The 112,081-nt window shown below is 58.4% G+C and carries 115 protein-coding genes and 2 tRNA genes; 60 read left to right on the forward strand and 57 right to left on the reverse strand.

Going from position 1 to position 112,081, the window contains the following annotated elements; translation table 11 throughout:
- Nucleotides 1-183: 183 nt before the first annotated feature.
- The 9 genes from RDL77_RS01190 to RDL77_RS01230 form a co-directional block, all read right to left on the reverse strand.
- Entirely contained in the window at nt 184-654 is a 471-nt protein-coding gene (locus RDL77_RS01190) for a YbaK/EbsC family protein (protein WP_288191528.1), read from the reverse strand.
- The gene (locus tag RDL77_RS01195) at nt 651-1,460 is read right to left on the reverse strand and encodes an MBL fold metallo-hydrolase (RefSeq protein WP_288191529.1); all 810 of its coding nucleotides are present in this window, start codon (nt 1,458-1,460) and stop codon (nt 651-653) included. The genes RDL77_RS01190 and RDL77_RS01195 overlap by 4 nt, the downstream gene beginning before the upstream one ends.
- Nucleotides 1,453-2,241, reverse strand: a complete 789-nt coding sequence (locus tag RDL77_RS01200) for a TatD family hydrolase (RefSeq protein ID WP_288191530.1) — start codon at nt 2,239-2,241, stop codon at nt 1,453-1,455. Before RDL77_RS01200 ends, RDL77_RS01195 begins: the two co-directional genes overlap by 8 nt.
- Before the next feature lie 21 nt (nt 2,242-2,262).
- Nucleotides 2,263-3,813: a methionine--tRNA ligase gene (metG, locus tag RDL77_RS01205; RefSeq protein ID WP_288191531.1), complete on the reverse strand. Its 1,551-nt coding sequence runs from the start codon at nt 3,811-3,813 to the stop codon at nt 2,263-2,265.
- 148 nt (nt 3,814-3,961) lie between these two features.
- Nucleotides 3,962-5,020 (reverse strand): DNA polymerase III subunit delta', encoded by a 1,059-nt coding sequence (locus RDL77_RS01210; protein WP_288191532.1) that lies wholly within the window; start codon nt 5,018-5,020, stop codon nt 3,962-3,964.
- Nucleotides 5,017-5,691 carry a dTMP kinase gene (gene tmk / locus RDL77_RS01215; RefSeq protein ID WP_288191657.1) on the reverse strand — a complete coding sequence of 225 codons (675 nt, stop codon included), beginning with the start codon at nt 5,689-5,691 and terminating at the stop codon, nt 5,017-5,019. The genes RDL77_RS01210 and tmk overlap by 4 nt, the downstream gene beginning before the upstream one ends.
- An 89-nt stretch (nt 5,692-5,780) precedes the next feature.
- Nucleotides 5,781-7,010 carry a D-alanyl-D-alanine carboxypeptidase family protein gene (locus RDL77_RS01220; RefSeq protein WP_223613429.1) on the reverse strand — a complete coding sequence of 410 codons (1,230 nt, stop codon included), beginning with the start codon at nt 7,008-7,010 and terminating at the stop codon, nt 5,781-5,783.
- Nucleotides 6,979-8,247 carry a septal ring lytic transglycosylase RlpA family protein gene (locus tag RDL77_RS01225; RefSeq protein WP_288191534.1) on the reverse strand — a complete coding sequence of 423 codons (1,269 nt, stop codon included), beginning with the start codon at nt 8,245-8,247 and terminating at the stop codon, nt 6,979-6,981. Before RDL77_RS01225 ends, RDL77_RS01220 begins: the two co-directional genes overlap by 32 nt.
- Before the next feature lie 286 nt (nt 8,248-8,533).
- Entirely contained in the window at nt 8,534-8,668 is a 135-nt protein-coding gene (locus RDL77_RS01230; protein ID WP_264319122.1) for a hypothetical protein, read from the reverse strand.
- A 539-nt stretch (nt 8,669-9,207) separates the two neighbouring features.
- Between RDL77_RS01230 and RDL77_RS01235 the strand changes: the two genes are divergently transcribed.
- From RDL77_RS01235 to RDL77_RS01260, 6 genes are all read left to right on the forward strand, one after another.
- Nucleotides 9,208-9,993 carry a response regulator gene (locus RDL77_RS01235; RefSeq protein ID WP_288191536.1) on the forward strand — a complete coding sequence of 262 codons (786 nt, stop codon included), beginning with the start codon at nt 9,208-9,210 and terminating at the stop codon, nt 9,991-9,993.
- Between the two features lie 10 nt (nt 9,994-10,003).
- The gene (locus RDL77_RS01240; protein ID WP_223613426.1) at nt 10,004-10,552 is read left to right on the forward strand and encodes a hypothetical protein; all 549 of its coding nucleotides are present in this window, start codon (nt 10,004-10,006) and stop codon (nt 10,550-10,552) included.
- Nucleotides 10,553-10,624: 72 nt separating this feature from the next.
- Complete coding sequence (locus RDL77_RS01245) at nt 10,625-11,923, forward strand: sensor histidine kinase (protein ID WP_288191537.1); 1,299 nt, start codon at nt 10,625-10,627, stop codon at nt 11,921-11,923.
- The gene (locus RDL77_RS01250; RefSeq protein ID WP_223613424.1) at nt 11,920-12,687 is read left to right on the forward strand and encodes a TylF/MycF/NovP-related O-methyltransferase; all 768 of its coding nucleotides are present in this window, start codon (nt 11,920-11,922) and stop codon (nt 12,685-12,687) included. The genes RDL77_RS01245 and RDL77_RS01250 overlap by 4 nt, the downstream gene beginning before the upstream one ends.
- A gap of 130 nt (nt 12,688-12,817) precedes the next feature.
- Nucleotides 12,818-13,108: a hypothetical protein gene (locus RDL77_RS01255; protein WP_223613423.1), complete on the forward strand. Its 291-nt coding sequence runs from the start codon at nt 12,818-12,820 to the stop codon at nt 13,106-13,108.
- 66 nt (nt 13,109-13,174) lie between these two features.
- Nucleotides 13,175-13,459, forward strand: coding sequence for a hypothetical protein (locus tag RDL77_RS01260; RefSeq protein ID WP_308526340.1), 285 nt, complete (start codon nt 13,175-13,177; stop codon nt 13,457-13,459).
- 75 nt (nt 13,460-13,534) lie between these two features.
- On the opposite strand, the gene RDL77_RS01265 is transcribed toward RDL77_RS01260, so the two are convergent.
- On the reverse strand, nt 13,535-13,729 hold the full coding sequence (locus tag RDL77_RS01265; protein WP_223613421.1) for a hypothetical protein: 195 nt from the start codon (nt 13,727-13,729) through the stop codon (nt 13,535-13,537).
- Between the two features lie 406 nt (nt 13,730-14,135).
- Between RDL77_RS01265 and RDL77_RS01270 the strand changes: the two genes are divergently transcribed.
- From RDL77_RS01270 to RDL77_RS01280, 3 genes are all read left to right on the forward strand, one after another.
- A complete protein-coding gene (locus RDL77_RS01270) occupies nt 14,136-15,356 on the forward strand; it encodes a helix-turn-helix domain-containing protein (protein WP_223613420.1) in 1,221 nt (406 codons plus the stop codon).
- Between the two features lie 44 nt (nt 15,357-15,400).
- Nucleotides 15,401-16,030 carry a DUF5074 domain-containing protein gene (locus RDL77_RS01275; RefSeq protein WP_223613419.1) on the forward strand — a complete coding sequence of 210 codons (630 nt, stop codon included), beginning with the start codon at nt 15,401-15,403 and terminating at the stop codon, nt 16,028-16,030.
- Between the two features lie 77 nt (nt 16,031-16,107).
- The gene (locus RDL77_RS01280; protein WP_288191538.1) at nt 16,108-17,325 is read left to right on the forward strand and encodes an MFS transporter; all 1,218 of its coding nucleotides are present in this window, start codon (nt 16,108-16,110) and stop codon (nt 17,323-17,325) included.
- On the opposite strand, the gene RDL77_RS01285 is transcribed toward RDL77_RS01280, so the two are convergent.
- Nucleotides 17,316-17,978 carry a GNAT family N-acetyltransferase gene (locus RDL77_RS01285; RefSeq protein WP_308526342.1) on the reverse strand — a complete coding sequence of 221 codons (663 nt, stop codon included), beginning with the start codon at nt 17,976-17,978 and terminating at the stop codon, nt 17,316-17,318. The genes RDL77_RS01280 and RDL77_RS01285 overlap by 10 nt on opposite strands.
- A gap of 293 nt (nt 17,979-18,271) precedes the next feature.
- Between RDL77_RS01285 and RDL77_RS01290 the strand changes: the two genes are divergently transcribed.
- The gene (locus RDL77_RS01290) at nt 18,272-19,072 is read left to right on the forward strand and encodes an endonuclease/exonuclease/phosphatase family protein (RefSeq protein ID WP_288191540.1); all 801 of its coding nucleotides are present in this window, start codon (nt 18,272-18,274) and stop codon (nt 19,070-19,072) included.
- On the opposite strand, the gene RDL77_RS01295 is transcribed toward RDL77_RS01290, so the two are convergent.
- Nucleotides 19,014-20,666, reverse strand: a complete 1,653-nt coding sequence (locus tag RDL77_RS01295; protein ID WP_288191541.1) for a sensor histidine kinase — start codon at nt 20,664-20,666, stop codon at nt 19,014-19,016. The genes RDL77_RS01290 and RDL77_RS01295 overlap by 59 nt on opposite strands.
- A 268-nt stretch (nt 20,667-20,934) precedes the next feature.
- On the opposite strand from RDL77_RS01295, the gene RDL77_RS01300 reads away from it, so the two are divergent.
- A complete protein-coding gene (locus tag RDL77_RS01300; protein ID WP_288191542.1) occupies nt 20,935-21,525 on the forward strand; it encodes a response regulator transcription factor in 591 nt (196 codons plus the stop codon).
- Nucleotides 21,526-21,538: 13 nt separating this feature from the next.
- On the opposite strand, the gene RDL77_RS01305 is transcribed toward RDL77_RS01300, so the two are convergent.
- The 7 genes from RDL77_RS01305 to RDL77_RS01335 all read right to left on the reverse strand — a co-directional run bounded on the left by RDL77_RS01305 (nt 21,539) and on the right by RDL77_RS01335 (nt 26,775).
- Nucleotides 21,539-21,628 (reverse strand) — tRNA-Ser (locus RDL77_RS01305).
- Between the two features lie 225 nt (nt 21,629-21,853).
- Nucleotides 21,854-22,081, reverse strand: a complete 228-nt coding sequence (locus RDL77_RS01310; RefSeq protein ID WP_223613356.1) for a hypothetical protein — start codon at nt 22,079-22,081, stop codon at nt 21,854-21,856.
- 153 nt (nt 22,082-22,234) lie between these two features.
- A complete protein-coding gene (locus RDL77_RS01315; RefSeq protein ID WP_223613355.1) occupies nt 22,235-23,212 on the reverse strand; it encodes a GAF domain-containing protein in 978 nt (325 codons plus the stop codon).
- Nucleotides 23,213-23,344: 132 nt separating this feature from the next.
- Entirely contained in the window at nt 23,345-24,598 is a 1,254-nt protein-coding gene (locus RDL77_RS01320) for a cyclopropane-fatty-acyl-phospholipid synthase family protein (RefSeq protein WP_223613353.1), read from the reverse strand.
- A gap of 138 nt (nt 24,599-24,736) precedes the next feature.
- Complete coding sequence (locus RDL77_RS01325; RefSeq protein ID WP_288191543.1) at nt 24,737-25,540, reverse strand: anti-sigma factor; 804 nt, start codon at nt 25,538-25,540, stop codon at nt 24,737-24,739.
- Nucleotides 25,537-26,148: an RNA polymerase sigma factor gene (locus RDL77_RS01330; RefSeq protein ID WP_223613350.1), complete on the reverse strand. Its 612-nt coding sequence runs from the start codon at nt 26,146-26,148 to the stop codon at nt 25,537-25,539. Before RDL77_RS01330 ends, RDL77_RS01325 begins: the two co-directional genes overlap by 4 nt.
- Before the next feature lie 63 nt (nt 26,149-26,211).
- A complete protein-coding gene (locus RDL77_RS01335) occupies nt 26,212-26,775 on the reverse strand; it encodes a tetratricopeptide repeat protein (RefSeq protein ID WP_223613349.1) in 564 nt (187 codons plus the stop codon).
- A 221-nt stretch (nt 26,776-26,996) separates the two neighbouring features.
- On the opposite strand from RDL77_RS01335, the gene RDL77_RS01340 reads away from it, so the two are divergent.
- Nucleotides 26,997-28,010 (forward strand): Tim44 domain-containing protein, encoded by a 1,014-nt coding sequence (locus RDL77_RS01340; RefSeq protein WP_223613348.1) that lies wholly within the window; start codon nt 26,997-26,999, stop codon nt 28,008-28,010.
- A gap of 83 nt (nt 28,011-28,093) precedes the next feature.
- Here RDL77_RS01340 and RDL77_RS01345 read toward each other — a convergent pair whose 3' ends face one another.
- The gene (locus RDL77_RS01345; protein ID WP_223613347.1) at nt 28,094-28,468 is read right to left on the reverse strand and encodes a hypothetical protein; all 375 of its coding nucleotides are present in this window, start codon (nt 28,466-28,468) and stop codon (nt 28,094-28,096) included.
- 294 nt (nt 28,469-28,762) lie between these two features.
- Between RDL77_RS01345 and RDL77_RS01350 the strand changes: the two genes are divergently transcribed.
- From RDL77_RS01350 to RDL77_RS01400, 11 genes are all read left to right on the forward strand, one after another.
- Nucleotides 28,763-29,419 carry a response regulator transcription factor gene (locus tag RDL77_RS01350; protein ID WP_223613346.1) on the forward strand — a complete coding sequence of 219 codons (657 nt, stop codon included), beginning with the start codon at nt 28,763-28,765 and terminating at the stop codon, nt 29,417-29,419.
- On the forward strand, nt 29,416-30,792 hold the full coding sequence (locus tag RDL77_RS01355; RefSeq protein ID WP_288191544.1) for a HAMP domain-containing sensor histidine kinase: 1,377 nt from the start codon (nt 29,416-29,418) through the stop codon (nt 30,790-30,792). The genes RDL77_RS01350 and RDL77_RS01355 overlap by 4 nt, the downstream gene beginning before the upstream one ends.
- Nucleotides 30,793-30,915: 123 nt before the next feature.
- Nucleotides 30,916-31,599: an MtnX-like HAD-IB family phosphatase gene (locus RDL77_RS01360; RefSeq protein WP_223613344.1), complete on the forward strand. Its 684-nt coding sequence runs from the start codon at nt 30,916-30,918 to the stop codon at nt 31,597-31,599.
- Between the two features lie 23 nt (nt 31,600-31,622).
- Nucleotides 31,623-33,044, forward strand: coding sequence for an aspartate aminotransferase family protein (locus RDL77_RS01365; protein WP_223613343.1), 1,422 nt, complete (start codon nt 31,623-31,625; stop codon nt 33,042-33,044).
- Between the two features lie 4 nt (nt 33,045-33,048).
- Nucleotides 33,049-34,002: an arginase family protein gene (locus tag RDL77_RS01370; RefSeq protein ID WP_223613341.1), complete on the forward strand. Its 954-nt coding sequence runs from the start codon at nt 33,049-33,051 to the stop codon at nt 34,000-34,002.
- A complete protein-coding gene (locus tag RDL77_RS01375; RefSeq protein WP_223613340.1) occupies nt 33,999-34,352 on the forward strand; it encodes an EamA family transporter in 354 nt (117 codons plus the stop codon). Before RDL77_RS01370 ends, RDL77_RS01375 begins: the two co-directional genes overlap by 4 nt.
- The gene (locus RDL77_RS01380) at nt 34,349-35,224 is read left to right on the forward strand and encodes a fatty acid desaturase (protein WP_288191545.1); all 876 of its coding nucleotides are present in this window, start codon (nt 34,349-34,351) and stop codon (nt 35,222-35,224) included. Before RDL77_RS01375 ends, RDL77_RS01380 begins: the two co-directional genes overlap by 4 nt.
- Nucleotides 35,211-36,029, forward strand: a complete 819-nt coding sequence (locus tag RDL77_RS01385) for a carboxylesterase (RefSeq protein ID WP_223613338.1) — start codon at nt 35,211-35,213, stop codon at nt 36,027-36,029. The genes RDL77_RS01380 and RDL77_RS01385 overlap by 14 nt, the downstream gene beginning before the upstream one ends.
- Nucleotides 36,010-37,188 (forward strand): GNAT family N-acetyltransferase, encoded by a 1,179-nt coding sequence (locus RDL77_RS01390; RefSeq protein ID WP_288191546.1) that lies wholly within the window; start codon nt 36,010-36,012, stop codon nt 37,186-37,188. Before RDL77_RS01385 ends, RDL77_RS01390 begins: the two co-directional genes overlap by 20 nt.
- Complete coding sequence (locus RDL77_RS01395; RefSeq protein ID WP_288191547.1) at nt 37,185-37,601, forward strand: EamA family transporter; 417 nt, start codon at nt 37,185-37,187, stop codon at nt 37,599-37,601. Before RDL77_RS01390 ends, RDL77_RS01395 begins: the two co-directional genes overlap by 4 nt.
- A gap of 96 nt (nt 37,602-37,697) precedes the next feature.
- Entirely contained in the window at nt 37,698-37,943 is a 246-nt protein-coding gene (locus RDL77_RS01400; protein WP_223613335.1) for a hypothetical protein, read from the forward strand.
- A gap of 4 nt (nt 37,944-37,947) precedes the next feature.
- On the opposite strand, the gene RDL77_RS01405 is transcribed toward RDL77_RS01400, so the two are convergent.
- Nucleotides 37,948-38,487: a flavin reductase family protein gene (locus RDL77_RS01405; RefSeq protein ID WP_223613334.1), complete on the reverse strand. Its 540-nt coding sequence runs from the start codon at nt 38,485-38,487 to the stop codon at nt 37,948-37,950.
- Between the two features lie 444 nt (nt 38,488-38,931).
- On the opposite strand from RDL77_RS01405, the gene RDL77_RS01410 reads away from it, so the two are divergent.
- The 12 genes from RDL77_RS01410 (at nt 38,932) to bfr (ending at nt 44,936) form a co-directional block, all read left to right on the forward strand.
- Nucleotides 38,932-39,120 (forward strand): hypothetical protein, encoded by a 189-nt coding sequence (locus RDL77_RS01410; RefSeq protein ID WP_288191548.1) that lies wholly within the window; start codon nt 38,932-38,934, stop codon nt 39,118-39,120.
- A gap of 21 nt (nt 39,121-39,141) precedes the next feature.
- A complete protein-coding gene (locus tag RDL77_RS01415) occupies nt 39,142-40,224 on the forward strand; it encodes an alkene reductase (RefSeq protein ID WP_288191549.1) in 1,083 nt (360 codons plus the stop codon).
- The gene (locus tag RDL77_RS01420; protein WP_288191550.1) at nt 40,205-40,576 is read left to right on the forward strand and encodes a hypothetical protein; all 372 of its coding nucleotides are present in this window, start codon (nt 40,205-40,207) and stop codon (nt 40,574-40,576) included. Before RDL77_RS01415 ends, RDL77_RS01420 begins: the two co-directional genes overlap by 20 nt.
- Before the next feature lie 203 nt (nt 40,577-40,779).
- Nucleotides 40,780-40,962, forward strand: coding sequence for a hypothetical protein (locus RDL77_RS01425; RefSeq protein WP_223613329.1), 183 nt, complete (start codon nt 40,780-40,782; stop codon nt 40,960-40,962).
- 133 nt (nt 40,963-41,095) lie between these two features.
- The gene (locus tag RDL77_RS01430; protein WP_223613328.1) at nt 41,096-41,458 is read left to right on the forward strand and encodes a putative quinol monooxygenase; all 363 of its coding nucleotides are present in this window, start codon (nt 41,096-41,098) and stop codon (nt 41,456-41,458) included.
- Between the two features lie 45 nt (nt 41,459-41,503).
- Nucleotides 41,504-41,803: a hypothetical protein gene (locus RDL77_RS01435; RefSeq protein ID WP_223613327.1), complete on the forward strand. Its 300-nt coding sequence runs from the start codon at nt 41,504-41,506 to the stop codon at nt 41,801-41,803.
- Nucleotides 41,804-41,895: 92 nt separating this feature from the next.
- A complete protein-coding gene (locus tag RDL77_RS01440; RefSeq protein ID WP_288191551.1) occupies nt 41,896-42,204 on the forward strand; it encodes a hypothetical protein in 309 nt (102 codons plus the stop codon).
- A gap of 313 nt (nt 42,205-42,517) precedes the next feature.
- A complete protein-coding gene (locus RDL77_RS01445; protein ID WP_105732755.1) occupies nt 42,518-42,763 on the forward strand; it encodes a hypothetical protein in 246 nt (81 codons plus the stop codon).
- A 139-nt stretch (nt 42,764-42,902) separates the two neighbouring features.
- Nucleotides 42,903-43,364 carry an iron-responsive transcriptional regulator RirA gene (gene rirA, locus RDL77_RS01450; protein ID WP_223613325.1) on the forward strand — a complete coding sequence of 154 codons (462 nt, stop codon included), beginning with the start codon at nt 42,903-42,905 and terminating at the stop codon, nt 43,362-43,364.
- 71 nt (nt 43,365-43,435) lie between these two features.
- The gene (locus tag RDL77_RS01455) at nt 43,436-43,750 is read left to right on the forward strand and encodes an antibiotic biosynthesis monooxygenase (protein ID WP_288191552.1); all 315 of its coding nucleotides are present in this window, start codon (nt 43,436-43,438) and stop codon (nt 43,748-43,750) included.
- A 423-nt stretch (nt 43,751-44,173) separates the two neighbouring features.
- On the forward strand, nt 44,174-44,485 hold the full coding sequence (locus tag RDL77_RS01460; protein ID WP_223613323.1) for a (2Fe-2S)-binding protein: 312 nt from the start codon (nt 44,174-44,176) through the stop codon (nt 44,483-44,485).
- On the forward strand, nt 44,451-44,936 hold the full coding sequence (gene bfr, locus RDL77_RS01465) for a bacterioferritin (protein WP_105732751.1): 486 nt from the start codon (nt 44,451-44,453) through the stop codon (nt 44,934-44,936). The genes RDL77_RS01460 and bfr overlap by 35 nt, the downstream gene beginning before the upstream one ends.
- A 67-nt stretch (nt 44,937-45,003) precedes the next feature.
- Here bfr and RDL77_RS01470 read toward each other — a convergent pair whose 3' ends face one another.
- From RDL77_RS01470 to pcsA, 6 genes are all read right to left on the reverse strand, one after another.
- Nucleotides 45,004-46,071 (reverse strand): BMP family ABC transporter substrate-binding protein, encoded by a 1,068-nt coding sequence (locus tag RDL77_RS01470; RefSeq protein ID WP_288191553.1) that lies wholly within the window; start codon nt 46,069-46,071, stop codon nt 45,004-45,006.
- A gap of 56 nt (nt 46,072-46,127) precedes the next feature.
- Nucleotides 46,128-47,048, reverse strand: a complete 921-nt coding sequence (locus RDL77_RS01475) for an ABC transporter permease (RefSeq protein WP_223613321.1) — start codon at nt 47,046-47,048, stop codon at nt 46,128-46,130.
- Between the two features lies 1 nt (nt 47,049).
- On the reverse strand, nt 47,050-48,141 hold the full coding sequence (locus RDL77_RS01480; RefSeq protein ID WP_223613320.1) for an ABC transporter permease: 1,092 nt from the start codon (nt 48,139-48,141) through the stop codon (nt 47,050-47,052).
- Nucleotides 48,141-49,724: an ABC transporter ATP-binding protein gene (locus RDL77_RS01485; protein ID WP_288191554.1), complete on the reverse strand. Its 1,584-nt coding sequence runs from the start codon at nt 49,722-49,724 to the stop codon at nt 48,141-48,143. The genes RDL77_RS01480 and RDL77_RS01485 overlap by 1 nt, the downstream gene beginning before the upstream one ends.
- A gap of 140 nt (nt 49,725-49,864) precedes the next feature.
- Nucleotides 49,865-50,842: a quinone oxidoreductase gene (locus RDL77_RS01490; protein ID WP_288191658.1), complete on the reverse strand. Its 978-nt coding sequence runs from the start codon at nt 50,840-50,842 to the stop codon at nt 49,865-49,867.
- Nucleotides 50,842-51,594, reverse strand: coding sequence for a phosphatidylcholine synthase (gene pcsA / locus RDL77_RS01495; protein ID WP_223613318.1), 753 nt, complete (start codon nt 51,592-51,594; stop codon nt 50,842-50,844). Before pcsA ends, RDL77_RS01490 begins: the two co-directional genes overlap by 1 nt.
- A 162-nt stretch (nt 51,595-51,756) precedes the next feature.
- Between pcsA and RDL77_RS01500 the strand changes: the two genes are divergently transcribed.
- Nucleotides 51,757-52,956, forward strand: coding sequence for a UbiH/UbiF family hydroxylase (locus RDL77_RS01500; RefSeq protein ID WP_288191555.1), 1,200 nt, complete (start codon nt 51,757-51,759; stop codon nt 52,954-52,956).
- Here the strand turns inward: RDL77_RS01500 and RDL77_RS01505 are convergent.
- From RDL77_RS01505 to RDL77_RS01515, 3 genes are all read right to left on the reverse strand, one after another.
- Nucleotides 52,953-54,299: an Nramp family divalent metal transporter gene (locus tag RDL77_RS01505; protein WP_288191556.1), complete on the reverse strand. Its 1,347-nt coding sequence runs from the start codon at nt 54,297-54,299 to the stop codon at nt 52,953-52,955. The two genes, RDL77_RS01500 and RDL77_RS01505, sit on opposite strands and share 4 nt — an antisense overlap.
- Before the next feature lie 341 nt (nt 54,300-54,640).
- Complete coding sequence (locus RDL77_RS01510) at nt 54,641-55,282, reverse strand: 50S ribosomal protein L11 methyltransferase (protein ID WP_308526345.1); 642 nt, start codon at nt 55,280-55,282, stop codon at nt 54,641-54,643.
- Between the two features lie 59 nt (nt 55,283-55,341).
- Nucleotides 55,342-56,286: an AEC family transporter gene (locus RDL77_RS01515; protein ID WP_288191557.1), complete on the reverse strand. Its 945-nt coding sequence runs from the start codon at nt 56,284-56,286 to the stop codon at nt 55,342-55,344.
- 102 nt (nt 56,287-56,388) lie between these two features.
- Between RDL77_RS01515 and hspQ the strand changes: the two genes are divergently transcribed.
- On the forward strand, nt 56,389-56,727 hold the full coding sequence (gene hspQ / locus RDL77_RS01520) for a heat shock protein HspQ (RefSeq protein WP_165401825.1): 339 nt from the start codon (nt 56,389-56,391) through the stop codon (nt 56,725-56,727).
- 58 nt (nt 56,728-56,785) lie between these two features.
- Here the strand turns inward: hspQ and RDL77_RS01525 are convergent, their stop codons facing one another.
- The gene (locus RDL77_RS01525) at nt 56,786-57,406 is read right to left on the reverse strand and encodes an invasion associated locus B family protein (RefSeq protein WP_223613314.1); all 621 of its coding nucleotides are present in this window, start codon (nt 57,404-57,406) and stop codon (nt 56,786-56,788) included.
- Between the two features lie 686 nt (nt 57,407-58,092).
- Between RDL77_RS01525 and RDL77_RS01530 the strand changes: the two genes are divergently transcribed.
- Together RDL77_RS01530 and RDL77_RS01535 are read left to right on the forward strand one after the other, a co-directional pair.
- Entirely contained in the window at nt 58,093-59,871 is a 1,779-nt protein-coding gene (locus tag RDL77_RS01530; protein ID WP_288191661.1) for an extracellular solute-binding protein, read from the forward strand.
- Between the two features lie 10 nt (nt 59,872-59,881).
- The gene (locus tag RDL77_RS01535) at nt 59,882-60,547 is read left to right on the forward strand and encodes a DsbA family oxidoreductase (protein ID WP_105733124.1); all 666 of its coding nucleotides are present in this window, start codon (nt 59,882-59,884) and stop codon (nt 60,545-60,547) included.
- Nucleotides 60,548-60,573: 26 nt separating this feature from the next.
- On the opposite strand, the gene mfd is transcribed toward RDL77_RS01535, so the two are convergent.
- Nucleotides 60,574-64,071 carry a transcription-repair coupling factor gene (mfd, locus tag RDL77_RS01540; protein ID WP_288191558.1) on the reverse strand — a complete coding sequence of 1,166 codons (3,498 nt, stop codon included), beginning with the start codon at nt 64,069-64,071 and terminating at the stop codon, nt 60,574-60,576.
- 6 nt (nt 64,072-64,077) lie between these two features.
- Nucleotides 64,078-64,365: a succinate dehydrogenase assembly factor 2 gene (locus tag RDL77_RS01545; RefSeq protein ID WP_288191560.1), complete on the reverse strand. Its 288-nt coding sequence runs from the start codon at nt 64,363-64,365 to the stop codon at nt 64,078-64,080.
- 130 nt (nt 64,366-64,495) lie between these two features.
- On the opposite strand from RDL77_RS01545, the gene recG reads away from it, so the two are divergent.
- A complete protein-coding gene (recG, locus tag RDL77_RS01550) occupies nt 64,496-66,604 on the forward strand; it encodes an ATP-dependent DNA helicase RecG (RefSeq protein ID WP_288191562.1) in 2,109 nt (702 codons plus the stop codon).
- A 1-nt stretch (nt 66,605) separates the two neighbouring features.
- Here recG and glmS read toward each other — a convergent pair whose 3' ends face one another.
- The 3 genes from glmS to RDL77_RS01565 form a co-directional block, all read right to left on the reverse strand.
- Nucleotides 66,606-68,429: a glutamine--fructose-6-phosphate transaminase (isomerizing) gene (gene glmS, locus RDL77_RS01555; RefSeq protein ID WP_288191563.1), complete on the reverse strand. Its 1,824-nt coding sequence runs from the start codon at nt 68,427-68,429 to the stop codon at nt 66,606-66,608.
- A gap of 106 nt (nt 68,430-68,535) precedes the next feature.
- Nucleotides 68,536-69,900 carry a bifunctional UDP-N-acetylglucosamine diphosphorylase/glucosamine-1-phosphate N-acetyltransferase GlmU gene (gene glmU / locus RDL77_RS01560; protein ID WP_288191565.1) on the reverse strand — a complete coding sequence of 455 codons (1,365 nt, stop codon included), beginning with the start codon at nt 69,898-69,900 and terminating at the stop codon, nt 68,536-68,538.
- 93 nt (nt 69,901-69,993) lie between these two features.
- Nucleotides 69,994-70,740: a cytochrome c biogenesis CcdA family protein gene (locus RDL77_RS01565; RefSeq protein WP_105732738.1), complete on the reverse strand. Its 747-nt coding sequence runs from the start codon at nt 70,738-70,740 to the stop codon at nt 69,994-69,996.
- Nucleotides 70,741-71,031: 291 nt separating this feature from the next.
- On the opposite strand from RDL77_RS01565, the gene RDL77_RS01570 reads away from it, so the two are divergent.
- The 4 genes from RDL77_RS01570 to RDL77_RS01585 all read left to right on the forward strand — a co-directional run bounded on the left by RDL77_RS01570 (nt 71,032) and on the right by RDL77_RS01585 (nt 73,097).
- Nucleotides 71,032-71,107: transfer RNA gene (locus RDL77_RS01570), tRNA-Lys, on the forward strand.
- A gap of 147 nt (nt 71,108-71,254) precedes the next feature.
- Nucleotides 71,255-71,725, forward strand: a complete 471-nt coding sequence (locus RDL77_RS01575) for a hypothetical protein (RefSeq protein WP_223613308.1) — start codon at nt 71,255-71,257, stop codon at nt 71,723-71,725.
- Between the two features lie 180 nt (nt 71,726-71,905).
- The gene (locus RDL77_RS01580; RefSeq protein ID WP_223613307.1) at nt 71,906-72,367 is read left to right on the forward strand and encodes a GNAT family N-acetyltransferase; all 462 of its coding nucleotides are present in this window, start codon (nt 71,906-71,908) and stop codon (nt 72,365-72,367) included.
- Nucleotides 72,368-72,605: 238 nt separating this feature from the next.
- Nucleotides 72,606-73,097 (forward strand): histidine kinase, encoded by a 492-nt coding sequence (locus RDL77_RS01585; RefSeq protein WP_223613306.1) that lies wholly within the window; start codon nt 72,606-72,608, stop codon nt 73,095-73,097.
- 35 nt (nt 73,098-73,132) lie between these two features.
- Here the strand turns inward: RDL77_RS01585 and RDL77_RS01590 are convergent, their stop codons facing one another.
- Entirely contained in the window at nt 73,133-73,984 is an 852-nt protein-coding gene (locus RDL77_RS01590; protein ID WP_288191566.1) for a LysR family transcriptional regulator, read from the reverse strand.
- Nucleotides 73,985-74,074: 90 nt separating this feature from the next.
- On the opposite strand from RDL77_RS01590, the gene RDL77_RS01595 reads away from it, so the two are divergent.
- From RDL77_RS01595 to RDL77_RS01605, 3 genes are all read left to right on the forward strand, one after another.
- Complete coding sequence (locus tag RDL77_RS01595; RefSeq protein ID WP_288191568.1) at nt 74,075-74,539, forward strand: RidA family protein; 465 nt, start codon at nt 74,075-74,077, stop codon at nt 74,537-74,539.
- A gap of 26 nt (nt 74,540-74,565) precedes the next feature.
- Complete coding sequence (locus tag RDL77_RS01600; RefSeq protein ID WP_288191569.1) at nt 74,566-75,354, forward strand: SDR family oxidoreductase; 789 nt, start codon at nt 74,566-74,568, stop codon at nt 75,352-75,354.
- A gap of 80 nt (nt 75,355-75,434) precedes the next feature.
- Nucleotides 75,435-75,812, forward strand: a complete 378-nt coding sequence (locus tag RDL77_RS01605) for a nuclear transport factor 2 family protein (protein WP_223613302.1) — start codon at nt 75,435-75,437, stop codon at nt 75,810-75,812.
- A 9-nt stretch (nt 75,813-75,821) separates the two neighbouring features.
- Here the strand turns inward: RDL77_RS01605 and RDL77_RS01610 are convergent, their stop codons facing one another.
- The gene (locus RDL77_RS01610) at nt 75,822-77,303 is read right to left on the reverse strand and encodes an MFS transporter (protein WP_288191570.1); all 1,482 of its coding nucleotides are present in this window, start codon (nt 77,301-77,303) and stop codon (nt 75,822-75,824) included.
- Between the two features lie 119 nt (nt 77,304-77,422).
- On the opposite strand from RDL77_RS01610, the gene RDL77_RS01615 reads away from it, so the two are divergent.
- Entirely contained in the window at nt 77,423-77,962 is a 540-nt protein-coding gene (locus RDL77_RS01615; RefSeq protein WP_288191571.1) for a TetR/AcrR family transcriptional regulator, read from the forward strand.
- 3 nt (nt 77,963-77,965) lie between these two features.
- Here RDL77_RS01615 and RDL77_RS01620 read toward each other — a convergent pair whose 3' ends face one another.
- Both RDL77_RS01620 and RDL77_RS01625 read right to left on the reverse strand, forming a co-directional pair.
- Complete coding sequence (locus tag RDL77_RS01620; RefSeq protein WP_288191573.1) at nt 77,966-79,378, reverse strand: HAMP domain-containing sensor histidine kinase; 1,413 nt, start codon at nt 79,376-79,378, stop codon at nt 77,966-77,968.
- Nucleotides 79,375-80,091: a response regulator gene (locus RDL77_RS01625; RefSeq protein WP_105732728.1), complete on the reverse strand. Its 717-nt coding sequence runs from the start codon at nt 80,089-80,091 to the stop codon at nt 79,375-79,377. The genes RDL77_RS01620 and RDL77_RS01625 overlap by 4 nt, the downstream gene beginning before the upstream one ends.
- A 247-nt stretch (nt 80,092-80,338) precedes the next feature.
- On the opposite strand from RDL77_RS01625, the gene RDL77_RS01630 reads away from it, so the two are divergent.
- The 3 genes from RDL77_RS01630 to RDL77_RS01640 all read left to right on the forward strand — a co-directional run bounded on the left by RDL77_RS01630 (nt 80,339) and on the right by RDL77_RS01640 (nt 81,505).
- The gene (locus tag RDL77_RS01630) at nt 80,339-80,632 is read left to right on the forward strand and encodes a hypothetical protein (RefSeq protein ID WP_223613298.1); all 294 of its coding nucleotides are present in this window, start codon (nt 80,339-80,341) and stop codon (nt 80,630-80,632) included.
- Nucleotides 80,633-80,674: 42 nt separating this feature from the next.
- On the forward strand, nt 80,675-80,902 hold the full coding sequence (locus RDL77_RS01635; RefSeq protein WP_223613297.1) for a hypothetical protein: 228 nt from the start codon (nt 80,675-80,677) through the stop codon (nt 80,900-80,902).
- Nucleotides 80,903-81,250: 348 nt separating this feature from the next.
- Nucleotides 81,251-81,505 (forward strand): GlsB/YeaQ/YmgE family stress response membrane protein, encoded by a 255-nt coding sequence (locus RDL77_RS01640; protein WP_105732726.1) that lies wholly within the window; start codon nt 81,251-81,253, stop codon nt 81,503-81,505.
- A 78-nt stretch (nt 81,506-81,583) separates the two neighbouring features.
- Here the strand turns inward: RDL77_RS01640 and RDL77_RS01645 are convergent, their stop codons facing one another.
- Entirely contained in the window at nt 81,584-84,667 is a 3,084-nt protein-coding gene (locus RDL77_RS01645) for an efflux RND transporter permease subunit (RefSeq protein WP_288191574.1), read from the reverse strand.
- A complete protein-coding gene (locus RDL77_RS01650; RefSeq protein ID WP_288191575.1) occupies nt 84,664-85,890 on the reverse strand; it encodes an efflux RND transporter periplasmic adaptor subunit in 1,227 nt (408 codons plus the stop codon). The genes RDL77_RS01645 and RDL77_RS01650 overlap by 4 nt, the downstream gene beginning before the upstream one ends.
- A gap of 173 nt (nt 85,891-86,063) precedes the next feature.
- On the opposite strand from RDL77_RS01650, the gene RDL77_RS01655 reads away from it, so the two are divergent.
- Nucleotides 86,064-86,642: a TetR/AcrR family transcriptional regulator gene (locus RDL77_RS01655; protein WP_223613294.1), complete on the forward strand. Its 579-nt coding sequence runs from the start codon at nt 86,064-86,066 to the stop codon at nt 86,640-86,642.
- Here RDL77_RS01655 and tgt read toward each other — a convergent pair whose 3' ends face one another.
- Genes tgt through coaD form a run of 5 tightly spaced genes read right to left on the reverse strand, consistent with a single transcriptional unit; the run spans nt 86,643 to nt 90,516 of the window.
- Nucleotides 86,643-87,776 (reverse strand): tRNA guanosine(34) transglycosylase Tgt, encoded by a 1,134-nt coding sequence (tgt, locus tag RDL77_RS01660; protein ID WP_288191576.1) that lies wholly within the window; start codon nt 87,774-87,776, stop codon nt 86,643-86,645.
- The gene (queA, locus tag RDL77_RS01665; protein WP_223613292.1) at nt 87,773-88,852 is read right to left on the reverse strand and encodes a tRNA preQ1(34) S-adenosylmethionine ribosyltransferase-isomerase QueA; all 1,080 of its coding nucleotides are present in this window, start codon (nt 88,850-88,852) and stop codon (nt 87,773-87,775) included. Before queA ends, tgt begins: the two co-directional genes overlap by 4 nt.
- Nucleotides 88,853-88,869: 17 nt before the next feature.
- Complete coding sequence (locus RDL77_RS01670; protein WP_223613291.1) at nt 88,870-89,379, reverse strand: peptidylprolyl isomerase; 510 nt, start codon at nt 89,377-89,379, stop codon at nt 88,870-88,872.
- 22 nt (nt 89,380-89,401) lie between these two features.
- Nucleotides 89,402-89,986 carry a peptidylprolyl isomerase gene (locus tag RDL77_RS01675; RefSeq protein ID WP_223613290.1) on the reverse strand — a complete coding sequence of 195 codons (585 nt, stop codon included), beginning with the start codon at nt 89,984-89,986 and terminating at the stop codon, nt 89,402-89,404.
- Nucleotides 89,987-90,024: 38 nt separating this feature from the next.
- Complete coding sequence (gene coaD, locus RDL77_RS01680) at nt 90,025-90,516, reverse strand: pantetheine-phosphate adenylyltransferase (RefSeq protein ID WP_288191578.1); 492 nt, start codon at nt 90,514-90,516, stop codon at nt 90,025-90,027.
- A gap of 197 nt (nt 90,517-90,713) precedes the next feature.
- Between coaD and RDL77_RS01685 the strand changes: the two genes are divergently transcribed.
- Nucleotides 90,714-90,884: a hypothetical protein gene (locus RDL77_RS01685; protein WP_288191580.1), complete on the forward strand. Its 171-nt coding sequence runs from the start codon at nt 90,714-90,716 to the stop codon at nt 90,882-90,884.
- Here RDL77_RS01685 and gyrA read toward each other — a convergent pair.
- A complete protein-coding gene (gyrA, locus tag RDL77_RS01690; protein ID WP_288191582.1) occupies nt 90,881-93,691 on the reverse strand; it encodes a DNA gyrase subunit A in 2,811 nt (936 codons plus the stop codon). The two genes, RDL77_RS01685 and gyrA, sit on opposite strands and share 4 nt — an antisense overlap.
- 229 nt (nt 93,692-93,920) lie before the next feature.
- On the opposite strand from gyrA, the gene RDL77_RS01695 reads away from it, so the two are divergent.
- On the forward strand, nt 93,921-94,550 hold the full coding sequence (locus tag RDL77_RS01695) for a MarC family protein (protein WP_223613286.1): 630 nt from the start codon (nt 93,921-93,923) through the stop codon (nt 94,548-94,550).
- Nucleotide 94,551: 1 nt separating this feature from the next.
- On the opposite strand, the gene RDL77_RS01700 is transcribed toward RDL77_RS01695, so the two are convergent.
- Both RDL77_RS01700 and RDL77_RS01705 read right to left on the reverse strand, forming a co-directional pair.
- Nucleotides 94,552-95,847 (reverse strand): NAD(P)/FAD-dependent oxidoreductase, encoded by a 1,296-nt coding sequence (locus RDL77_RS01700; protein WP_288191583.1) that lies wholly within the window; start codon nt 95,845-95,847, stop codon nt 94,552-94,554.
- A 51-nt stretch (nt 95,848-95,898) separates the two neighbouring features.
- Nucleotides 95,899-96,792 (reverse strand): AraC family transcriptional regulator, encoded by an 894-nt coding sequence (locus RDL77_RS01705; RefSeq protein ID WP_288191584.1) that lies wholly within the window; start codon nt 96,790-96,792, stop codon nt 95,899-95,901.
- Between the two features lie 19 nt (nt 96,793-96,811).
- On the opposite strand from RDL77_RS01705, the gene RDL77_RS01710 reads away from it, so the two are divergent.
- Nucleotides 96,812-97,219 carry a DUF2000 family protein gene (locus tag RDL77_RS01710; protein ID WP_223613283.1) on the forward strand — a complete coding sequence of 136 codons (408 nt, stop codon included), beginning with the start codon at nt 96,812-96,814 and terminating at the stop codon, nt 97,217-97,219.
- Nucleotides 97,220-97,227: 8 nt separating this feature from the next.
- Here the strand turns inward: RDL77_RS01710 and RDL77_RS01715 are convergent, their stop codons facing one another.
- On the reverse strand, nt 97,228-97,665 hold the full coding sequence (locus tag RDL77_RS01715; protein ID WP_288191585.1) for a YqaA family protein: 438 nt from the start codon (nt 97,663-97,665) through the stop codon (nt 97,228-97,230).
- 31 nt (nt 97,666-97,696) lie between these two features.
- Nucleotides 97,697-98,224 carry a single-stranded DNA-binding protein gene (locus RDL77_RS01720; RefSeq protein ID WP_223613281.1) on the reverse strand — a complete coding sequence of 176 codons (528 nt, stop codon included), beginning with the start codon at nt 98,222-98,224 and terminating at the stop codon, nt 97,697-97,699.
- 435 nt (nt 98,225-98,659) lie between these two features.
- On the opposite strand from RDL77_RS01720, the gene uvrA reads away from it, so the two are divergent.
- From uvrA to glnA, 4 genes are all read left to right on the forward strand, one after another.
- Complete coding sequence (uvrA, locus tag RDL77_RS01725) at nt 98,660-101,581, forward strand: excinuclease ABC subunit UvrA (RefSeq protein ID WP_288191586.1); 2,922 nt, start codon at nt 98,660-98,662, stop codon at nt 101,579-101,581.
- A gap of 78 nt (nt 101,582-101,659) precedes the next feature.
- A complete protein-coding gene (locus RDL77_RS01730) occupies nt 101,660-102,460 on the forward strand; it encodes a DUF72 domain-containing protein (protein ID WP_288191587.1) in 801 nt (266 codons plus the stop codon).
- Nucleotides 102,461-102,718: 258 nt separating this feature from the next.
- A complete protein-coding gene (locus RDL77_RS01735) occupies nt 102,719-103,057 on the forward strand; it encodes a P-II family nitrogen regulator (protein ID WP_008123000.1) in 339 nt (112 codons plus the stop codon).
- A 73-nt stretch (nt 103,058-103,130) separates the two neighbouring features.
- The gene (gene glnA, locus RDL77_RS01740) at nt 103,131-104,540 is read left to right on the forward strand and encodes a type I glutamate--ammonia ligase (protein ID WP_223613278.1); all 1,410 of its coding nucleotides are present in this window, start codon (nt 103,131-103,133) and stop codon (nt 104,538-104,540) included.
- Between the two features lie 198 nt (nt 104,541-104,738).
- Here the strand turns inward: glnA and RDL77_RS01745 are convergent, their stop codons facing one another.
- The 3 genes from RDL77_RS01745 to crcB form a co-directional block, all read right to left on the reverse strand.
- Entirely contained in the window at nt 104,739-105,533 is a 795-nt protein-coding gene (locus RDL77_RS01745) for an ATP12 family chaperone protein (RefSeq protein WP_288191593.1), read from the reverse strand.
- Nucleotides 105,534-105,614: 81 nt separating this feature from the next.
- Nucleotides 105,615-106,607: an RluA family pseudouridine synthase gene (locus RDL77_RS01750; RefSeq protein ID WP_223613276.1), complete on the reverse strand. Its 993-nt coding sequence runs from the start codon at nt 106,605-106,607 to the stop codon at nt 105,615-105,617.
- Between the two features lie 36 nt (nt 106,608-106,643).
- Nucleotides 106,644-107,021 carry a fluoride efflux transporter CrcB gene (crcB, locus tag RDL77_RS01755; RefSeq protein ID WP_288191594.1) on the reverse strand — a complete coding sequence of 126 codons (378 nt, stop codon included), beginning with the start codon at nt 107,019-107,021 and terminating at the stop codon, nt 106,644-106,646.
- Between the two features lie 205 nt (nt 107,022-107,226).
- Here crcB and RDL77_RS01760 point away from each other — a divergent pair, with 205 nt between their 5' ends.
- Nucleotides 107,227-109,005, forward strand: a complete 1,779-nt coding sequence (locus RDL77_RS01760; RefSeq protein ID WP_223613274.1) for a glucan ABC transporter ATP-binding protein/ permease — start codon at nt 107,227-107,229, stop codon at nt 109,003-109,005.
- 91 nt (nt 109,006-109,096) lie between these two features.
- Here the strand turns inward: RDL77_RS01760 and RDL77_RS01765 are convergent, their stop codons facing one another.
- On the reverse strand, nt 109,097-110,407 hold the full coding sequence (locus RDL77_RS01765; protein ID WP_288191595.1) for a replication-associated recombination protein A: 1,311 nt from the start codon (nt 110,405-110,407) through the stop codon (nt 109,097-109,099).
- Nucleotides 110,408-110,424: 17 nt separating this feature from the next.
- Nucleotides 110,425-111,852: a DegQ family serine endoprotease gene (locus tag RDL77_RS01770; protein WP_374042635.1), complete on the reverse strand. Its 1,428-nt coding sequence runs from the start codon at nt 111,850-111,852 to the stop codon at nt 110,425-110,427.
- Nucleotides 111,853-112,081 lie beyond the last annotated feature (229 nt).

The raw sequence follows: 112,081 nt of genomic DNA on the forward strand, positions 1-112,081 counted from the left end.
CAGTTCGCGTTCGCTCATTAAAATCAGTCCCAAAATCCGCATCCCAAATCTCGTTGCAATCAACGAGAAGGTGACACAGCGACGTTTCTACTTTGCAGAAACAGGACATTTTAACTTTGCGGCTACATACAAAGATCGCATAAGATAGATTATGGAACCGGAAGACAGGCCGGAATGGCTCGCTCAGCCCGCAATATCGGCTATTTCAGCCTTTGCGGCCGTCATCAAAGCCTGCGGTTCTGCCGGGAAAACAAAGTTCGTGCCGCCTGCGGCAGCCCAGACAACGTCGAACTGCATCAGTGTTTCATCCGCATAGGCCTTGATGTCGATCAGATGCCCCAATGGCGATACGCCGCCAATGGCAAAGCCGGTCTCCTTGCGGATGTGCTTTGGATCAGCCCGGTGCAGCGTTTCTCCGGTCAGCCGCGCAGCCTTGGCAAGATCAAGCTGGCGCGGTCCGGAAACCAGAAACAGATAAAGCCGCTGCGTATCGGTGCCTTGAAAAATCAGCGACTTGACGATCTGTGCGACTGTGACACCGCATTGGATGGCCGCATCTTCGGCCGTATGGGTTGAATCGGCCATCTGGCGGATTTCGATCTCAAGGCCTGCAGCATGGGCTGCCTGGCGGACACGTTCAACGCTCTTGCTCATGCCTCAACCTCAAAGGACAGGCCGTCAAAGGCCGGTTCGACATGTTCCGGCGTATCGCGCAGGACAGTTCCATAATCCAGTGGCACATGCATATGGGTCAGAATGGCTCGACGCGGCTTCAGCTTTTCGATCCACTCCATTGATTCATCGAGAGAAAAATGGCTTGGGTGCGGACGGTACTGCAACGCGTCGATGATGAGTATATCGAGCCCATGCAACTGGGCCGCTGTTGTTTCCGGAAACGCGCTGACATCGGAACAATAGCCCACATCGCCGATGCGGAAGCCCAGCGACAGGATATCGCCATGCACCTGCGGCAACGGCAGAAAGCGGATTGGACCGCCCGCGCCGTCAACCTCAAAAGCCTCGTGATGCACGATCTCATGCGGCCGCAGGATCGGTGGATAGCTCGAACCTTCCGGCGTCTTGAAACAATAACTGAAGCCTTCGACGAGCCTGCGCTGGGTCGCCTGATCGGCATAGATGTCCACCAGATCGCGCCGGTCGATGACAAAGGTGCGGAGGTCATCGAGGCCGTGAATATGGTCCGCATGCGCATGGGTATAGACGACGGCATCAAGCCGTCCGGAGCCGAAATCGATCATCTGCGAGCGGAAATCCGGCCCCGTATCGATGACGACGGTGGTCACGCCGCCATGCGCGGCAATGCGCTCGACCAGCATGGACGCCCGGCGTCGGCGGTTTTTCGGATTGTCCGGATCGCAATTGCCCCAGTCACCATTGATGCGCGGCACGCCCGGAGACGAGCCGCAGCCGAGAATGGTAAAGCGCAGGCGATCAGGCATGGGCGGGCCTTGGCATCTTGGTGAACAGGCGGAATACATTGTCGGTGGTCAAAGTGCCGATTTCCTCGACGCTGACACCGATGGTGTCCGCCAGCACGGCGGCCGTATGGGTGACAAAGCTCGGCTCGTTGCGCTTGCCGCGATGCGGCATCGGCGCGAGATAAGGCGCGTCGGTTTCAACCAGCAGCCGGTCGCGCGGCACATTTCTGGCGATGTCGCGGATTTCCGGCGAATTTTTGAATGTCAGAATACCGGAAAACGAGATGTAACCGCCAAGCTCGACGCCAACCCGCGCCAGTTCGGCACCGGAGGAGAAGCAATGCAGGATGAAGGGGAAGGCCCCCTTCCCTGATTCCTCGCGCAAGATCGCAATCATGTCCTCATCGGCACTGCGCGCGTGAATGACCAGCGGCAGGCCGGTGACGCGTGCCGCGGCGATATGGGTGCGAAATCCCTGCTGCTGTGCTTCCGGCGGCGCATAATCATAGTGATAGTCGAGCCCGGCTTCACCGATTGCCACCACCTTCGGGTGTTCGGCCAGCTTGATCAGGTCATCGGCTGTGACGTCGAGTTCCTCATGCGCATTGTTCGGGTGCGTCCCGACCGAGGCAAAGACGCTGTCATAGCGTTCGGCGATGCCGATAATGCCGTCGAACTTGCGAACGCGCGTGCAGATGGTGACCAGCCGCACGACACCAAGATTCAGCGCGCGCTGGACAATGGCGTCGCGTTCTTCGGCAAAATCCGGAAAATCCAGATGGCAATGGCTATCGACAAGCATGAAAAAGATCCGGGTTCCTGATCAGGCGCCTTTGTCTGCCTCGACATAGCGCGGGAAGATCGGCTGCGGCGCGGGCAAATCGGCGCCGGGCACCAGTTCGCTACCGCCGAGAAGATCGGTGAAGTTGCGCTTGTTGGCGGGCACGGCCAGGATATCGAGCAGTTTGGCCGCCGATCCCGGTATGAACGGCAGGCAGAGAATGCCGACACGCCGGATCACTTCCGCCGTCACGTAGAGAACCGTTTCCATCCGCGCGGGATCGGTCTTCTTCAGCGCCCATGGTTCCTGCGATGCAAAATAGCGGTTGGCTTCCGCCACCACGGCAAAGATCGCCCCAAGCGCCAGATGCATGGCCTGCGTGCCGACGGCCTTGCGGGCTGTCTCCAGCGCTGCGACCGCCTGATCGAGGATGGCCTTGTCGACATCGGTCAATGCGCCGGGCTGCGGAACCTTGGCTTCGCAGTTCTTGTTGATCATCGACAGCGAGCGCTGCGCCAGATTGCCAAGGTCGTTGGCAAGATCCGCATTGGTGCGGTTGACGATCGCCTCATGGCTGTAATTGCCGTCCTGACCGAAAGGCACTTCGCGCAGCAGGAAGTAACGCACCTGATCCAGGCCGTAATGTTCGACCAGGGAGAACGGATCGATGACATTGCCGACCGATTTCGACATTTTCTCGCCGCGGTTGAACACGAAACCGTGGCCGAAGACGCGCTTCGGCAGTTCGATCCCCGCGGACAGCAGGAAGGCGGGCCAATAGACGGCATGGAAGCGAATGATATCCTTGCCGATGATGTGTACGTCGGCGGGCCAATAGCGCCAGCGCTCGGCCTTCTCATCGGGATAACCGGCCGCCGTGATGTAATTGGTCAGCGCGTCGACCCAGACATACATGACGTGCTTCTCGTCGCCGGGAACCGGAATGCCCCAGTCGAAGGTCGTGCGCGATACGGACAGGTCCTTCAGTCCGGATTTGACGAAGGAGATGACCTCGTTGCGGCGCTCGTCCGGCCCGATAAAGCTCGGATTGTCCGCATACAGCTTGAGCAGGCGATCCTGATAGGCGGACAGGCGGAAGAAATAGCTTTCCTCTTCCAGCCATTCGACGGGCGAGCCCTGCGGGCCGTAGCGCACGCCATCGGCACGCACTTCCGTCTCGTCTTCCTGGTAATAGGCTTCATCGCGCACGGAGTACCAGCCGGCATAGGAATCCTTGTAGATATCCCCGGCTTCGACCATTTTTTTCCAGATCGCCTGCGATGACGCGTAATGCCGCTCCTCGGTGGTCCGGATGAAGTCGTCATAGGACGCATTCAGGAGATGGCCCATGTCACGGAAAAGCTTGGCATTTCTGTCGGCAAGCTCGCGCGGCGTGATGCCTTCCTTGCGTGCCGTTTGAAGCATCTTGATACCATGTTCGTCCGTACCGCTGAGGAAGAACACATCCTTGCCGTCATGGCGGTTGAAACGGGCAATCGCATCCGTCGCGATCAGCTCGTACGCGTGACCGATATGCGGACTGCCGTTCGGATAGGAAATGGCTGTGGTGATGTAAAATGTTTCGCGGCTCATACGTAACCTGATTTGCTTCGGAATTGGCATCTTGGGAAGGCGTCAGGCTGACATAACCCATGTCCGGCCTGATTGCTATACCGGTCGTAAACGCATGAATTCAATTGAAATACTATTCCGCATTCATGTGATGTGACCGGGTGGCGGATCAAGGTGCACGCAGGGCACGGTGCATCCTGTCAAGAAAGATAAGAACGGACTGTTTGCGGTCAAGGTTGAAGGCATCGGCTTCACGGGCTTCGCCCTGCATGTCCTGCCACAGTGTTGACCAGTGATTGGCCTCGGCCACGGCACCCCTCTCCGCAGCCTCCCTCGCCTTCGTCGCGATCCGCGAAAAAATGTCCTCAAGGAAGAGATCAAACTGAATTTCCGAATCGCGTCCCGACAAGGCGGTTCCAAGCGCCTGCGCCTTGGGGACATCGAATACCGGCTTTGTCAGTATCGCATCGATGGTCTGCGATATCTCCAATCCGCCAAACGCCACAAGCAGTGCCGCCTTGCGCACGCTGCCGTCCGCGTGGGTCACCAGTGCCTCGGTATCCGGCATCTGCTCCGCACCAAGGCCGATTGTTGCCAGTGCCGACAGAAGGTCGCTGCGCTCCAGCCCCTCAAAACGGATGGACTGGCAGCGCGAGCGGATCGTTGGCAGCAAGCGCCCGGAAGAATGCGAGATCAAAATGAACAGCGTTCGCTGCGGCGGTTCTTCAAGAGTCTTCAGTAACGCATTGGCAGCATTGCGATTCATATCATCTGCCGGATCGACGATAACAATGCGCCACGCGCCGTCATGTGCCGTGCGATTGAGAAAGTGTGTCACGCGGCGAATCTCATCGACCGTGATGCCGGTCTTGAATTTTCCCGTCTTGGCATCGAGCGGGCGGCTGATATGCAGCACGGCCAGATGTGTACCCGTGGCAATCTGCCGGTAGGGCGCGGTGGAAAAATCGGGCACGGCCAGTTCCAGCGGCGCATCGCGCTGCACCGGATGCTTGAGCATGTGTCCGGCAAGGTGAAAGGCCAGCGTGGTCTTGCCCACCCCCTGCGGTCCCTCGAGCAGAAGCGCATGATGCATGTGGCCGGATTGATAGGCCTGGGCCAGAAATGAGCGGATGGACGGATGACCGAACAGCGCGGGATTGGCCGACGGGGCGGGAATGCCGTCAATCGTATCATGCGTGGCTGGCACGTCGGGAAGCGTATCGCTCATTGTGCCGCCCCCGCTCTGGCCTTTTCCTTTATCGCACGCCGCGCCTTCAGGCGATCGACGAGGCGGGCAATATCCGCCGCGATATCGTCAACCGGCCGGTCCGCAGGCACCACCTTGCACCGCCCCGGTTCAGCCTTGGCGATGGCCAGATAGGCATCCCGGCGCTTGCAGTGCATCTCGATGGTTTCCTTTTCGAAGCGATCGGCAGTGCCTGTTCCGCGGCGCGCGTTTGCGCGCTGCAGACCGATTTCCGCCGGCAGATCGAGAATGATGGTCAGATCAGGCATCAATCCGTTGACGGCTGCCCTTTCAATGGCGCGCATCAGACCGGCATCGAGATCGCCGGTGACCCCCTGATAAACCCGGCTGGAGTCGATATAGCGGTCGCAGAGCACCATGCTGCCCGTGTTGAGTGCGGGGCGTATGACCTGCTCGACGTGATCATTGCGCGCGGCGGCAAACAACATCGCTTCCATGGCGGGACCGAAGGATTCAGCAGCGCCGCTCAGGATGACATGCCGCACAGCCTCGGCACCGGGCGAGCCACCCGGCTCGCGGGTCACCACCACATCATCGCCGGCTGCGCGCATATGCGCTGCCAGGCGGGTGATCTGGGTGGATTTGCCAGCGCCCTCGCCGCCTTCAAAGGTAATGAACAGTCCTTGTTGCACGCCGTCAGCCGTCTTTCGATAAAGAGTCACTTTTGATCTCTAGACGAGGTTCTAACGGGCGGGACTGAAAAGGTCGAGCCGGGAAAATCTTAAAGCTTCAGGCGGCGGGTCCAGCCGGTGGTGAGTTCCAGGACCGCATCGAGCGTGCGCTTCTGCAGATCACCGGGTTCAACAGCTTCGCCCGTGTAAACCGGCGTTTCCTGCGCCAGGGCATCGCCGATCCAGATCCGCAGCACGCCGACCTGCTCGTCCGCCTTGACCGGAGCCAGCAGCGGGCCCTTATACACGACATGGGCCTTGAGGCGATCCTTGTTGGCCGTCGGGACGAGAAGGCTGATCTTTTCGTGTGCCTTGAGCGGGACGCTGGATTTGACACCGCCAAACACGCTGGCTTCCGCGATGGTCTCGCCTTCGGCAAAGATATTGACTTCCTCGAAGGCGCTGTAGGCCCATTCAAAGATTTTCTTCGCTTCTTCCGCCCGCTCCTTGTCAGTCGCCAGACCGCTCAGGGCGGCGATGTAACGGCGCCCGTTATGTTCGGCCGAACCGACAAGACCATAGCCGGATTGTTCGGTGTAGCCGGTTCCCATGCCGTCAGCGCCGATATCCAGCTTCAGCAAGGGATTGCGATTACGCTGGAAAATATTGTTCCAGGTGAAGCTCTCCTGCGCATAGGTGCGATAATATTCCGGATATTCGTGCTTGATGTAGCGGGCCAGCGTGACAAGGTCCGTCAGCGACACCTTTTGCTCCGGATCGGGCAAGCCGGTCGAATTGCGGAACGTCGAATTCTTCAGGCCGATTTCCTTCGCCCGTGCGTTCATCATCTCGGCGAATTTTTGTTCCGACCCGGCAATGCCCTCGGCCAGGATGATGCAACCGTCATTGGCTGACTGCACGATAACGCCCTGGATGAGGTCGCCGACGCTGATCGACGATTTAAGCTTGGCAAACATGGTGGAGCCGCCGGACGGCGCCCCGCCCGTGCGCCAGGCATTTTCGCTGACGGTATACTGGGTATCGATCTTGATCTGGCCGGTCTTGAGCGCATGAAAGACCAGTTCCATGGTCATCAGCTTGGCCAGCGCGGCTGGTTCGATCAACGTATCGGGTGTTTTGGCGTAGAGAATGGTGCCTGTCTGGTCTTCAAGCATCAGGGCCTGCTTGGCCTTGGTATCGAACAATGCTTCCTGCGCGTGGACCGGCGACGCGGCGAGCAGCACGACGGCAAGACTGGCGGCAAGCTTACGGAATGGCTGTAACGGCAATGTTCTTTGACGCGGGAAATCAGTTTCCGTCATCGCGTACGACAAACGCATCACCTGCTCCCGCTTTCCAGGCAGCCTGCAGCAAGGCATCGGTATTCTTTCCCGCGCTGGTCCGTGCAATCAGAGCGATGCGCGGGCCATCCGGGCTGTTGACCTCGGACAGGTCGACCTTGCCCAATGGCGCCAGGGCGCTCATGACACGGCCCGCTTCGGACCTGTCGGCAAAAAGGCCGACATCGACATATTCACCCGCCGGTGCCGCCGCGGATTCACGCAGCTTGTTTTCATTCTTCCACGCGTCGGAAATGGCCTTCGGCGATATCAGACTGTTCATCGCCACCGCCGTCGCATTGGCACTTGCCACACGCTCGCTGGCGTAGGAACTGACGAATGGCGATGCGCGCCGTGTGCCACCCTTCAGCGATCCGAGCAGAATCGCCGGCTTGTCGTCGATATAGGGACCAACAAGCGGCAGAACCGGCTGTATATCATAGCCGAACGGCATTGCACCCATGGCGGCATTCATCTGCGGCTGCGCGGGCGCGCCAAGACTGACCGCCTGATCATTGAACGATACCGGCGCCACATTCAGGCTCGCCACCTGAACGCCCTGCACCTTCGGCTGCCGCATGCCGGGAATGGAAAGGGCATTGCGCTGGGTGGGTGTCGGTCCATTCATGGCAATCATGGTGCCTGAATCCGGCTGCATCAGACGATCGCGCGTGCCGGGTGCACGATACGACGCGAGCAAAAAGCCGTCATCGCGCCCTTCGAGCGGCGCGCGGCCCACATATTCCACCTTCACGTCGGCCGTACCCGTATGCTGATAGTCCAGCATCGTCGCAGCCTTTTGCGACAGATCGATCACGCGATCGCTGTGATACGGCCCGCGGTCGTTGACGCGCACGATCACGGAACTGCCATTGGCAAGATTGGTCACGCGCGCATAGCTCGGCAACGGCATGGTCGGGTGCGCCGCCGACAGGTGGTTCATGTCGTATACTTCGCCATTGGCGGTCAGGCGGCCATGAAAGGCCGAGCCGTACCAGGATGCCCGCCCCTGACGCTTGTAGCCCAGCTCTTCCCTGGGATAATACCACTTACCGCGAACCTGATAGGGCCTGCCGATCTGGTTGCGCCCGCCGCCGCGCGGCATGTTGCGGAAATCCGTGACGACGCGCGGGCTGGCTTTGACGCCATACTCCGATTCAGCGAAATATTCCTTGCCGTGGCTTCGTTTAGCAACCTTTGCCGTGGGTGACGCGCAGGCTGCCATCAGGGCGCCCATCGCAACAACTCCCGCAATTCGAAAAGCTTTGGCTTTTGACAATGCAAACTACCGGCTGGACGCCGTCCCCACACTTTTTACGCAACGATACCGAACAGAACCCGGTGCAGCCCCAGAACCCATCATGGAGTATTGCACCAGAATTATAACTCGCACCGATAGGTTGACAGCAGCTTAACAGAGCAGGGAGACATTGCCCGTCATGGCTAACTTTGGTTAACGACCGCCTTATCCGCAAAGGAAAGGTTTGATGCGGAGACGTGGAGCGCGTTCGGCGCAGGCGCCGTTAGAGCCAGCCGCCGAAGATGTAGGTCAGAAGCGCTGCGGCGGCCACGCCCCCGACGAATATGGCGATATACCAGACATTCGAGCTGTGGCTTGGCCAGACCTCTTCGTCATCGTCATCAAAATCGTCGATCATTCTCCTTGCATCCTCCTGTGGGCCCGGCTTGTCAGAAGCTGCACACGTCCTCCAGGCCGAGCCCTGCCAACGGGGTTTCGCCAGCGTTCTTCAACTCGGATTGCCGATGAAAGTTCCAATCAAGGCGCCCAGCCTCGCTGGCGATGGACCTTCAGAGCATGCCGGGACACGCCGAACGCGATATGCAGCAGCGAAACAACTGCGCGGTGCTTTCTTTTCGCGGCCCGGTTGTATTCCGGCTTCATACAACTAAGTATATCTCAAAGAATTTCGGGGGTCTTCAAGTATGTATATAATCAAGCACGGTGTGCGAAACACGCTTGGTGATGTTTTATGGGACGAACCCCTTCCCCTACAATTTGAAACAATTGAAGATTGCAAGCTTACTATCAGCTCGCTGATCGAGCGCTATGATCATAGTGAATTTGAACAAGAAAACGACCGGTGGTGCACGTGGAACGATAGCAAGCAGAACGAGTTTCACTATTGGTGGATCGTTGCAGTGGCGCCATTGTCTTAGGAAAAACCAATGCATCCCCATGGCACCTTACGCATTCTTGCCTGCTATCATGCTTGAATTGTCCGCATGCGGTAGGTGCCGCGATGATACCTATTTTTCGCGAGACGAGCCTGTTAAAACCCCACGCATGGACCACGCGAATGTAAAAATTTCCAAAGTTCTGATCATCGAAGATGATTATTTTTATGCGGATTCGCTGAAGCGGCACTTCAAGACGGCCGGCCAGCAGGTGGCGACCGCCGAGACCTTCCATGCGGCGCAGATGGCTATCGAGGCCGATGAATTTGACCTGATCATCATCGATCCGGGGCTTCCAGACTATGGAAGCGAGATGGAATCCCGCGATGTGCGCCTGAAAATCATCGAGTCCATTATCAATTCCACTCCCGCAGCCGTTCATCTGGTCATCACCGGCCGGTATTCGACCGATGAGGCGGAAACATGCAGAAACCTCGGTGCAAAGGGATACCTGGGTAAAAACCGCCTCAATGCCCCCACCCTCGCCAGCATTCTTGAACTCATGACCCGTTCTGAATTTGTCGTGCATCGGGGGAGCGAGACGATCAGCGATGCTTTTCCGGGCTATTATTATCCGTTCCTGTCATTATCGGAGGAAGAATGCCTCCAATGGGTGGAAGACCGCCCGAAGAGCATGAAACGCAATGAACTGTTTGTGCTTATGGCAAAGCACTTTAAGATGAAAAGTGCCGAGATGGCCGAGCAGAAATACAAACGGGCGCGCAGCAAAGTCCTGGCTCATGGCCGCAAAATCACTGCCGACAATGATGATCCTGCAACCGATTGAGGAAAAGGCCGTGGAAACATACAGCGGTTGGCGTGCCTGCTTCTTGGGCCTTGTGCTGTTATGCGCGGTTCCTGCCGCCTCCGCCGGCATAGTCGACCCGCACGTTCTCCAGATCGAACGCCAGAGCGGAAAACCCATCGCCTCCTACAAGGAGGACGATCTGGCAAAATCATTTTCCTATCGGGAGATCCAAACCAAGACGCCTTGGACCAACGACGTACAGCGCACCTATCGCGGTTTTTCGCTGATCGAGATTTTGGCAAAGAACGGATTGGCCAATGCGAAAGTCATAAAGGGAATAGCGCCCAATGATTATTCCGCCAGAATCGATATGGACGAAATCAAACGTTACAATCCGATCGTTGCCTCACAGATTGCCTGCAACGACGTCGAAGCCAAGGCAGGAAAATGCCATGAGGGCGAATTCCGCCCGCTTGAGGCCGACGATTTTGGGCCATTCTACATTGTCTGGCCTTTTGACAGCATGCCCAAGGCCTATGACCCGGGAGATCACTCAAGATGGATCTGGTTTCTCACCGAGCTGCAATTTGAGCAATAACTTTTGATCGCGCATCAAGCCGCGTGACCCTTAAACGATGAGTAGGATTGATTTCAGACACGTGGTGGATAGGTGAGACAGATACTCCGCGCAAACGGTACGTACATCCTTGCCATTTCCTTTGGTCTCTTTGTGCTGATCGGCCTGGCCTCGTTTCTGCAAACGGACAAGTATCGCAGCCAGGCCTATGACATCATCGGGGAAGTCAACGAGGTTCAGTGGCGTTCAACCCAAGCGCGCGAGAAAATGGTCAGCATCATGGGATGGGCCCGGCTGGCTGCGCTCACCAAATCCCAGGAGTATCGCGCCAAAATCCTGTCTGAAAGCACCTATCTCGCCATCAATGCCAAGACGCTGATCGCTTTGCCCTATACCGAGAAGATCATGCCTAAAGTGGATATCGATCTGATCAAGACACTGCTCGATTACATAAACAATGAGCTGATGCCGCAGCTTGCGCGAGCCGATCCAGACTACAATCTGATTGTGGCCAGGTTTGAAGACTTCTGGCCGGCCATTGTCTTGACGACGACGGGTAACCTCGGAAACACCCAGAAACGCACCGCCGATCTCGAGCAAAAAGCGCTCTACGACAATTTCCTGTACGCCTTCGTGTTTGCGACCGCGATCATGGTCGTTCTGTTTGCCATGGTCGCCTACAGAAGCAAGGCGCTCTACAACAATCAGGTCCGCCAGTTCGCGCTGCTCTTCTCCCACATGACCTTCACGCGAATCAACGGACTGTCCATGTGGATGCACGAGACGCTTTCGCCCGAGGAAAACCCCGATGCAAAACTGCTCGACATGGCCCGCAAGCGGATCACTGATCTGTCGGTCGTGACCGATTGGCTGGCCCGGATCGCCTATCCCAAATTTGATCAGGACAATACGCCGATCGTGACGCTGGGAACGATCCTTGATCAGATCACGCGCCCCGATGGATCGACCATTCCCATTGTGCGCGCCGATGTGAAAGCAATGCAGCTGCTTGTCCCGCAGGGCCAATTCCATCTCATGCTCCACGAGCTTTTGCGCAACGCCAAGGACGCCGTCGAGGATGAACTGCACCCGCACATTGTGATCAAGGTCAATATCGCCAAGCGCTGGCCGATTGGAAAAGACCTGATCGTCGCCATCGAGGATTCTGGCGTCGGCATGTCCCGGGAACAGATCAAGAAGGCCACGACACCGTTCTTTTCGACGAAGGGTGAGTCGCGCGGCCACAGCGGACTGGGCTTGACAGGTTGTGCGCGTCTTATTCAGACAATGGGTGGCTCTCTTGCGATTCAATCATCAAAAGGCAATGGTACGACTGTTACACTTGCCTGCCCGCTATCGAATCTCCCAGTTATAAAGTGGAACCACGCATGACCAGTTTGCCGCAACAGGAACGAAGCTACGGACTAGACCAGGTGATCGCCGAACTTCAGGAGCGGCTGGATCGGTATGAGCAAACGAATGTTGCTCTTGCCCAACAGGTCGAGCATCTGCAAACGCGTCTCCTTGCACCAAACAGGTTTAGATGGGACGTCATCGACAAGGTCACCGATTACTTCAGGGGCGCTCAAATCAAGGGAGACTATCTCGAATTTGGCGTCTATCAGGGCGAGACCTTTGCCTATGCGTGCAACGTGATAGGGCGGGAAAATCCGGAGATGCGGTTTGTCGCCCTCGATTCGTTCGAGGGTTTGCCGCAACCAAAGAAGGGGATAGACGAGTCCGGCGGCTATAGCGGCGGCTTCTTCGAAGGCCAGTTCTCGTGCAACGAGACGCAGTTCAAGGAAAATCTCAAGCTGCGCAATGTCGATCTGGCGCGCGTTACGACCATCAAGGGCTGGTACGACCAGACGCTGCAACCAGGACATGTGCAGTCTTCGCCTATCCAGACCGTTGCTTTCGCGTGGATTGACTGCGACCTCTACGAGTCCACCGTGCCTGTGCTGGATTACCTCACATCCCGTTTGACGGTCGGGTCTGTCATGCTGTTCGATGATTGGCGTTGTTTCAGGAATCTCTCGGATTTCGGCCAGCAAAGAGCATGCAGGGAGTGGCTGGCGAGAAACCCCCAGATCAAGCTGAATCTGCTTATCGACAACGACTATCACGGTTACGTCTTCTCCGTGGCCGCCTGTTAGTAATACCCGCGATATGAAGTAAAAATTCGACGTATTTATTGAACGAATATTTTGGTTCAGCGTTGTTGCTTGCGGGGCTGTCGAAGCGTATTCTCTCCCCCATAGTGCCGAAGAGCACGGGGGAGAAAAAATGAGTAAATTGGACCGTGATCCAGAACTCAATAAACTTGCAAAATACCTCATTCACCAATCGCTTCCTCTTGCCATAAGTACCTCCGGTTACAATCCGACCACGAGGGACCTGGACATGATCGAAGAAGCATTGAAGGCCCGCTACGGGACGGATCTTGCCAGTGTCTCCGTGCGGGAAATCGATGAATTTCTGCATCGGCGCTTCAGCAGGTTGAGCGAACGGCCGAACCGGCGCACAATTCACCGCTTCCTCAAGATACTCGCGGGTAAAGACCGGAAACGAAGCTGAATGGCTGTTCGGTTGTCTCAGAAAGACACACGAAGGTCATTCAGTTGCATTTGACGTAGCATCCCATTGGGGCAAACCTATTATTCCTGGAAAAGCAATGGAGAGATGAATATGCGTGCACTCATAGCGATCGCACTTCTGGTGTTGGCAGCAAGTCCGGCCTTGGCGGATGGCACCTGTAAAAGCCAGGCCGAGGCCAAAAAGCTTTCCGGCGCTGCTTTGACCAATTTCACGAAGAAATGCGCGGCAGATGCGGCAACAACCTGCGATACGCAGGCCGCCGCCAAGAAGCTTGCCGGCGCCGCAAAAAACAGTTTCGTCAAGAAATGCGTGAGCGATACAACGGGCTAAGTCGGACAGCTCTGTTCAACGCGGAAGACCGCAAGCCGGCTGAGCCGGTTTTCATCGCCGAACAGCCGGATTGTGTCACCGGTTGTCGGAGTCGTCACCGGCACGCGTCTGGGGGGTGAGATTGTGATCGCCCGCATTTCTGAAATCGGCCCCCATTCTGCCGAGAAACAGCACCATCATCGAAACCGCCACGAATGCAAATAGAACCGGCCAAACCGACATCACATAGGGTTGGTAGTCTATTTTTGTATTCTCGCCATCCTGATCCACAGAGCCCCCTGCCCGTAAACGACGTCATTCCCAGCTTAACGCCGGCACAAAGATGCTACCTGCAGATTAATATCATCTGAACAAATGAATGCTTCGCATTGTGTTTGTACAAGCGATCCGGCCCGCACGCGCAAGCGCTGGCGCTTCATGAAAAAGCCCAACTCCGGTGCTCATGATATCCCTGTTGCTACTCTCCATGAGGCAATGGGAGGCTCGGTGATATTCTTCCCCCGTCAATGCCCCAACCGAGCCTCACCCGCCCTCCTATTCAAATGCTGCGCAAAGAAGCGCAGGATTTCGCACAGCCCCCATTTGTCGATCAAAGTTGCAATACTGGTTATTGTCCGTGAGATGGATTACGACTCGCTGATCGAACGATCGGAGTAACAAGTGTGACGGCCATCCGATGGACTCGCTGATCAACGCCGCAGCGCACGCCCTTGCGACAGGTGATACTCTCGGCGCCTTGAAACGGGTGGCGCTGCGTGATGACGCGCCCGCCCTTGCACTGCGCGGCATCGCCATGGCGCAACTTGGCGAATTCCCGCGCGCCCGGGCCCTGTTGCAGAGCGCGGCGCGGGCATTCGGCGCAAAAGAGGAAAAAGCCCGCGCGCGATGCATCGTCGCCGAAGCGGAAATTGCACTCGTCTCGCGCGATTTGGGGTGGCGTGTAAAGGCACTGGACATGGCGCGGGCAACACTCGAAGCCCATGGCGATCAGGTCAATGCCGCCCATGCACGGACCGTGGATATTCGGCGGCTACTTCTGGTCGGTCATGTCGACGCGGCCGAACGCGCCCTCGCCAAACTTGATCCCGCGCCGCTGCCGGCAACGTCGAGAGCGGCGCTCGCGCTGGTGGCTGCCGGAATTGCCATCCGGCGCCTGAACACGTCTGCAGCGCGCGAGGCACTCACGCGGGCCGAGAAAGCTGCGGCTGAAGCGAAGATTCCCGCCCTCATCGCGGAGGTCGAGCAGGCCTCCCATGTCCTGAAAACACCCGCCGCCCGTCTGATCCAGCGCGGCGAGGAACGTCCCCTCTTGCTGGAGCAGATCGAAACGCTGCTCGCATCCGGAGTGCTGGTCGTCGACGCGTGCCGGCATGTCGTTCGGGTCGGGGATCGGGTGATATCACTCGCCACGCGACCGGTTTTGTTCGCGCTGGCCCGCGCGCTGGGCGAAGCCGCGCCCGGAGACGTGCCAAGAGCCGCGCTCCTCGCCCGTGCATTCGGGGCAAAGCATGCGGATGAATCGCATCGCGCCCGCCTGCGGGTCGAAGTCGGCCGGTTGCGCGAGGAACTGCGAATGTTGGCCGATGTGTCCGCAACAGCGCGGGGCTTTTGCATGACACCGCTCGACGCCAGTGGCATCGTTGTCCTTGCGCCGCCCATGGAGGAAGCGCATGGCGCGGTTCTCGCCTTTCTTGCCGATGGCGAGTCATGGTCGAGTTCAGCTCTGGCAATTGCCCTGGGGGCCAGTTCCCGGACCGTTCAGCGTGCCCTTCTGATACTTGCGGAAGCGGGCAAGGTGCAATCATTCGGTCGCGGACGCGCCCGCCGCTGGATCAGTCCGCCCGTGCCGGGTTTCCCGACAATCTTGTTACTCCCCGATCTCCTGCCAAGTGATTAGGGTCAGGAGGAAATATTCAGCAGTCAGGTGACAAGGATGAAATTATGAAACAATCTGCCAAAATTCTCCGCGAATATGGCCCGTTTCCCGGCACTGACCAGGTGGCCGGGGTTACCTTCGATGGCCGGAATGTCTGGTTTGCATCGGGAGAACGGCTGAATGCCCTTGATCCGGCGAGCGGCACCGTGTTGCGCTCCTTTGACATCGCCGCGCACGCCGGAACCGCTTTCGATGGCCAATATCTCTTCCAGATTGCCGAAGATCGCATCCAGAAGGTCGACCCGGAGACAGGCAACGTGCTCTCGACAATCCCGGCGCCCGGCGGCGGCGGCGATTCAGGGCTTGCATGGGCAGAAGGGACGCTCTGGGTCGGGCAGCACCAGGGCCGGAAAATCCACCAGATCGATCCGCAGACAGGCGCTATTCTGCGCACCATCGAGTCCAAGCGCATGGTCACCGGGGTGACCTGGGTTGACGGCGAACTCTGGCACGGCACGTGGGAACAAGATCAGAGTGATGTCAGGCGCATCGATCCAGCGACCGGCAATGTCCTGACCATTCTCGACATGCCTTCAGGCACCGGCGTGTCGGGGCTCGAGTCCGACGGCGGCGATCAGTTTTTCTGTGGCGGCGGCAAAAGCGGTAAAGTGCGCGTTGTCGCGCGGCCCAGATAACACGGCGGGGCGAACAACGGTTTGCACCGCCTGCATGGCATGGGCTTTCGGCAACAGCCAGTAAAATGGAGAGAGCAATGAGCAATGCTTCGTATCGCTGGGTAATCGTTGCAGCCGGCGGCTTGCTGGGCTGTATGGCCATCGGCGCCATGTTTTCCCTCCCGGTTTTCCTCCAGCCCATTGCCCGGGACACCGGCTGGTCCGTCACCGGCGTGTCAGGCGCCATGACGATCGGGTTCATCGCCATGGCATCGGCTAGCATGCTGTGGGGGAACCTGTCCGACCGCTTCGGCGCCCGTCCCGTGGTGCTGACGGGATCGGTGCTGCTGACAGCAAGTCTGGCGCTGGCCAGCCGGGCTACGTCGCTTGTCGAGTTTCAACTGGTCTTCGGCCTGCTTGTCGGCGCCGCGACCGCGGCGATCTTCGCGCCGATGATGGCATGCGTCACCGGCTGGTTCGACACCCAGCGCAGCCTTGCCGTGTCTCTTGTTTCGGCGGGCATGGGAATGGCGCCGATGACCATGTCCCCGCTGGCGGCATGGCTTGTTTCGATTCATGGCTGGCGGACATCCATGCTGATCATCGCTGCGGTTGCTGCCGCCGTGATGATTCCCGTCGCCCTCCTGGTGCGCCGCCCGCCGGCCGCCGACATGGGAAATACCCTGACGCTGCAGGACGCAGAGCCGCAGTCATCCATGTCGATCGGGCAAGCCATCCGGTCTCCTCAGTTCATCATCCTGCTGCTGACCAATTTCTTTTGCTGCGCCACCCACTCCGGCCCCATTTTCCACACCGTGAGTTACGCGGTCAGCTGCGGAATCCCGTTGATCGCAGCGGTTACGATCTACAGCCTGGAGGGGCTGGCAGGCCTTGGCGGCCGGGTTGTCTTCGGTGTTCTCGGTGATCGCTTGGGCGCCAAGCGCGTGCTCGTCGGCGGGCTGCTGCTCCAGGCGTTCGGGGCGCTGGCCTATGTCTTCGTGCGGGAACTTGCCGGGTTTTATGCGGTGGCCGCACTATTCGGCTTCATCTATGCCGGTGTCATGCCGCTCTATGCCGTACTGGCGCGCGAGAATTTCCCGATGCGCATGATGGGCACCATCATCGGCGGAACAGCCATGGCCGCCAGTTTGGGCATGGCAACGGGTCCGTTGGCCGGAGGTTTGATCTACGACACATTCGCCAGCTACGAATGGCTCTATATCGGAGCCTGGGCTATCGGTATCGGCGCATTCCTGATCGCCCTGACATTCAGGCCGTTTCCGCAAGCCCAGCCTGTTCCCGGGTTTCAGCGGTAATTGGCACCCGTTGCCGACAAAGCCTTGGCCATTTCGGTGGTTGGCATCCAGCCATCTTCTTCGTAAATCGGCCGTCCGGCAACCGTCGCATGCAGGATGGCATAGGTGATCCCCCGCGCCAGAAACGCGCTCTCCGCTTCTTTCATCAATCGGCGAGCAATTCCCCGCCCCCGGTATTCAGGCTCCACGAAGACATTGAGGACATAGCCGCGTCGGGAGTCCATCGGATGGGCGGGGTGCGGAGGCCAATCGATTTCCATCAGCCCCACGGCACCAACCGGGCAACCGTCGTCCTCGGCGACGAAACCGAAATAGGACCCGGCGGTCAAACGTACCGCAAGCCATTGCCGGAAGGGTTCCGCCATGAGTGTCAAAACATCCTGAGCCCGACCGGCCTCAAGAAACATCCTCTCCCGGTGCTGGCATATCAAATCAAGATCAGTGGCAATGATGGGGCGCGTACGCATGATTGGCCTTTTCAACAACAACGGAAACGTCAAAGACCGGACCATCCGAATCCGGGTTCCATCAACCATCAGAAGTTTAATATTTTGCGATTCCCGTTTGCCGATGGCGCTGATTGTCTTTCCAGCGGGTCGGCTCCCCGGCCAAGGTTTGCTTATTGGGAGCAGTATCCTAGGTCGTACACTCATAAATCTGATTGAAATGGTATGAGGCCATTTGTTTGGTTACAAGGAGCAAAGGCGATGGCAATGTGGTTCATTGTCGAGTCTTTGCGACGATGGAGCCGGGCAAATGGACCATATCCTTCGGACGCCGAAACGGCTGCAAGCTGCAGTGTCGAGCCGCTCGGCCGGGGGAAAGGCCCCGCCCTTCGCATCTCTCCTTGCATCTTCTTGCCGTTTCAGGCGCCATTTCGATCAGATTTATGAGTGCACGACCTAACCTGTCCCCGCTTCAAATGAGTCCCATGGAGATGTAGGGCATGCGAATCATGAGCCTCAACGGCTGGGGCGGCAAGCTGCACGAACCGTTGATATCCTATCTCCAAACGGATCAGCCGGATATTCTATGCCTGCAGGAGGTGGTCCACAGTCCCGCGACCAGGGAAGATTGGCTCTTGTATCGCGACGGGGATCATGTCCTGCCCCAGCGCGCGAATTTTTTCCGCGATGTTGCGGCCGCACTTGCCAACCATACGGCCATATTCTGTCCGGCAGCCCAGGGCGTATTGTGGAACGGTGATCAGCCGGTGCCCTCGCAGTGGGGGCTCGCGACGTTCGTGCGGAACTCCCTGCCGGTTACGGCGCAGGCACAGGACTTCGTGCACAAGGGGTTTTCGCCGCATGGCTATGGCGATCATCCGAGGTCGCGGTCTGCGCATGCAATCCGGGTTTACGACTATGCGCGCGACCGGATGGTCGCCATCGTCCATATGCACGGGCTGCGCGATGTCAACGGGAAGATGGATACGCCCGAACGGCTGGCGCAGGCCCGCAGGCTGAAGCAACTGGCATCCGGGATTGCCGCGCCGGGTGACCCGCTGATCGTGTGCGGCGATTTCAATGTTGAACCCGGAAGCGAGACCTTTGCGGTGCTCGCCGAGATAGGCCTGACGGATCTGGTCACGGCCGGAGGGTTCAACGGAACCCGCAGTTCGCATTATCGCAAGCAGGGACGGTTCGCCGATTACATGCTGGTGAACCAGAACGTCGAGGTTCGGGAGTTCACGGTGGTGACGGCACCGGAAGTGTCGGACCACTGTCCCTTGATCCTTGAAATATGAGCGGCGATGTCATCCCTTCCCCAGGCAGCACAATCCAGAACACCGCTCCGTTGTCATTGCGGGCATGGAGTGTACCGCCCGACCGCTCAAGCAACCGCGCGCACAGCGAAAGACCGAGGCCCATGCCGTTCTCCTTGGTCGTGAAGAACGGACGGAACAGGTTTTTCAGGACCTCGTCGGATAGTCCCGGGCCGTTATCAGCAATTTCGATGATATTGACCGTATCCTGACTGAACGTCCTTATGGGGATCCTCTTGCGGTCATGCCTGCATTCGGACAAGGCATCGACAGCATTCCGCAGAAGATTGTGAATGACCTGTTCGAGCTCAATGGCACCCACAACCGATTTTGGCGAGGGAGTGGCAAAATCCATCGAAACCTCGATATTCTGTTCGCTGAGTTTCACCCGCAGCAGCTCGACCATGTTCACGATGAACGGGTTGAGCTCCTGCAACATGGGTTGAATATCGTTCCCGACAATGTAATCGCGCATTCTGTGGAGGATTTTGCCGGCACGTTGAGCCTCGCGAACATTGGCGGCGAGCGCTTGCTTGAGGCTGCCGTCCCTGTTCCCGGCTTCCCCCTTCTCCAGGAGAATGAGTCCCGCCTGGCTCTGGCTGAGCAAAGCGGTAAGGGGCTGTGCGAGTTCGTGGGCAATGCCTGAGGCCAATTCACCAACGGCATTGACCCGCGAGGCCTGGAACAAACGGTTTTCATGCCGGAGCACCTCCATTTGCCTGCGGGCGGACTGCTCAGCCTCTTGCGCTTGCGTCAATGCCGCGCGCTGGCGCCTCAGCAAATGAAATGCGTAAAGCGCAGCGAAGCCAAAGATCGACAAGGGGACGATCATCCGCCAATCAAACACGTCGCCAAATGCAACATGCTTGTCGAAATGAATATAAACCCGGGAATCATCGTCTGGACGAAGGGGGATTCGCGGCACATCTGCTGTCAACCACGGCATGTATCCGGTAAAAAGTCCGTGCGTATGAGGGTTTCGCACATAAACGGATCTGCCTCCAAGGCGAACCTGAAGTTCTATTGCCTCCGGCAAAGAGATCGATTGAACCGCCTTTGCCACATCATGGATCACCACAATGGCTACAGGCGTCCGGCCATTCATTGCTTTTGTCGCAAACAAAACATGCTCGGCTAAGTGAGGCATCGCATAGGCAACCGTTTCCCCTTCAGGCTGGCGCGCCACGGCACGCATGATTGCAGGCAGATCTGCTTCTCCCGGCTTGCCGGTCGCGGAAGGAACACTGATCCATTCAGTCAGTTCGGACTGACCGGGTCTCATCTCAAAAAGCTGGATTCTATCCAAAAAAGCATAGGCCTTCATAATGCCCGTGGCCACATGGATAAAAGAGGGCTCCGTGTCTCCGTCGGGCAATTGCAAAACAAGTTCCAGCAGCGTGACACTTGCACGCCTCTGCGAATAGTGATTTGTCAGTTCTATTGCCAATCGCGACCGGTCTTCAGCAAAATCGTTCCGCAGCTTGGTCAGGGATATCGCAGCAACGACAATCAGGATCACAATTTCAATCGCGATCCATTGAAAGAGAAACGTCCTGATCGGGATTGATTTCATCATCATTGCACCAAATGTGGCTGTCCAAATCCGCTGTATTCACCTGACAGGTCCAGGATCATGGAATCATAGCATATTATCAGGCTGGATATGATGCCCCCGGCACACCGGTGCAAAGAGCGCAATCCGCCGTTCTTTACGGTGACAGAAAATGCTATGTGAATAGAACTTAACCATGCGCGTCTTCCAGACTGGCCACGCAATCCTGTTTATCCGCGCAACAATGACGAGCGATATTCCGAATTCAAATCCGAGAGGCAGGATTGATCGTATGACATCGCGGTACCCCATCTATCTGATCGATGATGACGATACGGTAAGAGAAGGTCTGTCGCTGCTCTTTCGGGCCAGCGACATGGCCGTCCGGACCTTCGTTGACGCCAACTCTTTCCTGGAAAAAGTCGATCGGAACAAGCCGGGATTCCTGCTGGTGGATCTGAAAATGCCGCAGGTGAATGGCCTTGAGCTGCATCAACAGCTTGTTGCACGGGGAATCCGCTGGCCATTGGTCATTTTGACCGGACATGGTGATGTTGCGGCCTGCCGCGCAGCCTTTCAGGTCGGTGTCATGGATTTTCTCTCCAAACCCATTGATGCCGATACCCTGTTTGCAACCATCCGTGCGATGGAACGATTGCTCGACACCGCGCTCGAGCGGCAACAGGACGAGGCCTTGCTTGCGACACTGACGCCGCGCGAAAGCGAGATCCTCAACATGATCTGCCGCGGCTTCGACACGAAGGGCATCGCCAATGCCCTCGGCATATCGCCCCGGACTGTCGACGCCCACCGCGTGAATATCTCGACAAAACTTGGCACGACGTCCGTTGTCGAATTCGTTCGCATGACGATGGGTGGATGATGGCAATGGGATATGGCGGAGGGGGTGGGATTCGAACCCACGGTAGGCTCTCACCTACGCCGGTTTTCAAGACCGGTGCCTTAAACCGCTCGGCCACCCCTCCTTAACCGCACTCGGTATTCCATCGCTGCGGGCCGGTTATCCCGCTGCCTGTACTCAAGCTGGTCGGAGGCCTTTATAGCCATTCGCATTGCCGCGTCAACCGGCTCCCGGGCAGTGTTGCACTTTCATTGCAACGCATATCGGTGCACGTGATTTTGCCCGCTGCTGCGAAAGGCCGTCGGCGGCGCTGGATGAAGGTCAGCGCCACCGACGAAGCAAGCCCTGGTCAGGAGCTCGCTTTTGGGGAAATTCTGCTATTTGCCGGATCGCCGTGCACCGCCAGACCCATCAACGAAAAAGATCGGAAAACCTGAAAGCCCGCATCGCGTTGCAGATTCTCACCGGAAACGGCATGACACGGAATAATATGTGTTCCCGTTGCGATGATCGGGTTTTGTTCCAGGACTATGCCAAGGCATTCCTGGAATCGGGTCAGGCAGCGTTTCAAATCCACCTGGTTGTTTCTCTCCACCTGTTTCGAACCGGCTCTTGCGGCGTTACGGGAAGAGTTACTCAATATTTACAGTGTGTCAGCCCCGTCCGCTTATGTGCAAACTCGATCTGTCGCAGTTTTGCGACAAATCAAGGCAAAAAAATCAACTGCCGTTCAGGAAAGGCCGAGGCGCTTCAGCTTGCGGTGCAGGGTCGCCCGGCTGATACCCATATCGGCCGCGGCAGCGGATACGTTGCCGCCGCTCCGGGCCAGCGCCCTTTGAATCGCACCGCGTTCGGCCATGGCAAAATCGCGCGCCGCCGACTGGTGCTGCCCCAACAGATCAGCCGCCGGCAACGGAGCGGCGAGCGAGGCGTCGGTCAGACCGAGCAGCTGGCGCGCCGAGCGCGATGCACCGATCACCAGGTCATCCTCGTCGACGGCGATCAGCGCGTTCAAAGCCCGTTCGCTCATCCAGTTGTCACCGGGCGGCGCCAGGACAATGCGAGCTTTCGGGAAAGCAAGCCGGAAATTTTCCGCCTCCACGCGCCTGGCCGCATCAGTTACGGCTATCGATATCAGCTTGACGAAATCGTCCGTCAGGTCGTGGCGCGCGGAGGATACATCGATAACGGCGGCCAGACGGCCGCGATGATCGAAGATGGGGGCAACCGTGCAGGATAAGGCAGTGTTTCTGCTGCGGAAATGCTGGTCGCGATGGATGGTCAAAGCCCGCTGCTCGGCAATGGCCGTACCGATGCCGTTGGTTCCCTCGGATTCCTCGCTCCACACCGCGCCGGTCCACAGACCCATCCGGTAAAAGGCTTCGTCGTCTGCCACACAGCCGCGCCGGTCAACCGGGATACTGTTCTTGTCGGCCAGCAGTATGCAGCACCCTGCACCGCCGACGGCGGCATAAAGCCGGTCGAGACTGGTCTGGGCCGTCATGATGAGGGAGCCGAGCCGTTCCCGCGCCTGGTTGAGCTCATGTTCGGTCAACACGTTCGGCCCCTTTCCTTCGACAGGATTGAGGCCATAGAGACGCATGGACCGCCGCCATGACGCGATAAGTGCCGATTGTGCAGCAGCGCTGCCCGACGAAAGCGCTGATTCAATATATTCAGCGTGCAAACCGCTCTGGAGCGTTACCATGGTCCCCTCCGAGGCCGAGTAGTGTGGTCCAGACTATTGTTGAGTGACGACCACGGTCAAGCCCACGCGGTCACCTATTACAGAACGACCTTTCCAGCAACAATGCGGGCAAACGACACGGTGCCTGCCCCGTCAGGCGTTCGCCGCCTGCAGGATTTTGGCTTTGCTTTGCTCGTGCTCGCGAATGTAATTGCGTGTCAGGGGAACGACGTCGTTTTTCTTTGCGAGCTGGAACTGGAAAATCACCAGGTCCTCATAGCGGAACGCCGACTCCGCCGCCGCGAGATAGAACTCCCACATCCGGCAGAAACGCTCGTCATAGAGCTGCGCCGCATCCTGCCAATGGGCCATGAACCGTTCGCGCCAGGCGGCCAATGTCGACGCATAGTGCAGGCGCAGAATTTCAATATCCGTGACCATCAATCCGGCTTTTTCGATTTCGGGCAATATCTCGGACATGGACGGTATGTAGCCGCCGGGGAAAATATACTTGTCGAGCCACGGCGTTGTGAATCCCGGCACGGCCGAACAACCGATCGTATGCAGCACCATGACACCGTTTTCGTCCAGAAGCTCTGCGCATTTGCGGAAAAACTGGCCGTAGGATGCGACGCCGACATGTTCGAACATGCCCACCGAAACAATCCGGTCAAATGTTCCGTTCAGGCTGCGGTAATCCTGCAGGGCGAAATTGACCCGATCGGGCTGGCTCTTTGTTCCCGGCCGATTTCTGGCAAATTCGAGCTGTTCCTCCGAAAGCGTGACGCCCAGCACGTTGCCCGAGGGCGCTTCAGCGGCCAGATGCAGCGCCAATCCGCCCCAGCCGCAGCCGATATCAAGTACCCGGCTGTCGGGCCGCAGCAGAAGCTTGGCCGCCAGATGCCGTTTCTTGGCCAGCTGCGCATCTTCCAGGCTTTGCTCCGGATGTTCGAAATAGGCACAGGAATACTGGCGGTCGGCATCCAGAAACAGGCCATACAACCGGCCGTCCAAATCATAGTGATGGGCAACATTGCGCTTTGACCGCGCCGGCAGGTTGCGATGACGGAAGCCCCGGAAGCGTGCGCGTAAAGCATCGATCACGCGTGTTGGCAGCGGATGTGTTTCATTTTGCGCCTCGCGCAGCACCAGGCAGAGAAAATCGTAGATCGTCCCCTGCTCGACGATAAAGCGTTCGTCCATGAACAGCTCGCCCAGCTGCATATCGGCGTCCATGAGAAAGGCCCATTGGGCGCGCTTGTCGGTAAAACGCACAATCACCGGATCGCCGCTGCCGTCGCCGAAGATCAGGCGGGCGCCGCTTGCTGTCAGGATTGTCAATGAACCCTGGGTGACGATGCGGGAGAAAGCGAAGCGAAGAATCCGGTCCACGGGCGAAAGAGGCATTCAGACACTCCTGAGGCGAAAGGTTTTCGGCTCGTAGCATGTGCCGATGATCGCAGGATTACGCGAACCTGAAGCCAAAATGAAATGGAAACGGTTTCAGTGCCGCCTCCGGAACGCGCTGTCACAGGGGGAGCGGCACTATACGGGCAGGCTTTGATGCAGCCTGTCGCTCATTGTCTTGATGGCATCCGGTGATTCGTGCCCGATCAGCATGAACGCGTGGGTATCGCTCGACCAGTACACGACATTCATCCCGTGGCGTCGTTCGGTATCCGCGGCCCTTGCTCCCTTGGAGGACTGGACAATACACAGTGCCATCGGCGCCTGTGCCGCATCCAGATAGGTAATCTGCCCCAGGGCCCTGCCCTCATAGGCCAGAATCTGAGCTCGCTTCAATACGGCGCCCGGCAGCTGCACGCGATCAGGCGTCAGCGAAAGGCCAAGTTGCGACCCGACATCCCGCAATTGCGCCGACTGTACCGCAACGTCCACGGGTCCATTGCCCAATGTCTCCCGGGTATAGAGCGACATGTATTGTGCGACCACCGCGCGCCAGTCACTACCCTCCTGATCGCCGTGCAGACTGGACCGCAGGCCGAGGAAGGTCCGGTCGACCGCCACACCGACGGCAATGAAGCCAATTGCCGCTGCCAGGAAACTCCGCCGATTCCAGCCGTTGACCAGTGATCTGACCGGCTCGGGCGGCGAAATGCCAGCCAGCATGGATTGCAGTTTTTCCGCTGGTGCCTTGTCAAGCAGCGGATCGAAGGCATTCTTGAAGGGCAAGTTGCTCGAGGCGAGAAAATGCAGACGGTCGGCGACGGCCTCGTCGCTCTCGATCAGACCTTCGACCTGCCGGCGTGTATCCGGATCAAGTTCGCCATCGAGATAGGCCACCAGCATTTCATCGTTTTTCATCGTGTTGTGGTTGGGGTCGGTCATTGCGCGCTCCCCTCTTGCCTGCCCTGACCGGCGGATGCTGCAAGCTTCGCGCGCGCAGCTGCCAGCCGGCTCATGACCGTACCGATGGGAATGTCCAGGAGTTCGGCCACCTCGCGATAGGAAAGCTCCTCGACATAGGCGAGGAAGACCACCGTCCTTTGCGCCTCCGGCAGGGCCTGGACCTGGCGCAGAACCTGATTGGCAAAGATATGCGTCTCGGTGTCCCTCGCCCCGTCGAAAACCAGGGTTTCATCGGCATCGACAAAGCCCTGCCCCATCCGCACGCGGCGCGACCGGACTTCGTTGAGCCAGATGGAATGAAGAATGGAAAACAGCCAGCGATCAAGCCGCGTGCCATGCGCAAACTGGTTTGCCCGCTCCAACGCGCGCACACAGGTTGCCTGCACCAGATCGTCGGCCACATCGCGCTGGTGAGACAACACCACCGCATAGCGCCAAAGCCGCGTAAGGTGTTGGGAAAGTCCCGTCCGGATTTCCTGCTCGTTTGCGATGGTCGCCTCCGCATCGGACCGGGCAACACGGTCCGATGACTCCTTGCTACGCTTTGACTGACTATAAGCAGGAACCGTTGGATATGCGACAGGCATGATGAATCCGCTTTGAATTGTCATGATTGCTCGCCGGTTCGCTGGTTCGCGGCGCTCACTTCCTTACAGCTTGGACGGATTCTCGATGGCTTCCGCCAGATCGCGATATTCCTCGCAACCGGTTCCGCAAATACCTCTGATCTTGGTCAGCTGATCCTTGGCAAGATCAAGATGACCTTTGATGACATAGGCCTCGCCGAGATATTCGCGCACTTTGGCGTATTGGGGGTCGAGCTCAACGGATTTCATGTAATAGCCGATCCCTTCGTCCGTGCGGCCCAGCTTGCGGGTGGCATAACCACGGTAATTCAGGGCGACGGCGGTATTGGGATTCTTCAGCGTATCGAGGACGCCAAGCGCTTCTTCATAACGGCCGGCCTCTGCCAGTGCGAAGGCATAATTCGTCAGATCGGAATCCGGAAGCAGGCTGCCCTGCTGCTTGACGCATTTTTGCGCTTTCGAGCTCCAGACTTCGCCCTTCGGGCAGGTCGGCGTCGCGTTCGAGTCGCCACCGCCGCCTCCAGCCGCATATACAGGACCGGAAATGACTGCACCTGCAAGGCATGCGCCGAGCAGGACGACCGGATAAATCCGGCCAACGGAGGGGAATTTTCCTATGTTGAACATCACGTTTTCTCCTGAAGCAAAGGGACTGCGATGGGAGAACACGCGGGATATCCGCTTTATTCGGCACGCCGGGAAATATTCTTTAAAATCCAACAGTCGGAAAGCAAAAAATCCACCCAGAATTGTCCGTTTTATCCTGGTCGGCACTTAAAATTGCCGGCACCGCTTTCTATATGCGGGTGGCGCGCTGAAAATTGGCTGGTGCGTAACAGGAGAAATTTATGTCTGGTACTGCTTCCCGCATCATTCGCATCGTTGTGTTGCTCGTTCTGGCCTTGGCTGTCACGCTGAGTGCATTTGATATCGCCGACGCAAGGCGGGCGAGCGGCGGATTTGGCAGCCGCGGCACGCGCACGTTCGATGCGCCCGCAGCCACCCGGACAGCACCGTCGCCTGCCGCGCCGATTGAACGGACAATGACCCCGCGCCCGCAAACGAACCAGCCCTCGGCCATGCAGCCGCAGGCAGCCGCCCCGCGCCCCGGTTTCTTCAGCGGTTTTGGCGGTTCCATGCTGGGCGGCCTGCTGGTCGGCGGTTTGATCGGTACACTGCTCGGTCACGGTTTCGGCGGCGGCTTCGGTTTCCTCGGCATGCTGCTGCAGATCGGCCTGGTGATTGGCGCGATCATGCTGGCCATGCGGTTTTTCGCCCAGCGCCGGCAGTCGCCTCTTGCCGCTTCGGGTCCGGTATCCGGCCAGGGTTTTGGCCGGCAGGCTGACCCGTCCGCATCTCCCTCATTCCGTATTCCGACCGTTGGAGCGGCGATGGGTTCCGGTTCTTCCCAGCCTTCCCAGAACGCGAGGCCGGCACAAGCCTCCGCATCGACCGATGAACTCGGCCTGACACAGTCGGACCTCAATCAGTTCGAGCAGCTTCTGACCAGGGTGCAGACCGCCTACGGGACGGAAAATTATGCCGAACTGCGTTCCCTCACCACGCCGGAAGCCATGTCCTATCTGGCGGAAGAACTCGGGGAGAATGCAACCAAGGGCGTGCGCAACAGCGTTTCCGACGTCAAGCTGCTCCAGGGCGATATCGCTGAATCTTGGCACGAGAACAATGCCGATTACGCCACGCTGGCAATGCACTATTCCAGCATCGATGCGATGCTCGACCGGACGACGGGCCGTCTTGTCGATGGCGACAACACCAGGCCGACCGAAACCACGGAGGTGTGGACCTTTGTGCGCAAGGACGGCTCGGAATGGAAGCTGTCAGCCATTCAGGCGGCTTGATCCGGTCACCTGCCATTGATCTGAACAACGGCGCAGAAGCGAGGCTTCTGCGCCGTTGTTGATTCCGCGGACTGTTGCCGCTTTTACTGCTTTACGACGTGCCAGACGCTGCCGACGCCGTCACCGCCGGTCTCGCCTTCCTTTGCATCCTTGGCAAAAGTGTAGAGCGGCTTTCCATCGTAAGCCCACATATCCTTGCCATCGGCGGCTTTGACGAGCGACCACTTGCCTGCGGCCTTCGCTTTGGCATCGGCGTGGAAAGCCGGCCATTTTTTCAGGCAGTCCGTATCGCAATTGGATTTGCCCTTGGCATCCTTGTCGAACGTATAGAGCGTCATGCCTTTTTCGGTGGCGAGCACCTTTCCGGCTTTTGTTTCAACCATCTTTGCCGGCTCAGCGGCAAATGCTGTCAGGGTCGTGGCAGCCAGAAGACTCATTGCTATCAGCAGTGTTTTCATCGATTTCACTCCCTCATCGGTTTGACCGGCGACACGCCAGCAATACCCATTTTACGCGAATGTACTTCGCGGTTCATGACGGTGCGACCCATTCTGATCCGAATTGAGGCACAAGAGAAGAACCCGCGAACAACAATTGAGACGATTGGTAACGAAGTGAAAACAGCGTAATGATTGTTTCAATCCAGTGTAGGCTGGAACCCGGTCGCCTGCAAAAAACCGAGATTCCGGCCTATCCGCCACCCGTTACTGCCCCAAATGCTGTTTTCCAGCATTCAAACGATGATCTGAACAATGCGATTGCTGCTTATTGAAGATGATACGATGCTCGGCTCCTCGTTGAAGAAGGCGCTGGAAAAGCATGCCTATGGCGTCGACTGGATGCAGGACGGTGAAACCGGGCTCGCAGCCATGCAGGATTCGAGCTTTGCTGTTGTCGTTCTTGACATCAACTTGCCCAGGATGAGCGGACTTGAAGTGCTCAGGGCGACCCGGCGCGACAAGAATCTTGTTCCCATTCTGCTTTTGACCGCCCGCGATACCCCGCTGCACAAAGTGGAAGGCCTCGACAGCGGCGCCGACGATTATCTGGTGAAGCCTTTCGATCTCGATGAACTGCTTGCCCGCTTGCGCGCCCTGGTTCGCCGCAGCGAGGGCCGTGTCGACACGATCCTGAGATGCGCCGACGTCGAAGTCGATCCCGCAGCCAAGGTCGTGCGCAAGGCTTCAAACCAGGTGATGATGACCGCCAAGGAGTTCCAGCTGCTGAAGCTCCTGATGGAACGCGCCGGCAAATACGTCACAAAAAGCGATATCGAGTATGCGCTGTACAGCGCCGAGAGTGCGGTCGAGAGCAATACGACCGAAGTCACGATCTATAATCTGCGCAAGAAACTCGGCAGCGATTTCATCAAATCCATCCGGGGCGTGGGCTACATGGTGGACGCATGAGCAGGCCTACCCTTACCCGCAATCTGTTCTTTCGCGTTACGCCGACGATCCTCATCACCATGGCCATCATCGGCGGTTTTGCATTCAACAGCGCCACGCGTGAAATCAACAATGTCTACGACGCACAATTAATCAATGATGCCAATGTCCTGTGGATGCTTCTTCACAATCAGTTTGATGAAACGGGAGACGCCCCGCCCAAGCAGATCGCCGATATCGATTTCAACATGGGCAATCAGCTTGCGCTGAACGAGGACGCGGATGACTATGCCGACGCGCATATGTTCCGGGCATGGAAGGACAACAAGATCGTCCTTTTCTCCGGGTCGACGTTTCCGGCTGAAATCCCCTTGCAGCGCGCCGGCTTCACCAATGTTCCCTATGACAGCGAACTTTGGCGGATTTACTCCCTGCCGATCCCCGAAACGCATGTTGTGATCGAGGTGGCGGAAAAGGTCGCCATGCGCCAGACGCTGGTGTCGAACATCCTGCTCAACCTTATCTTCCCTCTGCTGATCCTCATCCCGTTGATCGCACTGTTGATATGGTTTGGCATCAACAGCGGCCTCAGCACCATCCGCATGCTGGTGCAGCAGATCCGCAGCCGCTCTCCGGACGACCTTTCAGCCATTCCGGTCGATACGCTGCCAAGGGATCTGTCTCCCCTCGGCCGCTCGATCAACCAGTTGCTCGAGGATCTCGATGATTCGCTCAAAGCGGAACGGCGCTTTGCCGATCATGCCGCCCATCAGTTGCGCACGCCGCAGGCGGCATTGAAGCTTCTGCTGCAAATGCTGGCCCAGGCTGACAACGAGAAGGAGCGGCAGGCTATCATCGCCGACCTTATCATCAGCAATGAAAGGGCCACCTATCTGATCGAGCAGTTGCTGCGTGCCGCCCGCGTCGGTCATCAGCCCATGCAATTGCAGGACGTACCGCTGTACAGCAGCGTGGCATCCGTCGTTGCCGAAATGGGAAATCTGATAACGGCAAAGCAGCTGGACATGTCGCTCGACGGTGACGAGAAGGCGCTGGTGCGGGCCGATGAGCCCCTGCTTCGTCTCATGATCAGCAATCTCATCGAAAATGCGGTAAAATATACGCCCGGTGCCGGCAAGATACGCGTGGCGATCACGGTGGCCAACAATTACTGGCGCCTGTCCATTTCAGACAGCGGGCCCGGTATCGCCGAACATCACCGGGAGGCCGTATTCCAGCGATTCTATCGTATTGATACGCCGCAGATCGAGGGAACCGGGCTGGGCCTGACGATCGTTGCCGATATCGTCAAGCGCCTGTCCGGCACGATTGCATTGAAATCCCCAGCTTCCGGAAAGGGTCTTCTCGTAGAAGTGCTTCTACCAAAAGCATAATTTCGCTTCCACACGACTGCTCTGTCTGCCCTCCCTCGATTTCAGTTTGGCATCATCTTCGCATAATTTAGCGATCATCCATCGATGCTAGAAGCTCCTCACGTTCGCACGAGGAGTGTCTGCATGCATGTATTTTGTGATTTTGACGGGACCATTTCGCTTGAGGACGCTACCGATTTCATTCTTGAACGATTAGCCAGCCCTGCCTGGGAAGATATCGAACAGCAATGGAAGCAGGGCCTCATTGGTTCCGCTGAATGCATGGCACGCCAGATTGCCCTGATCGAAGCAACGCATCAGGAACTGGACAGCGCGCTTGATGACATCGCCATTGATCCAACCTTCCCTGCCTTTATCGACTTCTGCTGGGCACAGGGCATTCCGGTCACGATCATCAGCGACGGTGTCGATTATTTCATCAAGCGCATCCTTGCCCGGCACAAGCTCGATTATCTCCCGGTCATCGCCAACAAGCTGACGATCTCCGGCGTGAATGGTCACACCCGCTATGAACTCAGTTCACCGTACAGCGATATCGATTGTTCGTCGGCCGCCGGTGTCTGCAAATGCCGTTCCGTCGAGGCCTTCGATACGCGTGTCTATATCGGCGACGGCCGCTCCGATTTCTGCGTCTCCGACAAGCCGGAACTGGTCTTCGCCAAGGACAAGCTGGCCGAGTTCTGCACGGAACAAGCCATTCCGTTCGTCGGCTACGAGAACTTTTCCGATCTTACCCAGAGCCTGAAGAATGCGCTCCCCGGCTTCAACCGCCATCACGAGAGCGCTCCCCGTTACGCCACGGCGTAAAAATGCAACAGAAGAGAATCTTCATGAAAACCAACCTTGCCATCGAGCAGAATGACAATGCTGCCCCCAAGCAGATCTCCGAAGCCGAACTTCGCGCCCTTGAGCAGGAATATTGCTCGCATGGCGATACGGTTCACTATACCGATCATCCGATGTTCTTCGACCGGTGCGAAGGCTCCTATGTCTACGACGCCACGGACACCCCGTTCCTCGACCTGCAGATGTGGTATTCGGCGGTCAATTTCGGCTACCGCAATCCGCGCCTGAACGCCGCGGCGCATCGCCAGCTGGATACCCTTCCTCAGGTTGCCTCACAGTACCTGCATCGCGAAAAGGTTGAACTGGCCGCCATGATCGCCAAGGATGCCGAGCGCAAGTTCGGTGCCAAGGGCCGTGTTCATTTCAACGTCGGCGGTTCACAGGCCGTTGAAGACTCGCTCAAGCTGGTTCGCAACTATACCGGCGGCAAGAGCCTGATGTTCGCCTTCGAGGGTGGTTACCACGGCCGCACGCTCGGTGCATCCGCGATCACCTCGAGCTATCGCTATCGCCGCCGCTACGGTCATTTCGGCGACCGCGCCCAGTTCATCGAATTCCCCTACCACTTCCGCGGCCCCAAGGGCATGAGCAAGGAAGAGTACGGTCATTACTGCGTTCAGAAGTTCGCCCGCCTGTTCGAAAGCGAATACAACGGCGTGTGGGACCCGAAGACCGGCAAGGCCGAATACGCCGCATTCTATGTCGAGCCGATCCAGGGCACAGGCGGCTATGTCATTCCGCCGATGAATTTCTTCAAGGAACTCAAGAAGGTCCTCGATGATCATGGCATTCTGCTCGTGGTCGACGAAATCCAGATGGGCGTCTACCGCACAGGCAAGCTGTGGTCGATCGAACATTTCGGCGTGACACCCGATGCACTCGTGTTCGGCAAGGCAATCACCAACGGCCTCAACCCACTGTCCGGCGTCTGGGCCAAGGAAGAATTGATCAATCCCGGCATTTTCCCGCCCGGCTCCACCCATTCGACCTTCGCCAGCAACCCGATGGGTACCGCTGTTGCCCTCGAAACCATGAAAATGCTCGAAGAAGAAGACTTCGGCGCAGCCGTCATGGAAAAGGGTGCCTATTTCCTCGATGGTCTGAAAGAGCTGCAGAAGCGTCATCCCACCATCGGCGACGTGGACGGCCTCGGCCTCGCGCTGCGTGTCGAAATCTGCAAGGAAGACGGCTTCACGCCCGACAAGGCAACGCTCGACTGGATGGCCGATGAAGGCATGAAGGGCGATCTGGTCGTCGGCAACAAGAAGTACGGTCTCGTGCTCGATGTTGGCGGCTACTACAAGAACGTCATCACCTTGGCACCAAACCTGCTGATTACCCGTGAGGAAATCGACCTGGCGCTCACCCTGCTCGATCAGCTTTTCACGCGCGCCGCCAAGAGATAATCGGATGCAACTCCTCCTTCTTCACCTTGATGATGCGTTGGAGTTGCAACCCGACTTCGTGCGCGCCTGTATGCGAACCGGCGCGCGCCAGATCCACGCGGAAGACCACGGCCTGATGGTTCGTCTGTGGGGCCACCAGACAGCCATCGATGCCCTCGACGGCTGTCTTTCCCGGCAAATGGTTGGCGATCAGAAGAAGCCGCATCTGTGTTTCATGGGATCGGGCGATTTCCATCATGTCAGTGCCCTTCTGGTCGCGGCCGCCCTTGAAAACAATCCGGGCCCGGCAACGCTCATTCATTTCGACAATCATCCGGACTGGGTGCATTTCGGCAATGGCATGCATTGCGGCTCGTGGATCAACCGCGCCCTGCAGCATCCCGGCCTTGAGAAGATTGTGACAATCGGCGTCTGCAGCGACGATCTGACCAATCCCGAACGCAAGGGGGCCAACCTGTCCCTGCTGCAGCAGGGACAACTGGAACTTTATCCCTATAGCCATGCGCCAAGCCGGGTCCGCAAGGAGTATGGCAGTGGTGCCAGCTACGAGCAGAAAAACGGTGTCTTGAGCTGGAAGACGATTTCGGAGATCGGTGAAGACAATTTCATCGGTCAGCTGTTGTCGCGCATCAAGACTGAGGCCGTGTACCTCACCATCGACAAGGATGTGCTGGTGCACGATGATGCCATCACCAATTGGGACCAGGGACACATGCGTCTGCCCTATGTGCTGTCTCTCATCACCGAGATCAGCAAGCGCCACCGGATTATCGGTGCTGATGTGACCGGTGACTATTCGACGCCGTCCTATGCAGGCAACTTGTGGACGCGCTTCACCAAGCGTGCGGAAATCTTCATCGACCAGCCGCACACGACGCCCGACCCGGTGCTTACAACCAATATCAACAGTGCTGCGAACCATGCATTGCTGGAAGTCCTGTCGGAGGCCATGGGATGACCGGCACCCTCACCCCTGCCATGCTGGCCCTGATCGCGTTCTGTGTGCTGACGGAGACCGCACGGGAAGTCTGCTTCAAACATTCCGCCGACAACGAAACGCTGTCCGCAGCTCTGGTCAAACCCATGACCTGGCTCGGCGTCTTTTTCTGGGCTCTCGAACTCATCGGCTGGACGATCGTGCTCGAACACGTGCCGCTGTCGATTGCCTTCCCGCTCATGGCCTTGAGCTATGTCGTCATCGTGCTCGCCGGAGCATGGATATTCAAAGAACAAATCAACCTTCGCCACGCAGCCGGTGTGCTGTTCATCACAGCCGGTGTGGCTTGTGTAGGAGCAACAGGATTATGAAACTCTTCGCTCATACAAGGTGGGATATCGCGCCTGTTCTGGCAGCCATCGCTCACCTTCTCTTCAATATCTATCTGGTTGTCGGCTTCGAAAGCCGCCCTCTGTGGCTGTCGCTCGTTCTGGGCGGGTTCTATGCAGTATCGATCTCGTGGAACATCAACAGCATTTCGCACAACTTCATCCACACGCCCTACTTCAAGCCGCGCTCGATGAACTATGCCTTCAGCCTGCTCGAATCGATCACGATCGGCTTCTCGCAGACCTATTATCAATGGATCCACATGCGCCATCACTCGGGCAACAGCGATCGCCCGAACGAAAAGGGTGAAACCATCGACTGGCTGTCGATCTACCGCCATGGCAAAAATGGCGAGCCGGAAAATGTATGGAGCTATACGTTCCTGAGTTTCTTCCGTGACAGCCTCGGCGATATTCACAAGGCCATCGCCAAGAACCGCCCGTTTGACGCCAAATGGGGCCGTTTCGAACTCTATGCCTTCCTGGGTCTGGCAGCGATCGGCTTCCTCTATGACTGGAAGGCGATGCTGTTCTTCGTTCCCTTCTACTATCTGGGGAATTGCCTCTCCTCGCTCAACGGCTATTACGAGCACCTCAACGGCGATCCGGAAGAACCCATCGCCTGGGGCGTCAGCAGCCATAACCGCTTCTACAACTGGCTGTGGTTCGGCAACGGCTACCATGCCGAGCACCACTATCGTCCGAAGACCCATTGGACCGAACTGCGCACCTTCCACGAGAAGATCAAGGAAGACCAGGACAAGGCTGGCGTCCACGTCATCAGCACCTGCCATGCGCTGGGCTTCATGGCCAAGGAAAACAGAAACCCGGATATGATCGATGCAGATGTCTGATGGATTGAGCTATTTCCTCGAAGGCTCGAATGGCAAAGGTGTATTGCTTGTTCATGGACTGACGGGTGCCCCGGCAGAAATGAAAATGCTGGCGCGACAGCTGAATCGCAAGGGATACAGCGTCTATGCTCCGCTTCTGGCGGGGCATGGCGTTGACATGGCGACCTTGACGCAAACGCGCTGGCAGGATTGGCTGCACAGCGTCGAGGAAGCGACGGAAAAATTCGCGCCCTACAACAATGAAACATTTGCGGCCGGCATCTGCATCGGCGGCAAATTGTCGATGATGGCGGCACACCGCAAACCGAACAGCATCAAGGCTGTGGCGATCTATTCGCCCTGCTTCCATTATGACGGCTGGAACGTGCCGCACTATTACTGGCTGCTATCGCCGTTCATCGAACTCCTGTCGTACATCCCCTCCGTTGCCCGGCTGAATTTCAGCGAAACATCGGCACTCGGTATCAAGGATGAACGCATCCGCCGCATGATGGAAAGTATGGAAGCGGAAGGCGTCATCGACAAATTCCCCGGCAAGGGCATCGTCGAGATGTATCGTCTCGGCAAGGAACTGAAGAAGAACCTGCCGCAGATGCAAACGCCCACACTGATCCTGCATGCGACGGAAGACGATCTGAGCAGCCCGAAACATGCGCGCTACATCAGCCGCCATATTGGCGGGCCGCATCAGCTGAAATGGATCGAAGACAGCTACCATATGATCCACGTGGACCGGCAGCGTCAAAAGGTCGGTGACTATACGGCGGAATTCTTCGAGGCAAACAATGCACCAGCCTATGCATGATCAGTTCCTGCCTCAGACGGCCGCATCGCCGGCAATCCCGGCGGTGGCGCAGACGCGCGTGTTCGATTCCATCCGCGATATCGGCCACGAAGCATGGAACATGTGCTTTGCCGGGGAAGTCGAGGATTATGACTGCCTGCTCGCCATCGAGGAAGCCGGCATCGCCGGTTTTGCCTTCCGCTATGTCGCGGTCGTCGAGAACGGGCGGCTGCTGGCGGCCATGCCGGCGTTCCTGACCGATTATCAGCTGGATACGACATTGGAAGAAGGCCGCCTGCGCCAGTTTCTGCGCCGCATACGGCAAACCTATGCGCGCTTCCTGACGCTGAAGCTCGCTTGTCTTGGCTCTCCATGCACCGAGAACGGCGTCACGGGCTTTCATCCCGATCTACCGGACCAGCGCAAGGCCGAGCTGTTTTCGCTGGTTTTGTCTGAATTTGAGCAATACGCCAAGGCGAATGGCTGTTCGCTGATCGGTATCAAGGACGTACCCGAGCCAACCACGGTGGCCTTTGCGTCGGTTTTTTCTGATCGTGCCTTCGCGGGCATTCCGGGGTTGCCGACGGCCTGGCTCGACATCAATTTCGACTCCATCGAAACCTATATGTCGCGTCTTTCCTCCGGCACCCGCAAAGATATGCGCCGGAAGATGAAGTCATTCGAAAAGATCCGGATTGAAAACCGATCCGACTTCGGAACGATGCTGCCGCAGGTCATGGCGCTCTACCATGACACCCGCAACCGCAGTGAATGGCAGTTTGAAGAATTGACCGCAGATTATTTCGACGGCGTCCTGCGCCGCATGCAGGGACGATCGTTCTGCACCTTCTACTACGCCGGCGACCAGCTGCTGGCCGCCAATCTGCTCGTGCATGACGGCAACACGCTGATCGACAAGTTCTTCTGCATGAACAGCGCCGAAGGCCGCGCCTACAACCTGTACTACCTGAGCTGGTTCACCAATCTGCGCCATTGCCTGGAACATGGGATGACCCGGTATCAGAGCGGGCAGGCCTACTACGAGAACAAGATTCGTCTCGGCAGCCAGCTCACGCGCAACACCATGTATTTCAAGCACCGCAATCCGGTCGTTCAATGGGCATTGCGGCTGGCTTCGCCGCTCTTCGCTGCGGATGAAACGCTGAAGGACAGCGCATGAAGCCGATCAATCTTGTCTGGTTTGCCATTCCCCTCTTCAACACCCTGTTTCAGGTTTTCATCAAGCTTGCGGCGGAACAGATGACCGGGCTTGGCTTTAATATGGCCTGGCTGATCCACGCCGCCACGTCGCCCTGGATGCTCGCAGCCATTGCCGCCGAAGTCATCTGCTTCGTTTTCTGGCTGCAAGCGCTGGCACAGCTCGACCTGAGCAAGGCATTTCCCCTGACCGGTATCAGCTATGTGATGATCCTGGCGACCAGCTGGCTGATCTTCCATGAGGACATCACGCCGCTGCAGATTATCGGCAGCACACTGATTCTGATCGGGGTTTGGCTCATTGGAACAGCGTCGGGGGAGCGAAAGGACACGGAACCGTCACTCTCCGGCGCTATACCCCATAAATTGCGTTAGGCGGATGATAGAGCTGCCAATGATGTTTGACTGCGTGTCCATATTTCGATGTAATCTGCCATGACAAGACCGCATGCACCGCGAAGGTCAGGACCTATGGATCGCTACGAAACTTTTGCAACCTGGATCTTCATTGCATTTGGCGTGCTGGTTCTTGCCGGATTGATGGCGTTTTCGATCACAAGCAATGACCAGCCGGCATTTCTGTTTGCACTCGGCGCGTCCTGCACGGGGTTTTTTCTGGGCTTTGCCGTCGTTTTCAATCAGCCCAAATTGTATGGCTTGATTCTCCTGGCCACGATTGTCCTCGTGGGCTGCTCTATTGCCGCCATTGTCACCTGACTGATCACTCGACCGGCTGTGTGATGTGCCGGTATGCGCCGTGCCAGTAGAGCAGCGGTTCAGCATTCCGGCGTAACGTGACAGCGCGCACCCGACCGATGAGAATGCCATGCGAATGCCGTTCGATGGCATCGTCGAGTTCGCAGTCAAGCACCGTCAGGGCATTCTTCAGCGCCAGGGTTCCCGTGGCCAGCTCCTGCCATTCCGCGTCCAGATAGCGGTCTATCCCCTTGCGCCCGCCACGCCCCGCAAAGCTGTCAGCCACATGCCGCTGGTCATGCGCCAGCACATTCACGCAGAAACTGCCATGGCGCTGCAGGACCGGCCAGGATGACGAATCCCGGTTGAGACTGACAATCACCGAGGGCGGGTCAATGGCCAGGGATGAAACAGACGTGGCGGTGAACCCCGTGCGGTCGTTGCCGCGTCCGACGGTGACAACGCTCACGGCGCCCGCAAGGTGGCGCATGGAATCCTTGAACAAGTCAGCTTCCACGGTCAATTCATGCTGGGCGGCACGCGCCCCGGTCTGAAAGACGGACATTTTTTCCTCATTCATTGGATCATCTTGGGGATCACCCTGGGGATCACTCTGGCAGGCGGTCGTTCGGTCGGACGGCCACTCACCCCTGCATTGCAGCACATAGGTATAGCGACAAACCAGATTGTGCTTTGCTCAACCTGCGACCATTCGGCAATTTTGTTTTGCGTTTTTTGGCTATTTCGAGAAACCAAATCTAAAATGTCTGCAATAACGACCGGAGCGCTGGGGATTGATGGTGCTACGCGCGCCGGAATGGCTCAGTCGTGAGTCCCCGGAATCGGCGCCAAGCCACCGCGCAGACAGCAATGCCATTTTGTCCGCGAATGACGAAAACAGACGGAGAGGAGAACTTATTTCCAGTCATTGGCATTTTGAGACAAAATCATACCCAGGAGGCCATCAAAATAGTAATCTCTATCGTGTTAATCGTCTATTGAATGCCCGATGATTGGCACCACCAGCATGGAGAGAACGAATCTGATGGCGTCCACTGACTACACGACCACCCACGTTGCGCCAGCTCAGGCATTCCGGCGCCTCTTCAAAAACAGAGACCGCAGGACTGTCGCGGTGATTTTCACCATTGCCTTTGCATTCCATCTTGCCGCGTTGTTTAATCTCCTGCCCGCATGATCCAGATGAGCGGACGATCCCATGGCTTCCCTGTTCTCTTCGCTGACAATCGGTGATCTCACGCTGCCAAGCAGGATCGTCATGGCCCCGATGACGCGCCACCGCGCGCTGCACGGGAAAATACCCGGCAGCCTCAATGCTCTCTATTATGCGCAACGCGCCAGCGCCGGGCTTGTCATTACGGAGTCAACGGAAATCGATCCGCACAGCAGCGTCGATGTGCCAACCCGCCCGGGCCTCTACAACGATGCACAGCAAGCCGGCTGGCGCCTGGTAACAGACGCCGTGCACGCAGCGGGCGGGCGGATTTTTGTCCAGCTGTCGCATATGGGCAGAGCCGCCCTTCCCGCGCAATTGCGGGATGGCCGTTGGCCTGTCGGTCCTTCGGCCCTGGCGGCTGCCGGAAAAATCTATACGGCAAACGGTCCTGAGCCCTATGTCGAGCCGCAGGCTCTCTCTCCCGATGCCATCGCCGGGATTGTCGGTGAATTCGCCGATGCTGCGGCGCGTGCAAAAAATGCCGGGTTTGACGGCATCGAAATTCACGGTGCCAATGGCTATCTCGTCGATCAGTTTCTGCGCGATGGCAGCAATGTCCGCACCGACGGCTATGGCGGTTCGGTGGAAAACCGCTTCCGCTTCCTGCGTGAAGTCATCGAGGCGGCGAAGGCCTTTTGGCCGGCGGGCCGCATCGGCGTTCGACTTTCGCCGACCAATCCCTTTCAGGACATGAGCGACAGCGATCCCGTTGCGCATTTTGCCGCGATCGCCGCCCTGCTCCAGCCTCTTGGCCTTGCTTATCTGCACATTGTGGCACCGGCCGTTGTGCCCGATGGACAAGCCGATGTTGCGCCTGCCATCCGGGCAGCATTTCATGGTCCGCTGATCGTTGCAGGCGGCTACAGGCGCGAACACGCGGAAGCCGTGCTGGCCAATGGCGGCGCGGATCTGGTTGCCTTTGGTGAAGCCTACATCGCCAATCCGGATCTTCCGCAGCGCTGGCGTATCGATGCCACGCTCAATGCGGCCGACAAATCGACATTCTATACCACCGACGCCAAGGGCTATACGGATTATCCGAGCCTTGAACTTGTTGACGATTGAAAGCGCCGGCAGGAACCAGAATATTTTCACTCCGTGTGGAACCAATCCTTCGCTGAAGCATTGTGTGGGTACTGGTAACCCCAACCAGTCTTGGCTTTCCCCCACAAGCCAACACAGCCCAATCCTCATACCCCTTGAGGATTGGGCTTTTTTCTTTAGCATTGCGGTTCACACAATCGAAACGGAGGAAGCAATGTCCATTGATAGCGCCAAGCAAGCCATCGAGACTGCAATCCATCGCGGTGATTTCAAGAGCATGGGGATTGCCGTCTTCAAGGCAATCAATGCCTTGGAGGAGCGCATCCGGCAAATGGAGGAAGAGATCGCCAGCCTGAAAGCAAAAGTGAACTGAGCTCCGGCCATTCTTTCTTTGAAATGAAAGCTGGCTATGTTAAACTTTCACCAAGTTGAGTGTAGCGGTACCTTGAGCCTGCGCCGCACTGAAACGATGCGTGATATTTTTATCCAGAGTCCAGTTTGTTAGAGCCAAATCAAGCCTCAACCCGTGAAACCCCTTCCGTTTAGGCAGGGGTTTTGCTTGTAAGGATGACCGCTATGAAAATCGTTCTGACGATTGTCGCGTTGCTTCTGATCATCATGGGCACCGTCTGGGCGTTGCAGGGCCTGAGCATCCTCGGCGGCAGTTTTATGGTCGGCCAGACGCGCTGGCTGTATATTGGTCTCGTCACAATCGTGATCGGTGCCATTCTCCTGGTCTTCGCCACCGTGCGGCGATAGCAGGCGGCCTTCCGCCATTCCGCCCATCCATCCCGTCCAAATCCAGACTTTACAATGCCTTGGCTATGCTTCTGTCTGGATTTGTCAGGAGGCCGCTGCTAGAACGGCAAAATGAACGCGGGAGGCGAGTTTCATGACCGAACTGACAATTATCGTAGAATTCGAGACCCATGAGGGTCGCGAAGAGGAATTCATCACGCTCATTCGCGAGCATGCGCGCAAAACACTGGATGAGGAACCGGGCTGCCTGCGGTTCGAGGTCATCAAACCCATTGCGCGGGACGGCACCCCCATTGCCAACAAGGTCATGGTCAACGAACTCTATGCCAATGAAGCGGCGGTTACCGCCCACGAAAACAATCCGCGCATTGCGAAAGTGCGTGCCGCCAATGCACCATTGCTCAAATCCAGCCGGCTGATCCTGGCCAAGTCGCTGAGCCCCAAGCCGGCCGACGGCATGACCACCATGGAACTGAATGCCAGCAATGATGATTGAGGAGCTATGCCTAACGTCGAATGTCGTCGGGCATCGAAATATGCGATGAACAATTCCAGCACTTTTTCATTCTCTGTCCCTGCTGCGGCAATAAGAAGGTTTCCTGTGAAAAACAAACTGGCACTGGCCATGCTTTTGCCCTGTCTTTTGACCATCAGCAATTGCGGTGCCATGCGCTGGATGGATGAGACCTCGAAAGCGTCCGGTCCAACCAGTTGTGCCGGCTGGAACAAGATCCGCATCAAGCCGGAAACAGCTGTCTACCTCGCGCGCAATGATTTCTCGGCCGGAATAGACATCGATTCCCATAATCTCAATGGACAATCGCACGGCTGCTGGAACTGACAGGCCTCGCCTGTCTGTCTGCCGAGCGGGCTTTCTGGAACCAAATGCCGGCGCCACCGTTATTCCCCTGTATCGATGAAAGGAATTCCGGAATGGCAACGAATATATCCAAAGCCCGTGACGCAGCCGAGGAGGATCTGGAAAGCCAGATCGCCGCATTGCGCAAGGAGCTTTCAGGGATAACCCAATCCCTGTCCGACCAGGGTTATGATCTGCTCGACCAGGCGAACGCGACCTACCATTCGGTCAGGCGGCAAGGCCGCAAGGCCGCGCGGTTCGTCGGTGATGAAGCACAGGTCGTGGCAGACAAGGCCAAGGAAAATCCCCTGATCACGGTTGCAGTTATCTCAGCAATTGCCGGGATCGGTCTGCTCGCCGGTTTGAGCGCTTATCGCCGGTAAATGCCCCTGCCCTTGAAATGGGCAATGCGGCCACCTACATCAGCTGCAGAAATTCGGCTCCGTCTTTGACCACGGATGTACTGGCACTGGTGTCGAGCCGAATTCGGAAAGGTCGGGAATTCCCGGCCTTTTTTATTGTCTTTTTGCATCAGCCGCGTCCTTATGGCGAGACTTTAGCGCGTCATCTGTTGCACCCGTGGGACGGAACATCTATGAAAGACAGGAATACAGCCTTGATCGGGTTGGATGAGGTTTTACATTGAGACTGAGCCCCTTCGATTCCAGGACGGGGTGTTGAGAGCGAGCTGCCTGAATGGACAATTTCGAGAAATACGCACTGGCTTTGATGGTCGTATTCGGTGCCCTTATCATTGGCGGCCTGATGGCCGTCCATATCGCATGGGTCCATAAAGCCGGATTTCTCTACGCATTGGCCGCTGCCATTGTTGTCTGGGCTGCCGGATTTGCCGTTCTGTTTGACAAGCCGCGTGTCTATGGTTTCCTGCTGCTTGTGGCTGCTGCTTTCATTACGGCATCGATCGTCGTTCTGGTTCGCTGATCACGCCTGACCCGACTTCCTGTTTTCCCTCGGAAAATATGAAACTTAGGTTCATATTATTATTTACTTTATCAAGAATAATTCTAAAGTAGCTCCTAACCCCAGCATGACCTGAATTCGGGTTGAGAGAGATATTCCCATGCGACTGACCAGACAGACCAACTATGCCATTCGTATTCTGATGTATTGTGCCGCCAATGATGGCAATCTGAGCCGGATCGCCGAAATTGCGCACGCCTACACAGTCTCGGAGCTTTTCCTGTTCAAAATCCTGCAGCCGCTCGTTGAAAACGGTTTCATTGAAACCGTACGCGGTCGCAATGGCGGCGTGAAACTCGGCAAGCCTGCCAAGGACATCACCCTTTTCGACGTGGTGCGCGTGACCGAAGAAAACTTTGCCATGGCAGAGTGCTTTGAGAACGATGCCGCGGAATGCCCTTTGATTGACAGCTGCGGCCTGAATGCCGCCTTGCGCAAGGCATTGAATGCCTTCTTCGAGGTGCTCGCCCAGTATTCCATCGATGATATCGTCAAGACGAGAGACGTGCGCGCCCTCCTCGGCATCGACAATCTGGCACCCCGCCTCGCCACGGCGAGCTGACAGAATTCTCTTGGAGTGACCGGCTCCCAGGATCGGTCCCCAACCACAATCCACATGAATGGAGTTGCGCCATGTACATCGCCATGAATCGTTTCAAGGTTCAGTCGGGCTCCGAAGACGCGTTTGAAACCGTGTGGAAGTCACGCGACTCCCGGTTGTCCTCGGTGCCCGGCTTTGTCGAATTCCACCTGCTGCGCGGTGCCCGGAACGAGGAAGAGAATTACACCCTCTATGCATCGCACACCGTGTGGCGGACCCAGGCGGATTTCACCGCATGGACTCAGTCCGAACATTTCCGCGCAGCGCATCGCAATGCGGGCGATACCAAGCCGAGTTACATCGGACACCCGCAATTCGAAGGGTTCTCCGTGGTCGAGGGCGCCTGATTTAGTCTTTTTGCGACAAATGAGACGTTTTGACACATGCGTAGCCGGCGATGCATTTTGCCGGTCAGGACGGCAAAATCGACGAAATATGATTGAATTGGTTATGTTATTTTCCCAGTTTAGAATTATTCCAAGCTATTGATATCACGGCATATTCAGCGGCCGGCATTTGACAGAATTCGGACAAACCAGTCTTATAGGATCAGTATTGCGAATAACGCATGACCTTTAATGTTAGGGCCTTGAACCCTTGCGATTGGAGGAACCCTTGTCTGGTTCGAAAGTATTTCCAGGTTGCGGAACAATGTTTCCGGGCCAATTTCTGCAAAGCGCCACCTGTCCTGTCACAAGGAGAAGTTCTGACATTGTAAAACTGTCAGGATTTACGGGTATTTATTCTTATGAATATGGCGCTTAGACAACATGCTTGTATGTCATTGCAATATCATTACGCAGAAAGAAATCGAGAATACTATCACTGAACTTCTCGATGCTGACCCGTGGCAACTGATTGTCCCGGCAAAAGTCTACCATGCCATGCAGAAGCGTGGCCGCTGCTGTGGCTGCTTCCCAAACGTCGTTGAAACCATCATAAAGGTGACGGAAGAATATCACCTCCGCCACGGTTCAAACGATTCTGATGCTGTCTCGTTTATCGATCGTGTGCGGGCATTGCGTCACGAATACGGGAGTTCACGGCATGAAAGGCGACAAAAAGGTCATCGAGCGGCTTAACGAGGCACTTTTCCTCGAATTGGGAGCGGTCAACCAGTATTGGTTGCATTATCGCCTGCTGGACGATTGGGGTTACAAGCTGCTCGCCAAGAAGGAGCGCGCCGAATCCATCGAGGAAATGCAGCACGCTGACAAGATCATCGAGCGCATCATCTTCCTCGAAGGCCATCCAAACCTGCAATCCATCGGCGCCCTGCGCATCGGCCAGAACATCAAGGAAGTTCTGGAAGCCGATCTGGCCGGCGAATATGACGCTGTGAAGTCGTACAAGAAGTCGCGTGAGATCTGCGCGGAAGTGGGCGACTACGTCACCAAGGAACTCTTTGACGAGCTTCTGAAGGACGAGGAAGGCCACATCGATTTCCTCGAGACCCAGCTCGACCTTCTCAAGCGCATCGGCGTCGAGAACTATGGTCAGCTCAATGCGGCGCCAGCCGACGCCGCTGAATAAGCGGCCCATCGCTTTCACAAAAAAGGGCGCCCATGGGCGCCCTTTCCTTTTGTATCGCGGCCAAACCTTATTTCGGCAGCTTGTCGTCCACGCCGGCAACGTAGAAGTTCATGCCGAGAATGGTCTTGTCGTCGGCGGTTTCACCAGCCTTCAGCCATTCGGAGCCGTCCTGCTTCTTGACCGGACCGGTGAAGGGCTTCAGCGCACCGGATGTGATCTTCGCCTGGGTTTCCTCGGCCAGCTTCTTCACATCGTCAGGCATGTTGGTGTAGGGCGCCATGACCACGAGGTTTTCATGCATGCCGTGGAAAACATTGTGCGTCTTCCATGTGCCATCGATCACGGCCTTGGCCCGTTCGATGTAGTAAGGGCCCCAATTGTCGACGATGGCGGTCAACTGGGTTTCCGGGCCGAACTTGATCATGTCGGAAGCCTGGCCGAATGCCTTGATCTTGCGTTCCGCCGCAACCTGCATCGGCGCGGTGGAATCCGTATGCTGGGTGATGATATCGACGCCCTGATCGACCAGAGCCTTGGCGGCATCGGCTTCCTTGCCCGGATCGAACCAGGCGTTGGCCCAGATCACCTTGACCTTGAAGTTGGGATTGACCGACTGCGCACCCAGCATGAAGGAGTTGATGCCCTGCACCACTTCGGGGATCGGGAATGAACCGATATAACCGGCAACGCCAACCTTGGACAGCTTGGCGGCAATCACGCCCTGTACGTAGCGGCCTTCATAGAAGCGCGAATTGTACACGGCAACATTGTCGGCCGTCTTGTAGCCGGTCGCGTGTTCGAACTTCACATTCGGGAACTTCTGCGCAACCTTGATCGTCGCATCCATGTAGCCGAACGAGGTCGTGAAGATCAGCTTGTTGCCGGCACGCGCCAGACGCTCGATCGAACGCTCCGCATCCGCCCCTTCAGGCACGCTTTCGAGGAAGGTTGTCTCGACCTTGTCGCCGAGCGCCTTTTCCATCTCCTTGCGGCCCTGATCGTGCTGGTAGGTCCAGCCGAAATCGCCGGGCGGTCCGATATAGATGAAGCCGACCTTCAGTTTGTCTTCGGCATGGGCCGCGCCCGCAACGGCAAAGCTGGCAGCCATGGACAGCGCCATAAGCAGTTTTTTCATTCGTGTTCACCTCTCTGTTAAACCAAAAACCTTGTCTTTTATTCTCGCCCGGCTGCTCAGCGGTCGGGCACGAAGGGTTTGCCGAGGGATGTCGGCGTATTCATCAGGGTCAGCCGCTTGTTCCGCGAAATCAGAACAAGCACGATAATCGTTGCCAGATAAGGCAGCGACGACATGAACTGCGAGGGTATGCCGATGCCAAGCGCCTGGGCGTGCAGCTGGCCGATGGTGACCGCGCCGAAGAGGTAGGCGCCCGCCAGAATCCGCCATGGCCGCCACGAGGCGAACACCACCAGTGCAAGCGCGATCCAACCCCGGCCCGACGTCATGTTTTCCACCCATTGCGGCACATAGACGAGCGATAGTTGCGCACCGGCGAGCCCGGCGCAAGCGCCCCCGAACATCACGGCGAGATAACGCACCCGAATGACCCGCACGCCAAGCGCATGCGCCGAGGTATGATTGTCACCGACGGCGCGCAATGTCAGTCCGGCACGGGTGCGGAACAGGAACCATGTGACGCCGATGGTCAGAAGGATCGACATATAGAAAATTGGATCCTGTCCGAACAGGAATTTCCCGACGACCGGCAAATCCGTCAGCACCGGAATATTCAGGGACTGCATCCGCACGCCGGGCAGCCCGACAAAACTCTCGCCGATCATGGCGGAAGCGCCAAGCCCGAGCAGCGTCAAAGCCAGGCCCGTTGCCACCTGATTGGTCACCAGCGTCAACGTCAGGAAACCGAACAGCAGCGAAAAGGCAGCCCCGGCCAGAATGGCTGCGAACATGCCGAGCCATGCCGATCCGGTGAGCTGCGCGACGCCGAAGCCGGCAACAGCACCCATGATCATCATGCCCTCGACGCCGAGATTGAGTACGCCGGAGCGTTCCACGACAAGTTCGCCCATGGCAGCGATCAGCAAGGGCGTTGCGGCTGTGGCAACCGTCAGGAGAATGGCTTCGAACATGCCCATGTCATGCCCCCTTTGCTGCGGCGTCGCTATGCCGGGTGACGAAGCGGATGCGGTAATAGATGAGCGTGTCGCTCGCCAGCACGAAGAACAGGATGATGCCCTGGAAGATACGCGCCGATTTCTCGGAAATGCCGAGCGAAACCTGTGCCGCTTCGCCGCCCAGATAGGACAGCGCCAGAACCAGCCCTGCGGCGACAATGCCAAGCGGATTGAGGCGGCCAAGGAAGGCAACGATGATGGCGGTGAAGCCATAGCCGGGCGAGATCGTCGTGCGCAATTGCCCGACAGCACCGGAAACCTCGGCAATTCCGGCCAGCCCGGCCAGCGCCCCGGAGACGAGGAACGCGAAGAATGTCAGGCGCCCGGCGCTGAAACCGGCAAAACGCCCTGCCCGCGCGCTGCGTCCCAGCACCTTGATTTCAAAGCCGTTCAGCGTGCGCGACAGCATGAACCAGACAAGGAGTGCGGCGACAATCGCCAGAACAAATCCCCAATGCGCCCGACCCGATGAAGCCCATATCTCGGGAAGGATGGCACTGGAATTGAACTGCACCGTTTCGGGGAAGTTGAAACCCTGCGGGTTGCGCCAAGGGCCGCGCACGATCCAGTCGAGGAACAGCTGCGCCACGTAGACCAGCATCAGGCTCGTCAGAATCTCGTTGGTGTTGAACCGCACCTTGAGGAACGCCGGGATGGTCGCATAGGCCATCCCGCCTGCCATGCCCAGCAGCAGCATCATCGGCAGGACATACCAGCCCTGAAAATCCGGAAAAACCACCGGCAGGATCGATCCGGCGATCCCGCCCATGATCAATTGCCCCTCAGCGCCGATATTCCAGTTGTTGGAGAGGAAGCAGACGGACAGCCCCACGGCGATCAGGATCAGCGGCGCTGCCTTCACCAGCAGCTCGTGCCACGACCAGATCTCGGTCAGCGGCTCGACGAAATAGGAATAGAGCGCGGAAACCGGGTTCTTGCCAAGCAGCGCAAACAGGATGGCGCCGGCAATCAGCGTAAGGAACAGGGCGATGAACGGCGACAGCGCACTGAACAGCGCCGAATGTTGCTGACGTCTGACCAATTCGACACGCATCAGGCGGCCCCTGCACTTGCATGGGCCGACGCGGTATCGGCACCGCCCATCATCAAACCGACACGTTCCATGTTCATCGCTTCAATCGGGACCGATTGCGACAGGCGCCCATGCACCATGGCGGCAATCCGGTCGGAGATTTCAAAGAGTTCATCGAGATCCTGGCTGATCACGATCACGGCGGAACCGCTGCGGGCAAGATCGACAAGCGCCTGCCGGATATGGGCGGCAGCACCGGCGTCGACGCCCCAGGTCGGCTGGTTGACCACCAGAACGGCTGGATTGCGGTCCAGCTCGCGCCCGATCAGAAACTTCTGGAGGTTTCCGCCGGAAAGCGCTGATGCATCTGGGTTTTCCGCACTTTTACGAACGTCCATCTGTACGACGATCCGCTTTGCCGCAAGGGCAAGGCTGGATTGCTGGAGCAGCCGCAACAGGCCGCCGCCGAGGAAGGCTTTTCCATCGGTGGCGTAGCGCGACAACAGCAGATTGTCGGTCAGCGACATATTGGGAACCGCACCATGCCCAAGACGCTCCTCCGGCACAAAGGCAGCGCCCAGCCTGCGCCGCGCGGAGATACCGGATCGTCCAGTGTCCCGGCCGCGAATACGGACAATGTCCGGCCGTTCCTGCAGCACTTCGCCGGATATGGCTTCGAACAGTTCGCCCTGTCCGTTGCCGGCGACACCGGCAATGCCAAGAATTTCACCCGGATTGACCGCCAGCCGGATATCATGCAGCGACACGGAAAACGGGCCGCGCGGCTTCTGTGACAAGCCGTTGACTTCAATCAGTGCCGATTGGGTTGCTGGCGCCGCGTTCGGACGGCGCTCGATGACGTGGATGTCGCTGCCAACCATCATGCGCGCCAGAGAACTTGCGGTTTCCTGGCGCGGATCGCACTGGCCGACAACCTTGCCGTGGCGCAGCACCGTGGCCCGGTCGCACAGCCGCCGCACCTCTTCCAGCCTGTGGCTGATATAGAGGATCGATTTTCCCTCCGACTTCAACCGCTCCAGCGTGACAAACAAAAGGTCGGCTTCCTGCGGCGTCAGCACCGATGTCGGTTCGTCGAGAATGATCAGGTCGGGATTTTGCAGCAGGCAGCGGATAATCTCGATACGCTGGCGTTCGCCCACGGAAAGATCGCCGACGAGGGCATCAGGATCAACCGGCAGACCATAGGTCCGGCCGATGTCCCGCGCCTTTGCGGCGATCGTGTTGAGGTCGGTTTTCTCATCGAGTGACAGCGCGATGTTCTCGGCGGCCGTCAGGGCATCGAAAAGCGAAAAATGCTGGAAAACCATGCCGATACCGAGCGATCTTGCCATCGCCGGATTGGCGACGGCAACCGCTTTGCCCTTCCAGCCGATCTCACCCGAAGTCGGCTGCAGCGCGCCGAACAGCATTTTGACCAGCGTGGATTTGCCAGCGCCGTTTTCCCCCAGAAGGGCATGAATTTCTCCGGTGCCGATTGTCAGGTCGATCCCGTCGCAGGCTTTCAGAGAGCCGAAAATTTTGGTGAGCCCGCTTGCTTCCAGAAGTGGATGCCCAGCCCCGTTTTTATCGCTTATGCTTGTCATAGTTCCCCACGGCCCAGGACGATTATTCTGAAGTGCCCCTAACCATTTCCGATCCTATGTCGGGCAGCATCGATTTGGGAAGTGCAAAACCAGAGGTTGCGGCCTTTTGCGCACACTATTCAAGCATCTTTTTCAGCGGCTTAAGGAATGAGCACTGTTGTTCCGGTCGTTTTGCGCGCTTCAAGATCGCGATGCGCCGTCGCCGCGTCCTTGAGGGCATAGGTCTGACCGATATCGATGCGCACCACACCGCTTTCCACCTGGTCAAAAAGCGCACGCGCTGCATTTTCAAGCGCAGCCCGCGCCGCGACATAGACGAACAATGTCGGCCGCGTCAGGTAGAGGGAGCCCTTGCGCGACAGGATGCCAAGATCGAATGGCGCAACCGGACCGGATGACTGGCCAAAGCAGACGAGCATGCCGCGCGGACGCAGGCAGTCCAGCGACCCGTCGAATGTATCCTTGCCGACAGAATCGTAGACCACGTCGACACCCCTGCCGCCGGTAATTTCCTTCACCCGTTCGACAAAGTTCTCGGTGCGATAGTTGATGACATGGTCGAAACCGTTCTCGAGCGCCAGCTTCACCTTCTCGTCCGAACCGGCGGTGCCGATGACAGTCGCGCCGAGATGCTTGGCCCATTGGCCGGCTATGAGCCCGACACCGCCGGCGGCCGCGTGAAACAGGATCGTGTCGCCCTGCTTGACCGGAAAAGTTTCCCGCAGGAGATAATAGGCCGTCATGCCCTTCAGCATCATCGAACCGGCCTGCTGGAAGGAAATGGAGTCCGGGACCTTGACCAGGCGGTCCGCCGGCATGATGCGTTCCTCCGCATAGGCGCCGATCGGATTGACATAGGCGACGCGATCGCCCGGTTTCACATCGGTAACACCAGGACCGACGCTGAGCACGACGCCCGCGCCTTCATTGCCCGGAATGAGCGGCAGACCGCCGGGCGACGGATAGAGGCCGGTGCGGAAATAGACATCGATGAAATTCAGGCCGATGGCCTCATTGCGCATACGCACTTCGCCGGGGCCTGGCTCACCGACGGTAACATGTTCATAGACCAGCGCTTCAGGACCACCCGTCTGATGAATACGAATTGCCTTGACCATCATGCCTTCTCCGTCCGTCCAAGATTGGGAAATGCCTGCATCACCGCCCCGATGAGGAACAGGTAGATGCCTGTGACCGAAATACCGACCCGCACCCAGAGGGGCGAATCCAGATGCTGGTACAGCGAAAGTACGCCGAAAGCGCACCACAGGAAGAAAATCGTGAGATTCAGCGGCCGCAGGCGCTGCACGCGCACCGGGTGCAGGAAATAGATCGGCAGGAATGAAACGATGGCGGCACCGAGGACAATGGCAAATGCCACCCATTCGCCGGGCTTGACGATGAACAGGGTGAACACCAGCATGTTCCAGACGACCGGAAAGCCCTTGAAGAAGTTTTCCTTCGTCTTCATGCCCGTATCGGCATAGTAGATCGCACTGGATACGACGATGATCGCCGCCGCCAGAAAGGACAGGCCCTCGCCCATGAAGCCGCGCTGATACAGCGCAAAGGCCGGGATGAGCACATAGGTCATGTAGTCGATGATGTTGTCGAGCAGCTCGCCCGACCAGTTGGGCAGCACATATTTGACTTCGAGCTTGCGGGCGATCGGCCCATCGATGCCGTCGACGAACAGCGCCAGCCCCAGCCACCAGAACATGGCCGTCCAGCTTCCTTCGCTGGCCGCGACCACCGAGAGGAACGCCAGGAAGGAACCGGAGGCGGTCAGCAAATGCACCGAGAAGGCCTTGGCTTGTGGTGCCGTCACTTTTTTGGGTTTAACACCCCGGGGCAAAGTTGGTTTTTTCACGGTCCGCGCCAATCTGCTGCATGATACTGATCCGCTTGTCGCTATATGTTACCAAGGACAAACGATTTGCGAGCAGCTTTTCTTGAAAACGACCCAAAGCGCAAGCAATGTTCCTGATATAAACTGTTGAAAGCCAAAACGGCTTGGAAGCGGAGACAGATGATGACCAGCACCCGAACGGATCCCATTGTTGTTGCAGGAACCGGTCATGTCGGCCTGATTGCCGCCATTGCCCTTGGTCAGCACCTTGAAAACGTCGTCAGTCTCGGCGTTATCCCCACTGGCACGGACAAGCGCACGACGGCTCTGATGATGCCCGCCATCCGTTTTCTCCAGCGTATCGGTCTCTGGGACAGCATTGCGCCACATGCTGCGCCCATCGGATCCATGCGCATTCTCGATGGCACGAACCGGCTGGTCAGAAGCCCTGTGGTGACATTCGAAGCCTCCGAGATCGACGAAGACGCCTTTGGCTACAACATTCCCAATGCCGCGCTCACCAAAACGCTCAGCGCCGCGCTGAAGCAATCGCCGGTCCGCCATGTCGCCGCGTCGGCAACCCACTATCATCCGGTGGACAATGCCATGGCAGTCGAAGCCAGTGATGGTTCGGTGTTCACCGCCAACATCGTTATTGCCGCCGATGGCCGCTCGTCTCTGGCCCGGGAAGCCGCCGGTATCTCGGCGCGCACCTGGCAGTACAACCAGACTGCGGTGGTGCTCAGCTTCAGCCACACGCGCGATCATCATGATATTTCAACGGAATTTCACACGGAGCATGGCCCGTTCACGCAGGTGCCGCTTGCGGGGAAACGGTCAAGCCTCGTCTGGGTGACGACACCTGCCCATGCGGCGGAACTTTTGGACCTGAATGCGGAACAACTGGCGGTCCGCGTCGAGGAACGCATGCAGTCCATGCTCGGCGCCGTCACCATCGATGTCGAAGCACAGGCCTGGCCGCTGTCCGGCCTTGTCCCGAACGCCTTTGCCCGCAACCGCGTGTTTCTGGCGGGCGAATCGGCGCATGTGTTTCCGCCCATCGGGGCGCAGGGACTCAATCTCGGTGTCCGGGACGTGGAAACGCTGCTTGATACCCTGCCGTCCGGTGGCAGCGATCTCGGTGCCACGGCGGTTGTCTCAGCCTATAACCGCAGGCGCAGCCCCGACATCATTGCCCGCACCGGCGCGGTCGATGCGCTGAACCGGTCATTGCTGTCGGATTTCCTGCCCGTGCAGATGGTCCGCAGCGGCGGCCTGGAGCTGCTCCGCACCTTCTCGCCGCTGCGCAGTTTTCTCATGCGTGAGGGTTTGCGCCCCGGCAGCGGCTTTCGCTGGCCACGCCGGGAAGCAAAGCGCGCCTAAACGAGAACAAAGTCCATCAGCAGCTTGATGTTCAGCACGGCAATCACCACCGCAATGATCATGGCAAGCACCGTGAGCCATTTCGGCGAGACCAGCACACCCATTTTGGTCTTGCTGGCGGTGAAGATGACCAGAGGGAATACGGCAAAGGACAGCTGAAGACTGAGCACGACCTGCGTCAGGATCAAAAGCTTGGCCGTTCCGCTGTCGCCGTACCAGACGGTCACCGCGCCCGCTGGAACAATGGCAATGGCACGGGTGATCAACCGGCGCAGCCAGGGCGCCAGCCTGATTTTCAAAAAGCCTTCCATCACGATCTGTCCGGCCAGCGTCGCCGTCACCGTCGAGTTGATGCCGCAGCACAGCAACGCGATACCGAACAGGGTCGGGGCGAAACCCCAGCCGAGGAGCGGCGCGAGCAGTGAGTGCGCTTCACCGAGTTCCGCCACTTCGGTCCGCCCCGTCTTGTTGAAGGTCGCGGCGGCAAGGATCAGGATCGCCGCATTGATGACCAGGGCAAAGGTCAGCGCAATGGTGGAGTCCCACGTGGCATACTTCAGCGCCTGACGCTTTTCCGGCGTGGTGTGGCCGTAGTCGCGCGTCTGGATGATGCCGGAGTGCAGATAGAGATTGTGCGGCATCACCGTCGCGCCGAGAATGCCAAGCGCGAGATAGAGCATTTCCGGGTTGGTGACGATTTCCGTTGTCGGGGCAAATCCCTTGATCACGGCAGCCCAATCGGGATCCGCGAGGAAAATCTGGATGCCGAAGCACAGCGCGATCACGCCCAGCAGCGTGATGATCAGCGCTTCCACCCAGCGGAAGCCAAGCTTTTGCAGATAGAGGATCAGGAAAACATCGAGCGCGGTGATGAGGACGCCGAGTTCAAGCGGGATGCCGAAAATCAGGTTGAGACCGATCGCGGTGCCGATGACTTCGGCAATGTCGGTGGCAATGATGGCAAGCTCCGCCATGAACCAGAGCGTATAGGCAACCGGCCTTGGAAAGGCATCGCGGCAGGCCTGCGCAAGATCCCTGCCCGATCCGATCGCCAGACGCGCGCAAAGCGCCTGCAGGACCACGGCCATGATGTTGGAGACCAACGCGACGACAAGCAGCGTGTAGCCGAACTTCGAACCGCCGGCGAGCGATGTCGCCCAGTTTCCCGGATCCATATAGCCCACGGCAACCAGATAGCCCGGTCCCACAAAGGCTGCGGCCCTGCGCCAACCCGGTCCCGCTGTCCTGACAGCAACCGAGCGATGCACATCCGAAAGCGATGCATCACCCCGTTCGCGCCGCCAGCCTTCGTCCGTATCGGCTGCCTGCCGCAAGGAATCCATGAAATACCTCTAATCGCAATTGCAAATCATTCGCAATAGTACACAGAAAGCCTTTGCCCACAAGGGCCGTCTTCCTGCGACGAAACAGCCCACGTTGGGAGGGAAAGACGCCAGCATGTCCGGGAGAGTTCGAAAAGCCTGCAGCACGTTTTGTGCGTGGTTCGACAAGCTCACCATGAGGGAAAGTGAGGATTGCAGGGAGCCATGTTCTGCAACGTTCACGATTAGCGTGCAGCCCTCCACCTCCCTCATGGTGAGCTTGTCGAACCACGCACAATGGTCATGCCTTCATTGTCTGGAAAACACAGGCGCTGCGACAGACAAAACCTGCAGGCATCACCTCAGATCAGTGCAAAAACACCGGCATTCACTTTTGCGTCCGTCACTTGCCCGAAATCCGGCACCGCATATTCGGCAATGAGCCGGAGCCGGTCGTGCGGAAGATGTGCCCGGCCGGGATCGCCGATAAGGACCTTGGCGCCCGCCAGAAGACAGCGATCGAGGAAAAGCAGAACACGCTGCGCGAGATCGGGCGCGTAAAACAGATCGCCAACAGCAACCAGATCGACATCCATTGCCGGGCCAGCCGTCAGATCCGCATGCATCGTTGTCAAGCTGACACCATTGAGATCGGCATTGAGCTGTTGCGCGGCAATGGCATTCCCGTCTGTTTCGGCGGCGGTCACGTGGATCGCACCTGCCTTTGCCGCCGCTATGCCAACTATTCCTGAACCCGACCCAAGATCCAGCACGCGCTGCCCTTGCACGACCTCCGGGTGATCGAGAAAATAACGGGCGAGCACTGCACCGCCAGCCCAATGATAGGCCCAGTATGGCGGTTCGGGATCGGGATTGGCATGGGAGGCGATAAGGCGGCGCAATCCACTCGCCGGCGTGGCGCTGTGAAGCACAATTTCCGGAACTGCCGGGACAGCCATGACAGGCATATGCGCCTGAATGAATTCCGCACGATCTATGGTCAAAAGCGCTCCGGCAACACGGTCACGGCCCGGCCGTTCGCCGGGTGACCTGCAGTTCCTTATCAGGGAATGAGGCCGTGCGTCATCACGTAAAGCCACAGGGTCAGGGTCACGACCGAAAACAGCGTGGTTGCCAGGATACTGCTCGAAGCCCGTTCGACCCAGACACCATATTGCTGGGCAATGACGAAGACATTGGTTGCCGTCGGCAGCGCCGCCAGCAGCATGGCGGTGTACACCCAAACCGGCGGGAAATCGCCGGCAAAGTGAAGGATGGCGTAGATAAGCAATGGCTGGAAAACCAGCTTGATCGAGACAATCAGATAGAGTTCCGGCGGCACCCGCTTCAGGGGGCGCAAGGCAAGGGTGACGCCCATGGCAAAGAGCGCACAGGGTGCGGCGGCCTTGGCCAGCAGATCAATGAGCTTGTCGATGGACGCAGGCGGTTCGAACCCGGTGACAGCAGCCGCGACACCCAGAATGGTTGCGATGATGAAGGGGTGCAGGAATATCTTCTTGAGCACACTGACCGCCAGTTCATGCGGGCGGCGCTTGTCTTTGCCGGACAACGCCATCATGAGGGGCGCCATGACAAAATGCAGTGTGTTGTCAAAACAGAAGATCAGGGCAACCGGTACGGCAGCGGGCGCGCCGAAAGCCATGATGGCCAATCCCGGCCCCATATAGCCGATATTGCCATAGGCGGCGGCGAGCCCCTGAATGGTGCTTTCGTCTATTTTGCGCGTTCTGAAAAAAGCAAAGCCGAACATCACCAGAAAAACACAAAGTGTTGATGCGGTGCAGCCAATAATAAAGGCCCATTGAGTCAGCTCAGCGACAGGTGTCTTTGAAAGGATCTGGAAAAACAGTGCCGGCAACGCCACATAGACAATGAAAACGTTCATCCATCCCAAGGCTTCCAGCGGCTGACGACTGATGCGGGCAACCAGGAATCCCAGAAAGATCAGGCCGAAAAATGGGAGAACGAGATTGAAAACGCTGAGCATGACGAGCTTTGACTGTTGGGAAGCGACCGGAAATGGCAGGACGCCATCGATGCTCGCACGATTTGATGGAGACAGGTATGTCTCTGATATCTATAATGAATGATGATGATGAAACAAATACGCCACGCAAAATTTCAGATCGGGCAGGTTGTAAGCCACCGGATATTCGCTTTTCGCGGCGTAATTTTCGATGTCGATCCTGAATTCAACAATACCGAGGAATGGTATCAATCCATTCCCGAAGATATCCGGCCAAGCCGCGACCAGCCCTTTTACCATCTCTTTGCCGAGAACGCCGACAGCGAGTATGTGGCCTATGTCTCCGAGCAGAACCTTGTCGCCGATACATCCGGCGTTCCCCTGCGGCATCCGCAGATCAAGGACATGTTCGACAAGCCGCTAAACGGTGTCTACCGGGTCAAAAGTCCGCATATCAACTGAGTAACGGCACAATAAAAAAGGGACGCCAAAGCGTCCCTTTTTCGTGTCGATGGTTCGATCAGTTTCCGGCCTTGGCCTTCGCCTGCTCGGCCTTCATCTTGTCTTCGAATTCCTTCTGGCGCTTCTGGACTTCTTCCTGAAGCGTCTTCTGGCGATCTTCGATTTCCGACTGCTGCAGGCCGGGGCCGTCAAATGCCTGGCTGAAACCGGTCAGCGCAACGGTGATCGGATTTGGCTTGTTCTGGAAGTTGACCGAAGTCAGCGTCAGCTGGTTGCCCTTCTTGAAGGCAGCGACGAGTTCATCCGACATGGCGACTTCCGAAATGCAGCGATCCGGGAAGCAGATGGCGAAATCGATCTTCTGGGTCTTGCCGCCATTGATCTGCAGTCCAACGCCTGGACCGATCAGACGGCCGGTCGGCACGGAAACCTGGAAAATCTTGCGATTGACCTTGCCCTTGATTTCGATGAGGTTGACGGCAGTCAGAAGCTGGCCGCTATCGGCGGTCACGATGTTCTGCGTGTTGCAGATGTCGTTTTCTTCCTGCTTGGAGCAAACCTTGAACCAACCCTGCGGCGTTCTCTGCTGCTGGGCTGATGCTGGTACTGCCGCGGCGGCGAGTAATGCAATTGCACCCGCGATGGATGCGGTTGCAGCGAATGTCTTCGGGTTGGACATGGTCAACTGGTTCCTTTCAGCGCACTTATCCGAAGTGTAACTTGATCACTTAGAATTGCTTTCTCTGGATTGGTTACCAAATGAGGCAACAGAGTGACCCTTCGTCTCGAACGCCGTGTTACACTGCATGTTAATGCAAATCCAGACTACTTTTAGGGTCAAGCCCCATTAACATGATCGAAATGGCGCCTGAAACGGCAAGAAGATGCCGCGCATGTTCCGGTCCGGCCTTAGGCCGGGCCGAAAGACGCATGCGCAAGTCGATATTTGGAGCATGGTCTTGCCCGAAAAGTCGAACAACTTTTCGGGACCATGCTCTGAGAGACGCGAAGGGCGGGGTCTTTCCCCCGGCCGAGCGGCTCGACACAGCAGCTTGCAGCCGTTTCGGCGTCCGAAGGATATGGTCCATTTGTCCGGCTTCATCGTCGCAAAGGCTTGACAATGAACCACATTGCCTTCGCCTTCGCTCCTTGTAACCGAACAAATGGCCTCATACCATTTCGACCAGATTAATGGGTCTTGACCCTAGCTCTGTTGTCATTTCAGGAAGATGATTACACCCCTTTGGCCGCAGAATCGTCATGAGATGGTAATCTCGTGGGCGAATCAAAGGAAAATCCCGCCAAAGGGACCATAAGGTTGAGACGATGCTGAAGAAAAGTTTCCAGATTCTGGCCCTGCTGACCATGACTTGTTCGATGACAAGCGCGGTTCTTGCCGAGCCAAAACATGGAATCGCCATGCGCGGCGAGCCTGCCCTGCCCGCTGATTACCCCTATTTCCCCTATGTGAATCCCGATGCGCCCAAGGGTGGCTCGATAACCTATGGCGTGGTCGGCACATTCGACAGTCTCAATCCCTTTCTGATCAAAAGCATGCGCACCTATGCGCGCGGCATGTTCGGCGATGCCGAATTTGGAAATCTGGTCTACGAAACGCTGATGCAGCGCAGCGCCGACGAGCCGTTCACCATGTATGGCTTGCTGGCGGAAAAGGTGGAGACCAACGAGGAACGCACATTCGTTGAATTCACGCTGAATCCGAAGGCAAAATGGTCCGATGGCCAGCCCGTCACGCCGGACGACGTGATCTTCACCTTCAATCTCCTGACGGAGAAAGGGCGCCCGCCCTTCAACACGCGGACGAAACTGATCTCGAAGATCGAACAGGTCGGCGAGCACGGCGTCCGCATCACGTTCAATGATCAGGCCAACCGGGAATTCCCCCTCATTCTCGCGCTGATGCCGGTTTTGCCGAAGCATGCCATCGATGCTGAAAATTTCGACCGGTCGCCGCTTGCCATCCCGGTTGGCAGCGGGCCCTATGTGGTCTCACAGGTGCAGCCGGGGCAGCGTATCGTCTTCAAGCGCGATCCCAACTACTGGGCGGCGGATTTGCCCAGCCGGCGCGGCTTCAACAATTACGACGTGATCACTGTCGAATATTTCCGCAATCTGCAGGCGCAGTTCGAGGCGTTCAAGAAGGGGGTTTTTGACGCGTTCATGGAAGGTGACCCGAACAAATGGGCCTCCTCCTACGGCTTTCCCGCCTTCAATGACGGACGTGTCGTCAAAAAGACGTTTGAGACCCACGCACCCGCCAATGTCTATGGATTTGTCTTCAACACCCGCCGCGACGAGTTCAAGGACAGATATGTCCGCGAGGCACTCGCCCTGATGTTCGATTTCGAGTGGACCAACCGCAACCTCTATGCCGGACGCTATCAGCGCCTGGCCAGCTATTGGCAGGGCTCGGAATTGTCGGCGCTCGGAAAGCCCGCCGATGCAGCCGAACGCGCCATTCTTGCCCCGTACCCCGACGCAGTTCTTCCCGAAGTCATGGATGGCACCTACACGCCGGCCACGACGGACGGCTCGGGCCGCGACCGCAAGGAAATGAAGCGCGCCTACGATCTGCTGGTCAGCCGCGGTTACGCGATCAAGGACGAGCAGATGCTCGATCCGAACGGCAATGCGCTGAGTTTCGAAATTTTGACCCGCTCCGTGGCCGAGGAGCGTCTGGGTATCGCCTACAAGCGCACGCTGGAGCGCCTGGGTATCGCGGTCACGATCCGCACGGTCGATGACGCGCAGTATCAGAAACGCCTGCAAACCTTTGATTATGATGTGATTCTTGGCGCCTATTCCGGGTCGCTCTCACCGGGATATGAACAATATGCCCGCTGGGGCAGCCAATCGAAGGACATCGAGGGCAGCTTCAACTATGCCGGCGTTGCCGACCCTGTTGTCGACGCGTTGATTGACAAGATGCTTGCCGTCCACGGCCAGTCGGAGTTTGTCAGCATCGTGCGCGCCCTCGACAGAGTGTTGATCTCCGGCCATTATATGGTGCCAATTTACTACCAGCCCGAGCAATGGATTGCCTATTGGGCGCATCTGCAACACCCGGACAAGACATCTCTCAACGGCTACCAGCTTCAGACGTGGTGGTCTGACAAACGATAGGTTGAACATCATGACCGAAAAGAAATTCACCATCGACGTTGTGTCGGATGTTGTCTGCCCCTGGTGCTTTGTCGGCCGCAAGCGGCTGGAGAGCGCCCTCGCCCTCAATCCCGATCTGGACGTGACGGTCAACTGGCGTCCGTTTCAGCTGGACCCGACGCTGCCGAAACAGGGCAAGGACCGCAACCGCTACATGACGGAGAAATTCGGCAGCTCGGACCGGATTTTTGAAGTGCATCAGCAATTGATCGAGCTCGGCAAGGAAGAAGGCATCGAGTTCGACTTCGAGGCCATCGAGATTGCCCCCAATACACTGGACGCGCATCGCCTGATCCGCTGGGCCTCGCAGGCCGGTCCCGATATCCAGGACAAGATCGTCGGCATTCTCTTTTCCTATTATTTTGAACAGGGAAAGAACATCGGCGACCATCAGGTGCTGATCGAAGCGGCTGAAGAAGGTGGCATGGACAGCGCTATCGTCGCGAGCCTGCTGCCGACCGACGCGGACAGCGTCGGCGTGCGCCAGGAAATCGACACCGCCAACCAGATCGGCGTGCGCGGTGTGCCCTGCTTCATCCTGGATCAGAAATACGCGGTCATGGGCGCACAGTCCGCCGATGCGCTGGCCGATGCCATCCGCCAGACAGCCGACGGTTTCGAACCCCGCCCGACCTGATATGAAGCGCCGGTGGAGGCTGGCCGCTATGCGGCGGCCAGTTTCGCCAGCTGGGTCATCACGACGGCCGCGCCATTCAGGCGCTTTTCCGCGGTTGGCCAATCGCGCACGAACACGATGCTCTGGTCCGGGCGGATTTTCGCCATCGAGCCCTGCTCGCCGATCATCTTCACCAATGCCGCCGGATTGCTGAACGTCTTGTTGCGGAACTGGATGACGATGCCCTTCGGCCCGGCATCGAGCTTGTCGACATTGGCACGGCGGCACAGCGCCTTGATGTAGACGATCTTGAGCAGATGCTGCACTTCATCAGGCAAAGGTCCGAACCGGTCGATCAGCTCGGCGCCAAAGCCGTCGATATCCTGCAGTTCCTCCAGATCGGCGAGACGGCGATACAGCCCCAGCCGCAATTGCAGGTCCGGCACATAGGTTTCCGGAATCATCACCGCCGTACCGACCGCAATCTGCGGCGACCAGTGACCATCCTCGACCTCGCCCGTCCCCTTGATCTCCGCGACCGCCTCTTCCAGCATCTGCTGATAGAGCTCGAAGCCGACTTCCTTGATATGGCCGGACTGTTCTTCGCCGAGCAGATTGCCCGCACCGCGAATATCCATGTCGTGGCTCGCCAGCTGGAAACCGGCACCAAGCGTATCGAGCGATTGCAACACTTTCAGCCGCCGGTCGGCCATCTGCGTCAGCATCTTGTTGGCCGGGAGCGTGAACAAGGCAAAAGCGCGCTGCTTCGACCGGCCGACACGACCGCGCAACTGGTAGAGCTGGGCAAGGCCGAACATGTCGGCGCGGTGGATGATCAGCGTGTTGGCCGTCGGAATATCAAGACCGGATTCAACGATGGTCGTCGACAACAGCACATCATACTGCCCGTCATAGAAGGCATTCATGATGTCATCGAGCTCACCGGGCGGCATCTGTCCGTGCGCAACGGCCACTTTCAGCTCCGGTACCTGCGAATCCAGAAAATCCTTGATCTCGCTGAGGTCCGAAATGCGCGGGCAGACATAAAAGCTCTGACCGCCGCGATAACGCTCGCGCAGCAATGTTTCGCGGATAACCAGCGGATCGAATGGCGAGACGAACGTGCGCACGGCCATGCGGTCGACCGGTGGCGTGGTGATGAGCGACAATTCGCGAACGCCAGTCAGCGCCAGCTGCAATGTGCGCGGGATCGGCGTTGCCGACAGGGTCAGCACGTGGACGTCCGATTTGAGATCCTTCAACCGTTCCTTGTGCTTGACGCCGAAATGCTGCTCTTCATCGATAATCAGAAGACCGAGATTCTTGAACTTGATGCCCTGCCCGAGCAAGGCATGGGTGCCGACGACAATATCGACCTGTCCTTCGGCAATACCCTTCTTGTTCTCGGCCAGTTCCTTGGCGCCCACCAGCCGGGATGCCTGCGCCACATTGACCGGCAATCCCTGAAAGCGTGTTGAAAAGGTCTTGTAGTGCTGGCGCGACAACAGCGTGGTTGGCACGACCACGGCCACCTGAACCCCGTTGAGCGCCGCGACGAAGGCGGCACGCAGGGCCACTTCCGTCTTGCCGAATCCCACATCGCCGCAGATCAGCCGGTCCATCGGCTTGCCAAGCGAGAGATCGTCAATGACTGCCTCAATGGCCCGGTCCTGATCTTCCGTCTCCTCATAGGGGAAACGCGCGGCAAACTCGCCGTAGAGACCATCGGGCGGCGTAAGCACGGGGGCGCCACGCATCTGCCGTTCGGCGGCAATGCGGATGAGGTGACCGGCAATCTCCAGCAGGCGTTTCTTCAGCTTGGCCTTGCGCGCCTGCCAGGCCCCGCCGCCCAGCTTGTCGAGCACCGCTGTCGAGCTCTCCGAGCCAAACCGGGACAGGAGCTCGATGTTTTCAACGGGCAGGAACAGACGGTCATCGCCCGCATAGTGGATTTCCAGGCAATCATGCGGCGCACCGGCCGCCGTGATCGTCCGCAAGCCGACAAACCGCCCGATGCCATGGTCGACGTGCACGACAATATCGCCCGCATTGAGCGCTGCCACTTCACTGATGAAATCCTGATCGCGCTTGCGGCGCTTGGAACGGCGAATGAGCCGGTCGCCCAGAATATCCTGTTCGGCGACAACAACGAGATCGCCCGCGTCGAAACCGGTTTCCAGCGACAGGATGCCCGCCGTAATCTTGTCGCGCGCCAGCGCCTTGACCGTGCGCAGGTCTTCGACCAGCTCGATTTTTTCCAGCCCGTGCTCGTTCAGAACCTGGATGAGCCGGTCACGCGAACCTTCGCTCCATGCGGCCAGCAGTACCTTTTTACCGGCCGCCCGCTCATCGGCAATATGCTTGACCACGCTGTCAAACACATTGGCGTCCTTGGCCGTGCGTTCCTCGACAAAGGTGCGCCCGCGATGGGCACCGGCATGGATGACGGAGCGGCCGGTCGCGAACGGCGCATCGAACGGCGAGAAGTCAACGCGCATGCCCGAGGCCACCGCCGCGGCTTCCACTTCCGCCGGTGTCAGGTAGAGCGAGCCCGGCTCGACGGGCTTGTAGGGCACTGCCTCACCCGGTTCCGTGCCATCCGACTGCTTCTTGCGCGCCTCGTAGTGATCGACCACCATCTTGTGGCGTTCAGCCATCGCCTCATGCGCCAGATGATCGAAGATGACAGGCATGCGGCCCGCATGGTCGAAGACGGTTTCCATGCGCTCGTAGAACAGCGGCAGCCAGTGCTCCATGCCGGCAAAGCGGCGGCCTTCCGATATCGCCTGATACAGCGCGTCATCGCGCGACGGCGCCCCGAATTTCTGCACATAGTGCGAGCGGAACCGGCTGATTGTCTCCGGCGAGAGCGTGATTTCGCTCATCGGCTGCATGGAGAATTCGGTTTTCTGGCTGGATGTGCGCTGCGATGCGGCATCGAATGTGCGGATGGATTCCAGCGTGTCCCCGAAGAAATCCAGCCGCAGCGGCTCTTCGGCGCCAGGTACGAACAGATCGAGAATACCGCCGCGCACGGCATACTCGCCCACATCCCGCACAGTTGAAACGCGCTCAAACCCATTGTTTTCAAGACGTTGAACAAGCGCGTTCATGTCAATTCTGTTGCCGGGCTTCGCGAGAAAGAGCTGTTCGGCCAGGACTTTGCGCGGCGGCAGCTTTTGCAGCACCGCATTGGCGGTCGCCAGGATGACGCCGGGGTGTTTCTGGTCGCGCAGCGCCGCGAGGCCGGCCAGCGCCGCCAGGCGCCGCGCCGCCGTGTCCGATCCGGGCGACACGCGGTCATAGGGCAGGCAGTCCCAGGCGGGCAGCTGCAGCACCGGCAGATCGGGCTGAACGAAGCCCAGCACCTGTTCGATGTCGGCGACGCGCTGACCATCGCTGGCGATGAACAGCACGGGACCGCCCGCTCCCGCCTCGGCGACCACCTTGGCAAGCGCAAATGCTTCATATCCGTCGACCACACCATCGATGACGACGTGTCCGTTGATATCCGGTTTCAGTCCGAGTTTGGAAAAGGCATTCATGTCGAATCAGAATTTCATAGCGTTGCGGGAAGCCAGAATCCTGTGAAAGATCGGCGTATTGAATTCTTCGGGCACGTCAGCTTCCCCGGTGACCCATTTCAGCAGGTCGCGGTCGAGCGCTTCCATCAGTGCTTCATACTGATCGAGTTCCGCCTCCGTCAGGCTTTCGATGTGCGCATCGGCAAACTGCCCGAGAATCAGATCCATCTCGCGCATGCCGCGATGCCAGGAACGGAAGAGGATTTTGCGCTGTCTTGGCGGCAGATCAACTGTTGAACGACTGCTTCCGGTCATGGACAGTCTCCCTTGAAATATCGTGAAAAGGCTTCGATGGGCGGGAAGCCAAAGGATTGCGGCTGGGTATAGCGCGCATTGACGCCGCTGTCAGCCTTGCAACACGCTTTGAAGACGTTAAACCTAGGGAATGCGTCCTTCACTGCTCGATCCCCTTTTTGCTTCCGTTCGCTCGCTGCCCGGCATCGGGCCGAAGGTGACGGGCCTGCTTGCCACGCTGCTGGGAACGCAGCCACCCGGAACCGAACCCCGCGTCGGCAATCTGGTCTACCTGCCGCCCAACAGTGTCATCGACCGGCGCAATCGTCCCGGTATCGCCCATGCACCGGAAGGCGCCATCGTCACGCTGGAACTGCGTGTCGACCGCCATCAGCCGGCACCAAGCGGGCGAAGCAACGTGCCGCACCGGGTTTTTGCCCATGATGACACGGGAGAAATAGGGCTTGTCTTCTTTCACGCCAAAAAGGCATGGCTCGAAAACGCTCTGCCCGTGGGTGAAACCGTCATCGTCTCCGGCCGCATGGAATGGTTCAACGGCCGTCCGACCATGGTTCACCCCGACCATATCGCCAGCATTGCCGATGCAGCGTCGCTGCCGCTGGTCGAACCGGTTTATCCTCTGACGGCCGGCCTGTCGCCCAAGGTCCTGGCACGCGGCATACACGAAGCGCTGGCACGCACACCGGAAATGCCCGAGTGGATCGAAGCGCCCGTGCTGGCAAAACATGAATTTCCCGCGCATCGGCAGGCGCTTGAAACGATTCATCGCCCGCAGGACCCTTCCGATATCGCACTGGATCATCCCGCGCGCCAGCGGCTTGCCTATGACGAGTTTCTCGCCGGTCAGCTGGCTCTCGCGCTTGTGCGCCTGAAAACCCGCCGGCTGTCCGGCCGCAAGCTGGAGGGCGACGGCAGCCTGAAAGCCAGGGTCATCGCGGCTTTGCCCTATGATCTGACCGGCAGCCAGCAGCAGGCGATCAAGGAAATCATCGCTGACCTGCGCCAGCCGGAACGGATGCTCAGACTGCTGCAGGGTGACGTGGGGTCTGGCAAAACCATCGTCGGCCTGCTGGCCATGGCGCATGCCGCCGAATCCGGCGGACAATCCGCGCTGATGGTGCCCACGGAAGTTCTGGCCCGGCAGCACTATGCCACCATTGCGCCACTTGCGGCCAAGGCGGGCCTGCGGACAGCCCTGCTGACTGGCCGGGAAAAAGGCCGCGAGCGCGAAGACATTCTTGACGGCCTGCGTTCTGGCGCTATCCACATCGTCATCGGGACGCATGCGCTCTTTCAGGAAAAGGTGAACTACCACGACCTTGTCTTTGTAATCATTGATGAACAACATCGGTTCGGCGTGCACCAACGGCTGCTGCTTCAGTCCAAGGGTTCTGCACCGGATATGCTGGTCATGACAGCGACGCCCATTCCGCGCACGCTGGTTCTGACCGCTTTCGGCGATATGGATGTGTCGAAACTGACGGAGAAACCCGCCGGGCGCCGGCCGATCACCACCGCCATCCTGCCGATGGAGCGCTTGAGCGAACTGGTGGACCGCATGCGCCGCGCCATCGCCGACGGCCAGAAAATCTACTGGATCTGCCCGCTGGTCGAGGAATCGGAGCTGGTCGACCTGGTTTCAGCCGAAGAGCGTTTCCAGTCGCTGCAGCCCTTGCTGGGCAATCAGATCGGCCTTGTCCATGGCCGCATGACCGGGCCGGAAAAAGACGCCGCCATGCTGGCCTTCAAGAATGGCGAGACACGCCTGCTGATTGCAACCACGGTCATCGAAGTCGGTGTGGATGTGCCCGATGCAACGATCATCGTGATCGAACATGCCGAGCGGTTCGGTCTTGCCCAGCTGCATCAGCTGCGCGGGCGTGTCGGGCGCGGCGACAAGCCATCGACCTGCCTGCTGCTCTATAAGGGCCCGCTCGGCGAAGTGGCCCGGGCGCGCCTGGAAATCATGCGCGAGACGGAAGACGGCTTCCGCATTGCCGAGGAAGACCTGAAGCTGCGCGGTGAAGGCGAATTGCTGGGCACCCGCCAATCCGGCACGCCGGGCTTTCGCCTCGCCAGCATCGAGGCGCATCAGGAGCTTCTCGAAATCGCCAGAAAGGATGCGCGCTATATTCTCGGGCGCGATCCGGAGCTGCAGAGCGCGCGAGGCGAAGCCTTGCGCGTCCTGCTCTATCTCTTCGAGCGCGATGAAGCCGTCCGGCTGCTTCGCGCCGGATGAATCATTCGACCGTGACCGATTTTGCCAGATTGCGCGGCTGATCCACGTCCGTTCCCATGAACACCGCCGTGTAGTAGGCCAGCATCTGGATCGGCAGCGCGTAAATGATCGGCGTGATGATTTCGGGCATATCCGGCAGAATGACCGTGTGCATGGTTTTCAGCGTGCTTGCCGCCGCGCCGCGCTCATCGGTGATCAGAATGATCTTGCCGCCGCGCGCCGCCACTTCCTGCATGTTCGATACGGTCTTTTCAAACCAGTGATCATAGGGGGCAATGACGATGACCGGCATGGATTCATCGATCAGCGCGATCGGACCATGTTTCAACTCGCCCGCCGCATACCCCTCCGCATGAATGTAGGAAATTTCCTTCAGCTTCAGCGCGCCTTCCAGCGCCAGCGGGAAACTCGTGCCACGGCCGAGATAAAGCGCATGCTTCACCTGCGAGAGATCGCGGCTGATCGCCTCCATCTGCTGCTCGAGTTTCAGGGCCTGTGTTGCATAGCGCGGAATTTCTGACAGTTCATGCACCAGACGGCGCTCGTCTTCTTCCGAAATAGTCCCGCGCATCCTGCCGGCAATAACCGCAAGTGACGCGAGCACTGACAACTGGCAGGTGAACGCCTTGGTGGAGGCAACGCCGACTTCCGGACCGGCCAAGGTCGGGAAGATGGTGTCCGACTCGCGCGCCATGGTCGATTCCCGCACATTGACCACAGAACTGATGGTCAATCCCTGCTGCTTGCAGTAGCGCAGCGATGCCAGCGTATCGGCGGTTTCGCCGGATTGGGAGACAAACAGCGCAAGACTGTCCTTGGACAAGGGCATTTCACGATAGCGGAATTCCGAAGCCACATCGATATCGACGGGAAGCCGCGCGATCTGCTCGAACCAGTATTTGCCGATCAGTCCGGCATAATAGGCCGTTCCGCAGGCGGAGGCTGCAATCCGGTCGACCCTGGCAAAATCGACGGGCGCCGCATCGCTGCGGACAATGCCCTTGGAAAAATCGAGATAATTGGCCAGTGTATGGGAGATGACTTCGGGCTGTTCATGGATTTCCTTTTCCATGAAATGCCGGTGATTGCCTTTGCTGACGAGGAACGCCGTACCGGCTGATTTTTCGATGCGGCGCTGCACGGTTGCACCGGCCTCGTCATAGATCACCACGCCCTTGCGCGTCAGCACGGCCCAATCGCCATCTTCCAGATAGGACAGGCGGTCGGTGAACGGGGCAAGCGCAATGGCGTCCGAGCCCAGATACATCTCGCCATCGCCGTAACCGACCGCAAGCGGCGGACCGTTGCGCGCCGCGATCAGCAGGTCGTCTTCGCCCTTGAACATGATGGCAATGGCAAAGGCACCGCGCAGTTGCGGCAAGGTCTGGCGAACGGCTTCAACGGGCGCAAGACCGCGATCCAGCGCACGTGTCACCAGGTGCGCCACGGTTTCCGTATCGGTTTCGGTCTCGAAGACGTAGCCGTCTTTTTCCAGCATGCTGCGCAGTTCGGCAAAATTCTCGATGATGCCGTTGTGAATGACCGCAAGACGCGGCGTGGTATGCGGGTGCGCATTGCGCACTGTCGGGGCGCCATGCGTGGCCCAGCGGGTGTGGCCGATGCCGATGGTGCCGGAAAGTGGCTGATCCTTCAGCAGCGTATCGAGATTGACGAGCTTGCCTTCGGCGCGCCGCCGATCGAGGACACCCTCGTCCAGCGTTGCAACACCGGCGGAATCATAACCGCGATATTCCAAGCGTTTCAACGCGTCCACCAGCAAAGGCGCAACCTGTTCGCGTCCGATAATTCCGACAATACCGCACATAAAAAGCTCCGATGGCTCAGGGTCTCGATTTCAACCTGCCTAAAGGGAATCCGTACAGGCAGGAAGTCAAATTCCGTTTCAATGTCTGGCATGAACTGCCAATGCGTTATTCCGCGGCCTTCTTGGCCTTTTTCTGCGCGGCATAACCTGCGCGCAGTTGAACCGCCCGGCCTTCCTTGTTGACCTGATGCGCCCGGCCAAACGCCAGCGCATCCGCCGGGACATTCTGGGTAATCACGCTGCCCGAAGCGACATAGGCATTGTCGCCCACCGACACCGGCGCGACCAGCGACGTGTTGGAGCCGATAAAAGCACCGACCCCGATCTCCGTCAAAGCCTTGTTGTAGCCGTCGTAATTGCAGGTGATCGTTCCGGCACCAATATTGGCATCGGCACCGATTGTGGCATCGCCGAGATAGGTCAAATGGCTGACCTTGGCACCAACGCCGATCCTGGTGTTCTTGACCTCGACGAAATTTCCGACCTTGGCATTGGCAGCAAGATCGGCGCCCGGGCGCAGCCGGGCGAACGGGCCGACATTGGCGCCCGGCCCCACCTTCGCCCGTTCCAGATGGGAAAAGGCGTGAATGACGGCGCCGGTCGCAACCGACACCCCCAGACCGAATACAATATGCGGTTCCAGCACCGCATCCGCTTCAATCAACGTGTCATGCGCAAAAAACACGGTCTCCGGCGCCTGCATGCTGACGCCAGCGAGCATCATTGCCCGCCGTTTGCGGTTCTGCCAGATGGCTTCGGCTTCCGCCAGTTCGACGCGGGTGTTGATGCCGATGACATTGTCGACGGCAATATCGATGGCAACGACGGATTTTCCCAGTGCATTGCCGATTTCAACCACATCCGTCAGATAATATTCGCCCTTGGCGTTGGCATTGGTGACCTTGTCCAGGAGCTGCAGGGCACTGTCACCGCGCAAGGCCATCAGGCCGCCATTGCAGAAACCGATTTTTTTCTCGTCTTCGCTGGCATCCTTGTCTTCGCGGATGGCGATCAGCTTGCCGCCCTTTTCGACCAGACGGCCATACCCCGCCGGGTTGTCCGGCCGGAAGCCCATGACGACCACATCGGCGCCCCCCGCCAATTTGGCGCGTGCCCGATCCAAGGCCGCAGTTTCAATGAGCGGCGTATCGCCGAACACCACAAGGATATCGTCATAGCCGCGTGCGATTGCATCGCGGGCAGCGAGAACCGCGTGGGCGGTGCCGAGCCGTTCAGTCTGTTCGTGCACCGTGACATGGGAAACCACCGATTGCACCGCGTCACGCACCGCATCGGCACCACGGCCGACAACCAGGGCGATATCGCTGCCCCCGGCGCTGTGAACCGCCTTTGCCACATGCGCTACGATGGGCAGCCCGGCAATCGGATGAAGCACTTTCGGCAGCGCTGATTTCATGCGCGTGCCCTCACCGGCGGCAAGAATGACCGAGAGGCAGGTACGTGATGTCATTGTCAGAATTCCGGATCCGTTTTGGCTCGACACAGTTTTACGCCCGATCGTGGCATAATCCCGGTTGCCAATGCATGAACAAGTTCCGCTTCTTTAGCCGAGTTGGCCGAGGATGGGAAATGTTTCAAGCAGCCAGAAAGAGAATGTCTGCAATCCGCCGGTCAGGAACAACACGCCGGTGATGACCAGCAGCCCGCCCATCACCTTTTCCACCTTGCCGAGATGCATGCGGAAGCGCGTGAGGAACCGCATGAAGTAACCGGAAAACAGGGCGGCGATGATAAAGGGAATGCCGAGACCCAGCGAATAGATGGCAAGCAGCAGTGCCCCGTCGGAAACCGTATCGCGGCCGCCCGCAAGGGCAAGGATCGGCCCGAGAACCGGCCCGATGCAGGGCGTCCAGCCGAAGGCGAAGGCCAGTCCCATGACATAGGCAGCCAGCGGGTTTGCCGGCTTGCCCTTGGTCTGGAACCGCGCTTCACGCGACAGGAAGGCAAGGCGGAACACACCGAGGAAATTCAGCCCCATCAGGATGATGACGACACCGGCGGCAATCGCGATCTCCTGCTGCCACATGCGCAGCAGCCCGCCGATCGTCGAGGCGCCCGCCCCCAGCAGCACGAAAACAGTCGAAAACCCGAGAACGAAGCAGAAGGATGAAAGCAACAGCGCCTGCCGCACTGGTGAAACGCGGGCAGCGGGCTGATCGGAACGGAAATCCTCCACGGTCACGCCGGCCATGTAGCAGAGATAAGGCGGCACCAGCGGCAACACACAGGGAGACAAGAACGACAGCGCACCGGCACCGGCAGCGGTCAGATAGGATACATCAAGCGCCATATGCGCTCCTCGTTTGGCATTTCAATTCTGATGGAAGCTGCCATAGGCCGAATCCCCCACAAATTCCAATCACCTTTTCGCCAGTTCGGCACACGGATGCGCTGTGATTGTCGCCAGCGGCAGCGCCAATCCCGCGTAAAATGCCTCCAATGCCCGGAAAAACCGTGGACAGGGCAAAAACAGGGCTTAATCTTGCAAAAACTGTGCACAATAGCTGTTGACCAATGCCGATGTCATCCCTATGTTCCGCCGCAATTCCCAAGGGGTAGCGCAAGCGCCTTTCCTGCCTGGGAGCGCGTAGCTCAGCCGGTAGAGCAACTGACTTTTAATCAGTAGGTCCGGGGTTCGAACCCCCGCGCGCTCACCATCAGCTCAACCATTCACGTCTGCCAATCGCCAATCGGCCGCACAAGCGCCCGACAGGGACAGGCGTGGGCCTATACCCGTCGATCAGACCGCAGTAAGATTGGGCCGGAACCGTCAATAAGCGGCGCCGTGGGGACCAAAACAAAAAATGAACGGAAACATCAAGGACAAGAACAGAGCCCTGATCCGGCTCGTCTACGAAAAAACACGCAGCGACGGGCCGCAATCAATGGCCCCCTTGCTTGACAGTGATTTCGTGGCCCGCATCGGCGACAGCGTGCCATGGGGCGGCGTTTACACCGGCCCGGAACACTATCTGAGCACGTGCGTGCGCCAGTATTCGCTCTATCTCGAACCGACATCCGTCGTCTATGAAACCCTGAATTGCCAGGATGACGAAGTACACGCACTCGTTCATCTCAAGATGCATGAAGGCGATGCGACGGTGCCCTTTCTCCACACCTGGACGATTCGCGGTGAAAAGCTCATCCATCTCAATTCTGTCTGCCTGCAGCCGGCTCTCCTGTCCGGCTCCCTCCTGTCGATCCGCAGAAGGCGGCCAAAACGTCTGAAACTCTACGAACGCCTGATGACGATCAAGCGGCGTCAGAATATATGAGGGCGAGAGCCGGCTGTTCTGGCACAAGATCAATAAAACCATCGCCGGCACGCGCGCCTGCCCCGCGCGCCGGCAACACCAAAAATATCTGAAATACCCATTGTCCCCGGGCCGTTTCGTGTTTTAGCTTCTTTCCGGCCGCCCGCCCCCACGCTTTCCCCGAGAATGCAGGATGAACACATGACCAACGATCTTCTCGTTCGCCCCGTCACCCGTCAGGATTATGACCAGTGGCTGCCACTTTGGGATGGTTACAATGCGTTTTACGGACGGTCGGGCCCGACAGCGCTGGCGGCGGACATCACCCGCACAACCTGGGAACGATTCTTCGATGCCTATGAGCCGGTCAATGCCCTTGTTGCGGAGAGCGGCGGACAGCTCCTGGGGCTGACGCACTACATCTTCCACCGCAGCACCATTTCGATTGCACCAAACTGCTATCTGCAAGACCTGTTCACCAACGAGGCGGCACGGGGAAAAGGCGTCGGCAGAGCCCTGATCAACGGCGTTTACGAACGGGCGCAGCTTGCAGGGTCCCCTCGCGTTTATTGGCTCACCCACGAGACCAATCACACCGCCATGGAACTCTACAACAAAGTGGCGGATCATTCCGGCTTTGTAGTTTATCGAAAGATGTTTTGAACGCGTCACTCCTTCTGAAGGTCAATACTCAATCTCAGGGGTGATATTTAACACGAGCAGAAATAAAAAATTTTGTTGTTGGTGAAAATTACCAGGAATTACTATTGTTATTGTTCATAAATGTGCAATAGTTGTCAGATATACTTCTGATATACCCAGAAAACCTGAAAGAAAAAACGCGAATTGGGAATAGTCCGCAATTCGTGATGCTCTGCGTTACAACCCAAGGGGAATTCATATGAAGAAAATTTTGCTGGCGACGATGATCGCACTGGCGCCTGCTGCAGCGCCCGCCGCGACCCTCACCTTTCCGAGCGAGGCGCCGGTTGCGTCGATCACCATCCCGAATAGCTGGGGACCCAAGGAAACCGAAGGTGGGATCGACGCCACATCCGATGATTCGGCCATCTATCTCTCCGTCGATGTGGCCGATGCCAAAACATCCGACAAGGTGATCAGTGACGCCATCGATTTTCTGACGGAAAACGGCGTGAAGATCGATGACTCCACCAAGAAGACCTCAACGGACCAGATCAACGGAATGGACATGACCAATCTGGACTGGAGCGGCACGGACAAGGAAGGCGCCGTGAACATCGGATTGTCATTTGCCGCGCCCACACCGGACAAGCTCCTTGTCATCACCTATTGGGGTTCCAAGGGCACACAGGAAAAACACGCCCCCGAACTCCTGGCAATCATCGGTTCGCTCAAGCCGGCCGCGAAATAACATATCCCAAGACGGGAGTGTCCTGACTGCGGGAGTCAGGACACGAGCTTTTCCCGCAGAAACAATCCGAGTTCCCGCACGATCTTGGATGGGTCCTTGCCGACAAACAGTCCGAAATCGGCACTTGGCGCCTCCGGCAGGTTGCGGCCGCCGTCAATGGTTTCGCAGTCGGACGGCAGGCTTTCCGGCAGCATGAGACTATAGCCAAGTCCGGCACGCAAGGCGCCGATGAGAGCACCGTAGCTCGAGACCCGGCACGCCACGGACCATGCGACCCCGGCGCTGGCGAACGCCACTGTTGTCTTGTCCTGCCAGGTGCAGGAACCTTCGAAGACGATGAGGGGGATGGGATCGCCCTCACCGACATCGATCAAACGGCTGCCGCTCCAGACCAGTTGCCGCGACCAGTGAAAAAACGGCGCAAACGAAAAGCGCGATGGATCGGCAACAACAATATCCAGCTTGCCCGACTGGAGACTTTGGCTGAGCTCTCCGCTGTGCGCCGTGACGAGATCAAGTTCCACCTGCGGAAATCTCTTGCGAAATTCCGCCAGCAGAATGGGCAACCGTGTAACGACAAGGTCTTCAATCAGCCCGAGCCTCACCCGCCCGACCAGCTGGCGTCCCTCGATCTGTTGACGCGCATCTTCGCCAAGCGCAATGAGCTTGCGGGCGTAAGCGACGAGAATTTCGCCAGAATCGGTCAGCGACACACCGCGTGACGAACGCTTGAGAAGCTGCGTGCCGAGATCCGCCTCCAGCCGCTTGAGCTGCATGCTGACCGCCGCCTGCGTGCGCGCCAGTTTCTCCGCCGCACCGCTGACGGTACCCGTTTCGGCAACCACGAGCAGCGCTCGCAACAGGTGCGGATCAAGATTCATGTCCATCAAGAAACCTTATATCGATATAAGCAATATCAAGATACATTATCTCTACCAAGCATGGCAAGGAATGCTCCCCAGCATAAGGAGATTGCCTTGACGAGTTTCCGTGACCGTTTTGAACAGACCGGCCTGACCTGGCCGGAAATCGCACCAGCCGACTTTCCGTTCGCACCGTCTATCCGCGTCGACAATGTCGTCTATATCTCCGGCCAGATACCCGAGGCGGGAGAAGACATCGCCTACACGGGCAAAGTCGGCGAAACGATCAGCCTCGAAGAGGCGAAACAGGCGGCTGCGATGTGCGTTGCCAACATCCTGTTCTGGCTGAGCCGGGAATTGGACGGCGATCTGAGCCGAGTTGTCCAGGTAGCCAGGATCACGGTTTACGTGAACGCCGTCGCCGGGTTCAGCGATTATTCAACGGTCGGCAATGGCGCATCCGAACTGTTGCTCAAAGTGCTGGGTGACAGGGGCAGACATGCCCGCGCGGCGATCGGCATGGCGGGCCTGCCCCTGAATGTCCCGGTCGAAGTGGATGCCATCATCCATGTCCGCTAGCCCATTGAAAAAGTGAGATCTCTACCATGAACCTTGGACTGGAAGGAAAACGGGCTCTTGTGCTCGGCGGCAATAAGGGGCTTGGTCGCGGCGTCGCCAGCGCCCTGGCCGAAAACGGCGCGGTTGTTGCCATTGCCGGACGGGACGATGCGGCGTTGAACGCCACGGCCAGTGCGCTGCGCGTGCATTCGCCCCGCTCCTTCGCCCTCAACGCCGATCTTGCCGATCCGGTGGCTTTGGCCGCCATGCTTGACCGTGTTGATGAGGCGATGGGCGGCATCGATATCCTGCTGCTGAATGGCGGCGGGCCGCCGCCGTTTCCGGCGGCTTCGCTGAATATTGTCCAATGGCGCACCCAGTTCGAAGCCATGTTCCTGTCCGGCGTGCGTATCGCCGCGCATTTTCTGCCGGGGATGCGCGAGCGGCAATGGGGCCGCATCCTCGTGGTGTCGTCGACGAGCGTCCGGGAGCCGATTGCCGGCCTGACCGCGTCCAACGCGTTGCGCGCTGCCGTTGCCGGCTGGGCAAAGAGCCTTGCCGGAGAAGTCGCTGCCGATGGGATAACGGTCAATCTGCTGCTCGCGGGACGCCTCGCCACGGCACGCACCGACATGCTGGATCGCATGGATGCCGAAGCACGGGGTGTTGACGTCGCCGTCATTGCCGCAGAGAGCCAGGCGGGCGTGCCTGTCGGTCGCTACGGAACGGCGGATGAGTTCGGCGCCATGGCTGCCTTTCTCGCCAGCGAAAAGGCTTCATACGTCACCGGGGCGGCAATACCGGTGGATGGCGGCTTGTCGCACGCGATCATCTGAATCAAGCTTTGTTTATGCGGAGCCGGACCTGTATCATGGGCCGGCCACCGCAAAAATCATCCAATCGAAGGAACAGCCCCATGCCGGAACGCAGCCGCGTCGATGCTTTTGTTGCAACTGTCGTCAGCGGTGATCATGTGAAAGCAATCACCGATTTCTATCATGAAAATGCCTCCATGCAGGAGCCCGGCAAGGAACCGCGCCGCGGCCGCGAGCTGCTTGAAAACCACGAACAGAACGCGCTCGACCGGCTGGACCGGATGTATACGCACCCGGCCCGCGCTGTCCTGATCGACGGCGACAACGTCGTCATTCAGTGGATATTCGACGCGACATCCAGGGATGGCGTGACCCGGCGTCTCGAAGAACTCGCGCTGCAGCGCTGGCAGGGTGACCGCATCATCGAAGAACGCTTCTTCTATGACACCGCGTCGGCATGGGCCGTGGTCCAGCCATAACGCTGCAAATCAGCTCCTGCCTGCCCGTGTTGCCAGCTTGATTGCCGTTGCCGTGAGGATCAGCGTGGCGGAAGCCACAACAATGACCGATGTGAACGCGCTTTCGAAGGCATCCCGGGCAAAGCCGACCAAGGCGGGTGCGACGTCCGGTGCGAGCCCCTTCGCATAGATCAACGCCTCATCGAGGCTGTCATAGACCATCACCGGCGCATTCATGCTGTCAGGCAGCGTCAGGCTGATGCTGTAGATCGTCGACATGAGACTGCCGAGCAAGGCGACACCCATGGCGCCGCCGAGCTCGTAGGACACTTCTTCAATCGACGCCACCGTACCGGCGCTTTCTTCCGGCGTGTTGAGCATGATGGCGCTCGACGCCGCCGTCATGGCCGCACCGAAGCCAAAACCGAGAACGGCAAGGCTGGCGATCTGCACGAGCGGCCTTGCGTCATGGACGTAGAGCAGGCTGGCAACGCCGAGCCCCGCCGCTGTAAGGCTGACCCACATGATGGGTTCCGAGCCAAGGCGCGGCAGCGCCAGGCCCGCCAGCGGACCCGCCGCAAAGGCGGCGAGCGGCACCGGCAGGATCAGAAGCCCTGCTTCGAGCGGCGACAGGCCCATGACCAGCTGGAAACGCTGGCTCAGCACCAGCTCCATGCCCACGAGCGTGAGAGAGGCGATGAAGGCGGTCGCGACACCCGACGAGAATCTCCGGTTCCGGAACAATCTGAAATCGATCATCGGTTGCGCCGAGCGTCCCTGCCGCCGGACAAACAGCCACAGGAAGACGATGCCGATCATCGCAGCAACCAGTGCCGCCGCGTAAACCGGTGTTTGCTTGCCGAATTCCTTGATCGCATAGGTCACGCCGACAAGCCCGACCATGATCTGCGCGGATGCGACGAGATCCCAGGGGCGCGTCGTATCGCCCGCGCGGTTGGGAATGATCCACAGTGTGAAAGCCAGCGCCACGACGACGATAGGGACGTTGATCAGGAAAACCGAGCCCCACCAAAAATATTCGAGCAGGACACCGCCCAGCACGGGCCCGACGGCTGCACCGCCCGATGCAATCGCCGCCCAGATGCCAATGGCAAAGGCGCGCTCCTGCTCGTCGGCAAAGGTCTGCCGGACGATGGAAAGCGTGGCCGGCATCATCATGGCTGCACCCACGGCCAGCAAGGCGCGCGAAGCAATGAGCACCCCGCTTGTCGGGGAGAATGCGGCTGCCAGCGAGGCAAGGCCGAACACGACGAGGCCGCCGGCAAACAATTTCTTGTTGCCGATCCGGTCGCCAAGCGCGCCGGCACCGGGCAGAAGGCCGGCGACAACCAGCGGATAGGCGTTGACGATCCACAGCTTGGCCGAGGCCGAAGCATGAAGATCATGGGTCAGACGCGGCAGAGCCGTGTAGAGAACTGTCATGTCGATGACGACGAGGAACAGCGCGCTGGAGACGATCGCAAGGACCAGCCAGCGGTTTTGGGGTAGCATTTTTTCACCATTGGAGCATTTGCCGCTCCCGTTATATTTGCGGTCATGCATTGATTGGGTATCGCTGCATCGTGGCATATATAAATACGTTCGTATTGAAATGGAAGAGGAAGACTGTTTTGGGCCGGAAACGCACGATTGATCGGGGCAAGGTTCTCGATGCGGCGGAAGCCGTGGTGAGCAAGGTGGGCGCTGCGGCGCTCACCATCGATGCGGTGGCGAAAGCGGCCGGGATCACCAAGGGCGGCGTGCAATATTGCTTTGGCACCAAGGGCGCCCTTATCGATGCGATGCTGGAACGCTGGGGTGAAGCCTATGATGCGGAAGTCGTGCAACTCACCCAGGGAACCCCGGTTTCGCCGATTCGCGCCCATCTGGAAGCCACGCGCAAAGGCGACGAAAGCTCCAACGCCAAGGCGGCAAGCCTGATGTCGTCCCTGATCCAGACACCGGAGCACCTTGCCAGCACCCGCGCCTGGTACAAAACCAGAATGGCGGATTTCGACCTGTCAACCGAAGCGGGCCGCCGCGCGCGCATCGCCTTTATCGCCACGGAAGGCATTTTCATGCTGCGCTTCTTCGGTTTCATGGAAATCGGTGACCGGGACTGGAACGCCGTCTTTGACGATATCCAGTCCTTTGTGCTGACCGGGGAATAGGCGTCAGGATGCCAGAGGGATTGTCAGCTCCGCCCGCAATCCGCCCTCCGGATCGTTTTCAAGCTTGATATCGCCGCCGCTGCGCCGGGCAATGTTGCGGGCGATGGTCAAGCCAAGACCAAACCCGCCCGTTTGCCGGTTTCGCGACCCCTCCACCCGGCGGAATGGCTGGAACACCTCATCCAGCTTGGCCTGCGGAATACCGGGACCATGATCCTTGATAACCAGGACAATCTCATTGCCGGCCAGCTTCAGACTGACATCGGCTCTTTCGCCATAGGCCACCGCATTGTCGATCAGATTTGTGACACAGCGGCGCAAGGCGATCGGCCGCCCGGTGCAGATGAGCTTGCGCGCGCCGATGCCTTTCTTTTCAAACGTCACTTGCGGATAATTATCGACAATCGAGTCGACCAGAGACCAGAAATCGATCTTTTCCTGTTCTTCATCGACCACTTCATAGGTGGCGAAGTCGATGACCGAACGGGAAATCGCCTCGATATCGTTGAGATCCTGCATCAGCGACTGGCGCAGCTGGGATTTGCGCAGCAATTCGAGCCGCAGGCGGATGCGGGTCAACGGCGTGCGCAAATCATGGGCGAGTGCCGCCGCCAATTGTTCACGGTCGGCCACATATTCGCGCAGTTGCGCCTGCATGGCATTGACGGCCCGCGCCGCCGATTTGTACTCGGTGCTGCCGAATTCCGGCAAAGGCGGAATTTTGACATCCTCGCCGATGCGCTTGACCGCGCTTTCCAATGCACGATACGGCGCCGTCAGCCGGCGCATGGCCCAGATCGACAAGATGATGACAATGGCCGCGACGGCGCCGAACAATGGCAGGGTCTGCACGGTGAGGATCGGATCGATGGGCGAAACCGGCGTCACGAAGTTCAGCCATTGGCCGTCGCTGAATTCGATGGATGCGATCAGGCCGCCGCTCTTGCTGAAATCCTGCGCGAGCGCCGACAGCTGCTTTTCGACAACGCCGACATCCGCACCGGGCGTGCTGGAATCCGTATCGGTTTCCGGTGTGGCGTTGGGCGATTCGCGGCGAACCCGCGCATCCGTCACGCCAAAGGCTGAAAACCGCGCGACAAGCACGTCTTCAAGCTCGGCCAGATTGTCATCGGATGCAATCGCCGATGTCACGGCCGGATCATCCGACATATAGAGCGGGCTGGACGCATTCGACATGGCGCCGGCAAGCCGGGTGCGCTCCGGCGGCGGCGCGGCGTAGAGCAGCTTGACCAGCGTGTACGCACGCTCGCTCAGGCGAAACAGCTCAAGAATATTGTTGCCTTCGCTGCGGTCACGCGAGACGATGGACAGCGTCGCGATCTGCGTGGTGATCAGTCCGGCAATCAGGATCAGCAGGATCCAGCTTGGCAGGGACTGGGGCAGAAACCGCTTCATTCCGCCACGACTTCCGGCACGAACTGATAACCGCCGCCGCGAATGGTCAGGATCAGTTTCGGCGACCGCGGATCGTCTTCCATCTTGCGGCGCAGGCGGCTGATCAGGATATCGATGCTGCGGTCATATCCGTAAGCGACATTGCTTCCGGCAAGTTCCAGCAGCTGATCTCGGCTGAGCATGCGCTGCGCGCTCTTCACCAGCGTTTCCAGCAGATTGAACTCACCGCTGGTCAGTTCCACCCGCACATTGTCGGGCGAGACCAGCCGGCGGCGCGAACAATCCATCGTCCATCCGGCAAATTTGTAAACCTGCGGCTCGATCCGCCGGTCCGGGCCCGGGCCGTCCAGACGGCGCAGAACCGCCCTCACCCGTGCCAGCAGCTCGCGTGGATCGAACGGTTTCGACACATAGTCATCCGCCCCCATCTCCAGCCCGACGACGCGGTCCGTGGTTTCCGTGATGGCCGTCAGCATGATGATCGGCACGCGTGAGTGCATGCGGATATCCCGGCAAATCTCCATGCCGCTCTTGCCCGGCAGCATCACATCGAGAATGAGCAGGTCGACGGGCGTGCGTGAAAAGATGGCCTGCATCTCTTCACTGTCCCTGGCGACGGAGACACGCATGCCGCGCTTTTTCAAAAACTCGTGCAGCAGATCGCGAATGGCATCGTCATCGTCGACAATCAGGATATGCGGCTCAGATTTCATGCGAATCTTTCAACGTGTCAGGCCCAACTTTGATTATCCGGCAACAAGATAAAGGCCGAAATCCGCATTGACCAGCCGCCCCTGATCACTTCCCGGCGATTTAGCGCCGCTTCCCGCTTTCAGAAACAATCCAGAAACAAAACACTACAGAGCGGAAAAACGCGCGCAATAGTCATGCCCGATAACAGGCACACCGGACCTGTTCGCAATCACTGAACAGGACAACACTCGAACGCCAAAGGGTTTTATGCGCAACGTCCTGACCATATCGACACTCATTCTGACCGGCGCGCTGTATGCCGCTGTGCCAGTCGACCTGTCGATGGCCGACGAAACGCTGACCCGTTCCGAGCTTTGCGGCAAACTTCAGCTGCAAACTCAACAAGCCATCACCGAACACGCCGAGGCAAAACGGGCAGCCAAGGCGAGAGCACTTCAACGCAGGGCAACAAGGTTTTGTGCAAGCAACAAGCAGGCACAAGGCATCAGAACGTTCGCACAAGCGTTGAAACTGCTCGGTGTGCAGCCGATTGATGACTGATCGACTGTGTCCCATGAGCCCATATCAAAAGGAAACTGACCTATGAAAAAGTCCCTCTACACAGCTCTCGGCCTTGCTGTTGCTCTCGCTGTTTCGGCTCCGGTTCTGACAGCTTCCAGCGCCAACGCAGCCACTGCTGCCGCACCGGCAGCCGCAGCAGCAACAACTGCCACCAAGCACACTGCAAAGAAGCATGTTGTTAAGAAGACCCACAAGCACAAGACCCACAAGAAGGCCGCTGCCAAGAAGGCCCCTGCCAAGAAAATGTAATCTTCCTGGCCCGCAATTCTTGAATTGCCTGCAAACTATGCCGGTCGTGGGAAACCATAGCCGGCATAGCTTTTTCACGTGTTTCTCCGCTTCTTCCCAAATTTTTCTGAGACCGCAAGAAGCGCAATGATTTCCGGGTGATAGTGCCTTGGCTGCCCGCCAGATTGCCTCAATGCACTATATATTGCGGTGTTTGATCGCCATCCATACAAGTTTTATTATCCAAAACAGATTTCCCATCGTAAAATCCTTGTGATGATTCTACGGCCGATCCCGGATCGCCCATGAAGAGCGGCATCCACGGTCTGCAGGACCATCGTAACGCAACCGGCATGTGGAGAGACGACTATGGGTGGAGAATCACTTCTTATTTTCCTGTTAGTGGGACTGATCGCTGGGTGGCTGGCGAGTCAGCTTGTCAGTGGGGGCGGCTTTGGCCTCATCGGCGATCTGATCATCGGCGTTATCGGCGCATTCATAGCGGGATATCTCCTGCCGCGTCTGGGCATATCGCTGGGTGCAGGAATTCTGGGCGCTGTTATTTCGGCGACAATCGGCGCCGTCATCCTCCTCATCATTCTTCGCGCCGTTAAGCGAGCCTGACGATACCAGCTATTTGAAACGACAAAGCCTCCGAACCGGCAAGGTTCGGAGGCTTTTTGTTGTGCGGATATCAACCGGTCAGGTACGGCCGAATTGCGCATCCCCGTTCGGCACAGGCGCCGCGGCTGGCTCAGCCGTGTGATCCCTGTGTGAAATGAAGGTGTAGAACATCGGCACCACGAAGAGCGTGAAGATCGTGCCGACCAGAATGCCGGAGAAAATCACCAGGCCGATGGAATAACGGGCTGCCGCACCCGCACCGGTCGCCGTGATCAGCGGGATAACGCCGAGCGCCATGGCGGCGGTCGTCATCAGGATCGGGCGAAGACGGGTCTTGGCAGCCAGAATGATCGCATCATGCCGCGATATCCCATGCAGTTCCCGCTGCTGGTTGGCAAATTCCACCATGAGAATACCGTGCTTGGTAATCAGCCCGACCAGTGTGATCAGCCCCACCTGCGTGTAGATGTTCAGCGTTCCCAGCCCCATGTTCAAGGGAACAATCGCACCGAAGATCGACAAGGGCACCGACATCATGATGATGAACGGATCACGGAAGCTTTCGAACTGCGCCGCAAGCACCAGGTAAATCACGACAACCGCCAGAATGAAGGCAATGAGGATCGTGTTGCCCTGGGTGATTTCCAGACGCGACTGGCCGATGTAATCGAGGAAGAACCCATCCGGCATCAAGGGGCGTGCCGTGTTGATGACCGTCTGCAGGCCTTCACCTGTGGAGACGCCCGGCATCGGCAAGGCACTGATCGTTGCGGAATTCAACTGATTGAACTGCTCGATGGCTGCCGGTGCCGCATTCTGTACGATTTTGACCACGGCCGACAAAGGCACCATGTCACCCGAGGCGCTTTTGACAAAATACTGACCGAGGTTTTCAGGATTCGATCTGAAATCCTGCGGCACCTGCGGAATGATGTCGTAGCTGTTGGAATCGCGGTCGAACTTGGCGATCTTGCCGCCGCCGACCAGCAATCCAAGCGTCTGGCCGATGTCACTCACCGGCACGCCGAGAGCCGCCGCACGGTCACGATCGATCGTTACCGTCGTCTGCGGTGCGTTGAAGGACAGGGAATTCTGCACGACAATGAACTTGCCGGACGCCTGAGCCTGCCGCTTTACTTCTTCGGCGATTTCAAACACCTTGTCCGACGGACCGGTTGATTGAAGAACCACGGAGATCGGCAAGCCGCCGCCGCTGCCCGGAAGGGTCGGCAGGGCAAAGATATAGGCCTGCGCACCCGCCACCGGAGCAATCATCTTCTGCAGTTCCTGCTGAAGCTGCTTCTGCGACTTGGTGCGCTGTGACCAATCCTTGAAGACCCAGATGGCGAAGGCGGAATTCGTCGTGCCAAGACCGGCAATATTGAAGCGGGCCTTGAGCTCCGGCAGATCCTTCGTCAGCGCATCGATCTGGTTGGCATAGAGCAGCGTATAGTCGGTCGTTGCATATTGCGGGGCATTGACCAGCGAGACCAGGAAGCCGCCATCTTCTTCCGGTGCCAGTTCGGATGCCGTTTTGGTAAACAGAAATCCTGTCAAAGCCACCAGAATGATAACGATCAGCAATGTCACCGGCCGGAAGGCCAACGACCCGGCAACGCGCCGTTCATAGACACCTTCAAGCCAGCCGAAGCTTCTGTCCACGATGCGCTGGAAACGGCTGTGATTGCCGGGTTTCAGCAGCAGCGCGCACATCATCGGCGAAACCGTCAACGCCGCGACACCGGAAATGATAACCGCACCGGCGAGCGTAAACGCGAACTCGCGGAACAGCGCCCCGGTAAGACCGGCGGTAAAGCCGAGCGGTGCGAACACGGCAGCAAGCGTGATCGTCATCGCGATGATCGGCCCGGTGATTTCCTTCATGCCCTTGAGCGAGGCATCGAGCGGCTTCAGCCCCTCTTCGATGTGGCGATGGATGTTTTCCAGAACAACGATCGCGTCGTCCACGACGAGACCGATGGCCAGAACCATCGCCAGCAGGGAGAGAAGGTTGATCGAATAGCCCAGCAGGAACAGGAAGAAGCACACGCCGACCAGCGAAATCGGAATCGTGACGACCGGAATGATGACGGAGCGGAACGAACCAAGGAAGAGAAGGATCACCAGAACAACGATGAGCACGGCTTCACCGATGGTCTTGTACACTTCATCGACCGACGAACTGATCTGTTCCGTCGAATCGTAAAGCATGATCATGGTCATGCCATCGGGCAGAGTTGCCTGGATCGCCGGCAATTCCTTGCGCACGGCCGCCGTCATATCCAGCGGGTTCGCCGAAGGTGTCGGGAAAATACCGATAAACGTACCGCTCGAGCCATTGAAGGTCACGCGCGTATCCGTGCTCACCGCGCCAAGCTCGATCCGCGCGATATCGCGCAACCGCACGATGCTCTTGGCGTCGGATTTGATCGGCAGGGCACCGAATGCCTCTGGCGTCTGCAATGTGGTCTTCAGCGTGATCGGCGAAGCCGTGTACAAGTTCTGCACCTTGCCCGGCGCCGACAGGAAGTTGGACTGATTGATGGCAGCCAATACTTCCGAAGCCGTCGTCGTATGCGCCGCCATCTTGACCGGATCAATCCAGACGCGCATCGAGAAAACCTGACCGCCCAGGATCTGCGCGTTGGCAACGCCCTGAATGGTCGACATGCGCGGCTGGATGACGCGCTGCAGATATTCGGTGATCTGCTCGCTCGTCATGTTCGGGTTCTGCACGGCGAGGTACATCGTCGCAAAATTCTGCCCCGTGCCCTTGGTGATGACAGGGTCGTCCGCCTCCTTGGGCAGATTGCCGCGCACCTGGTTGACCTTGGAAATGACCTCGGTCAAAGCCGCATCAGGATTGGAGCCAAGCTTCATGTGAACGGTGACGGTGCTCGACGACGGTGACGACGATGACGTCACGTAGTCGATGTTTTCCGTCGTGGTCACCGCATTGGCGATGGGCGCAGAGATGAATCCCTGAATAAGATCGGCACTTGCCCCAGCATAGGCCGTTGTAACGGTGATGGCCGTTTCCTCGACCTTCGGGTATTGGCGAATCGAAAGATTCGTCAAACCCTGCGCGCCAAGCAGAATGATCATCAAAGCGACAACCGTCGATAGAACGGGGCGGCGAATGAAAACTTCTGAAAAATTCATTTCTTGGGCAGTCCTGAATCGGTTGTATTTGCTGGGTTCACGTCATTGGCGATTGTGACCACCGAACCGGCGTTAAGGCGGTTCTGACCGGCCGTCACAACGATGTCGCCTTTGTTCAGACCCTTGGTGATTTCAACCAGAAGGCCGGAACGGCGGCCGGGCTTGACGAAAACCTGTGCAACGACAAGCTTGGGCTCTTTCTTCTCTGCAGTCGCACCGGCGGCAGCAGGCTTGGCCGCATCCGCTGCTGGCTTGGCCGCATCCGCTGCTGGCTTGGCCGCGTCTGCCGGCTTGGCTGCGTCGGGTGCCGGGCGAACGACATAGATGTAGTCGCCGTAAAGGCTGGAGACGAGCGCCGTCTGCGGCAAGGTGAATACGCCTTCTTCCTTGGGAAGCTCGACACGAACCTGCGCAAACTGGCCGGGCCGCAACTTGCCTTCGGGATTATCGACTTTCGCACGCACCGACACCAGACGCGTCGACGGATCAATACGCGGTTCGATCGCCGTGATCTGGCCTTCATAGGGCTGATCGGCATCCGAAAGGCTCAGCTTGATCAACTGGCCCATCTTGATCAGATTGAGATTCTGTTCGTTGACGGTGAAATCCACACGCATGGTGGACAGGTCCTGCAGCGAAACGACGACTGTGCCCGGCGACAGATACTGGCCGAGCTCGATGCGCGGAATACCGACCGTGCCCTTGAACGGTGCCTTGAGCAGCTTTTGCTCCATGACAGCTTCCAGCTTGGCAATTTCAGCCTTCTTGGCCAGCGATGCGGCCTGGGCCGTATCCACATTGGATTCCGCGCCGACACCGCGTGTATTCAGGGTGCGGGCACGCGCCAATGTCTGGTCGTTCAGCACATCCTGCGCCTTGGCGGCGACAATATCGGCCTTTTCGATGGCGTCATCCAGCTGCAGCAGCGATGCGCCCTTCTCGAGGATATCGTTGGCTGTGAACGGGATGTCCTTGACGATACCCGCGACTTCCACGGCCAGCTCGACACCCTGAATGGCGCTGACGGTACCGATGGCTTCGATATTCGGCGTCCAGACGGCGGGCTCGACCGTATAGGTCGAGACGGATTGCGCCGGCTGCTGCATGGTCGCGAAGAACTGCTTGATCATTCCATCGCGGAAAAAGTTGAACCAGACCAGCCCTCCGGCAAGCACCACGACCAAAATGAGAATGATCACGGGTAGAATGTAGCGCTTAATCATCAGGAACCGCTCCGCAACAAAACAATGGCCAGCAAAGTTTGTTGCTAGCCTGTCAAATGAGAATAACGTGATGTGGACTTGATTGCCACGCGCACTTTACTGTACCGTCCGGACGGTAAAGTCAATAGAAGCGGAATCCCTTATGGACCCAAAGTTGTAGAAAAAGGAACGGAATGCGGGCGGCCACTCTCACCACCAAAGATAAGATTCTGCAGGCTGCTGCGGAGATTGCCATGGAGGTTGGTCCGGTCCATCTCTCCCTTGATGCCGTCGCACGGCGCGCCGGGCTGTCGAAGGGCGGCCTGCTCTACACCTTCCCGACCAAAGCCAAGCTTCTGGAAGCGCTGGTCGAACACCACGTCGCTGAATTCGACGAATCCCTGCGCATGCAGGAAGCACGCCGCAACCACAAGGTGAACAGTGTGGTTCAGGCCTGCATCGAGGTCTATCGCGCTGAATTTGTGCTCAATGAGCCGGAGCCTTCAGGCATTCTGGCAGCCATTGCCAATGATCCAAGCTTCATTGATCCGATCCGCCGCTACAACAAGCAATTGCTGGACCGCATGAAGGAGAACTCGGAGGACCCGACCATGGCCCTCATCGCGTTCCTGACCATCGAGGGTTTACGCAGTTTGAAACTGCTGGATATGGATACCCTCACCCACGAAGACCAGATCGCCGCCATTGACGGCCTGCGTCAGCTCTTCGCGCCGTGCGACCCCGACAAGCCGTCCCAACCGGCTACGGGCTGATCAGGCATAGGGCTTGATGTCGCCCTCGGTCCAGGCGGCCTGGGTTTCCGCGCTGAAAGCATCAAAGCGTTTTGCTTCGATGGCATCGCGGATACCCTGCATATGCTGCTGGTAATAGGCCAGATTGTTCCATGTCAGCAGCATGCCGCCCAGCGCTTCACCCGATTTGACCAGATGATGCAGATAGGCGCGGCTGTAATCGCGTGCGGCCGGGCATGAGGATTCCTCATCCAGCGGGCGCGGATCATCCGCATGGCGCGCATTGCGCAGATTGACCTTGCCGCGGCGGGTAAAGGCCAGGCCATGCCGCCCTGCCCGTGTCGGCATCACGCAATCGAACATGTCGATGCCGCGCGCCACGGATTTCAGGATGTCCTCGGGCGTGCCCACACCCATGAGATAGCGCGGCTTTTCCACAGGGAGTTCAGGACAGGTCACATCCAGCATGTCGAGCATGACCTCCTGCGGTTCGCCGACCGCGAGACCGCCGACGGCATATCCCTTCAGATCCATCGCCTTCAGCGCCTGGGCCGAGCGGATGCGCAGATCCGGCACATCGCCGCCTTGCACGATGCCGAACATGGCTTTCCCCGGCTGGTTGCCGAATGCCGTCTTGCAGCGTTCCGCCCAGCGCAGCGACAGTTCCATGGCGCGCTGGATATCTTTCGGTGTTGACGGCAGGGCAACGCATTCGTCCAGCTGCATCTGGATATCGGAATCCAGCAGCCCCTGGATTTCAATCGAGCGTTCCGGGCTCATCTCATGGGCACGCCCGTCGATATGCGAGCGGAAAGTCACGCCCTTTTCGTCGAGCTTGCGCAGTTGCGCCAGCGACATGACCTGGAAACCGCCGGAATCCGTCAGGATCGGTCCGGGCCAGCGGGCAAAATCGTGCAGTCCGCCGAGTTTTGCAATCCGTTCGGCGCTCGGGCGCAGCATCAGGTGATAGGTGTTGCCGAGAATGATATCGGCGCCGAGTTCGGCAACCTGGTCCATATACATGGCCTTGACCGTGCCCGCCGTGCCGACCGGCATGAAGGCGGGCGTGCGGACAGTGCCGCGCGGCATGGTGATTTCACCGCGCCGGGCCTTGCCATCGGTTGCGATCAGTTTGAATTCAAAATTTTCTGTCATGATGCGGATCGCCATAACAGGCTTGCATCGCCATAGGAATAGAAGCGGTAGTGATTTTTGATCGCATGGGCATAGGCCGCATGCATGCGCTCGAAGCCGCTGAAGGCTGACACCAGCATGAACAGTGTCGATTTCGGCAGGTGGAAATTGGTCATCAGCAGGTCAACCGCCCGGAACCTGTAACCCGGCGTGATGAAAATATCCGTCGGGCCCGACCATGCCCGGATGATACCATCTTCGCCCGTCGCGCTTTCCAGCAAACGCAGCGAGGTCGTGCCGACGCTGACAATGCGCCCGCCCCGCGCCTTCACGGCGTTGAGTGCATCCGCCGTCTTCTGGTCCACATGGCCGATTTCCGCATGCATCTTGTGGTCTGCCGTATCGTCCGCCTTGACAGGCAGGAATGTGCCAGCGCCCACATGCAGCGTGACGAAGTGCTCTTCGATGCCGCGCTTTTTCAGATCGTCCAGCAAATCAGGGGTAAAGTGCAGTCCCGCCGTGGGGGCGGCAACGGCACCTTCCTCGCGGGCATAGACGGTCTGGTAATCCTCCTTATCGCGGCCATCTTCCGCCCGCTTGGAGGCGATATAGGGCGGCAGCGGGATATGCCCGACCGCCGCAATGGCCTGATCAAGATCGGCGCCGCTGAAATCAAACACCAGCAGGACTTCGCCCGCATCGCCCTTTTCGGCGACAGTGGCCTGCAACGACCCGAGCAGGCAGGCATTGTTGCCGTGACCGAAATCGATCCTCTCGCCCTGCTTGATGCGTTTTGCCGGACGCAGGAACGCCTTCCAGCGATCCGGTCCCGCCCGCATATGCAGCGTCGCACTGATCTGAGCCTTTACACCTTCGCGCTCGCGAAACCCTTCAAGCTGTGCGGGTATCACCTTGGTATCATTGAAAACGAGAGCATCGCCAGGGCGCAGAAAATCGCCGAGATTGCGAACGGTACTGTCGTCAAATCCGGAACTGTCCGCTTTCACAAGCAAAAGCCGCGCTGAATCGCGCGGCTCTGCAGGTCTCAATGCGATGTTTTCTTCCGGCAGATCAAAATCGAAAAGATCAACACGCATGGTCTGTCAATGCGATCTTATTCGGCGTCTGCGGCAACGCGCATGGAAACGATCGAATCCGGATCCTGCACGGGCTCGCCGCGCTTGATCTTGTCGACATTGTCCATGCCTTCGATGACCTGGCCCCAAACCGTGTACTGGCGATTGAGGAAGCCCGCATCGTCGAAGCAGATGAAGAACTGGGAATTGGCCGAATTCGGGTTCTGCGAACGGGCCATCGAGCACGCGCCGCGGCCGTGATTGGCGTTGGAGAACTCTGCCTTCAGGTCCGGCCTTTCCGAACCGCCCATGCCCGCGCGCGACGGATTGAAGGACGAACCGCCCTTCTTGCCGAACTTCACGTCGCCGGTCTGCGCCATGAAACCATCGATGACGCGGTGGAAGACGACGCCGTCATAGGCGCCTTCGCGTGCCAGTTCCTTGATGCGCTCGACATGGCCGGGTGCCAGATCGGGGTAGAGTTCGATGACGACATTGCCCTTGGTGGTTTCGAGCAGGATCGTGTTTTCTGGATCTTTGTAAGCCATTTCCGGCATCTCCTTTGTTAGATTATTTTGCCGGACCGACAGTGACCTTGATCATCTTGTCCGGATTTTCAACGGCGCCATTCTGCGCTTCATTGCCTTTTTTGATCTTGTCGACAGCTTCCATGCCGCTCGTCACCTTGCCGACGACCGTATACTGGCCGTTCAGGAATGCGCCCTTGTCGAACATGATGAAGAACTGCGAATTGGCCGAATTCGGGTTGGACGAGCGTGCCATGCCGACGGTGCCGCGCACGAAGGGTTCCTTCGAGAACTCGGCAGGCAGGTCCGGACGCTTCGAGCCGCCGGTTCCAGCGGCTGCCTGATTGTAGCCCTTTTCGGTATTGCCATACTGCACGTCACCGGTCTGGGCCATGAAGCCGGGAATGACGCGGTGGAACACGACATTGTTGTAGGCACCTTCCTTGGCCAGCGCCTTGATCTGCTCGACATGTTTCGGCGCAAGGTCGGGACGCAGCTCGATCTTGACGTCGCCGTCCTTCAGCTTGATCGTCATGGTGTTCTGGTCATCGGCCCAGCTTGGGGTCAAAGCAGCAAAAGACAGGGAAGAAACGGCTGCCACAAGAAGCGCAGTGCGAAATACGGACATACAGAAAGTCTCCAACGGATGGGGATGAGAAGAAAGCCCTATTTGAATTTGGCCCTGAGCGCCTCGGCGACAAGAGCGGGAGCAAAATGCCGGACGTCGCCGCCCATGGCCGCAATCTGGCGGACCAATGTGGCAGTAATCGTGCGGACCGAAGGATCAGCCGGCAGGAACACGGTTTGCAGCTCCGGCGCCATCGTTCCGTTCATGCCGGCCATCTGCATCTCGTAATCGAGATCCGTACCGTCCCGCAGGCCACGCACCATCAGGGAAGCGCCGTGTTTGCGGGCGGCATCAATCAGCAGACCATCGAAGGATACCACCTCGAGCCGCTGGCTGTCCTTGCCGAAAACATCCGCAGCAACCCGTTTGATCAGGTCCACGCGCTCGTCGAAGGAAAACAGCGGCGCCTTGCCCGGATGAATGCCAATGGCCACGAATACCTTGTCGGCAAGGCGCAGCGAGCCCTGCAGGACATCCATATGTCCGTTGGTGATCGGGTCGAAGGATCCGGCGTAAATTGCGATTGTCATACCGTCTCCTAGCCGTTTTATCGGGCGCTTTCAATGGCCGGAAAGAGTCCTCCCTTCATGATAAATGAACGGAAGATGAACGGGCGTATCAGCAAGCATTCAGTTCCCGCCAACTATAAAGAACGCAGAAAATGAAACCTTTCGGCCCCTATTGCGTTGTTAATCACAGGAAAGCTGAAGATTGAAGGGATAAATGAATGTTTGTACTTCTGAGTGTAGGCATGATGATCGCGATGATGGTTTCCGCCGTCGTCATGATGTTGGAAGAAAACAAAAAGCGGGAAGCCAAAGTTAAGACATCCCGCTTCGGTGTTTATCCCATGAACGGTCAGCCCATGAACGGTCAGAACGACCGCCCGCGGTTCTAACTCTCGTCAGAACCGCTCTCAGGAGCGACTATATCCGCCCCGCCTTCGGTCGGCACAATCGCCTCGAGCTCTTCGTCATCGCTATCGGTTTCCGAAATCCGCTCGACCGACACAACCTTCTCGCCATCGGCTGTATTGAAGATCGTTACGCCCTTTGTGGAACGTCCGGCGATGCGAATGCCGTTGACCGGAACGCGGATCAGCTGACCGCGATCAGAGACGAGCAGGATCTGATCCGAGGCCTCGACCGGGAACAGCGACACAAGCTTGCCGATTTCATCGGTCTTCGATGTATCCGTTGCGCGGATACCCTTGCCGCCACGTCCCGAAACACGGAATTCGTAGGATGACGAGCGTTTGCCGTAACCGAACTCACTGACGGTCAGAACGGTCTCTTCACGATCACGCAGTTCCGCATAACGCTCGGTATTAAGATCAGCCACATCCGTGGCTTCTTCGCCGACCAGCGCGATTTCCTCGACATCATCCGCACCCTGCGCACGCCGGTCCGCTGCTGCCTGCTTCAGATAGGCCGAGCGTTCGGCTGGCGTTGCATCCACGTGCGCCAGAATAGCCATTGAAATCAGCGTATCGCCCTTGGCCAGCGTGATACCGCGAACACCGATGGAGTTACGGCCGGCAAAGACGCGTACGTCAGTGACGGGGAAACGGATGCACTGGCCGCCGGCAGCGGTCAGCAGCACATCGTCGAACTCGTCACAGGTATCCACGCCGAGGATTTCATCGCCCTCTTCTTCCAGCTTCATCGCGATCTTGCCGTTGCGATTGACCTGAACGAAGTCAGAGAGCTTGTTACGGCGCACGGTGCCGCGCGTCGTGGCAAACATGACGTCGAGATTGGTCCAGCTTGCCTCGTCTTCGGGCAGCGGCATGATTGTCGTGATGCGCTCGCCCTGTTCCAGCGGCAGCATGTTGATCAGTGCCTTGCCGCGGGACTGCGGCGTGCCGATCGGCAGGCGCCAGACCTTTTCCTTATAAACAATGCCGCGGGATGAGAAGAACAGCATCGGCGTGTGGGTGTTGGCCACGAACAGCCGTGTGACGAAATCCTCGTCCTTCATGGTCACGCCGGACCGGCCCTTGCCGCCACGGCGCTGCGCGCGATAGGTCGTCAATGGCACACGCTTGATGTAACCCGCATGGCTGACGGTCACGACCATGTCTTCCCGGGCGATCAGGTCCTCGTCGTCCATATCCGCGCCGCCATCGGTCAGTTCCGTGCGGCGGGGCGTGCCGAACTCGTCGCGGATGGCGGCAAGTTCGTCCTTGACGATGGTCATGATGCGCAGACGCGACGCGAGGATTTCGAGATAATCCTTGATTTCAACGCCGATCCTGTTGAGTTCATCGGCGATTTCATCGCGTCCGAGGGCGGTCAGGCGCTGCAGGCGCAGATCGAGAATGGCGCGTGCCTGCTCTTCCGACAGATTGTAGGTGTTGTCGTCATTGAGCGTGTGGCGCGGATCGGCGATCAGTGTGATCAGCGGTGCCACGTCGTTGGCTGGCCAGCGGCGTTCCATCAACTGATCGCGCGCCGTTGCCGGATCGGGCGCCTGGCGGATCAGCGCGATGATCTCGTCGATATTGGCAACGGCAATCGCCAGACCGACCAACACATGCGCGCGGTCGCGCGCCTTGCGCAGCAGGAATTTCGTGCGGCGGCTGACGACTTCCTCACGGAAGGCGACAAAGGCGCGCAGAATGTCCATCAGGTTCAGCAGGCCCGGCTTGCCGCCATTGAGCGCCACCATATTGGCGCCGAACGAGGATTGCAGCGGGGTAAAGCGATAGAGCTGGTTGACGATGACATCGGCAACGGCATCGCGCTTCAGCTCGACGACCACGCGGTAACCGTCGCGGTCGGACTCGTCGCGGATGTCCGAAATGCCCTCGATGCGCTTTTCACGCACGAGATCGGCCATCTTTTCGATCATCGTCGCCTTGTTCACCTGATAAGGCACTTCGGTGATGATGATGGCTTCGCGGTCGCCGCGCATGGCTTCGATGGCGACCTTGCCGCGCATCAGGATCGAGCCACGGCCGGTGCTGTAGGCGGAATGAATGCCGGAACGGCCGAGAACAATGCCGCCCGTCGGGAAATCCGGACCCGGAATGATTTCCATCAGTTCCGCCAGGTCGATGGCCGGATTGTCGATCAGGGCAATACAGCCATTGATGACTTCAGCCAGATTGTGCGGCGGAACGTTGGTCGCCATACCGACGGCAATGCCGCCGGAGCCATTGACCAGAAGATTGGGGAAACGGGCAGGGAGAACCACCGGCTCCTGCTCGCGGCCGTCATAATTGTCCTGGAAATCGACCGTTTCCTTGTCGATATCCTCAAGCAGGGATTCCGTCACTTTTTCGAGACGGCACTCGGTGTAACGCATCGCCGCCGGGGAATCGCCGTCGATGGAGCCGAAATTGCCCTGCCCGTCGACCAGCGGATCGCGCAGCGACCAGTCCTGCGCCATGCGCACCAAAGCGTCGTAGATCGAGGCGTCGCCGTGGGGATGGTATTTACCCATGACCTCACCGACCACACCGGCGGACTTACGGTAGGATCTGTTCCAGGACAGGCCCATTTCGTTCATCGCATGCAGGATGCGCCGGTGCACCGGCTTCAGACCATCACGCACGTCAGGCAGTGCGCGGCTGACAATCACGCTCATGGCATAGGAGAGATAGGAGCTTTGCATCTCCTCGATAATGGAAATTGGCTCAATGCCGAAATTTCCGCCTGGTTTATCGTCTTCTGGGCCGGATGGTGGGGTTAGTTCAGACACGAGGCACTCATCTTTCGTATAGAATCAATCTTCATCTTATAGCGGCTTTTCAACGTAAAAGCCAACCGGCGGCACCACAGTACACAGATGAAAACCCTTTGTTTTCAATAAGATACAACAGTTCATTTCAATCGGTGAAAAACTTGGTTGCAAAATCCCAACTTTATCGACGCTTAACTGCGAATCCGCTATTCTCGCGCAGCTTCAATCAGAGAAGAAAAGCAAAATCGTGGCGCTTTATGACACCCTGCTCAATGCGCTCGTTACCCTCATGGTGACGATCGATCCACCGGGACTGGCGCCGCTGTTTCTGGCGCTGACCAGGGGCATGAATCGCAAGGAGCGCGGCCAGGTTGCCCTGCGTGCCAGCATCACCGCCTTTGTCGTGCTGACGATCTTCGCCGTAGCGGGCGCACAGATCCTGGCGCTGTTCGGCATCACCATCGGCGCCTTCCGGATTGCCGGCGGCCTGCTCCTGTTCTGGATCGCCTTCGAGATGATTTTCGAAAAACGCCAGGAGCGGCACGAGAAGAGCGCAACCGTTGCCATCACCAAGGATCATATCCGTAATATCGCCGCCTTTCCGCTCGCCATTCCGCTGATTGCCGGTCCCGGCGCCATCTCCGCGACCATCCTGCTGGCCGGCACCTTGTCCGAGCCGACATCGCGGCTGGCGCTGATCGGTATTATCCTGATCTGCATCGCTGCATCCTATGTCGTGTTTTTCCTCGCTGAGCGCGTCGACCGCTTTCTGGGTGAAACAGGCCGCTCGATCCTGACACGCCTTCTGGGGGTCATCCTGGCGGCATTGGCGGTGCAATTCGTGGCGGACGGCATCAAGACCTTCATCACGACATGAATCATTTCAGGTGATCTTCCTCCGCCGCGTCCTTCTGCGTGATCAGGCGGGCGCTGCGCGTGCCGCTGACGGAAATCCACAGCCAGCTCATGGCCACCGCAAGACGGTTGCGCACGCCGATGAGGAAGTAGATATGGGCAAGTCCCCATAGCCACCAGGCGACATAGCCCTTGAGCTTGATCCAGCCGAAATCCGTCACCGCCGCGCGCTTGCCGATCGTTGCAAGATCGCCCGCATGGCGATAGCGGAAAGGCTTTGGCGCGGCATCGCCGGCCAATCGCGCCCTGATTGTTTTTGCCACATGGATTCCCTGCTGCTTGGCAGCGGGCGCAATACCGGGAACCATGCCCTTGCCGCCATTTTTGACCGTTGCCGTATCGCCGATGACAAAAATATCCGGATGCCCCGGAGCGGTCAGATCGTCGTTGACGGCAACACGCCCTGCCCGGTCCGCCGGTACGTCGAGCCATTTTGCCGCTGGAGAGGCCTGGACACCCGCGGCCCAGATGATCGTCGCCGCGCCGACAAATTGCCCGGCATATTCCACGCCATCCGCCGTGCAGCTTGTCACCGGATTGCCCAGATGTACCTGCACGCCGAGCTGTTCGAGCGCCCGCTGCGCATAGGCGGAAAGGTCAGGCGCGAAGGCGCCAAGCACGCGCTCCCCGCCTTCGATCAGGATCACCCGCGCCGTGGCGGGATCAATCACCCGGAATTCACCTTTCAGCGTATCCCTCGCCAGATCGGCAATGGTTCCGGCGATTTCCACACCCGTCGGCCCGGCGCCGATGATGACGAAGGTCAGCAATGCCGTACGGCGCGCCGGATCGGGCTCGCGCTCGGCCTTTTCAAAAGCAGTGAGAATACGCCGGCGGATCGTGGTGGCATCTTCAAGCGTCTTCAGCCCCGGCGCGAATGGCTCCCAATCGTCATGGCCGAAATAAGCATGGCGCGCACCGGTTGCCAGCACCAGCGTATCATAGGGTATAACCTCGCCATCCGCCGTTGAAACAGTCCGTGCTTTTGTATCAACGCTATCAACAGTTCCAAGCAATGTCTTGATATTGCTGTATTTGCGCAGGAGATGCCGGATAGGCCAGGCAATTTCCGACGTCGCCAGCGTCGACGTTGCGACCTGATAGAGCAGCGGCTGGAAAAGATGGTGATTGCGCTGGTCGACCACGGTGACGGCGACATCCGCATTGCGCAGCGAATTGGCGGCTTCCAGCCCGCCGAATCCGGCACCGACGATAACCACCCGGTGCGGGGTGTTCGAGGGCGTCGCGGTGTCTGTCATGGCAGGTTCCTTGTGCACTGCACAACACGTATCAGACCTCGGGTGGAAAGGTCAAACATCGCGGCTCGCTGTGGTCAGCGCGGCCCACCGTCCGGGCGTGATGCCATAGGCTTTCTTGAACTGCCGGTTGAGATGGCTCTGGTCGGTAAATCCGGTTTCCACCGCGATTTCCGCCAGCGGCACGCCCAGTTTCATCAGATCCTTCGCGCGCTGCAGGCGGCGCATCAGCAGGAAGCGATGCGGGCTCGTGGCATAGAGGGCGCGGAAGTGCCGCGACAGCGCATAACGGTCAAGGCCGCTGACGGCCTCCAGCTCTCGCGAGCGCACCAGCCGCAAGGCATTGTCCGCAAGATAGTCGCGGGCCATGCCCGCCTGCCGCACTGCGGGCCTGCCCATCGGTTTCAACGGCTGCTTTGCATGGCGCGCCAATCCCAGCGTCAGCCGGGATACGATGTCATCCACCAGCAGTTCATCCATTTCCGCGTCGGGATTGCCGAACGCGGCTGATATGGCCGAGACAAGCGGCGCATCGGAAAAAACCGGCTCCCGCACGAAAGGCAGCGCGGCGTGATTGCCGCCAAGCGCCTCGATGGCCAGAGCCGGTTCGAGATAGATCATCCGGTAACGCAAGCCGTCCTCGGTGCCTGCCCCGCCATCATGCACCTCGTCGGGATGCAGAACCATGATGTTGCCGGGAAGGCTTTGCCGCTTTTCCCCGCGATAGCGGAATGTCTGGACGCCGTGCAGCGTCACGCCGATGGCATAGGTATCGTGCCGGTGCGGTTCGAAGGCATCGCCGGTGAAACGCGCTTCCATGCGCTCGACACCCGGATTGGATGGCGCCGACAGGATGGCATCGTGCGCCGGACGCTCGCACAAACGTCCAAGACCGCGCAGCACTTCCTCTTTTAGATTTTCACCCGGCATCCGGCAGACTCGATCCATGAATGGAGACCTAGATTTGGTGTTTGATACGAAAATTACAATTGTCGTACGTGACGATCTTGCGACATGGCAGAAACTCAACGTCTCGTCGTTCCTGGCAAGCGGCGTTGTCGCCCAGTCCCCCGGATTGATCGGCGACCCCTATATGGATCGGGCTGGCCATCACTATCATCCCTTGCCCATCCAGCCGATGATTGTGCTCACGGCGGATCAGGCAACGCTGTCGGCCATCCACCGCCGCTCGCTCGAACGCGAGGTCAAATCCTGCCTGTACATCGAGGAGATGTTTTCTACCGGATATGATCAGGCCAATCGCGCCGTGTTTGCCCGGTTTGCACCGGATGATGCGAGGGTTGTCGGCATTGCGCTGCACGCGGAGAAGAAGCTCGTCGACAAGATCACCAAGGGCGCCAGAATGCACCCCTAGCACCGGCGCTACCAGCCGGATACAAGCGCGAATACAACAAGATACCGCACAGTCTTGGCAATGGAGACCAGCAGCACAAAACTCCAGAGCGGCTCGCGCAACACCCCGGCAATCAGCGTCAGCGGATCGCCGATCAAGGGTGCCCAGCTCAACAGCAGGGTCCACTTGCCATAGCGCTGGTACCAGCCTGTGGCACGGTCGAGCTGTGCCTCGCTGGCCGGGAACCATTTGCTGTGGCGGAACTGATCGATCCCGCGCCCGAGCAGCCAATTGACCACCGAGCCAAGGACATTGCCCACGCTGGCAACGGCGATCAATGCGACTGCCGGATAGGAATGCGAGAGCAGCAGTCCGGCAAGCAGCGCCTCCGACTGCATCGGCAAAATGGTTGCGGCCGCAAAAGCGGCCGCGAACAATCCGGCATACACGCCCAGATCAACAAGCATGATCAAACCGGTAATGACTTACAGAACAGGCTCAGAACGGAATCTCGTCGTCGAGATCGCGCGAGAAGTTGCCACCTGCATTGCCGCCGCCGCTGGACGGCGAAGCGCTGGAACGGCCGAAATCCGAACCATAATCGCCATTGTCGGAGACCTGGCCCCGGCTCGAATTGTCGAACGAGCGGCCGCCGCCGGAACCGGCACCCTCGCCGCGTGAATCGAGCATCTGCAATTCACCACGGAATTTCTGCAGGACGATTTCCGTCGAATAACGGTCATTGCCCGTCTGGTCCTGCCACTTGCGGGTCTGCAGCGCGCCTTCCAGATAAACCTTCATACCCTTCTTGAGGTACTGTTCAGCCACCTTGGCCAGGTTGTCGTTGAAAATGACGACGCTGTGCCATTCGGTCTTTTCCTTGCGCTCGCCGCTGTTCTTGTCGCGCCAGCTTTCCGAGGTGGCAATGCGCAGATTGACCACCGGATCGCCCGAACCGAGACGCCGGACTTCCGGATCAGCGCCAAGATTACCGACCAAAATTACCTTGTTGACACTGCCAGCCATAAAAATACTCCACAAAATTAGCTTTTCGATTTGGCGCCATCATACAGAAGCCGCTCATTGCGCGGGCAACTGTCTGGCTCTATCCACAAAATACTGCTCGCCTCGACCTCCAATGCCGCCAGCCTCCTGACAATTCAGTGGCAACTGACACTCTCCTGACAAATCTGTCAGTAGGCTTGTACGCGCACTTATCCGTTCAATGCCCTTATCCCGTGCCTGTTTGGCTTGTCAGGCACGGAACTCCCGGATTTTACGCCGGTTTTACCCCGCCCGCAATATTTGTTCTTTTTTTGTTCTATCACTTGCTCTATGGATGTCAACATGGCTATGGTGATTCCAACCCAGGTACGGCCTCGCAATCTGCTGGAAACTTTCTAAATAAGGGAAAGACTCCGGCCAGCGAGCCAGTTCCTCCCCCATAACGGCGTGACAGTCATGAGCGATCAGAAATTTATATCTATTCGTGGTGCCCGCGAACACAATTTGAAGAACATCGACCTCGATCTGCCGCGCGACAAGCTGATTGTCATGACCGGCCTGTCGGGATCGGGCAAATCTTCGCTTGCCTTCGATACCATCTATGCGGAAGGCCAGCGGCGTTATGTCGAGAGCCTGTCGGCCTATGCCCGGCAGTTTCTGGAGATGATGCAGAAGCCCGATGTCGACCAGATCGACGGCCTGTCTCCGGCCATCTCCATCGAGCAGAAGACGACGAGCCGCAACCCGCGCTCCACCGTCGGCACCGTCACCGAAATCTATGATTATCTGCGCCTGCTCTATGCGCGCGTCGGCATCCCCTATTCACCGGCAACCGGCCTGCCGATTGAAAGCCAGACCGTCAGCCAGATGGTGGATCGTGTTCTGGCGCAGGATGAAGGCACACGCCTGTTCATACTCGCTCCCATCGTGCGCGGCCGCAAAGGCGAGTACCGCAAGGAACTCGCCGATCTGCAGAAGCGCGGCTTCCAGCGCGTGAAGGTCGACGGGATATTCTACGAGATCGCCAACGTTCCGGCCCTCGACAAGAAATACAAGCACGACATCGATGTGGTGGTCGACCGCGTTGTCGTCCGCCCGGACATCTCCGCGCGTCTGGCGGACAGCCTTGAAACCGCGCTCAAACTCGCCGACGGCATTGCCCTGGCGGAGTTCGCCGACAAGCCGCTGCCCGCCGACGAGACATCCGGGGAATCCGCCAACAAATCCAAGAACGAAACGCATATGCGTTTGATGTTCTCGGAAAAGTTTGCCTGCCCGGTCTCCGGCTTCACCATTGCCGAAATCGAACCGCGCCTGTTCTCGTTCAACAATCCGTTCGGCGCCTGTCCGACCTGCGATGGTCTCGGCACCCAGAAGGCCATCGATCCCAACCTGATCGTGCCTGATGAAAGCCTGACGCTGAAGAATGGCGCCATTGCCCCGTGGTCGAAGTCGAGTTCGCCCTATTACAACCAGACATTGGACGCCCTGGGCAGCAGCTACGGCTTCAAGCTGGGCGACCGCTGGCGCGACATCAATGAAGACGCGCAAAAGGCCATTCTTTACGGTACCGGCAGCCGCGAGGTGCATTTTTCCTACGATGACGGCCTGCGCTCCTACAAGACGACGAAACCTTTCGAAGGCGTCATTCCCAATCTGGAGCGCCGCTGGAAGGAAACGGATTCGGCCTGGTCGCGCGAGGAAATCGAGCGCTTCATGTCCGGCACGCCCTGCCCGGCCTGCGGCGGCTATCGCCTGAAGCCGGAAGCGCTGGCGGTGAAGATCGGCGGCCTGCATATCGGCCAGATCACTGAAAAGTCGATCCGCCATGCGGATGCCTGGTTCAGTGACATCGACAAGAGTTTCAATGACAAGCAGACGGAAATCGCGGCACGCATCCTCAAGGAAATCCGCGAGCGCCTGCGCTTTTTGAACGATGTGGGGTTGGATTACCTCGCCTTGTCGCGCAATTCCGGCACGCTCTCGGGCGGCGAGAGCCAGCGCATCCGGCTGGCGTCGCAGATCGGCTCCGGGTTGACCGGCGTGCTCTACGTTCTGGATGAGCCGTCCATCGGCCTGCATCAGCGCGACAACGAGCAGCTTCTGAAGACGTTGCGGCACCTGCGCGATCTCGGCAACACCGTGATCGTGGTGGAACACGACGAAGACGCGATCCTCACCGCCGACTATGTCGTCGATATCGGACCGGCCGCCGGTATCCATGGCGGTGAAATCATCGCTTCCGGGACGCCAGCCGATATCATGGCAAGCCCGAAGTCGCTGACCGGCAAATATCTGTCCGGCGCGATCGAGGTGGCGGTGCCGTCCGAACGGCGCAAGCTGAACAAGAAGCGCATCAAGATCGTCGGCGCGCGCGGCAACAACCTGAAGAATGTGTCGGCGGAAATTCCGCTTGGCACCTTTACAGCTGTGACCGGTGTTTCCGGCGGCGGCAAATCCACCTTCCTGATCGAAACCCTGTTCAAGTCGGCGTCGCGCCGCATCATGGGGTCGCGCGAGCAACCGGCAGACCACGACCGGATCGACGGCCTGGAATTCCTCGACAAGGTCATCGATATCGACCAGTCGCCAATCGGCCGCACGCCGCGCTCCAACCCGGCCACGTATACCGGCGCCTTCACGCCGATCCGCGACTGGTTTGCCGGTCTGCCCGAGGCCAAGGCGCGCGGCTATCAGCCGGGCCGGTTCTCGTTCAACGTCAAGGGCGGCCGCTGCGAAGCCTGCCAGGGCGATGGCGTGATCAAGATCGAGATGCACTTCCTGCCCGATGTCTATGTCACCTGCGACGTCTGCCACGGCAAGCGCTACAACCGCGAAACACTGGAAGTGCTGTTCAAGGGCAAATCGATTGCCGATGTGCTCGACATGACGGTCGAGGAAGGTGCGGAGTTCTTCGCTGCCGTTCCCGCCGTGCGCGACAAACTGCAGACGCTGGCAAAAGTCGGCCTTGGCTACATCCATGTCGGCCAGCAGGCCAACACGCTGTCCGGCGGCGAGGCCCAGCGCATCAAGCTCGCCAAGGAATTGTCGCGCAAGGCAACCGGACGCACGCTCTACATCCTCGACGAGCCGACAACCGGCTTGCATTTCCACGATGTGGCCAAGCTTCTTGAAGTGCTGCATGAGCTCGTCGACCAGGGCAATACCGTGGTGGTGATCGAGCACAATCTCGAAGTCATCAAGACGGCGGACTGGGTCATCGATCTTGGCCCCGAAGGCGGCGATGGCGGCGGCGAGATCGTTGCCCTCGGGCGTCCCGAGGATATCGTGGCCGAGCCGCGCTCCTATACCGGCAGGTTCCTGAAGGAACTGCTGCAACGGCGACCGGGCAATCGCGCCCAGGCGGCGGCGGAATAGCAGACAAACCCGCCGGAAACGGCGGGTTTTGTTTATGGGCCGGTTTGAATGAATACGGATTGACGGGAGGACATCATCATGACCGCAAGCGGAACGATCAGAACAGGTATCGGCGGCTGGATTTTCGAACCCTGGCGCGGCACCTTCTATCCCAAGGGCCTGTCGAAGGCCAAGGAGCTCGAATATGCCGGGCAGCACCTGAGCACGATCGAGATCAACAGCACCTATTACGGCACCCAGAAGCCGGAAACCTTTGCCAAATGGGCAAGCTCGGTGCCGAACGGTTTTATTTTTTCGGTCAAGGGCAACCGGTTCGTCACCAATCGCCGCGTTCTGGCGGAGGCTGGCGAGTCGATGGAACGTTTCATCAAGTCCGGCATCGCCGAACTCGCCGACCGGCTGGGGCCGCTGCTCTGGCAGTTTGCCCCGACCAAGAAATTCGATGCCGAAGATTTTGGCGCCTTCCTTGATCTCCTGCCGGAGAAGGAAGGCGGTATTCCGCTGCGTCACGCGGTCGAGGTGCGCCATCCCTCGTTCATCGATCCCGATTTCATCGCGCTCCTGCGCCAGAAGAATGTCGCCGTGGTCTATGCCCATCATTTCGACTATCCCGAGATCGCCGATGTGACCGCCGATTTCGTCTATGCCCGCCTGCAGAAGGGCGACGATGCCGTCGAGACCGCCTATCCGGCCAAGGAGCTCGATCAGTGGGCAGAGCGGGTTAAACTTTGGGCAAAGGGCGATGCGCCGGATGACCTGCCCCTTGCCGCTCCCTTGGTCAAACCGGACAAGCAGCCGCGCGATGTTTTTGCCTATTTCATCCATGAGGGCAAAGTGCGCGCGCCGCAGGCAGCCCAGGCGCTGAAGGACCGTCTCTGACGAGAGGCAGGTCAAGTCGAAGGTCGTGCAGCACAAAAAACAAGCAGATTGATTATAATTTAATCAGAGCTGCCTTTTTCTGAATGTTTGCTGTCATGGCTAAATCGCAGGGAGTTCAGAAAACTCCCCGCTCTGTCATCGGTAAAATCCCATTCCTCGAATAAATTCGCTTTAGGGGTCGACTTGGCATGCTTCCTGCTTTTTGTTGTGCAAGCGGGCAAGAGGTCCGCTCGCCATACATAGGGAGTTTATTCTCTGATGAAGAAAATTGAAGCCATCATCAAACCATTCAAGCTGGATGAGGTGAAAGAGGCACTGCAGGAAGTGGGGCTTCAGGGCATTACCGTGACGGAAGCCAAGGGTTTTGGCCGCCAGAAAGGCCATACGGAACTGTATCGCGGCGCTGAATATGTCGTCGACTTCCTGCCAAAGGTGAAAGTCGAGATCGTTCTGGGCGACGAGTCTGTCGAAGCAGCCATCGAGGCGATCCGCAAGGCCGCACAGACCGGCCGTATCGGCGATGGAAAGATATTCGTTTCCAACATCGAGGAAGTCGTGCGCATCCGTACCGGTGAATCCGGTATCGACGCCATCTAGTCCTGCAATCCCATTGCCGGTGCTCCCGCACCGGCCCATCCGCTATCATCGTCGCTGAACAAGGAAAATTGACATGACGACCGCAAAAGACATTCTCAAACAGATCAAAGACAATGATGTAAAATTCCTTGACCTTCGCTTCACGGATCCGAAGGGCAAGCTGCAGCATGTGACGATGGACGTTGCCGAAGTCGACGAAGACATGTTTGCCGATGGCGTCATGTTCGATGGTTCCTCCATTGCCGGCTGGAAGGCCATCAACGAATCCGACATGGTTCTCATGCCTGACACCGACACGGTGCACATGGATCCGTTCTTCGCGCAGTCGACCATGGTCATTCTCTGCGACATTCTCGACCCGATCTCCGGCGAAGCCTACAACCGCGACCCGCGCGGCACCGCCAAGAAAGCCGAAGCCTACATGAAGGCGGAAGGCGTTGGCGACACCATCTTCGTTGGCCCGGAAGCTGAATTCTTCGTCTTCGACGACGTGAAGTACAAGGCCGATCCGTACAACACAGGCTTCAAGCTCGACTCCACCGAACTGCCGTCCAACGACGATACCGACTACGAAACCGGCAACCTTGGCCACCGCCCGCGCGTCAAGGGCGGTTATTTCCCGGTTCCTCCGGTCGATTCCTGCCAGGACATGCGCTCGGAAATGCTCACGGTTCTGACCGAAATGGGCGTTCGCGTTGAAAAGCATCACCACGAAGTGGCGGCGGCACAGCACGAGCTGGGCATCAAGTTCGATGCCCTCACCCGCAACGCCGACAAGATGCTGATCTACAAGTACGTCGTGCATCAGGTTGCCAATGCCTATGGCAAGACAGCCACCTTCATGCCGAAGCCGATTTTCGGTGACAACGGCTCGGGCATGCACGTGCACATGTCGATCTGGAAGGATGGCAAGCCAACCTTCGCCGGCAATGAATATGCCGGTCTGTCGGAAAACTGCCTGTTCTTCATCGGCGGCATCATCAAGCATGCCAAGGCAATCAATGCCTTCACCAACCCGTCGACCAACTCCTACAAGCGTCTGGTCCCAGGTTACGAAGCTCCGGTTCTGCTGGCTTACTCCGCCCGCAACCGTTCGGCGTCCTGCCGTATTCCGTTCGGCTCCTCGCCGAAGTCGAAGCGCGTTGAAATCCGCTTCCCGGATCCGACAGCCAACCCCTATCTCGGCTTTGCCGCGATGCTGATGGCCGGTCTCGACGGCATCAAGAACAAGATCCATCCCGGCCAGCCGATGGACAAGGATCTCTATGATCTTCCTGCCAAGGAACTCAAGAAGATCCCGACCGTCTGCGGTTCGCTGCGTGAAGCGCTCCAGAGCCTTGACAAGGATCGCGGCTTCCTCAAGGCCGGCGGCGTGTTCGACGATGACCAGATCGACAGCTTCATCGAGCTGAAGATGGCCGAAGTGATGCGCTACGAAATGACCCCGCATCCCGTCGAATACGACATGTACTACTCGGTCTGACCGGACCGGTCTGTCGACATGGAAACCCCGGGCATGCCCGGGGTTTTTACGCTAGACCAAGGTATGGTCTTTAAAATTCGCGGAAGAATGATATATTTGCCTTGGAGTGAGAGGCGAGCTTTCGCCCAAACGTACAGTTGAATCAACGCGATACGGGAAAGTTCTGATAGATCTTGGATGAAAATTCGGCTTCTTTGATCAAGAGCCGGAGAGCCCCTGAAGCACCTTCACTGCAGCAACCATCTCGCGCTCACGCAAAGCCCGCCGGGCCGACGCTTCCGCATCTTCGCCCCACTGCTCGATGGTCCAGTCTTCGTCGACATGCGCCAGCATCCAGGCTTCATCGCCGGTAATACGGCCCTTTGCCACGGCAAGCGCCAGAATGGCCGATCCGGTCAGTGTCGTGACCGTGTGCAGGGCGGCAACGGTAAAGGCATCCCTGAATTGTCCGAGATGCACGCCGAGCGCAGCAAGCGTCTCGCGCGGCTGTTCCACATGCATGACGCCCTCGGCAAGGACGAAACGTGCGCCGAGATCGAAGGCAGCCCAATCGATAATGGGATCCCAGAGTTCCGTCTGGCGCTTGACCAGCCGTTCGGGCGAACCCGCGCGGTAGCACAGCATGTCCGAAGAGGCGAAACGCAGCACATCCTCAAGCACGACCTGAGCATCGCTGACGATCCCATCGATCGCCGTGTTGGCCAAACGGGTGGCAGGCATGCGCGCCGGGACGATATCCTTGTCCTGTGCGGCGAATTCATCGGCAATCATCTGCGCCAAAGCGCGGTTTGGCAGCAGCAGGTCCTGCCGTGCCGGCGTCTTGACGCGTTTGCCATCCAGTTCAACGGCAAACTGACCATCCCGCTCAACAACCGCTACAGCCTTGTAAAACCGTTTGGGAAACGGCAGGTTCGACTGGACCTGCGCCCGGCGCACCGGATCTGCATCCGACGGACCTTCCGGCGTGTCCATGTTGAAAAGGTCATTGTTCATCGTCATCGTCCGTATGCCTTGCCGGATTGCTGCAACCGCCGATTTTCCCGACCGACAGCCACACCTTGCAATCAGCCTGTTCTAATTGTCTTCGTCGCCGTCACTCTCATCGAGTCCCAGAAGGTTCCACGTCTGCACCATATGTGGCGGCAGCGGTGCCGTCACATCGATGATGCCGCTACCCGACGGATTGGGCACGCGGATACGGCGCGCGTGCAGGTGCAGGCGGTTCTGGATGCCGCCGGGGAAAGACCAGTTGGTGTCGGCCTCGAAATATTTGGGATCGCCAATGATGGGGCAGCCGATATGGGCCGCATGGACGCGCAACTGATGCGTACGGCCCGTATAGGGCTCCATTTCCAGCCAGGTCAGCACCTGCCCGGCGGATTCGATCACCCGGTAATAGGAAACCGCATGATCGGAATCCGGCTCGCCGTGCTGGGCAACACGCATCCGGTCGCCATCGGGCGTTGTTTCCTTGACCAGCCAGGTCGTGATCTTGTCCTCGCGCTTGCGTGGAATACCCTTGACCAGTGCCCAGTAGGTTTTCTTGGTCTCGCGCTCACGGAACGCCGCGGTCAAAGCCTGCGCGGCACCGCGCGTGCGCGCAACCACGAGAACGCCCGACGTATCGCGGTCAAGCCGGTGCACAAGCCGGGGTTTTTCACCCTTCTTGTTGCGCCATGCTTCCAGCATGTCGTCCACATGGCGATTGACGCCGGAACCGCCCTGCACTGCCAGTCCAGCCGGCTTGTTGAACACGAAAACCTTGGGATCTTCGTAGAGCAGCATCTGGGAGAGGACGTCACCATCTTCCCGGCCGCGAATGCTCTTGCCGGTCAGGTGCTGGCCTTCGGCCTTGGCGTCCACCTGCAATGGCGGAATGCGCACGGTCTGGCCAGCCTGCAGCCGCGTATCGGACTTGGCGCGCGAGCCATCCACCCGGATCTGCCCGGACCGCAGCAATTTCTGCAGGTGTCCGAAGCCCAATCCCGGATAATGTACCTTGAACCATCGGTCGAGGCGCATTTCCGCTTCGCCGGTGTCAACTGTCTTCTGCTCTACCACTGCCATAAGTCATACCTTGTCTAATCAGGCATGCGCTTAGCACTAAGCGACCGCTCTTGCGAGCCATAATCCGAAAAACAACGCCCCAATGCTCAAGATGACGCTCCCAAGCACATAAATCAGCGTGAAAAGTGCTTCTCCGCGGTTCCACAGCAGCGCAACATCGAGCGAGAACGAGGAAAAGGTGGTGAAGCCTCCCATAATGCCAACCGCAACAAACAGGCGCAGCTCCGTCGAACCGTTGAAACGCCGGGCCAGAAGCTCAATGAACAGGCCCATCAGCAATCCGCCAGCCACATTCACGGTCAGCGTTCCCCAGGGAAAACCCATGCCAAAAATCCGGGTCATCAGCACGCCCACGAGATATCGGGCAACCGAACCGATAGCTCCGCCTGATGCAACCAGTAATATTGCGTTCACTTTGCCTCACCTCCGGCAGTTTATTCTATGAAGTCAAATATTTGACTCATCACGGGACGTTAACAAACGTAGAAAAATGTTCCTTGAACAGACGCGGAACTGACACAACTTTAGAGCATTGAATATTGCAGCGCACAAGCACCTCATGCAGAGTCAAAAATTGAGGAATGTGCGCAGAAGCGGGCATAACGAGCGGAGTGGCAAAGTGTCATTGATACAGATCTATTGGAAATCTCTCCAATATCTTGGGGCGGAAAAGCGTGCGACCACGTTTATCTGTCTGGTCAACGTTGCGTTGGCCCTGACCATGCTGTTTGAGCCCGTACTTGTGGGCCGCGTCATTCAGGCCATCTCGACCAAGACAGCCATATGGCCGCCTCTGAGCCAGCTGGCTGGTGTTGGTTTGTTCCATATCGTCGCCAATGTTCTGGTTTCGCGTGAAGCGGACCGGCTTGCGCATCGCCGCAAACTGTCGGTGCTGACGGAATCGTACAACCGCGTGATCAGCATGCCGCTCGCATGGCATCATCAGCGCGGCACATCCAACGCCATGCACACCCTTCTGCGCGCGATTGAAACCCTGTTCAGCCTCTGGCTTGAATTCATGCGCACCCACCTTGCCACCACCGTTGCTCTGGTCGGGCTTGTTCCGCTGGCTTTGGCCCAGGATTGGCGCCTCGCTTCGGTTCTGGCCGTGCTTGGCGTCATCTATGTCATCGTCAGCCGTGTTGTCACAGCCAAGACCAAGGACGGTCAGGCTCAGGTCGAGCGTCATCATATCAAGGCATTCAGCCATGTGACTGACTCCATGGGCAATATCTCCGTCCTGCAGAGTTATAACCGCATCGACGAAGAAACCCGTGCCTTGCAGTCCTATACAAAGCAGTTGCTGGACTCGCAGTATCCGGTTCTCAACTGGTGGGCCTTGGCTGCCGGTATCAACCGCATGGCCTCCATCATTTCGATGGTCGTCATCCTGTTCCTCGGCTCCTATTTCGTCATGCACAACCAGATGAATGTCGGCCAGGTTGTTGCCTTCACCGGCTTCGCCGCCCTGCTCATCGGCCGTCTTGACCAGCTCAGCGCCTTTGTGAACCAGATTTTTGCTGCCCGCGCCAAGCTGGAAGACTTCTACGAAATGGAAGATTCCGCCGCCTACCAGGCCGAACCGAAGGCCGTGCATGACCTCGACAACATCAGCGGCGAAGTCGAATTCCAGAACGTGTCGTTCGAATTTGCCAAGTCCACACAGGGCCTGAAGAATGTATCGTTCAAGGCGAAAGCCGGCCAGACGGTTGCCATCGTCGGTCCGACAGGCGCAGGCAAGACGACGCTGATCAACGTGCTGCAGCGCGTCTACGATCCCAAGGAAGGCCGTGTGCTTGTCGATGGCATCGATACGCGCACGATCAGCCGCCGCTCGTTGCGCAATGCAATCGCCACGGTGTTTCAGGATGCAGGCATGTTCAACCGCAGCATCGAGGAAAACATCCGCGTCGGCCGTCCGAAGGCTTCGGACGAGGATGTTGCGGCAGCGGCAGCAGCAGCCGATGCCAGCGACTTCATCCTGTCGAAGTCAGCCGGTTTCGACACGATGGTTGGTGAACGCGGTTCGCAGCTTTCGGGCGGTGAACGCCAGCGTGTTGCCATTGCCCGCGCCATCCTGAAGGACGCACCGATCCTCGTTCTCGACGAGGCAACCAGTGCGCTTGACGTCGAAACCGAGGCACGCGTCAAGGCGGCTGTCGACAAGCTGTGCCAGAACCGCACGACGTTCATCATCGCCCACCGCCTGTCGACGGTTCGCGACGCTGACATCGTGCTTTTCATGGATCATGGCGAGATCGTCGAGTCCGGCAGCTTTGACGAGCTGGCACACCAGAATGGCCGCTTCACGGCGCTGCTCAAGGCCGGTGGGCTGAAGCTGGATGATGACACGGCAAACGTCACGCCCTTCCCGCGCAAGCCGCCGGAAGCCGCGTAAGCCTGGACATGATCAACCCGATAAAAAGGCCGCTTCGCATGAAGCGGCCTTTTTCTTGATCCCAATCGGACGTGCAGACGCCAAGCGCGGCCTATTCGCCGCGCTCGACCCTCAGCCGGTTCCAGTATTCGATCCGTTTGCGGATTTCGCGTTCGAAGCCGCGCTCGGGCGGATTGTAAAAGGTCTGACGGCCAAGCGCGTCGGGAAAATAGTTCTGCCCGGAAAATGCATCCGGCTGGTCGTGGTCATAGGCATACCCCTTGCCGTAGCCTTCGCCCTTCATCAGCTTGGTCGGCGCATTCAGAATATGCTTGGGCGGCACAAGCGAGCCGTTTTCCTTGGCCGTGCGCATCGCCGCAGCAAACGCCGTATAGACTGCGTTCGATTTGGGAGCTGTCGCCAGATAGACACAGGCCTGCGCCAGAGCGAGTTCGCCCTCCGGTGAACCGAGATAGTCATAGGCATCCTTGGCGGCATTGCAGATGACCAGAGCCTGCGGATCGGCGAGCCCGATATCCTCACTCGCCATCCGCACCAGACGCCTGCCGATAAACAGCGGGTCTTCGCCCGCATCGAACATGCGGCAGAGATAATACAGCGCCGCATCGGGATCGGAACCGCGCACGGATTTGTGCAGGGCCGAGATCAGATTGTAGTGCCCGTCCTGCCCCTTGTCATAGACCGGAGCCCGCCGCTGCACGATCTGCTGCACACGCTCGACATTGAAGATTTCGCCGGTGCGGGCCGCGCGCCAGACTTCCTCGGCCAGTGTCAGGATCGCCCGGCCATCGCCGTCCGCCATGCGCACCAGGCTCGCCCGCGCCTCCTCGTCCAGTGGCAGCGGCTTGCCTTCATGTTCCTCGGCGCGCTGCATCAGCGCCATCAGGCTGGCTTCGTCGTGCGGATGAAACACAAGGACGCGCGCACGGGACAAGAGAGCGGCGTTGAGCTCGAAGGACGGGTTTTCGGTGGTGGCTCCCACGAGCACAATCGTCCCGTCCTCCATGACAGGCAGAAACGAATCCTGCTGGGCACGGTTGAAGCGGTGAATCTCGTCGACGAACAACAGGGTCTGGCGGCCCGACATTTTGCGGGCGCGGGCCATGTCAAAAACCTTCTTCAGGTCGGCAACACCGGAAAAAATGGCCGATATCTGTTCGAAGGCAAGATTGGTCTCACCTGCCAGCAACCGCGCCACGGTGGTTTTACCCGTTCCTGGCGGTCCCCAGAAAATCATCGATCCCAGCGAACCGGATTCGATCATGCGCGTCAGCGCGCCTTCCGGTCCGGTCAGGTGCTCCTGGCCGGTGACTTCGCCAAGCGAGCGCGGACGCAAACGGTCAGCAAGCGGCCTGCTCCGGTCCGAAGCCGGATCCTCCTTTGCTGCAAACAGATCCGTCATTGTCCCATCTGCCTCATTTATCGAATGATCTGCCGGATGATTGCGCCATCCCGCTCGAACTCAAAGCGCCACAGGACCGGCTTGGTTGCCATCACAGTCGCCAGATCGGCAGCGGTCGCAATATCACGACCATTGACCTTGCGCACGATATCGCCGGGCTGCAAGCCGATCCGCGCTGCCGGCGTATTGGCAAAAATCTTTTCCACCGCAACGCCGGTCGTTTCCGCCGACAGGTGCAGTCTTGTCGCGCTGCTGGGCGTGAGTGTGATGACCTGCGCGCCGGAAAGCGGGTTCTTGCCCTGGATCACAGTCTTGTTGGCGGGATCGTCCGGCCGCGGCTTTTCCAGAACGAGGGAAATCACCTTCTCCTTCGACCGGCTCAAGACGTTGAGCTTGACGGTCTTGCCGATCCCGGCGGTCGACAGGCGATAGCCCAGGCCGTCGAAATTCTCGATGCGGAAGTCATCAACCGCCAGAATCACGTCGCCAACCTGCAGTCCGCCTTTCTCAGCCGGTCCATCCTTGGCAACGTTCGTGACAAGCGCGCCATATGGCTGCTTCATGCCCAGGCCTTCGGCCACATCGGACGTCACGTTCTGGAAGGTCGCGCCGATATACGGGCGCTCGAACTTGTCGCCGCCCTGCTTTGCCGTTTCAACCACGGCCCGCACCATGTTCGACGGGATGGCGAAGCCGATCCCCACCGAACCGCCGGAGCGGGAAAAGATCGCCGTGTTGATGCCGACAAGTTTGCCATCCATGCCGATGAGCGCGCCACCGGAATTGCCGGGATTGATCGCCGCATCCGTCTGGATGAAGAAATCGAAATCCGAAATCCCCACCCGGGTACGCGCCTGCGCTGAAACGATGCCGCTGGTGACCGTCTGGCCCACGCCAAAGGGATTGCCGATGGCAAGAACCAGATCACCCACCTCAACCTTGTCCGAATCCGCCAGCTGCAGGATCGGCAATTGCTCCCCGGCCTCGATCTTGAGGATGGCGAGATCCGTCGATTCATCTTTCAGGAGAATGCGCGATTCAAACTCGCGGCCATCCGAGAGGGCAATCTTGACCGTTTCCGCATCGCGGATGACGTGGTTGTTGGTGACCACGATGCCCGAGGCGTCGACGATAACGCCGGAACCGAGCGATGACTGGATGCGCGGCGGGCCATTGAACTGGCCGCCAAAGAACTGCTCGAAAAACGGATCGCCGGCAAAAGGCGAACGCTGCTGTACTTCCCGCGCCGCATAGACGTTGACCACCGCCCCGGCAGTCTGCTTGACGAGCGGCGCAAACGACAATTGTGTATCCACACGTGATGCCGGAACCTGCTTTGCCGTATCGGCCGCCGTCTGCGCATGCACCGGCACGATCATGGCGGAAACGAGTGCGGAGGTGACGAGCAGCGCCCGGGCCGATTGCGCGATTTTGGAACAACTCATGTCGATCTCCCGAACTGATGAATCAGTAAAACATGTTAACCCAATGTGCTGAATTTCAACGCGGATACCAGCCATGAAACAAAGCAAATTTGAGACATTCAAAGCAGCTTCGTCATTGCGCCGATATTCTCGCCCGCTTCAGCAAATTCGTGGTCCAGGGTATAGATGGTGGCGCCGTGATAAAAGTCGAGCAAAAACAGAAAAGGGGCCCGCAAAGGCCCCTGTCCCA

Source organism: uncultured Phyllobacterium sp. (genome assembly GCF_902479695.1).
Lineage (GTDB): Bacteria > Pseudomonadota > Alphaproteobacteria > Rhizobiales > Rhizobiaceae > Phyllobacterium > Phyllobacterium calauticae.

Coding starts and splice junctions, on each gene's coding strand:
- RDL77_RS01410 (WP_288191548.1), top strand. CDS start 38,932: ATGATTGGCACCACCAGCATGGAGAGAACGAATCTGATGGCGTCCACT.
- RDL77_RS01250 (WP_223613424.1), top strand. CDS start 11,920: ATGACCAGTTTGCCGCAACAGGAACGAAGCTACGGACTAGACCAGGTG.
- RDL77_RS01605 (WP_223613302.1), top strand. CDS start 75,435: ATGCCGGAACGCAGCCGCGTCGATGCTTTTGTTGCAACTGTCGTCAGC.
- RDL77_RS01340 (WP_223613348.1), top strand. CDS start 26,997: ATGTCTGGTACTGCTTCCCGCATCATTCGCATCGTTGTGTTGCTCGTT.
- RDL77_RS01590 (WP_288191566.1), bottom strand. CDS start 73,984: ATGGACATGAATCTTGATCCGCACCTGTTGCGAGCGCTGCTCGTGGTT.
- RDL77_RS01195 (WP_288191529.1), bottom strand. CDS start 1,460: ATGCCTGATCGCCTGCGCTTTACCATTCTCGGCTGCGGCTCGTCTCCG.
- RDL77_RS01525 (WP_223613314.1), bottom strand. CDS start 57,406: ATGTCCAACCCGAAGACATTCGCTGCAACCGCATCCATCGCGGGTGCA.
- RDL77_RS01325 (WP_288191543.1), bottom strand. CDS start 25,540: ATGACCGACCCCAACCACAACACGATGAAAAACGATGAAATGCTGGTG.
- RDL77_RS01220 (WP_223613429.1), bottom strand. CDS start 7,010: ATGCGTTTGTCGTACGCGATGACGGAAACTGATTTCCCGCGTCAAAGA.
- RDL77_RS01375 (WP_223613340.1), top strand. CDS start 33,999: ATGACCGGCACCCTCACCCCTGCCATGCTGGCCCTGATCGCGTTCTGT.
- RDL77_RS01360 (WP_223613344.1), top strand. CDS start 30,916: ATGCATGTATTTTGTGATTTTGACGGGACCATTTCGCTTGAGGACGCT.
- RDL77_RS01225 (WP_288191534.1), bottom strand. CDS start 8,247: ATGGGCGCCCTGATGGCAGCCTGCGCGTCACCCACGGCAAAGGTTGCT.
- glmS (WP_288191563.1), bottom strand. CDS start 68,429: ATGTGCGGTATTGTCGGAATTATCGGACGCGAACAGGTTGCGCCTTTG.
- mfd (WP_288191558.1), bottom strand. CDS start 64,071: ATGAATGCCTTTTCCAAACTCGGACTGAAACCGGATATCAACGGACAC.
- RDL77_RS01405 (WP_223613334.1), bottom strand. CDS start 38,487: ATGTCCGTCTTTCAGACCGGGGCGCGTGCCGCCCAGCATGAATTGACC.
- RDL77_RS01380 (WP_288191545.1), top strand. CDS start 34,349: ATGAAACTCTTCGCTCATACAAGGTGGGATATCGCGCCTGTTCTGGCA.
- RDL77_RS01230 (WP_264319122.1), bottom strand. CDS start 8,668: ATGATCGACGATTTTGATGACGATGACGAAGAGGTCTGGCCAAGCCAC.
- recG (WP_288191562.1), top strand. CDS start 64,496: ATGCGTCCTTCACTGCTCGATCCCCTTTTTGCTTCCGTTCGCTCGCTG.
- RDL77_RS01500 (WP_288191555.1), top strand. CDS start 51,757: ATGACCAGCACCCGAACGGATCCCATTGTTGTTGCAGGAACCGGTCAT.
- RDL77_RS01415 (WP_288191549.1), top strand. CDS start 39,142: ATGGCTTCCCTGTTCTCTTCGCTGACAATCGGTGATCTCACGCTGCCA.
- RDL77_RS01685 (WP_288191580.1), top strand. CDS start 90,714: ATGTTTGTACTTCTGAGTGTAGGCATGATGATCGCGATGATGGTTTCC.
- RDL77_RS01350 (WP_223613346.1), top strand. CDS start 28,763: ATGCGATTGCTGCTTATTGAAGATGATACGATGCTCGGCTCCTCGTTG.
- RDL77_RS01620 (WP_288191573.1), bottom strand. CDS start 79,378: ATGAAGCGGTTTCTGCCCCAGTCCCTGCCAAGCTGGATCCTGCTGATC.
- RDL77_RS01235 (WP_288191536.1), top strand. CDS start 9,208: ATGGCACCTTACGCATTCTTGCCTGCTATCATGCTTGAATTGTCCGCA.
- RDL77_RS01625 (WP_105732728.1), bottom strand. CDS start 80,091: ATGAAATCTGAGCCGCATATCCTGATTGTCGACGATGACGATGCCATT.
- RDL77_RS01395 (WP_288191547.1), top strand. CDS start 37,185: ATGAAGCCGATCAATCTTGTCTGGTTTGCCATTCCCCTCTTCAACACC.
- RDL77_RS01190 (WP_288191528.1), bottom strand. CDS start 654: ATGAGCAAGAGCGTTGAACGTGTCCGCCAGGCAGCCCATGCTGCAGGC.
- RDL77_RS01385 (WP_223613338.1), top strand. CDS start 35,211: ATGCAGATGTCTGATGGATTGAGCTATTTCCTCGAAGGCTCGAATGGC.
- RDL77_RS01630 (WP_223613298.1), top strand. CDS start 80,339: ATGCGCAACGTCCTGACCATATCGACACTCATTCTGACCGGCGCGCTG.
- RDL77_RS01505 (WP_288191556.1), bottom strand. CDS start 54,299: ATGGATTCCTTGCGGCAGGCAGCCGATACGGACGAAGGCTGGCGGCGC.
- RDL77_RS01470 (WP_288191553.1), bottom strand. CDS start 46,071: ATGAAAAAACTGCTTATGGCGCTGTCCATGGCTGCCAGCTTTGCCGTT.
- RDL77_RS01200 (WP_288191530.1), bottom strand. CDS start 2,241: ATGCTTGTCGATAGCCATTGCCATCTGGATTTTCCGGATTTTGCCGAA.
- RDL77_RS01585 (WP_223613306.1), top strand. CDS start 72,606: ATGAAGAAAATTTTGCTGGCGACGATGATCGCACTGGCGCCTGCTGCA.
- RDL77_RS01645 (WP_288191574.1), bottom strand. CDS start 84,667: ATGAATTTTTCAGAAGTTTTCATTCGCCGCCCCGTTCTATCGACGGTT.
- RDL77_RS01715 (WP_288191585.1), bottom strand. CDS start 97,665: ATGCTTGTTGATCTGGGCGTGTATGCCGGATTGTTCGCGGCCGCTTTT.
- RDL77_RS01330 (WP_223613350.1), bottom strand. CDS start 26,148: ATGCCTGTCGCATATCCAACGGTTCCTGCTTATAGTCAGTCAAAGCGT.
- bfr (WP_105732751.1), top strand. CDS start 44,451: ATGAAAGGCGACAAAAAGGTCATCGAGCGGCTTAACGAGGCACTTTTC.
- queA (WP_223613292.1), bottom strand. CDS start 88,852: ATGCGTGTTGATCTTTTCGATTTTGATCTGCCGGAAGAAAACATCGCA.
- uvrA (WP_288191586.1), top strand. CDS start 98,660: ATGAGCGATCAGAAATTTATATCTATTCGTGGTGCCCGCGAACACAAT.
- rirA (WP_223613325.1), top strand. CDS start 42,903: ATGCGACTGACCAGACAGACCAACTATGCCATTCGTATTCTGATGTAT.
- RDL77_RS01490 (WP_288191658.1), bottom strand. CDS start 50,842: ATGGTCAAGGCAATTCGTATTCATCAGACGGGTGGTCCTGAAGCGCTG.
- RDL77_RS01270 (WP_223613420.1), top strand. CDS start 14,136: ATGGACTCGCTGATCAACGCCGCAGCGCACGCCCTTGCGACAGGTGAT.
- RDL77_RS01335 (WP_223613349.1), bottom strand. CDS start 26,775: ATGTTCAACATAGGAAAATTCCCCTCCGTTGGCCGGATTTATCCGGTC.
- RDL77_RS01345 (WP_223613347.1), bottom strand. CDS start 28,468: ATGAAAACACTGCTGATAGCAATGAGTCTTCTGGCTGCCACGACCCTG.
- RDL77_RS01280 (WP_288191538.1), top strand. CDS start 16,108: ATGAGCAATGCTTCGTATCGCTGGGTAATCGTTGCAGCCGGCGGCTTG.
- RDL77_RS01675 (WP_223613290.1), bottom strand. CDS start 89,986: ATGTCCGTATTTCGCACTGCGCTTCTTGTGGCAGCCGTTTCTTCCCTG.
- RDL77_RS01425 (WP_223613329.1), top strand. CDS start 40,780: ATGAAAATCGTTCTGACGATTGTCGCGTTGCTTCTGATCATCATGGGC.
- RDL77_RS01535 (WP_105733124.1), top strand. CDS start 59,882: ATGACCGAAAAGAAATTCACCATCGACGTTGTGTCGGATGTTGTCTGC.
- RDL77_RS01610 (WP_288191570.1), bottom strand. CDS start 77,303: ATGCTACCCCAAAACCGCTGGCTGGTCCTTGCGATCGTCTCCAGCGCG.
- RDL77_RS01455 (WP_288191552.1), top strand. CDS start 43,436: ATGTACATCGCCATGAATCGTTTCAAGGTTCAGTCGGGCTCCGAAGAC.
- glmU (WP_288191565.1), bottom strand. CDS start 69,900: ATGACATCACGTACCTGCCTCTCGGTCATTCTTGCCGCCGGTGAGGGC.
- RDL77_RS01670 (WP_223613291.1), bottom strand. CDS start 89,379: ATGGCTTACAAAGATCCAGAAAACACGATCCTGCTCGAAACCACCAAG.
- RDL77_RS01355 (WP_288191544.1), top strand. CDS start 29,416: ATGAGCAGGCCTACCCTTACCCGCAATCTGTTCTTTCGCGTTACGCCG.
- RDL77_RS01720 (WP_223613281.1), bottom strand. CDS start 98,224: ATGGCTGGCAGTGTCAACAAGGTAATTTTGGTCGGTAATCTTGGCGCT.
- RDL77_RS01730 (WP_288191587.1), top strand. CDS start 101,660: ATGACCGCAAGCGGAACGATCAGAACAGGTATCGGCGGCTGGATTTTC.
- RDL77_RS01575 (WP_223613308.1), top strand. CDS start 71,255: ATGAACGGAAACATCAAGGACAAGAACAGAGCCCTGATCCGGCTCGTC.
- RDL77_RS01600 (WP_288191569.1), top strand. CDS start 74,566: ATGAACCTTGGACTGGAAGGAAAACGGGCTCTTGTGCTCGGCGGCAAT.
- RDL77_RS01285 (WP_308526342.1), bottom strand. CDS start 17,978: ATGAGTGTACGACCTAGGATACTGCTCCCAATAAGCAAACCTTGGCCG.
- RDL77_RS01255 (WP_223613423.1), top strand. CDS start 12,818: ATGAGTAAATTGGACCGTGATCCAGAACTCAATAAACTTGCAAAATAC.
- RDL77_RS01400 (WP_223613335.1), top strand. CDS start 37,698: ATGGATCGCTACGAAACTTTTGCAACCTGGATCTTCATTGCATTTGGC.
- tgt (WP_288191576.1), bottom strand. CDS start 87,776: ATGACAGAAAATTTTGAATTCAAACTGATCGCAACCGATGGCAAGGCC.
- RDL77_RS01565 (WP_105732738.1), bottom strand. CDS start 70,740: ATGGCGCTTGATGTATCCTATCTGACCGCTGCCGGTGCCGGTGCGCTG.
- RDL77_RS01435 (WP_223613327.1), top strand. CDS start 41,504: ATGAACAATTCCAGCACTTTTTCATTCTCTGTCCCTGCTGCGGCAATA.
- RDL77_RS01440 (WP_288191551.1), top strand. CDS start 41,896: ATGGCAACGAATATATCCAAAGCCCGTGACGCAGCCGAGGAGGATCTG.
- hspQ (WP_165401825.1), top strand. CDS start 56,389: ATGATGATGAAACAAATACGCCACGCAAAATTTCAGATCGGGCAGGTT.
- RDL77_RS01315 (WP_223613355.1), bottom strand. CDS start 23,212: ATGGTAACGCTCCAGAGCGGTTTGCACGCTGAATATATTGAATCAGCG.
- RDL77_RS01290 (WP_288191540.1), top strand. CDS start 18,272: ATGCGAATCATGAGCCTCAACGGCTGGGGCGGCAAGCTGCACGAACCG.
- RDL77_RS01640 (WP_105732726.1), top strand. CDS start 81,251: ATGGGTGGAGAATCACTTCTTATTTTCCTGTTAGTGGGACTGATCGCT.
- RDL77_RS01745 (WP_288191593.1), bottom strand. CDS start 105,533: ATGAACAATGACCTTTTCAACATGGACACGCCGGAAGGTCCGTCGGAT.
- RDL77_RS01750 (WP_223613276.1), bottom strand. CDS start 106,607: ATGGCAGTGGTAGAGCAGAAGACAGTTGACACCGGCGAAGCGGAAATG.
- RDL77_RS01370 (WP_223613341.1), top strand. CDS start 33,049: ATGCAACTCCTCCTTCTTCACCTTGATGATGCGTTGGAGTTGCAACCC.
- RDL77_RS01545 (WP_288191560.1), bottom strand. CDS start 64,365: ATGACCGGAAGCAGTCGTTCAACAGTTGATCTGCCGCCAAGACAGCGC.
- RDL77_RS01320 (WP_223613353.1), bottom strand. CDS start 24,598: ATGCCTCTTTCGCCCGTGGACCGGATTCTTCGCTTCGCTTTCTCCCGC.
- RDL77_RS01580 (WP_223613307.1), top strand. CDS start 71,906: ATGACCAACGATCTTCTCGTTCGCCCCGTCACCCGTCAGGATTATGAC.
- RDL77_RS01655 (WP_223613294.1), top strand. CDS start 86,064: ATGCGGGCGGCCACTCTCACCACCAAAGATAAGATTCTGCAGGCTGCT.
- RDL77_RS01365 (WP_223613343.1), top strand. CDS start 31,623: ATGAAAACCAACCTTGCCATCGAGCAGAATGACAATGCTGCCCCCAAG.
- RDL77_RS01765 (WP_288191595.1), bottom strand. CDS start 110,407: ATGACGGATCTGTTTGCAGCAAAGGAGGATCCGGCTTCGGACCGGAGC.
- RDL77_RS01485 (WP_288191554.1), bottom strand. CDS start 49,724: ATGACAAGCATAAGCGATAAAAACGGGGCTGGGCATCCACTTCTGGAA.
- RDL77_RS01650 (WP_288191575.1), bottom strand. CDS start 85,890: ATGATTAAGCGCTACATTCTACCCGTGATCATTCTCATTTTGGTCGTG.
- glnA (WP_223613278.1), top strand. CDS start 103,131: ATGACGACCGCAAAAGACATTCTCAAACAGATCAAAGACAATGATGTA.
- RDL77_RS01460 (WP_223613323.1), top strand. CDS start 44,174: ATGCTTGTATGTCATTGCAATATCATTACGCAGAAAGAAATCGAGAAT.
- coaD (WP_288191578.1), bottom strand. CDS start 90,516: ATGACAATCGCAATTTACGCCGGATCCTTCGACCCGATCACCAACGGA.
- RDL77_RS01635 (WP_223613297.1), top strand. CDS start 80,675: ATGAAAAAGTCCCTCTACACAGCTCTCGGCCTTGCTGTTGCTCTCGCT.
- RDL77_RS01300 (WP_288191542.1), top strand. CDS start 20,935: ATGACATCGCGGTACCCCATCTATCTGATCGATGATGACGATACGGTA.
- RDL77_RS01770 (WP_374042635.1), bottom strand. CDS start 111,852: ATGAGTTGTTCCAAAATCGCGCAATCGGCCCGGGCGCTGCTCGTCACC.
- RDL77_RS01705 (WP_288191584.1), bottom strand. CDS start 96,792: ATGGATCGAGTCTGCCGGATGCCGGGTGAAAATCTAAAAGAGGAAGTG.
- RDL77_RS01475 (WP_223613321.1), bottom strand. CDS start 47,048: ATGGGCATGTTCGAAGCCATTCTCCTGACGGTTGCCACAGCCGCAACG.
- RDL77_RS01275 (WP_223613419.1), top strand. CDS start 15,401: ATGAAACAATCTGCCAAAATTCTCCGCGAATATGGCCCGTTTCCCGGC.
- RDL77_RS01445 (WP_105732755.1), top strand. CDS start 42,518: ATGGACAATTTCGAGAAATACGCACTGGCTTTGATGGTCGTATTCGGT.
- RDL77_RS01735 (WP_008123000.1), top strand. CDS start 102,719: ATGAAGAAAATTGAAGCCATCATCAAACCATTCAAGCTGGATGAGGTG.
- RDL77_RS01210 (WP_288191532.1), bottom strand. CDS start 5,020: ATGAGCGATACGCTTCCCGACGTGCCAGCCACGCATGATACGATTGAC.
- RDL77_RS01480 (WP_223613320.1), bottom strand. CDS start 48,141: ATGCGTGTCGAATTGGTCAGACGTCAGCAACATTCGGCGCTGTTCAGT.
- RDL77_RS01430 (WP_223613328.1), top strand. CDS start 41,096: ATGACCGAACTGACAATTATCGTAGAATTCGAGACCCATGAGGGTCGC.
- RDL77_RS01700 (WP_288191583.1), bottom strand. CDS start 95,847: ATGACAGACACCGCGACGCCCTCGAACACCCCGCACCGGGTGGTTATC.
- RDL77_RS01515 (WP_288191557.1), bottom strand. CDS start 56,286: ATGCTCAGCGTTTTCAATCTCGTTCTCCCATTTTTCGGCCTGATCTTT.
- metG (WP_288191531.1), bottom strand. CDS start 3,813: ATGAGCCGCGAAACATTTTACATCACCACAGCCATTTCCTATCCGAAC.
- RDL77_RS01530 (WP_288191661.1), top strand. CDS start 58,093: ATGACTTGTTCGATGACAAGCGCGGTTCTTGCCGAGCCAAAACATGGA.
- RDL77_RS01390 (WP_288191546.1), top strand. CDS start 36,010: ATGCACCAGCCTATGCATGATCAGTTCCTGCCTCAGACGGCCGCATCG.
- RDL77_RS01295 (WP_288191541.1), bottom strand. CDS start 20,666: ATGATGAAATCAATCCCGATCAGGACGTTTCTCTTTCAATGGATCGCG.